General features: G+C 67.8%; 104 protein-coding genes and 1 pseudogene. 55 read left to right on the top strand and 50 right to left on the bottom strand.

Features of this window, described 5'->3' with window-relative positions:
- The 6 genes from AUL34_RS04280 to AUL34_RS04305 all read left to right on the top strand — a co-directional run.
- A partial coding sequence (locus tag AUL34_RS04280; protein WP_061931568.1) for an Mrp/NBP35 family ATP-binding protein occupies positions 1-874 on the top strand: 874 nt, incomplete at its 5' end.
- Positions 875-977: 103 nt separating this feature from the next.
- Positions 978-2576 carry an ABC transporter substrate-binding protein gene (locus tag AUL34_RS04285; protein WP_061931570.1) on the top strand — a complete coding sequence of 533 codons (1599 nt, stop codon included), beginning with the start codon at positions 978-980 and terminating at the stop codon, positions 2574-2576.
- A 136-nt stretch (positions 2577-2712) separates the two neighbouring features.
- The gene (locus AUL34_RS04290; protein WP_061931572.1) at positions 2713-3717 is read left to right on the top strand and encodes an ABC transporter permease subunit; all 1005 of its coding nucleotides are present in this window, start codon (positions 2713-2715) and stop codon (positions 3715-3717) included.
- 100 nt (positions 3718-3817) lie between these two features.
- The gene (locus AUL34_RS04295; protein ID WP_244492441.1) at positions 3818-4672 is read left to right on the top strand and encodes an ABC transporter permease subunit; all 855 of its coding nucleotides are present in this window, start codon (positions 3818-3820) and stop codon (positions 4670-4672) included.
- Between the two features lie 5 nt (positions 4673-4677).
- A complete protein-coding gene (locus AUL34_RS04300; RefSeq protein WP_082653151.1) occupies positions 4678-5517 on the top strand; it encodes an ABC transporter ATP-binding protein in 840 nt (279 codons plus the stop codon).
- Positions 5514-6332: a dipeptide ABC transporter ATP-binding protein gene (locus tag AUL34_RS04305; RefSeq protein WP_061931576.1), complete on the top strand. Its 819-nt coding sequence runs from the start codon at positions 5514-5516 to the stop codon at positions 6330-6332. The genes AUL34_RS04300 and AUL34_RS04305 overlap by 4 nt, the downstream gene beginning before the upstream one ends.
- A 3-nt stretch (positions 6333-6335) precedes the next feature.
- Here AUL34_RS04305 and AUL34_RS04310 read toward each other — a convergent pair whose 3' ends face one another.
- Positions 6336-7358 (bottom strand): ATP-binding cassette domain-containing protein, encoded by a 1023-nt coding sequence (locus AUL34_RS04310; RefSeq protein WP_061931577.1) that lies wholly within the window; start codon positions 7356-7358, stop codon positions 6336-6338.
- A 228-nt stretch (positions 7359-7586) separates the two neighbouring features.
- Between AUL34_RS04310 and AUL34_RS04315 the strand changes: the two genes are divergently transcribed.
- From AUL34_RS04315 to AUL34_RS04345, 7 genes are all read left to right on the top strand, one after another.
- Positions 7587-7853 (top strand): hypothetical protein, encoded by a 267-nt coding sequence (locus AUL34_RS04315; protein ID WP_061931579.1) that lies wholly within the window; start codon positions 7587-7589, stop codon positions 7851-7853.
- Between the two features lie 97 nt (positions 7854-7950).
- The gene (locus AUL34_RS04320) at positions 7951-8586 is read left to right on the top strand and encodes a glutathione S-transferase family protein (RefSeq protein ID WP_061931581.1); all 636 of its coding nucleotides are present in this window, start codon (positions 7951-7953) and stop codon (positions 8584-8586) included.
- 247 nt (positions 8587-8833) lie between these two features.
- Entirely contained in the window at positions 8834-11023 is a 2190-nt protein-coding gene (locus AUL34_RS04325; protein ID WP_061931583.1) for an anthranilate synthase, read from the top strand.
- On the top strand, positions 11023-11946 hold the full coding sequence (locus tag AUL34_RS04330) for a cation diffusion facilitator family transporter (RefSeq protein ID WP_061931585.1): 924 nt from the start codon (positions 11023-11025) through the stop codon (positions 11944-11946). Before AUL34_RS04325 ends, AUL34_RS04330 begins: the two co-directional genes overlap by 1 nt.
- Before the next feature lie 228 nt (positions 11947-12174).
- Positions 12175-12540, top strand: coding sequence for a hypothetical protein (locus AUL34_RS04335; protein WP_061931587.1), 366 nt, complete (start codon positions 12175-12177; stop codon positions 12538-12540).
- A 399-nt stretch (positions 12541-12939) separates the two neighbouring features.
- Positions 12940-14631, top strand: coding sequence for a 2-isopropylmalate synthase (leuA, locus tag AUL34_RS04340; protein ID WP_061931589.1), 1692 nt, complete (start codon positions 12940-12942; stop codon positions 14629-14631).
- 108 nt (positions 14632-14739) lie between these two features.
- A complete protein-coding gene (locus AUL34_RS04345; RefSeq protein WP_244492438.1) occupies positions 14740-15357 on the top strand; it encodes a hypothetical protein in 618 nt (205 codons plus the stop codon).
- On the opposite strand, the gene AUL34_RS04350 is transcribed toward AUL34_RS04345, so the two are convergent.
- Positions 15333-16511: a benzoate/H(+) symporter BenE family transporter gene (locus AUL34_RS04350; RefSeq protein ID WP_061931591.1), complete on the bottom strand. Its 1179-nt coding sequence runs from the start codon at positions 16509-16511 to the stop codon at positions 15333-15335. The two genes, AUL34_RS04345 and AUL34_RS04350, sit on opposite strands and share 25 nt — an antisense overlap.
- Positions 16512-16628: 117 nt before the next feature.
- The gene (locus AUL34_RS04355) at positions 16629-17570 is read right to left on the bottom strand and encodes a metallophosphoesterase (protein WP_061931592.1); all 942 of its coding nucleotides are present in this window, start codon (positions 17568-17570) and stop codon (positions 16629-16631) included.
- A 45-nt stretch (positions 17571-17615) separates the two neighbouring features.
- Between AUL34_RS04355 and AUL34_RS04360 the strand changes: the two genes are divergently transcribed.
- Positions 17616-18080, top strand: coding sequence for an NUDIX domain-containing protein (locus tag AUL34_RS04360; protein WP_061931594.1), 465 nt, complete (start codon positions 17616-17618; stop codon positions 18078-18080).
- On the opposite strand, the gene AUL34_RS04365 is transcribed toward AUL34_RS04360, so the two are convergent.
- Positions 18081-19067, bottom strand: coding sequence for a glutathione S-transferase family protein (locus tag AUL34_RS04365; protein ID WP_061931596.1), 987 nt, complete (start codon positions 19065-19067; stop codon positions 18081-18083).
- A gap of 238 nt (positions 19068-19305) precedes the next feature.
- Here AUL34_RS04365 and AUL34_RS04370 point away from each other — a divergent pair, with 238 nt between their 5' ends.
- The gene (locus tag AUL34_RS04370; RefSeq protein WP_061931598.1) at positions 19306-19815 is read left to right on the top strand and encodes a GNAT family N-acetyltransferase; all 510 of its coding nucleotides are present in this window, start codon (positions 19306-19308) and stop codon (positions 19813-19815) included.
- A 60-nt stretch (positions 19816-19875) separates the two neighbouring features.
- Here the strand turns inward: AUL34_RS04370 and AUL34_RS04375 are convergent, their stop codons facing one another.
- The 5 genes from AUL34_RS04375 to AUL34_RS04395 form a co-directional block, all read right to left on the bottom strand.
- Complete coding sequence (locus AUL34_RS04375) at positions 19876-20892, bottom strand: patatin-like phospholipase family protein (protein ID WP_061931600.1); 1017 nt, start codon at positions 20890-20892, stop codon at positions 19876-19878.
- A 90-nt stretch (positions 20893-20982) separates the two neighbouring features.
- Positions 20983-23058 carry a hypothetical protein gene (locus tag AUL34_RS04380; RefSeq protein ID WP_061931602.1) on the bottom strand — a complete coding sequence of 692 codons (2076 nt, stop codon included), beginning with the start codon at positions 23056-23058 and terminating at the stop codon, positions 20983-20985.
- A gap of 4 nt (positions 23059-23062) precedes the next feature.
- Complete coding sequence (locus tag AUL34_RS04385; RefSeq protein ID WP_061931604.1) at positions 23063-25918, bottom strand: DUF4159 domain-containing protein; 2856 nt, start codon at positions 25916-25918, stop codon at positions 23063-23065.
- Positions 25918-26832 (bottom strand): DUF58 domain-containing protein, encoded by a 915-nt coding sequence (locus AUL34_RS04390; RefSeq protein WP_061931606.1) that lies wholly within the window; start codon positions 26830-26832, stop codon positions 25918-25920. The genes AUL34_RS04385 and AUL34_RS04390 overlap by 1 nt, the downstream gene beginning before the upstream one ends.
- A gap of 4 nt (positions 26833-26836) precedes the next feature.
- Positions 26837-27847 carry a MoxR family ATPase gene (locus AUL34_RS04395; RefSeq protein ID WP_061931608.1) on the bottom strand — a complete coding sequence of 337 codons (1011 nt, stop codon included), beginning with the start codon at positions 27845-27847 and terminating at the stop codon, positions 26837-26839.
- 185 nt (positions 27848-28032) lie between these two features.
- Here AUL34_RS04395 and AUL34_RS04400 point away from each other — a divergent pair, with 185 nt between their 5' ends.
- Genes AUL34_RS04400 through AUL34_RS04410 form a run of 3 tightly spaced genes read left to right on the top strand, consistent with a single transcriptional unit; the run spans position 28033 to position 30453 of the window.
- Positions 28033-28605, top strand: coding sequence for a DUF1285 domain-containing protein (locus AUL34_RS04400; protein WP_061931610.1), 573 nt, complete (start codon positions 28033-28035; stop codon positions 28603-28605).
- Complete coding sequence (locus tag AUL34_RS04405; protein ID WP_061931612.1) at positions 28598-29224, top strand: CoA pyrophosphatase; 627 nt, start codon at positions 28598-28600, stop codon at positions 29222-29224. The genes AUL34_RS04400 and AUL34_RS04405 overlap by 8 nt, the downstream gene beginning before the upstream one ends.
- Entirely contained in the window at positions 29221-30453 is a 1233-nt protein-coding gene (locus tag AUL34_RS04410) for a CCA tRNA nucleotidyltransferase (RefSeq protein WP_061931614.1), read from the top strand. The genes AUL34_RS04405 and AUL34_RS04410 overlap by 4 nt, the downstream gene beginning before the upstream one ends.
- A 91-nt stretch (positions 30454-30544) precedes the next feature.
- Here the strand turns inward: AUL34_RS04410 and AUL34_RS04415 are convergent, their stop codons facing one another.
- Together AUL34_RS04415 and hemF are read right to left on the bottom strand one after the other, a co-directional pair.
- Positions 30545-30724 carry a DUF1059 domain-containing protein gene (locus AUL34_RS04415; protein WP_061931616.1) on the bottom strand — a complete coding sequence of 60 codons (180 nt, stop codon included), beginning with the start codon at positions 30722-30724 and terminating at the stop codon, positions 30545-30547.
- 283 nt (positions 30725-31007) lie between these two features.
- Positions 31008-31919: an oxygen-dependent coproporphyrinogen oxidase gene (hemF, locus tag AUL34_RS04420; protein ID WP_061931617.1), complete on the bottom strand. Its 912-nt coding sequence runs from the start codon at positions 31917-31919 to the stop codon at positions 31008-31010.
- A gap of 192 nt (positions 31920-32111) precedes the next feature.
- Here hemF and AUL34_RS04425 point away from each other — a divergent pair, with 192 nt between their 5' ends.
- Positions 32112-32360 carry a hypothetical protein gene (locus AUL34_RS04425; protein WP_061931619.1) on the top strand — a complete coding sequence of 83 codons (249 nt, stop codon included), beginning with the start codon at positions 32112-32114 and terminating at the stop codon, positions 32358-32360.
- Here AUL34_RS04425 and AUL34_RS04430 read toward each other — a convergent pair.
- Complete coding sequence (locus AUL34_RS04430; protein WP_061931621.1) at positions 32329-32763, bottom strand: NUDIX domain-containing protein; 435 nt, start codon at positions 32761-32763, stop codon at positions 32329-32331. The two genes, AUL34_RS04425 and AUL34_RS04430, sit on opposite strands and share 32 nt — an antisense overlap.
- Entirely contained in the window at positions 32760-33227 is a 468-nt protein-coding gene (locus tag AUL34_RS04435; protein ID WP_061931624.1) for a tRNA (cytidine(34)-2'-O)-methyltransferase, read from the bottom strand. The genes AUL34_RS04430 and AUL34_RS04435 overlap by 4 nt, the downstream gene beginning before the upstream one ends.
- A 142-nt stretch (positions 33228-33369) precedes the next feature.
- Here AUL34_RS04435 and AUL34_RS04440 point away from each other — a divergent pair, with 142 nt between their 5' ends.
- The 6 genes from AUL34_RS04440 (at position 33370) to AUL34_RS04465 (ending at position 42145) form a co-directional block, all read left to right on the top strand.
- Positions 33370-35262 carry an ABC transporter ATP-binding protein gene (locus AUL34_RS04440; RefSeq protein WP_061931626.1) on the top strand — a complete coding sequence of 631 codons (1893 nt, stop codon included), beginning with the start codon at positions 33370-33372 and terminating at the stop codon, positions 35260-35262.
- Positions 35259-37142 carry an ABC transporter ATP-binding protein gene (locus AUL34_RS04445; protein WP_082653153.1) on the top strand — a complete coding sequence of 628 codons (1884 nt, stop codon included), beginning with the start codon at positions 35259-35261 and terminating at the stop codon, positions 37140-37142. Before AUL34_RS04440 ends, AUL34_RS04445 begins: the two co-directional genes overlap by 4 nt.
- A 205-nt stretch (positions 37143-37347) precedes the next feature.
- Positions 37348-37908 (top strand): ubiquinol-cytochrome c reductase iron-sulfur subunit, encoded by a 561-nt coding sequence (gene petA / locus AUL34_RS04450; protein WP_061931628.1) that lies wholly within the window; start codon positions 37348-37350, stop codon positions 37906-37908.
- 19 nt (positions 37909-37927) lie between these two features.
- Positions 37928-39226 (top strand): cytochrome b N-terminal domain-containing protein, encoded by a 1299-nt coding sequence (locus tag AUL34_RS04455; RefSeq protein ID WP_061931630.1) that lies wholly within the window; start codon positions 37928-37930, stop codon positions 39224-39226.
- An 11-nt stretch (positions 39227-39237) separates the two neighbouring features.
- A complete protein-coding gene (locus AUL34_RS04460; RefSeq protein WP_370539022.1) occupies positions 39238-40209 on the top strand; it encodes a cytochrome c1 in 972 nt (323 codons plus the stop codon).
- 145 nt (positions 40210-40354) lie between these two features.
- Positions 40355-42145 carry a GGDEF domain-containing protein gene (locus tag AUL34_RS04465; RefSeq protein ID WP_061931632.1) on the top strand — a complete coding sequence of 597 codons (1791 nt, stop codon included), beginning with the start codon at positions 40355-40357 and terminating at the stop codon, positions 42143-42145.
- 22 nt (positions 42146-42167) lie between these two features.
- Here AUL34_RS04465 and ychF read toward each other — a convergent pair whose 3' ends face one another.
- The 8 genes from ychF to lgt all read right to left on the bottom strand — a co-directional run bounded on the left by ychF (position 42168) and on the right by lgt (position 50063).
- Entirely contained in the window at positions 42168-43271 is a 1104-nt protein-coding gene (gene ychF / locus AUL34_RS04470; RefSeq protein WP_061931633.1) for a redox-regulated ATPase YchF, read from the bottom strand.
- 74 nt (positions 43272-43345) lie between these two features.
- Complete coding sequence (gene pth / locus AUL34_RS04475) at positions 43346-44068, bottom strand: aminoacyl-tRNA hydrolase (protein ID WP_061931635.1); 723 nt, start codon at positions 44066-44068, stop codon at positions 43346-43348.
- A 94-nt stretch (positions 44069-44162) separates the two neighbouring features.
- On the bottom strand, positions 44163-44825 hold the full coding sequence (locus AUL34_RS04480; RefSeq protein ID WP_061931637.1) for a 50S ribosomal protein L25/general stress protein Ctc: 663 nt from the start codon (positions 44823-44825) through the stop codon (positions 44163-44165).
- A 178-nt stretch (positions 44826-45003) separates the two neighbouring features.
- Positions 45004-45936 carry a ribose-phosphate pyrophosphokinase gene (locus AUL34_RS04485; protein ID WP_061931639.1) on the bottom strand — a complete coding sequence of 311 codons (933 nt, stop codon included), beginning with the start codon at positions 45934-45936 and terminating at the stop codon, positions 45004-45006.
- Between the two features lie 145 nt (positions 45937-46081).
- Positions 46082-47233 carry a Xaa-Pro peptidase family protein gene (locus AUL34_RS04490; protein ID WP_061931642.1) on the bottom strand — a complete coding sequence of 384 codons (1152 nt, stop codon included), beginning with the start codon at positions 47231-47233 and terminating at the stop codon, positions 46082-46084.
- A gap of 23 nt (positions 47234-47256) precedes the next feature.
- Positions 47257-48063, bottom strand: coding sequence for a peptidoglycan editing factor PgeF (gene pgeF / locus AUL34_RS04495; protein ID WP_061931644.1), 807 nt, complete (start codon positions 48061-48063; stop codon positions 47257-47259).
- 33 nt (positions 48064-48096) lie between these two features.
- Positions 48097-49197 carry a class I SAM-dependent methyltransferase gene (locus AUL34_RS04500; RefSeq protein ID WP_061931646.1) on the bottom strand — a complete coding sequence of 367 codons (1101 nt, stop codon included), beginning with the start codon at positions 49195-49197 and terminating at the stop codon, positions 48097-48099.
- Positions 49194-50063: a prolipoprotein diacylglyceryl transferase gene (gene lgt / locus AUL34_RS04505; RefSeq protein ID WP_061931648.1), complete on the bottom strand. Its 870-nt coding sequence runs from the start codon at positions 50061-50063 to the stop codon at positions 49194-49196. Before lgt ends, AUL34_RS04500 begins: the two co-directional genes overlap by 4 nt.
- Before the next feature lie 136 nt (positions 50064-50199).
- Here lgt and AUL34_RS04510 point away from each other — a divergent pair, with 136 nt between their 5' ends.
- The 4 genes from AUL34_RS04510 to AUL34_RS04525 all read left to right on the top strand — a co-directional run bounded on the left by AUL34_RS04510 (position 50200) and on the right by AUL34_RS04525 (position 52478).
- Positions 50200-50472 (top strand): accessory factor UbiK family protein, encoded by a 273-nt coding sequence (locus AUL34_RS04510; RefSeq protein WP_061931650.1) that lies wholly within the window; start codon positions 50200-50202, stop codon positions 50470-50472.
- 322 nt (positions 50473-50794) lie between these two features.
- Positions 50795-51295 (top strand): YbjN domain-containing protein, encoded by a 501-nt coding sequence (locus AUL34_RS04515; RefSeq protein ID WP_061931652.1) that lies wholly within the window; start codon positions 50795-50797, stop codon positions 51293-51295.
- On the top strand, positions 51292-52113 hold the full coding sequence (gene proC / locus AUL34_RS04520; RefSeq protein ID WP_061931654.1) for a pyrroline-5-carboxylate reductase: 822 nt from the start codon (positions 51292-51294) through the stop codon (positions 52111-52113). Before AUL34_RS04515 ends, proC begins: the two co-directional genes overlap by 4 nt.
- 2 nt (positions 52114-52115) lie before the next feature.
- A complete protein-coding gene (locus AUL34_RS04525; protein WP_156420784.1) occupies positions 52116-52478 on the top strand; it encodes a tRNA-binding protein in 363 nt (120 codons plus the stop codon).
- A gap of 59 nt (positions 52479-52537) precedes the next feature.
- Here the strand turns inward: AUL34_RS04525 and AUL34_RS04530 are convergent, their stop codons facing one another.
- The 3 genes from AUL34_RS04530 to AUL34_RS04540 form a co-directional block, all read right to left on the bottom strand.
- On the bottom strand, positions 52538-53878 hold the full coding sequence (locus tag AUL34_RS04530; RefSeq protein WP_061931741.1) for an ATP-binding protein: 1341 nt from the start codon (positions 53876-53878) through the stop codon (positions 52538-52540).
- Between the two features lie 97 nt (positions 53879-53975).
- The gene (locus AUL34_RS04535; RefSeq protein WP_061931658.1) at positions 53976-54692 is read right to left on the bottom strand and encodes a response regulator; all 717 of its coding nucleotides are present in this window, start codon (positions 54690-54692) and stop codon (positions 53976-53978) included.
- Positions 54693-55226 (bottom strand): MarR family winged helix-turn-helix transcriptional regulator, encoded by a 534-nt coding sequence (locus AUL34_RS04540; RefSeq protein WP_156420791.1) that lies wholly within the window; start codon positions 55224-55226, stop codon positions 54693-54695.
- Between the two features lie 277 nt (positions 55227-55503).
- Here AUL34_RS04540 and AUL34_RS04545 point away from each other — a divergent pair, with 277 nt between their 5' ends.
- Together AUL34_RS04545 and AUL34_RS04550 are read left to right on the top strand one after the other, a co-directional pair.
- Positions 55504-56394: a branched-chain amino acid aminotransferase gene (locus AUL34_RS04545; protein ID WP_061931662.1), complete on the top strand. Its 891-nt coding sequence runs from the start codon at positions 55504-55506 to the stop codon at positions 56392-56394.
- A 114-nt stretch (positions 56395-56508) separates the two neighbouring features.
- On the top strand, positions 56509-57147 hold the full coding sequence (locus tag AUL34_RS04550; protein ID WP_061931664.1) for an MBL fold metallo-hydrolase: 639 nt from the start codon (positions 56509-56511) through the stop codon (positions 57145-57147).
- A gap of 6 nt (positions 57148-57153) precedes the next feature.
- Here the strand turns inward: AUL34_RS04550 and AUL34_RS04555 are convergent, their stop codons facing one another.
- Both AUL34_RS04555 and AUL34_RS04560 read right to left on the bottom strand, forming a co-directional pair.
- Positions 57154-58062, bottom strand: a complete 909-nt coding sequence (locus tag AUL34_RS04555; protein ID WP_061931666.1) for a hypothetical protein — start codon at positions 58060-58062, stop codon at positions 57154-57156.
- A gap of 178 nt (positions 58063-58240) precedes the next feature.
- On the bottom strand, positions 58241-58456 hold the full coding sequence (locus AUL34_RS04560; protein ID WP_055890128.1) for a cold-shock protein: 216 nt from the start codon (positions 58454-58456) through the stop codon (positions 58241-58243).
- A 475-nt stretch (positions 58457-58931) separates the two neighbouring features.
- On the opposite strand from AUL34_RS04560, the gene AUL34_RS04565 reads away from it, so the two are divergent.
- From AUL34_RS04565 to AUL34_RS21805, 7 genes are all read left to right on the top strand, one after another.
- Positions 58932-59285, top strand: a complete 354-nt coding sequence (locus tag AUL34_RS04565; RefSeq protein WP_061931668.1) for a hypothetical protein — start codon at positions 58932-58934, stop codon at positions 59283-59285.
- 119 nt (positions 59286-59404) lie between these two features.
- On the top strand, positions 59405-59746 hold the full coding sequence (locus AUL34_RS04570) for a hypothetical protein (protein WP_061931670.1): 342 nt from the start codon (positions 59405-59407) through the stop codon (positions 59744-59746).
- A gap of 171 nt (positions 59747-59917) precedes the next feature.
- On the top strand, positions 59918-60226 hold the full coding sequence (locus AUL34_RS04575; RefSeq protein WP_156420786.1) for a hypothetical protein: 309 nt from the start codon (positions 59918-59920) through the stop codon (positions 60224-60226).
- Between the two features lie 749 nt (positions 60227-60975).
- Entirely contained in the window at positions 60976-61107 is a 132-nt protein-coding gene (locus tag AUL34_RS22985; protein WP_274532646.1) for a hypothetical protein, read from the top strand.
- A gap of 225 nt (positions 61108-61332) precedes the next feature.
- Entirely contained in the window at positions 61333-61653 is a 321-nt protein-coding gene (locus AUL34_RS04580; RefSeq protein ID WP_061931674.1) for a hypothetical protein, read from the top strand.
- A gap of 217 nt (positions 61654-61870) precedes the next feature.
- On the top strand, positions 61871-62158 hold the full coding sequence (locus AUL34_RS04585; protein ID WP_061931676.1) for a hypothetical protein: 288 nt from the start codon (positions 61871-61873) through the stop codon (positions 62156-62158).
- Positions 62159-62184: 26 nt separating this feature from the next.
- Entirely contained in the window at positions 62185-64152 is a 1968-nt protein-coding gene (locus AUL34_RS21805) for an AAA family ATPase (protein ID WP_082653154.1), read from the top strand.
- Positions 64153-64160: 8 nt separating this feature from the next.
- Here AUL34_RS21805 and uvrB read toward each other — a convergent pair whose 3' ends face one another.
- A complete protein-coding gene (uvrB, locus tag AUL34_RS04590) occupies positions 64161-67142 on the bottom strand; it encodes an excinuclease ABC subunit UvrB (RefSeq protein ID WP_061931678.1) in 2982 nt (993 codons plus the stop codon).
- A 162-nt stretch (positions 67143-67304) separates the two neighbouring features.
- Here uvrB and AUL34_RS04595 point away from each other — a divergent pair, with 162 nt between their 5' ends.
- On the top strand, positions 67305-68495 hold the full coding sequence (locus tag AUL34_RS04595; protein ID WP_061931680.1) for an extensin family protein: 1191 nt from the start codon (positions 67305-67307) through the stop codon (positions 68493-68495).
- 169 nt (positions 68496-68664) lie between these two features.
- The gene (locus tag AUL34_RS04600; RefSeq protein ID WP_061931682.1) at positions 68665-69315 is read left to right on the top strand and encodes a hypothetical protein; all 651 of its coding nucleotides are present in this window, start codon (positions 68665-68667) and stop codon (positions 69313-69315) included.
- A 52-nt stretch (positions 69316-69367) separates the two neighbouring features.
- On the opposite strand, the gene AUL34_RS04605 is transcribed toward AUL34_RS04600, so the two are convergent.
- Together AUL34_RS04605 and AUL34_RS22990 are read right to left on the bottom strand one after the other, a co-directional pair.
- The gene (locus AUL34_RS04605) at positions 69368-69763 is read right to left on the bottom strand and encodes an acyl-CoA thioesterase (RefSeq protein WP_061931684.1); all 396 of its coding nucleotides are present in this window, start codon (positions 69761-69763) and stop codon (positions 69368-69370) included.
- Between the two features lie 75 nt (positions 69764-69838).
- Positions 69839-69964, bottom strand: coding sequence for a hypothetical protein (locus tag AUL34_RS22990; protein WP_274532647.1), 126 nt, complete (start codon positions 69962-69964; stop codon positions 69839-69841).
- 87 nt (positions 69965-70051) lie between these two features.
- Between AUL34_RS22990 and AUL34_RS04610 the strand changes: the two genes are divergently transcribed.
- Entirely contained in the window at positions 70052-70534 is a 483-nt protein-coding gene (locus tag AUL34_RS04610; RefSeq protein ID WP_156420787.1) for a PRC-barrel domain-containing protein, read from the top strand.
- Positions 70535-70591: 57 nt separating this feature from the next.
- Here the strand turns inward: AUL34_RS04610 and AUL34_RS04615 are convergent, their stop codons facing one another.
- Positions 70592-71209: a glutathione S-transferase family protein gene (locus tag AUL34_RS04615; RefSeq protein ID WP_061931687.1), complete on the bottom strand. Its 618-nt coding sequence runs from the start codon at positions 71207-71209 to the stop codon at positions 70592-70594.
- Positions 71210-71439: 230 nt separating this feature from the next.
- Here AUL34_RS04615 and AUL34_RS04620 point away from each other — a divergent pair, with 230 nt between their 5' ends.
- Positions 71440-72645 (top strand): pyridoxal phosphate-dependent aminotransferase, encoded by a 1206-nt coding sequence (locus AUL34_RS04620; RefSeq protein WP_061931689.1) that lies wholly within the window; start codon positions 71440-71442, stop codon positions 72643-72645.
- A gap of 52 nt (positions 72646-72697) precedes the next feature.
- On the opposite strand, the gene chrA is transcribed toward AUL34_RS04620, so the two are convergent.
- The 3 genes from chrA to trxB form a co-directional block, all read right to left on the bottom strand.
- Positions 72698-73909: a chromate efflux transporter gene (gene chrA, locus AUL34_RS04625; protein WP_061931691.1), complete on the bottom strand. Its 1212-nt coding sequence runs from the start codon at positions 73907-73909 to the stop codon at positions 72698-72700.
- Between the two features lie 319 nt (positions 73910-74228).
- Positions 74229-75125 carry a LysR family transcriptional regulator gene (locus AUL34_RS04630; protein WP_061931692.1) on the bottom strand — a complete coding sequence of 299 codons (897 nt, stop codon included), beginning with the start codon at positions 75123-75125 and terminating at the stop codon, positions 74229-74231.
- A 39-nt stretch (positions 75126-75164) separates the two neighbouring features.
- On the bottom strand, positions 75165-76136 hold the full coding sequence (gene trxB, locus AUL34_RS04635; protein WP_061931743.1) for a thioredoxin-disulfide reductase: 972 nt from the start codon (positions 76134-76136) through the stop codon (positions 75165-75167).
- Between the two features lie 383 nt (positions 76137-76519).
- Between trxB and AUL34_RS04640 the strand changes: the two genes are divergently transcribed.
- The 3 genes from AUL34_RS04640 to AUL34_RS04650 all read left to right on the top strand — a co-directional run bounded on the left by AUL34_RS04640 (position 76520) and on the right by AUL34_RS04650 (position 80658).
- Positions 76520-78310 (top strand): ABC transporter ATP-binding protein, encoded by a 1791-nt coding sequence (locus tag AUL34_RS04640; protein WP_061931694.1) that lies wholly within the window; start codon positions 76520-76522, stop codon positions 78308-78310.
- Between the two features lie 165 nt (positions 78311-78475).
- On the top strand, positions 78476-79873 hold the full coding sequence (locus tag AUL34_RS04645; protein WP_061931746.1) for a TrkH family potassium uptake protein: 1398 nt from the start codon (positions 78476-78478) through the stop codon (positions 79871-79873).
- Positions 79873-80658 carry a glycosyltransferase family 25 protein gene (locus AUL34_RS04650; RefSeq protein WP_061931696.1) on the top strand — a complete coding sequence of 262 codons (786 nt, stop codon included), beginning with the start codon at positions 79873-79875 and terminating at the stop codon, positions 80656-80658. Before AUL34_RS04645 ends, AUL34_RS04650 begins: the two co-directional genes overlap by 1 nt.
- Here the strand turns inward: AUL34_RS04650 and AUL34_RS04655 are convergent.
- From AUL34_RS04655 to AUL34_RS04675, 6 genes and pseudogenes are all read right to left on the bottom strand, one after another.
- On the bottom strand, positions 80655-81704 hold the full coding sequence (locus tag AUL34_RS04655) for a glycosyltransferase family 4 protein (protein ID WP_061931698.1): 1050 nt from the start codon (positions 81702-81704) through the stop codon (positions 80655-80657). The two genes, AUL34_RS04650 and AUL34_RS04655, sit on opposite strands and share 4 nt — an antisense overlap.
- Before the next feature lie 46 nt (positions 81705-81750).
- The gene (brnA, locus tag AUL34_RS04660; protein WP_061931700.1) at positions 81751-81966 is read right to left on the bottom strand and encodes a type II toxin-antitoxin system BrnA family antitoxin; all 216 of its coding nucleotides are present in this window, start codon (positions 81964-81966) and stop codon (positions 81751-81753) included.
- A pseudogene (locus tag AUL34_RS22790) lies at positions 81953-82126 on the bottom strand (BrnT family toxin); the annotation flags it as partial. The gene brnA and the pseudogene AUL34_RS22790, both read right to left, overlap by 14 nt.
- A 109-nt stretch (positions 82127-82235) precedes the next feature.
- Positions 82236-82709: a transcription elongation factor GreA gene (gene greA / locus AUL34_RS04665; RefSeq protein ID WP_061931702.1), complete on the bottom strand. Its 474-nt coding sequence runs from the start codon at positions 82707-82709 to the stop codon at positions 82236-82238.
- A gap of 169 nt (positions 82710-82878) precedes the next feature.
- Positions 82879-86310 carry a carbamoyl-phosphate synthase large subunit gene (gene carB / locus AUL34_RS04670; protein WP_061931704.1) on the bottom strand — a complete coding sequence of 1144 codons (3432 nt, stop codon included), beginning with the start codon at positions 86308-86310 and terminating at the stop codon, positions 82879-82881.
- A 132-nt stretch (positions 86311-86442) separates the two neighbouring features.
- A complete protein-coding gene (locus AUL34_RS04675) occupies positions 86443-86724 on the bottom strand; it encodes a helix-turn-helix transcriptional regulator (RefSeq protein WP_061931706.1) in 282 nt (93 codons plus the stop codon).
- A 229-nt stretch (positions 86725-86953) separates the two neighbouring features.
- Here AUL34_RS04675 and AUL34_RS22155 point away from each other — a divergent pair, with 229 nt between their 5' ends.
- A complete protein-coding gene (locus AUL34_RS22155) occupies positions 86954-87091 on the top strand; it encodes a hypothetical protein (protein ID WP_156420788.1) in 138 nt (45 codons plus the stop codon).
- Positions 87092-87189: 98 nt separating this feature from the next.
- On the opposite strand, the gene carA is transcribed toward AUL34_RS22155, so the two are convergent.
- The gene (carA, locus tag AUL34_RS04680) at positions 87190-88374 is read right to left on the bottom strand and encodes a glutamine-hydrolyzing carbamoyl-phosphate synthase small subunit (protein WP_061931708.1); all 1185 of its coding nucleotides are present in this window, start codon (positions 88372-88374) and stop codon (positions 87190-87192) included.
- Positions 88375-88761: 387 nt separating this feature from the next.
- Between carA and AUL34_RS04685 the strand changes: the two genes are divergently transcribed.
- Positions 88762-89211, top strand: coding sequence for a GatB/YqeY domain-containing protein (locus AUL34_RS04685; RefSeq protein ID WP_061931710.1), 450 nt, complete (start codon positions 88762-88764; stop codon positions 89209-89211).
- On the opposite strand, the gene AUL34_RS04690 is transcribed toward AUL34_RS04685, so the two are convergent.
- Positions 89204-89767 carry a GNAT family N-acetyltransferase gene (locus tag AUL34_RS04690; RefSeq protein WP_202814934.1) on the bottom strand — a complete coding sequence of 188 codons (564 nt, stop codon included), beginning with the start codon at positions 89765-89767 and terminating at the stop codon, positions 89204-89206. The genes AUL34_RS04685 and AUL34_RS04690 overlap by 8 nt on opposite strands.
- Positions 89764-90081, bottom strand: a complete 318-nt coding sequence (locus tag AUL34_RS04695) for a chorismate mutase (protein WP_061931712.1) — start codon at positions 90079-90081, stop codon at positions 89764-89766. Before AUL34_RS04695 ends, AUL34_RS04690 begins: the two co-directional genes overlap by 4 nt.
- Positions 90082-90236: 155 nt before the next feature.
- Here AUL34_RS04695 and dnaG point away from each other — a divergent pair, with 155 nt between their 5' ends.
- Positions 90237-92195, top strand: coding sequence for a DNA primase (gene dnaG, locus AUL34_RS04700; RefSeq protein ID WP_061931750.1), 1959 nt, complete (start codon positions 90237-90239; stop codon positions 92193-92195).
- A gap of 301 nt (positions 92196-92496) precedes the next feature.
- Positions 92497-94473 carry an RNA polymerase sigma factor RpoD gene (gene rpoD / locus AUL34_RS04705; protein WP_061931714.1) on the top strand — a complete coding sequence of 659 codons (1977 nt, stop codon included), beginning with the start codon at positions 92497-92499 and terminating at the stop codon, positions 94471-94473.
- 62 nt (positions 94474-94535) lie between these two features.
- Here the strand turns inward: rpoD and AUL34_RS04710 are convergent, their stop codons facing one another.
- Together AUL34_RS04710 and AUL34_RS04715 are read right to left on the bottom strand one after the other, a co-directional pair.
- The gene (locus AUL34_RS04710) at positions 94536-94976 is read right to left on the bottom strand and encodes a DoxX family protein (protein ID WP_061931716.1); all 441 of its coding nucleotides are present in this window, start codon (positions 94974-94976) and stop codon (positions 94536-94538) included.
- A 67-nt stretch (positions 94977-95043) separates the two neighbouring features.
- Complete coding sequence (locus tag AUL34_RS04715) at positions 95044-96567, bottom strand: bifunctional diguanylate cyclase/phosphodiesterase (protein ID WP_061931717.1); 1524 nt, start codon at positions 96565-96567, stop codon at positions 95044-95046.
- Positions 96568-96778: 211 nt separating this feature from the next.
- Between AUL34_RS04715 and AUL34_RS04720 the strand changes: the two genes are divergently transcribed.
- The gene (locus AUL34_RS04720; RefSeq protein WP_061931719.1) at positions 96779-97147 is read left to right on the top strand and encodes a hypothetical protein; all 369 of its coding nucleotides are present in this window, start codon (positions 96779-96781) and stop codon (positions 97145-97147) included.
- Positions 97148-97208: 61 nt separating this feature from the next.
- On the opposite strand, the gene AUL34_RS04725 is transcribed toward AUL34_RS04720, so the two are convergent.
- Both AUL34_RS04725 and AUL34_RS04730 read right to left on the bottom strand, forming a co-directional pair.
- Complete coding sequence (locus AUL34_RS04725; protein WP_061931721.1) at positions 97209-97961, bottom strand: SIMPL domain-containing protein; 753 nt, start codon at positions 97959-97961, stop codon at positions 97209-97211.
- An 83-nt stretch (positions 97962-98044) separates the two neighbouring features.
- A complete protein-coding gene (locus AUL34_RS04730) occupies positions 98045-98545 on the bottom strand; it encodes a CYTH domain-containing protein (protein WP_061931723.1) in 501 nt (166 codons plus the stop codon).
- Between the two features lie 347 nt (positions 98546-98892).
- On the opposite strand from AUL34_RS04730, the gene AUL34_RS04735 reads away from it, so the two are divergent.
- Genes AUL34_RS04735 through AUL34_RS04745 form a run of 3 tightly spaced genes read left to right on the top strand, consistent with a single transcriptional unit; the run spans position 98893 to position 101052 of the window.
- A complete protein-coding gene (locus AUL34_RS04735) occupies positions 98893-99513 on the top strand; it encodes a CDP-alcohol phosphatidyltransferase family protein (protein ID WP_244492440.1) in 621 nt (206 codons plus the stop codon).
- Positions 99510-100106, top strand: a complete 597-nt coding sequence (locus AUL34_RS04740; RefSeq protein WP_061931725.1) for a 1-acyl-sn-glycerol-3-phosphate acyltransferase — start codon at positions 99510-99512, stop codon at positions 100104-100106. The genes AUL34_RS04735 and AUL34_RS04740 overlap by 4 nt, the downstream gene beginning before the upstream one ends.
- Positions 100107-100113: 7 nt before the next feature.
- Positions 100114-101052 (top strand): phosphatidate cytidylyltransferase, encoded by a 939-nt coding sequence (locus tag AUL34_RS04745; protein WP_061931752.1) that lies wholly within the window; start codon positions 100114-100116, stop codon positions 101050-101052.
- Positions 101053-101087: 35 nt separating this feature from the next.
- Here AUL34_RS04745 and AUL34_RS04750 read toward each other — a convergent pair whose 3' ends face one another.
- From AUL34_RS04750 to AUL34_RS04765, 4 genes are all read right to left on the bottom strand, one after another.
- The gene (locus AUL34_RS04750; RefSeq protein WP_061931727.1) at positions 101088-102515 is read right to left on the bottom strand and encodes an aldehyde dehydrogenase family protein; all 1428 of its coding nucleotides are present in this window, start codon (positions 102513-102515) and stop codon (positions 101088-101090) included.
- Positions 102516-102651: 136 nt separating this feature from the next.
- The gene (locus AUL34_RS04755; protein ID WP_061931729.1) at positions 102652-103644 is read right to left on the bottom strand and encodes an ABC transporter permease; all 993 of its coding nucleotides are present in this window, start codon (positions 103642-103644) and stop codon (positions 102652-102654) included.
- Positions 103645-103688: 44 nt separating this feature from the next.
- Entirely contained in the window at positions 103689-105179 is a 1491-nt protein-coding gene (locus AUL34_RS04760; RefSeq protein ID WP_192845685.1) for a sugar ABC transporter ATP-binding protein, read from the bottom strand.
- Between the two features lie 62 nt (positions 105180-105241).
- Positions 105242-106189, bottom strand: coding sequence for a substrate-binding domain-containing protein (locus AUL34_RS04765; RefSeq protein ID WP_061931731.1), 948 nt, complete (start codon positions 106187-106189; stop codon positions 105242-105244).
- 363 nt (positions 106190-106552) lie between these two features.
- On the opposite strand from AUL34_RS04765, the gene AUL34_RS04770 reads away from it, so the two are divergent.
- Entirely contained in the window at positions 106553-107587 is a 1035-nt protein-coding gene (locus AUL34_RS04770; RefSeq protein ID WP_061931733.1) for an alcohol dehydrogenase catalytic domain-containing protein, read from the top strand.
- A gap of 2 nt (positions 107588-107589) precedes the next feature.
- On the top strand, positions 107590-108112 hold a 523-nt coding region (locus AUL34_RS04775; protein ID WP_156420789.1), incomplete at its 3' end, for an FAD-dependent oxidoreductase.

Consider the following 108112-nt stretch of genomic DNA (forward strand, 5'->3'; position numbering starts at 1 on the left):
GCCGCGCCCCGTGCCGCCACCCGCGGCGAGGTCCGCCGCGCCGCCCGCCGCACCGCGCGCGGCGCGCCAGGGCGTTCCCGGCGTCGGGCGGATCGTCGCGGTGGCCAGCGGCAAGGGCGGGGTCGGCAAGTCGACGACGGCCGTCAACCTCGCGCTCGGGTTCCACGCGCTGGGGCTCCGCACCGGGCTCCTGGATGCCGACATCTACGGTCCCTCCGTTCCCCGGCTCCTCGGCCTGAAGGGGCGGCCGGAACTCGAGGGCGGGCGCGTGATGCGGCCGATGGAGGCCTATGGGCTGAAGGCGATGTCGATGGGGTTCCTCGTCGAGGAGGACACGCCGATGATCTGGCGCGGACCGATGGTCATGTCCGCGCTCAACCAGATGCTGCGAGAGGTCGCCTGGGGTGAACTCGACGTGCTGGTCGTCGACATGCCGCCCGGCACGGGCGATGCGCAGCTGACGATGGCCCAGCAGGTTCCGCTCGCCGGCGCGGTGATCGTCTCGACCCCGCAGGATCTGGCCCTCATCGATGCGCGCAAGGGGCTCGCGATGTTCCAAAAGGTCGAGGTGCCGGTGCTCGGCATCGTCGAGAACATGAGCTACTTCATCGCCCCCGATACGGGAAAGCGCTACGACATCTTCGGCCATGGCGGCGCACGCGCGGAAGCGGAACGGCTCGGCGTGCCGTTCCTCGGGGAAGTGCCGCTGGAGATGGCGATCCGCGAGGGGTCGGATGCGGGCGCGCCGGTGATGGCAGCGCAGCCGGACGGGCCGCACGCCCGCGTCTACGCCGCCATCGCCGAGCGAACGCTTGCGTCAATCGAGGCAGCGGGATCGGCCGCCGGCAAGGCACCGACTATTGTTTTTGAGTGAGAAACCAAAAAACACGCTTGCGTCAGGACCATGTCGTGGTCGAAATGTGCCCTTCCGACGGCAGTGCAGCCGTCCTAGGCACGTTCATGGGAGAACGCGTTTCATGGGTCTGACCAAGAAGCTCCTTGCGGCGACGGCGATCGTCCTCGCGCTCGGCACGGCCGCCTCGGCCAAAACCTTCGTCTATTGCTCGGAAGGGTCGCCCGAGGGCTTCGACCCCGGCCTCTACACGGCCGGCCAGACCTTCGACGCCTCGGCTCACCCGGTCTACAACCGTTTGGCCGAGTTCAAGAAGGGCACGACCGAGACCGAGCCGGGCCTCGCCGAGACCTGGGACGTCTCCGAGGACGGGCTGCAGTACACGTTCAAGCTGCGCCCGGGCGTCAAGTTCCATTCCAATGCGAACTTCACCCCGACGCGTGACATGAACGCCGACGACGTCGTGTTCTCGTTCGACCGTCAGGGCAACAAGGACAATCCCTGGAACCAGTACGTCGCCGGCGCCTCGTGGGAGTACTACACTTCCATGTCGATGCCCGACTTCGTGAAGTCGATCGAGAAGGTGGACGACCTGACCGTCCGCTTCACGCTGAACCAGCCCTATGCGCCGTTCATCGCCAACATCGCGATGCCCTTCGCCTCCATCGTGTCGAAGGAGTACGCCGACAAGCTCGCCGAAACCGGCCAACAGGCGCAGCTCAACCAGGCGCCGATCGGCACCGGGCCGTTCGAGTTCGTCGCCTATCAGCCCGACGCCGTGATCCGCTACAAGGCCTTCGCCGACTACTGGGGTGGCAAGCAGCCGATCGACGACCTCGTCTTCGCCATCACGAAGGACGCCGCCGTCCGCCAGCAGCGCCTCCTGGCCGGCGAGTGCCACCTCATGGCTTACCCGAACCCGGCCGACGTGCCGGCGCTCCAGCAGAACGCCGACCTGACAGTGTCCGAGCAGGAAGGCCTCAACATCGGCTACCTCGCCTGGAACACCACGCAGCCGCCCTTCGACAAGCCGGAGGTTCGTCGCGCGCTGAACATGGCGATCAACAAGGACGCCATCATCCAGGCCGTCTACCAGGGCGCCGGACAGAAGGCCGTTTCGCCGATCCCGCCGACCATGTGGAGCTACGACGCTTCGCTGAAGGACGATGCCTATGATCCGGAAGCGGCCAAGAAGGCGCTGGCGGATGCCGGCGTTTCCAACCTGTCGATGAAGATCTGGGCGATGCCGGTGGCCCGTCCCTACAACCCGAACGCCGCCCGCATGGCCGAGCTGATGCAGGCGGACCTCGCCAAGGTCGGCGTGACGGCCGAGATCGTCTCCTACGAGTGGGGCGAGTATCTGAAGCGTGCCGCCGATCCCAAGCACGACGGCGCCGTCCTCCTTGGTTGGACCGGCGACAACGGCGATCCCGACAACTTCCTCGCCACGCTCCTGAGCTGCGACGGCGTCGGCACCTCCAGTAACGCTGCCGCCTTCTGCAACGAGGAGTACGAGAAGGTCGTCCAGGAGGCCAAGCGCGTCTCCAGCCAGGAAGAGCGCGCCAAGCTCTACAAGCAGGCGCAGGAGATCTTCAAGCAGCAGGCGCCCTGGGCGACGATCGCGCATTCGGTGGTCTACGTTCCGATGCGCAAGAACGTCACCGGTTTCGTGCAGAGCCCGCTCGGCGACTACACGTTCGACGGCGTCGACATTACCGAGTAATTCAGACCATCATCGCAGGGAAGGGGAGCGGCGCCCGGCGCCGTTCCCCTTTTCGTTTGGCCGAAGCTGCTGTTTGACATAAACATTTCGGCTCGCGCCGCCGCCGGCGGCTTACGGACCTTCAGGGGCCCCACCCATGTTCCGCTTCATCCTGGCTCGCCTTGGCGTGCTTGTTCCGACATTCGTCGGCGTGGCGATCGTCGCCTTTTCCTTCATTCGCCTCCTGCCCGGGGACCCCGTCCTTCTGATGGCGGGCGAGCGCGGCATCAGCGCCGAGCGCCATGCGCAGCTGACGGCCGCGCTCGGCTACGACCAGCCGCTGCCGATCCAGTTCTGGCACTATCTCACCAGCCTCTTCAGCGGTGACTTCGGCACCTCGCTCGTGACGCGACGTCCGGTGCTGACCGAGTTCCTGACCCTGTTCCCGGCAACGGTCGAGCTGTCGATCTTCGCCATCCTGATCGCGGTCGCCCTCGGCGTTCCGGCCGGCGTCTTCGCCGCCGTCAAGCGCGGCTCCTGGGCGGACCAGACGATCATGGGAACGGCGCTCGTCGGCTACTCCATGCCGATCTTCTGGTGGGGTCTGCTCCTCATCATCTTCTTCTCAGGCACGCTCGGCTGGACGCCCGTCTCCGGGCGCATCTCGCTCCTCTACTTCTTCCCGCCCGTCACCGGCTTCATGACGATCGACGCGCTCTTGTCGGGGCAGGCCGGCGCGTTCAAGTCGGCGCTGAGCCACCTGATCCTCCCCGGCATCGTGCTCGCCACGATCCCGCTCGCCGTGATCGCACGGCAGACACGCTCGGCCATGCTCGAGGTGTTGAGCGAGGACTACGTTCGCACGGCCCGCGCCAAGGGCCTCAAGTCCAGCCGCGTCGTCGGCATCCACGCCCTGCGCAACGCGCTCATCCCCGTCATCACCACGATCGGCCTGCAGATCGGCGTGATGATGGCCGGCGCGATCCTGACGGAGACGATCTTCTCCTGGCCCGGGATCGGAAAGTGGATGGTGGATTCGGTCTTCCGCCGCGACTACCCCGTGGTCCAGGGCGGGCTTCTGCTCATCGCCATCGTCGTCATGGTGGTGAACCTCGTGGTCGATCTTCTCTACGGCCTGATCAACCCCCGCGTCCGGGCCTGATAGGAGAGCCGCGATGTCCCATATCCAAGCCCAAGAGGCCGAAGCCGGGGTCGGCGCGATCGTGCCCGACCGCATTCCCGAGGGTGGCCAGCGGCGGCGCATGCTGTCGGAGTTCTGGTACTACTTCTCCGTCAATCGCGGGGCCGTCGCCGGCCTCGTGGTCTTCGCACTGGTGGTGGTCGTGGCGATCCTCGCGCCCGTCATCGCCCCCTACGATCCGGTGGCGCAGAACCGCGAGGCGCTCCTCATGCCGCCCGTCTTCCTCGAAGGCGGCCAGTGGAGCTACCTCCTCGGCACCGACGCGGTCGGCCGCGATATCCTCTCCCGCCTGATCTACGGCGCCCGGTACTCGCTCTTCATCGGCACCTTCGTCGTCGTCCTGGCGGTGTCGACCGGTATCGTCATCGGTCTCGTCGCGGGCTACCTGCGGGGCTGGGTCGACACCGTCATCATGCGCGTGATGGACGTGATCCTCGCCTTCCCGTCGCTGCTTCTCGCGCTCGTGCTGGTGGCGGTGCTCGGACCCGGTCTCGTCAACGCGATGATCGCGATCGCCCTCGTGCTGCAGCCCCATTTCGTGCGCCTCACCCGCGCCTCGGTCATGGCCGAGAAGGAGCGCGAATACGTTACCGCCGCCCGTGTCGTGGGCGCGGGTCCGATCCGGCTGATGTTCAAGACGATCCTGCCGAACTGCCTCGGTCCGCTGATCGTCCAGGCGACCCTGTCCTTCTCCAACGCCATCCTCGATGCGGCGGCGCTCGGCTTCCTCGGCCTCGGCGCGCAGCCCCCGACGCCCGAATGGGGCACGATGCTGGCGGAAGCGCGCGAGTTCGTGCTGCGCGCGTGGTGGGTGGTGACCTTCCCGGGTCTCGCCATCCTCGTCACCGTGCTGGCGATCAACCTCATCGGTGACGGTCTGCGCGACGCGCTCGACCCGAAGATGCGCCGGAGCTGAGGCCGATGTCCCTTCTCGAAATCCGCAACCTCACGGTTTCCTTCGACACCGCTTCCGGCCCCTTCAAGGCGGTGGACGGCATCGACCTGCATGTCGACCAGCGGGAAGTGCTGGCAATCGTCGGCGAGTCCGGGTCCGGCAAGTCGGTCGGCATGCTGGCGACCATGGGTCTCCTGCCGAAGACCGCGACGGTGACCGCGGACAAGCTCACCTTCGAGGGCCGCGACCTTCTCACGCTGACCTCGCGCCAGCGACGCGAGATCGTCGGGCGCGACATCGCCATGATCTTCCAGGAGCCGATGGCGAGCCTCAACCCGTGCTTCACGGTAGGCTTCCAGCTCACCGAGACGCTGCGCTTCCATCTTGGCCTCGGCCGGGCGGAGCGCAAGCGGCGCGCCGTCGAGCTCCTCCAGTCGGTCGGCATCCCCGATCCCGAGGCGCGCATGTCGAGCTTTCCGCATCAGATGTCGGGCGGCCAGTGCCAGCGCGTGATGATCGCCATGGCGATCGCCTGCAATCCGAAGCTCCTGATCGCCGACGAGCCGACGACGGCGCTGGACGTGACCATCCAGAAGCAGATCCTCGACCTTCTGGTCGGGCTGCAGCGCGAGCACGGCATGGGCCTCATCATGATCACCCACGACATGGGCGTCGTGGCCGAGACGGCCCATCGCGTCGTCGTCCAGTACAAGGGCCGCAAGATGGAGGAGGCGGGCGTGCTCGAACTCTTCGAGAACCCGAAGAACCCCTACACCCGCGCGTTGCTTTCGGCTCTGCCGGAGAATGCGACGGGCGACCGTCTGCCGACCGTTGCCGACGCCCTCGCCCTGGAGACCGCGCGATGAGCCCCGTCCTCGAAGCGCGCGGGATCAAGCGCGACTACCTCGTGCCGCAAGGGATCTTTTCCGCGCCCAAGGCCGTGCATGCGGTCAAGGGCGTGTCCTTCTCCGTGGAGAAGGGCAAGACGCTGGCGATCGTTGGCGAATCCGGCTGCGGCAAGTCCACGTTGGCGCGCATCCTGACGCTGATCGACGAGCCGACGGCGGGCGAACTCTTCATCGACGGCCAGCCGATGCGCATCGAGAAGGGCGTGACCCGCGAGATGCGCCGCAAGGTGCAGATGGTGTTCCAGAACCCCTACGGCTCGCTCAATCCGCGCCAGAAGGTCGGCGACGTCCTGACCGAGCCGCTGGTGCTCAACACCGAGATGCCCGCCGGCGAGCGGCGCAGCCAAGCCATGGCGATGCTGGTGAAGGTCGGCCTCGGGCCGGAGCACTACAACCGCTATCCCCACATGTTCTCGGGTGGCCAGCGCCAGCGCATCGCGATCGCCCGTGCGCTGATGCTGAACCCGAGCCTTCTCGTGCTCGACGAGCCGGTCTCGGCGCTCGACCTGTCGGTTCAGGCGCAGATCCTCAATCTCCTCGCCGACCTGCAGGACGAACTCGGTCTCACCTACGTCTTCATCAGCCACGACCTGTCGGTGGTGCGCTACATCGCCGACACGGTGATGGTGATGTATTACGGCGAGGTGGTGGAGTACGGCACGCGCGACGAAGTGTTCGACGCGCCGTCCCACGAGTACACGCAGAAGCTGTTCGCCTCGACGCCGCGCGCCGATGTGGAGAGCATCCGCCGACGGGTCGCCGCGCGGGCCTGACGGTCAGACGAAGAGACTCCAGAGACGGTGGGCGTCGATCTTTCCGAGAAGGCGCCCGCGCTCGGCCACCACCACGTCGCCCCGTCGCAGCACCGGCAGCACGTCCGACAGGCGCGTGCCGGTCTGGACGAGACCGGCGAAGCCGGCGGCCTCGTCGGCCGGGGTGATCGGTGCCATCACGTCTTCCGCCAGGAGGAATCCGACCGGGTTGAGTTCCGACAGCAACGCCGCGACATGGCCCGTCGCCGGCTCGAGCACGAGGTCGCGGGGCGGACCGGCCTGAACCAGTCGGCCGTTGTCGAGAACCGCGATCCGGTCGCCGACGCGCAGCGCCTCGGCGGGATCGCACGTCGTCAGGATCACCGTCTTGCCCGTGCGCTCGCGCAGGCGTCGGAGCGAGGCGACGAGCGACGGGTCGCGCCAGGCGTCCGGGGTGTCGAGTGTTCCGTCGAACAGAGCCACGGGTTCGTTGCCGAGCGAGGCGACCAGAAGTTGGAGGTGCGAGCGCAGGCCGGGGCCGAGGTCCGCAACGCTCGCGCCGGCCGCGTCGCGCAGGCCGGCATTGGCGAGCTCCAGAACGGCACGGGGTGCCCGGTCGCGTCTGGAAACGCCATGATCGGCAAGCGCGGCCTCGACCACGGCGGCGACCGTGCGCCGCGAAGACAACCGAACGGGCGCGCGCCGGTCCGCCACGGTCTCCGCCGCATGCCGCTTTAAATGTTGGCGTGTCGCGGTCGCAAGTTCGAACGCGCCGCCCGCCGTCAGAAAGGACACCGATCCCCTTTGTATCGGGACAGCACCGGCGAGCGCGGCCAGCAAGCTCGACTTGCCCGACCCCGAACCCCCGAGGATCACGAGGATCTCGCCGGCATAGACGTCGAGATCGACGTCGATCAGCGCCACCGTGCCATCGCCCGCGACGCGAATCGCATGATGGCTGTCGCCGGCGTCGGCACGACGAAGGGCCGTGCCCGGCTGGCGGCCGTGAACCACGGCGAGGCGGCGGATGCTGATCTGCGGAGTCATGCGGCGGGCTTATGCGCCACCGTCAAAGCCTGCGCAAGCGCGAGGCGGGTGGGCCGGGGCCGCCGGTCGCGAAGATGAATTCGACGTCATGAACCCGTTGTAACTCGATCAAGGACGAGCATGGGAGCAGTCTCGCTCCTGGCGCACCAAGCCACGGACTGCCGGGCTCGCACCCCGACCCTCGGGCGACTTGGGATCGATGGCGCCGATCGAACCAGGAGTTAAGCCATGAAGTCCTCCCTCACTGCCGCCCTCGTCGTCTTCGGTTCCCTCGCCGCGGCATCCGCCGCGACGGCAGCCACGCCCGTCGTGCGGCATCCCGTCCACCGCGTCGTCGTGATGAGAGCCGAGCCGACACGCACCGTGCCGGTCAGGATCATCAGCGAGACGCCCAACAAGGATCCGGGCCTTCTCGGGGTCTTCCAGGCGACGGACGGCGTCATCTATTCGCCGGTGACGCACGATCCGCGCAGCCATGGTCTGCCGAACTACTGAACCGTCCAGCCCACCCGCCGGAAAGGCCGCACGATCCGTCGTGCGGCCTTCGTGTTTCCGGCGTAGTCTTGCCGCCGACACTTGCGGAGGGAATGCGATGGCCGAGGACATCCTGCTTTACACCAACCCGATGTCGCGCGGGCGGATCGCGCGCTGGATGCTGGAGGAGGTCGGCCAGCCCTATCGGGTCGAGGTGCTCGGCTACGGCACGTCGATGAAGTCCCCGGCCTATCTCGCTGTCAATCCGATGGGGAAGGTGCCCGCGATCGTCCATTGCGGCGCCGTGGTGACGGAAGCCGCCGCGATCTGCGCCTATCTCGCCGACGCCTTTCCCGAGGCCGGTCTCGTGCCCGAACCGGGCGCGGCGCGGGCGGACTACTTCCGCTGGATGTTCTTCGCGGCCGGCCCCCTCGAGGCCGCCGTCGTAAACCGCGCGCTCGGCGTCGACGTCAAGCCGGACCAGACGGCCTTCGTCGGATACGGCTCGTTCGGGCGCGTCATGGACGCATTGGAGGAGGCCCTGTCGCGCGGCGACTACATCGCCGGAGACCGCTTCAGCGCCGCCGACCTCTATGTCGGCTCCCATGTCGGCTTCGGCCTCCAGTTCGGGTCCTACGAGAAGCGGCCGGCCTTCGAGGCCTATCACGCGCGCCTGAGCGAGCGACCAGCCTTCCGACGCGCGGCGGAAGCCGACGACCGGCTGATCGCCGAGGCCAAGGCGCGAGGAGCCTGAGCGGCGCCCCGCAAGTGCAAACCACTGGCAAATAGGGGGGCGGAGCACTTTTCCGTTGCGGCGAAAAAGGCCTTCGGCTACCCATGCCGCATGAACCACGCACGCAACCTCACGAACTGGTGGCAGGCCCGCTTCTAGCGGCTTTGCGAACCCGTGCGCGTTCGATCGACAAAGGCCGCTCCGGACCCCCGGCGGCCTTTTCCTTTTGAGGGGCCCCGGGGCCGGCGCTCAAGATGGAGTGGATGGCATGACCCTCGAAACCGCAAGCGACCACGCGCATGTCTACCTGACGGAGGGCGGCGTGGAGATCACGCGGCGTCGCCGCGACGTCGCCTATGCCGGTGCCATCGAGCCGTTCGTGGATCGCCTCGACACCCGGCGCGGCGCGGTCTTCTCGTCGAACTACGAGTATCCCGGCCGCTACACCCGATGGGATACGGCCATCGTCGATCCGCCTCTCGTGGTCACGTCGTCGGGCCGGGCAGTCGTGGTGGAGGCGCTGAACGACCGCGGACGCGTGCTGCTCGGCTTCGTCGCCGAGGCGCTGGACGGGCACGAGGACATCGCCTCCGCCACCCGCACCGACGATCGGCTCGACATCACCATCGCCCTGCCGTCGCGCGCCTTCACTGAAGAAGAGCGCTCGCGCATGCCGACCGTCTTCTCGGTGCTGCGCACGATCGTCGCGCTGTTCAAGTCCGACGAGGATTCCGATCTCGGCCTCTACGGCGCCTTCGGCTACGACCTCGCCTTCCAGTTCGATCGTGTCGAGGAAACGCTGGCGCGTGGCGCCGACCGGCGCGACATCGTGCTCTACCTGCCGGACGAGATCCTGATGGTGGATCACTACGCGGCCAAGGCTTATGTCGAGGAGTATCAGTTCGCCAGGGACGGTCGGTCCACGGAGGGGCTGGCCGGCGGCGGCGCGGATGCGCCTTTCCAGCGGTCCGAGACGGTGCCGCCGCGCGGCGACCACAAGCCCGGCGAATACGCTGCCCTCGTGCGCCGTGCCAAGGAGAAGTTCATGCGAGGCGACCTCTTCGAGGTCGTGCCGGGCCAGACCTTCTACGAGCGCGTCGAGCACAAGCCGTCCGAGGTTTCGCGCCGGCTGAAGGGCATCAACCCGTCGCCCTATTCCTTCTTCATCAATCTCGGCTCCAACGAGTTCCTGATCGGCGCTTCGCCGGAGATGTTCATCCGCGTCTCCGGCCGCCGGGTCGAGACCTGCCCGATTTCCGGTACCATCCGGCGCGGCGAGGACGCGATCTCGGATTCCGAGCAGATCCTCAAGCTTCTCAATTCCAAGAAGGACGAGTCCGAGCTGACCATGTGCTCGGACGTTGACCGCAACGACAAGAGCCGCGTCTGCGAGCCGGGCTCGGTGCGCGTCATCGGCCGTCGCCAGATCGAGATGTATTCGCGCCTGATCCACACGGTGGACCACATCGAGGGTCGGCTGCGCGAGGGCATGGACGCGATGGACGCGTTCCTGTCCCACGCCTGGGCGGTGACGGTGACCGGCGCGCCCAAGCTCTGGGCCATGCGCTTCATCGAGCAGAACGAGAAGAGCCCGCGCGCCTGGTACGGCGGGGCCGTCGGCATGATGCACTTCAACGGCGACATGAACACCGGCCTGACACTGCGCACCATTCGCTTGAAGGACGGGGTCGCCGAGGTTCGTGCCGGCGCGACGCTTCTCTACGATTCCAATCCGGAGGAGGAGGAGGCCGAGACCGAGCTCAAGGCGTCGGCGATGATCGCCGCCATCCGCGAGGCCGGCAAGCCGAATGCCGGCGGTGCGGCGGCCGAGCGCGCCAAGGTCGGGCAGGGCGTGCGCATCCTGCTCGTCGATCACGAGGACTCCTTCGTCCATACCCTCGCCAACTACTTCCGCCAGACCGGCGCGGACGTCACCACCGTGCGCACGCCCGTGCCGGAGGAGATCTTCGACCGCGTCGCGCCCGATCTCGTGGTGCTGTCGCCCGGTCCCGGCAAGCCGGACGACTTCGACTGCCGCGGCACGATCGTCGAAGCGCGCAAGCGCGGGATGCCGATCTTCGGCGTCTGCCTCGGGCTCCAGGCGCTGGCCGAAGCCTATGGCGGCACGCTGCGCACGCTGCACGTTCCCGTCCACGGAAAGCCGTCGCGTGTGCGCGTCTCCACCCCCGGCGTCATCTTCTCCGGCCTACCGAACGAGGTGACCGTCGGGCGCTACCACTCGATCTTCGCCGATCCCGTGCGCCTGCCGCGCGAGTTCGAGGTAACGGCGGAAACCGAGGACGGCATCGTGATGGCGTTCGAGCACCGTCACGAGCCCGTGGCGGCCGTTCAGTTCCACCCCGAAAGCATCATGAGCCTCGGCTCGGAGGCCGGCATGCGCATGATCGAGAACGTCGTGGCGCACCTGCCGCGCCGCGCGAAGGTGAAGGCGGCCTGATGACGGCATCGACGATGACGATTGCCGACGATTCCGGCCGCCTGGTGAAGCGCACGGCGGTGATGACCGTTGCCGTCGCCTGTCTCGTGCTCGGCATCAAGTATGCCGCCTACGTGGTCACCGGCTCGGTGGCGCTGTTCTCGGACGCGCTGGAATCGATCGTCAACGTGGTCGCCGGCCTGATCGCCCTCTGGGCGGTCAGCGTCAGCTACAAGCCAGCCGACGTCGACCACCCCTACGGGCACACCAAGGCCGAGTATTTCTCGGCCGTGGTGGAAGGCGTCCTCATCGTGGTCGCCGCGCTCCTCATCCTGCGCGAGGCCTACGGCGCCTATCTCGCCCCGCGCGACATCGAGGCACCGATGCTCGGGATCGCGATCAACGGCGTGGCGACCGTGATCAATCTCGGCTGGGCGCTGCACCTCATCCGCGAGGGGCGCAAGCACCGCTCACCTGCGCTCGACGCCGACGGCCGTCACATCATGGCCGACGTCGTGACCTCGGTCGGCGTTCTCGCGGGCCTGGCTGTCGCCAGCGTCACCGGCTGGACGATCCTCGATCCGGCACTTGCCGCCCTCGTCGCGCTCAACATCCTGCGCGAGGGCTGGAAGGTCGTGGCCAGTTCCCTTTCCGGTTTGATGGACCAGGCCCTGGAGCCGGCTGATGACACGCGCGCGCGAGAGATCATCTCGGCTTCCGCGCAAGGGGCGATCGAGGTCCACGACGTGCGCACCCGCATCGCCGGCCGCGCCGTCTTCATCGAGTTCCACATGGTGGTGCCGAGCGATATGCGGGTCGTCGATGCGCACACGATCTGCGACCGCATCGAGGACGCGCTTCAGGCGGCCTTTGCCGGCGCGCGGGTGCTGATCCACGTCGAGCCGGAGGAGGAGGCGAAGCAGGTCGGCGTGCCGGTCCTCTGAACCCGAGCGGCCGGTCGGCGCTGCGCATCACGCCGCGTCAACCTGTTGGGCGGCAAAAAGGCAGGTTCACTTACTTTAACGACGCACTGTTCAACATTGGCTGCTCGAAACGCGGGCTGTCAGTGCCTAAATGGGATGCATCGGACGACACATACAAAAACCTCTGCCTCCTCCCAATTTGCAGAGACGATGTGCTGGCGCGCCGAATATTTCATAAGGACAAGAACAATGAAGATTTCCGTCTTTGCTTCGGCCGTTGCGGTATCGCTTGCCGCTCTTACCGGCGCGGCTTCTGCTTCCGGCCTGGTTCCGGGCTCCGATACTTCCGATCGTGCGGCCGACAGCATCGCCGTCAACAGCGTGATCCGTGGCGAGACCGCCGCTGCCCCCAGCGCGACCGTCACCGAGACCCGCTCCTTCGGCTACCCGGCCGCCACGGGCGAGGCCGTGAACCTCGTCCCCGGTTCGCGCTTCGAGACGCACGCCGCCGACTCGAACGCCGTGAACTCGGTGATCCGCGGCAACTATGGCGGTGGCTACACGGCCGGCGCGCCGACGGTGGTCCGCATCGTCCCGGGCTCCGACTCGTTCTGATCGCACGGCGAGGCGGCTCCGACCGCCTCTTCCTCGAAGGCCCGATCCGCAAGGACCGGGCCTTTTTCGTTTCTGGTGCTTATGGGACTTGCCTTCCCGCGCGGCGCAGGCCATCCTTCTCTCAGATGATCGAAGCACACGCCCCTTTCGGCCCCATGGCCCCGACGCCCGCGCGCTCGCGCGGCGCCGACGCGCGTCTGCTTCTCCGCTCGCTTCTTCTCGTCCTTAGCGGCGATCGTCGGGCCCGTTGATCGAAGGGGCGCCCGGCGGTCGAGCCGGCGCGCGACACCCTCGGCAGCGTCCAGTCTCTTCGGCTTTACATCTCCTCCCAATTCCTGAAAGACGCGCGTAAGCCGGCCCGTGGCCGCACCGTCTTCGCCGAACGAGCAAGGTTTCGTCATGTCCGCATCCATGCCGGTGATGCCCAAGGCCGCCGAAAAGTATCAGCCCTATCCCGCCGTCGACCTGCCGGATCGCCAGTGGCCCTCGCGCCGCATCGAGACGGCGCCGATCTGGTGCTCGGTGGACCTGCGCGACGGCAACCAGGCGCTCGTCGACCCGATGGGCCAGGAGCGCAAGTCGCGCATGTTCGCGCTCCTCAAGCACATGCGCTTCCGGGAGGTCGAGATCGGCTTCCCCTCGGCCTCGCAGACCGACTTCGACTTCACCCGCTGGTGCATCGAGGAAGGGGGCGTGCCCGACGACATGTCCCTCCAGGTGCTCGTCCAGTGCCGGCCGGAGCTGATCACGCGCACCTTCGAGAGCCTGGAAGGCGCGAAGAATCCGATCGTCCACTTCTACAACTCGACCAGCGAGCTGCAGCGCCGCGTCGTGTTCGGCAAGGACCGCGCCGGCATCCGCCAGATCGCGGTGGACGCGGCCGAGATGATCGCCGAGATGGCCGACAAGGCCGGCGGCGGGTTCCGCTTCGAGTATTCGCCGGAGAGCTTCACCGGCACCGAGCTCGATTTCGCGCTGGAGATCTGCAACGCCGTCACCGAGGTGATGCGGCCGACCCCCGAGAACCGGCTGATCCTGAACCTGCCGGCCACCGTCGAGATGTCGACGCCCAACGTCCATGCCGACCAGATCGAGTGGATGAGCCGCAACCTCGACAAGCGCGACTGCATTATCCTGTCGCTCCATCCGCACAACGACCGCGGCACCGCGATCGCGGCGACCGAGCTCGGCCTGATGGCGGGCGCCGACCGGGTCGAGGGAACGCTCTTCGGCAACGGCGAGCGCACCGGCAACGTCGATCTCGTGACGCTGGCGCTCAACATGTACACGCAAGGGGTCGATCCCGAGCTCGACGTCTCCGACATCAACCGGATGAAGGAGGTCTACGAGCACTGCAACCAGCTCGCGATCCCCGAGCGGCACCCCTATGTCGGCGAGCTCGTCTACACGGCGTTCTCCGGCTCGCATCAGGACGCGATCAACAAGGGCATGAAGGCGGCGAAGGTCGCCAACAAGCCGCAATGGGAGGTGCCCTACCTGCCGATCGACCCGCAGGACGTCGGCCGCTCCTACGAGGCGATCATCCGCATCAACTCGCAGTCCGGCAAGGGCGGCATCGCCTACGTGCTGCAGGCCGATCACGGCATCAATCTGCCGCGCAACCTGCAGGTCGATTTCCGCGAGGACATCCAGCGGATCACCGACGAGGAAGGCAAGGAACTGCCCGTCAAGCGCATCTACGACCGCTTCATCGAGCGATACGTGGAGCAGCCGGGCGCGCGCTTCTCCTATGTCGAGCACTTCACCCGGCCGGAGCAGGGCCCCTCGCGGCGAAGCGTGACGGCGACGATTCGCGATGGCGACAAGACCGTGGAGATCGAGGGCCGGGGGACCGGCGCGATCGACGGGTTCATCGACGGCCTGTCGCGGCACCTCGGGCTCGAGCTCTCGGTCGCCGACTATTCCGAACACTCGCTCCAGCGCGGCTCCAACGCCTCGGCCATCGCCTACATGGAGATCGAGCATGCAGGCGGGCGCGCATTCGGCGCCGGCATCGACCAGAACGCCACAACCGCTTCGCTGCGCGCCATCGTTGCAGCCGTCAATCGGATCGTCGATAAAGACGGTTAACGAAACCTTCGGGGCGACGGACCGTTCCGGCTTCGCGAAAGCCAGGAGCGCTACGCGTGAAAACCGTACGGCGGGCCATGATGGCCCGCCGCGCGAGGTTGAGGTGGCATGATGATGGAGTCCAAGGGCGCCTTGTCGGTGGCGAGCGGCACCAAGCGGTTGGCCGACGCCGTGCGTGCGGCCAAGATCGCGTCCTCGCAGCGCACCGACATCGTGATCGATATCCGCGAGGCCGACCGCGCGCGTCTCGAGATCTTCGCCGAGGAACTGCAGCCGATCATCGACGCCGTTCCCGCAGGCGACGACCTCTTCGACTTCACCCTGTCGGGCGGACCGCAGCCGCGGTTCTGGATCGACGGCACGGCGCAGGTGCTGATGGCGCGAGACCGGCGCACCTATCGCTTCGTGCGCGACACGCGCCTCGGGCGCGTCACGCTCGCCGAATCGAGCGAGAGCCACGTCATCGTGGACAAGGTGACCGAATACGTCGCGGAGCGGATGGTGGAGCGCGACCGCGCCTTCGCGGCCTCCGACGGGATCGGTCTGCGCCCGACGGAGCGCCCGGCAGCGATCGCCGCCGCCGCGACGCTGGAGCCGATCCGTCTGGCGCCACGCCCGCGCTCGACGGATTTCGTGATCGCCCTGTCCTGGCTGATGATCGGCATCGTGGTCGGCGCCGGTATCCTGATGGCGATCGCCGCCTATCGCGGCGCGCCGCTGGTCTGACGCGAACGCCGCAGGCGGCTCGCCAGAAGGGCGATGCCGCCGACGACGAGACCCCAGAAAGGGGCGCTGATCCCTAGGAACGCCGTTCCGGACGCCGTGGTGACGAAGCACAGGATCGCCGCCTCGCGATCCCTGACCTCGGCGACCATCCCGCCGAGCGCGCCCGTGAAGGCGCCGATCAGCGCGATCCCCGCAACCGTCTGGACCAGCGCCGGGGACTGGCCGGCAAAGTCCGTCGCCCAGTCGGCCACCAGTCCGAAGCCGATATAGGCAAGGCCCGAGACGATCCCGGCCCACCAGCGCCGGGTATGGTCCGGTCCGGCTTCCTCGCCCGCGCAGATCGCGGCGGTGATCGCCGCCAGGTTGACGGCATGGCCGCCGAAGGGGGCGCACAGCATGCTGAAGACGCCGGTCGCCGTGAAGAGCGGCGCGGGTTCCGGCGCGTAGCCGTTCACCTTCATGATCGCGAGGCCCGGAATGTTCTGCGAAGCCATGGTGATCAGGAAGAGGGGCAGGGCGATGCCGATCATCGCCGTCGCCGACCATTCGGGCGCGACGAACATCGGACTGGGAACGACCGCCGCCGCGCCGTTCGAAGCGCTGTGGGCGGCGAAGATGAGGACGAAGGTCGCGACGGCGGCGGCCGGAACGGCGAGGATCCGGTTCCACCGCCCGACCACGAACCAGACCGCGATCACGGCGAGCGCCTGAAGCGGGATCGAGGCGACCGCCTTCACCGGCGCGAGGCAGAGCGGCAGGAGGATGCCAGCCAGCATCGCGTTGGCGAGCGAGACGGGGATGGATGCGATGGCGCGGCCGATCGGCTTGACGAGGCCCGATAGGACCACCAGCGCGCCTGCGAGGAGAAAGGCGCCCACCGCTGCCGCGAAGCCGCCGTCGGGCACGCCGGCGCCCGCCAGCAGCGCCGCTCCCGGCGTCGACCACGCGACGGAGATCGGCATGCGCGTGCGCCAGGAGACGAGGATACCGCAGACGCCCATCGCGAGCGACAGGGCGAGGATGCCGGACGCTGCCTGCTCGGGCGTCGCGCCGACGCCGACGAGCCCCTGCAGGACCACGGAGAAGGAACTCGCGAACCCGACGAAGGCCGCGAGGAAGCCCGCGGAAACGGCGGCGAGGGGAGGGAAGCGCATCGAATGGGTCTCGCAGGGCCGGCAGGCGTTGCCGCGCCCTTAGCGCTCATCTTCCCGGCGTGGCAAGTCGTGCGTCGGTGCACGGTTCGCGTAAGCCAGGCGCGGGCGATCCTCTCGCTACGGGTTGGCCTCGTCCCGAACCTCCGCCGCCGTGCCGTCCCGCAGGAGCCGCCGCTGCCGGATCCAGTCGATCGCGGTCCCGTCGGCGCGCAGACCGCGTTCGCGCTGGATCAGCGACCAGTTCCCGGGCTCGCCCTCGATCTCGAACAGGCTGTAGCGCGAGGCGGGCTTGGAGCCGCCGGCGTTCTGGCTCGCCGAGGGAATGCCGGCCACCGGCACTTTCTCGCCGTCGGGGCCGTTGAGCCAGTAGAGCGTGTCGAGATGGGTGTGACCGTGCAGCACGAGTTCGGCACCGGCGTCGTGGATCACCTTCGAAAAGAACTGTTTGCCGATCAGGCGTTTCGACCAGGCCGCCGCACCGGCGATCGGCGGGTGGTGGATCATCACGACGCGGAAGAGGCCGCGCGCCTTCGCTTCTTCAAGGAGGCGTGCTGTCGCCAGCGCCTGGCCGCGCTTGAACGTGCCGGTCGCGAAGAACGGCGCGGTGGCCTCGGCACTCGACGTGCCGATGATGGCGACGGGTCCGCGCACGCGCATGTAGGGATAGTGCCGATGATGAGGCGTCCTGCCGGCGTCACCGATGAGGTAGGGGTGCCACTCCTTGTAGACGCGCTTCAGGGCGCCCGGCACGTAGGCGTCGTGGTTGCCCGGCACGACGGAGACCCAGGCGGGATCGCCGAGGTCCTCCAGCCAGATCCGCGCGCCGGTGATCTCGCTCTTGGTGGCGAGATTCACGAGGTCGCCGGTGACCGCCACATGGTTCGGCGCCTGGGCTTTCAGGTCGGCGACGAGCTTCAGCAACGTGTCGCCGAACATCGCGCGCTTTCGATTGCGCTGCCAGTTGATGTAGCCGGTGATGCGTTTGGTGGCGAGCTCGCGGTAGGAAAGCTCGGGCAGCGGGCCGAGATGGATGTCGGACAGATGAGCGATGCGAAACATGGCGGATGAACTAGCCGGTCGTCGGCCCTTGGGAAGAGGACGCGCGTGAGGTCGTGGATTGCCGGGCCACTCGGACGGTTGCTTCGCGTTTGGGGTCTCGCCACGCGGTCGATGACGCTCGGCGCGCGCATCGTCGCGCTGGACGCGGAGGGCCGGGTGTTCCTCGTCCGTCATGGCTACCGCGAAGGCTGGTACATGCCGGGCGGCGCCGTGGACCCCGGCGAGACGGCGTTGGAGGCGGTCCAGCGCGAGGCTCGCGAAGAGGGCAACCTCGTCTGCGACGAGACGCCGAGGCTCGTCGGCGTCTACTACAATCGCAGGGAAGGCCGGGACCACGTGCTCGTCTACCGCTGCGACCGTGCGCGGCAGACGACGCCGCGCAGGCCCGACTGGGAGATCGCCGAGAGCGGCTTCTTCGCGCTCGACGCGCTGCCGCCCGCCACGACGCCCGCCACGAGGCGGCGCCTCGCGGAAGTCCTGGACGGTGCGGAGCCTACGCCCGACTGGTAGTCACGCGGCCCGGAGCCGCTCGCGCCCGTGCGGTCGGTCGAGGTCGAGTTCGGGACCGAGCGGCGCGATACGCGTCGGGTTCACCATGTCGTGGCTCTCGTAGTAGTGATGCTTGATGTGATGGAAATCCACGGTCTCGCGCACGCCCGGCCACTGGTAGAGTTCCCGAAGGTAGGCCTGCAGGTTGGGATAGTCGGCGATCCGGCGCCAGTTGCACTTGAAGTGCCCGACATAGACCGGGTCGAAGCGGACGAGGGTCGTGAACAGACGCCAGTCGGCCTCGGTGATCCGCTCGCCCACGAGATAGCGCTGGCGCGACAGGCGATCCTCCAAACGGTCCAGCGTTTCGAAGAGCGCGTGGAACGGCTTCTCGTAGGCGTCCTGCGTCGTCGCGAAACCGCACTTGTAGACACCGTTGTTGACCGCCTCGTAGACCTCCTCGTTCACCGCCTCGATCTCGCCCCGGAGGTCGGCGGGACAGAAATCCACGGTGGCATCGCCGAACGCGTCGAAGGACGAGTTGAACATGCGCAGGATTTCCGCCGACTCGTTGTTGACGATCGTGCCGTCGTGTCTGTCCCAGAGGACGGGCACGGTCACACGCCCGGTGAAGGTCGGGTCCGCCTTCAGGTACACCTCGTAGAGCCGGCTCGCACCGTTGACGGTGTCCGGCACGGTCCCCTGCCGGTCGGAGAAGGTCCAGCCTTCGGACCCCATGAACCAGTCCACGACGGAGAGCGAGACGACGTCCTCGAGCTTCTTCAGCTTGCGCAGGATCAGCGTGCGATGCGCCCAGGGGCAGGCGAGCGAGACGTAGAGATGGTAGCGCCCGGGCTCGGCCGGTACGGCGTCCTGCCCGTCCGGGCCCGGTTCGCCATTCGGCGTCACCCAGCGCCGGAACGCCGTCTTCGAGCGTTGGAAACTGCCGCCGGACGCCTTGGTGTCGTACCACTTGTCCTGCCACTTGCCGTCCACCAGAAGGCCCATCCGATCATTCCCTCATGCATTCGCGCCGCCGATCGCCTCGCTCTCGACGCAGGCTCGAAGCGATGATATGGAGCGTGCCGGCCGATAGGCAGGCCCCGAGGACCACGGGTTTTCCCATGCTGCGACGACGACGCCAGAGGGCGGCAGGAGCCGCCGGTATCCAAGCCGCCAACGCCTGACCCGGGAATGCGGGCAAGCGGGGGCGAAGCCGCAGCGCCTCATCTTCGAAAGCCCGTCCATGCTGTCCATCGCCAGGGAACTCGACCTGCGCTTCTGCGCGGAAACTCGCCAGGACGCCGCCGTCATCGACGACATCGCCGCCGAGGCCTTCGGCCCGGGCCGCTTCACGCGTGCGGCCGAGCGGGTGCGTGAGCGCGCGCCCCATGATCCCGCCCTGTCGCTGGTCGCGATCCTCGGCGCCGAGGTCGTGGGATCGGTGCGCCAGACACGTGTCTCGATCGGCGGCACGGACGTCGTGATGCTCGGCCCGCTCGCGGTGCGGCCGCGGTTCAAGAAGCGGGGCATCGGGCGCACGCTGCTCGCAATGGCGGCGGAGACGGCGCGGATCGCGGGCGAGCGGGCGATCTTCCTCGTCGGCGACCGTGCCTACTACATGCCCCTCGGCTACAGGCCATTGCCCGTCGGATCGGTGCGGATGCCCGGCCCGGTCGACGAAGCGCGCATCCTCGGGCTCGAACTCGTTGCCGGTGCCTGGGAAGGCGTTGCCGGCACGGTGGAGCCCCGCTGACGCATTTCCGTTGAGAGCCGAGCCGGTTTCACGACCGCGCAACGCGAAGGATAGGCGGCTCTAGACCAACCTCTCGACGTCGGTCGGAAGCGAGGTGCGGTGTCCAAGATCCCGGCGGTGACGCTCCAGCCAAGCGTCGGTCGCCGCCCGGCCGAGATCCCGGAGGTCGGTGAGTTCCGACCAGCGGGTGTCGAGCTTGCCGACCGCGCCACGCCGCGTCAGTTCCTCGCCGGCCGAGATCATGTGGAGGCGCAGGTCCGCGATCCGGCGCATCACCGGGTTCTCCAGGTCCTCGTCGCGCACCAGCCGCTTGGTCTCCGTCAGCATGCGCAGGTCGCGCATCAACGACGTGTTGAAGGTGATCTCGTTGACGCGTGCCATGATCTCCTCCGCCGTGTCCGGCACGCCAGGCCGCACGAAGGGCGTCACCTGCACGATCAGAAGGTCGGAAGTGCCGTGGTCGGTGGTGAAGAGGGGCGTCAGCATCGGGTTGCCGAGATAGCCGCCGTCCCAGTAGTGCCGCCCGTCGATCTCGACGGCACGAAAGACGTCCGGCAGGCAGGCGGAGGCGAGGAGCGCGTCGGCGGTCAACTCCCTGCCCGTGAACACGCGCACGCTGCCAGCTTCGACATCCGTCGCCGAAACGAAGGTCGGTATGGCCGTCTGCGTCTGGAGAAGCGGCAGGTCGATCGCTTCTTCCACGACGGCGCGCAGCGGATTGGCGGCGGAGCGGCCGGGGCCATAAGGCGAGACGAACTGGCTGAACGAGCGCGCCTGCTCGATCGCCTGATGCACCATGGTGCGCGGAAACGGAAAGAACGGGAAGCTGCTCTCCACGGCGCCGAGCGGCGAGCGGGCCGAGACCGTCTCCCAGAGGCGATGCAGCGCCTCGCGGGCGCGCTCGCGCCCGCCGCCGGCCATGCCGGCAGACAGGCCGGCTGCGTTCAGCGCGCCGGCGCTGGTGCCGCTGACGGCTGCGATGTCGATCGTGCCGTCCTCGAGGATGCGGTCGAGCACGCCCCAGGTGAAGGCGCCGTGCGCGCCGCCGCCTTGCAGCGCGAGACAGATGCGGACCATGTTTCCGAGCCTTCCATCCGGTCCCCCCGACAATCGACGCGTGACCCGGGACGATGATGCCCGCTCGTCATGCTGCATCTGCGAGATAGGTCAGCGGCCCTCGCGATACCAGGTGGCCGATAGCGCCAGAAGCAGGACGGCGAGGCCGAGGAACCCGGCGAAGAGGGGGGTGCGGTCGACGCCTCGAAGGACGCTTTCCTCCGTGGTCTTCAGGCCGATCCAGTCGCGCCCCTCCGCGCTCGCCCGGCCGGAGATGGGCACGATGCGCGGAACGGACACGTCGCCCGTCGCCTCCGCCAACCGGCGCACCGAGCCGCGCGTGGCGTCCGCGATCGGCTCGAGCTTGGCCGTGGTGGAAATCGCCTCGCGGTACTCGCGCGGGTTCACGGGGCCGACATTGGCGAGGGCCCGCAGGTCCCCGTTCGCGACCTGATAGAGGCCGAGCTCGTCGGCGTTGAGCGTGCCGCGCCATTCGCCTTCGCCGCTCTCGGCCAGCGGCAGCTGCACCGCACGCCCCGATGGCGTCACCACGGTGGCCGGGCCGGGATCGTCGCCGATCGTGTGGCGCGTGACGGTCAGCTCGTTGCCGAGGCCTTCGGCGTCCAGCGCCTCCTCCTCCAGCTGCGGCTCCTTCATCAGCCAGTGCGCCAGCCGCCGGAACAGCGGAACGTGCGGCCCGCCGCCCTCGAAGCCGCGCGACCAGAGCCAGCCCTGATCCGACAGGAGAAGCGCCACGCGGCCTTCTCCGGCCCGGTCGAGGACGAGAAGCGGCTTGCCGTCCGGCCCGGTCATCACGGTCTCGCCGCGCGTCTCTCCGACGTCGATCGAGCGGAACCACGGGCTCCAGTCCGGTGGCGTCGCCTGGGCACCCGGCAGGTCGCGGGTCACGGGATGCTTGCGGCCGAGCTCGGAAAGGACGGGCCGGAAGGCGCGCTGGTCCACCTGGCCCGTCGGCAGGGCCGGAAGGATGGCGCTGAGCGGCGAGTTGGCGACGGAGTCGGGCCCGGCATATTCCGGCCCGGAAGCGATCAGCATGGCGCCGCCGTTCTGCACGTACTGCGCGATGTAGTCGTAATAGAGCGTCGGCAGCACGCCGCGTCGTTGGTAGCGGTCGAAGATGATGAGGTCGAAGTCCTCGATCTTCTCGACGAAGAGCTCGCGGGTCGGGAAGGCGATGAGCGACAGCTCGTTGATCGGCGTGCCGTCCTGCTTCTCGGGCGGGCGCAGGATGGTGAAGTGGACGAGGTCCACCGCCGCGTCCGACTTCAGGAGGTTGCGCCAGGTGCGCTCGCCCGCATGCGGCTCGCCCGAGACGAGGAGCACGCGCAGGTTCTCGCGGATGCCGTCGATGACGGCGATGGCGCGGTTGTTGACCGGCGTGATCTCGCTTGAGGTCCGGGCGGCGGAAAGCTCCACGATGTTCTTGCCGGCACGCGGCAGGGTGATCTGGACCAGCGCCTCCTGGCCGGGCACGGCGTTCCGGCGCTCCACGAGGTCGCCGTTCAGGAAGATCTGCACCTCCACCGGATTGGTGGACGCCCCCTGGCCCTCCTCGACCACGCGGAAGGTCAACGTCTGCGGCTGGTCCACCAGAGCGAAGCGCGGCGAGGTCACGAGGTCGAGCCGCCGGTCGAACTCGTCCGGCCGGCCGGTGACGAGCGCATGCACCGGAGCGTCGAAACCGAGTGCCTGGGCCTGTTCCGGGATGTCGTGAACCTGTCCGTCCGTCACCATGATCGCGCCGCCGACGCGGGCGGGCGAGACGTCGCGCAATCCGTCGCGCAGCGCCCCGAAGAGGGCGGTGGTGGCATCGCCTTCGCCGGCCGAGCGGGCTTCGATCGTGCGAACCTCGAACTGCGGATAGGCGGCGAGGTTCTGGCGCAGGCGCTCCACCGCCGCGTCGGTCTGCGCCGTGCGTTCGCCGATCGTCTGGCTCTGGCTGCGGTCCACGACCACGGCGACGACGCTTTTCAGGGGATCGCGGTCCTCGCGCAGAACCACCGGGTTGAGAAGGGCCAGAATGAGGGCGGCAAGTGCGAGGCTGCGCACCACGGCGCCGCGCATGCGCGCGGCAAGCAGCGCGATCGCCAGCACCGCCGCCGGTATTGCGAGGATCGCGATGACCGTCCAGGAGAAGAACGGCGAGACGTCGATCGACCAGCTCATCGCGTCACTGCCCCAGGCGTTCGAGAAGGGCCGGCACGTGGACCTGATCGGCCTTGTAGTTGCCGGTCAGGACGTACATCACGATGTTGACCCCGGCCCGGTAGGCGTATTCGCGCTGCGAGGGGTCGGCGTTGTCGGTGGGGAAGACGAAGAGCCCGCTGTCGTCGACGGCCCAGGCACTGGCGAGATCGTTGGACGTGATCATGATGGACGACACGCCGTCGCCCGCGCTTGCCGGACGCGCCTCGGCATCGGCCGAGCGCACGAGCGACTCGACCCAGAGGTCCGAGCCCGTGTGGCGGCCGGGAAAGCTGTCCATGATGTAGAAGGCCTTGGTCAGAACGTGGTCGGCGGGCACCGGCTCGAGCGGGGGAATGTCGAGGTCGGCCAGGATGTCGCGCAGGCGTCGCTGTCCTTCGGAGACCACCGTGCCGGACAGATCGCCCATCGCGTCGCCCTCCACGTCGAACAGCACGGTGCCGCCCTGCTTCATGTAGGCGTCGACCCGGCTGATCGCCTCCTCGCTCGGCATCGGGGCCGAGGGATGGACCGGCCAGTAGAGGATGGGGAAGAAGGACAGCTCGTCCGTCGCGATGTCGACCGCCATCGGCGGCCCCGGCTCTAGCGCTGTCTTCGAGGCGATGAACTGCGACAGGCCGTCGAGCCCCTGGCGCGAGATCTCGTCGGTCGCCGCCTCGCCGGTCTCGACATAGGCGAGATGGGTCGTCTCGGTCGCGGCGATCGCGCGCGCGGCATCGACGCCCTCCAGCCCCTGCGTCGCAAGAGCGGCGGGGGAGGGTGATCCTTGCGCGAAGGCCCGGTCGATCGGGGCGCCCGCGCCGGCCAGCACGAAGGCCAGAACTAGCGCCGCCGGGGCCGCACGTCGCCCGACGCTGCGCCGCAGACGCGCGAAGCCGCCATGCAGCCAGAGGAGCGCGAGCGCGTCCAGCGCGAAGAGCGCCACCGCTCCTGCGAAAAGCCAGGGCGTCAGGTCGGTCGATCCCGCCGTGCCGTAGGCGCGCAGCGAAGGCGGTGCGCCTAGATCGAGCGGCGGAAGGGGACGCAGGGTGGCGTCGGAGCCTAGAAGGTTCAAGGCGCGGTATCCCTCGGCGGTCCCGTAGAGGCCGGGCGGGTTCTGGAGGCTGGGTCCGGGCGCGGCGTCGGGACCGAACACGAGCGGGCGGATTTCGGGTCCGGGCTGCACGAGCCGGGCCGTGCCGTCCATCACGCGATAGGGCGGCAGGCTGGTCTCGGCCGCACCGCCGTCCGCGCCGACGGCCCCACGCGACAGGGAGACGATGCGGCGCAGCATGTCGACGAAGGCCCCCGAGATCGGCAGGTTCGACCAGGTGGCCTCGGCGGTGGTGTGGAAGAGCACGATCGTGCCGGCCCCACGGGTGGCGGCCGTGACGATCGGCGTGCCGTCGGCAAGGCTCGCCCAGGTGCGCTCGGAAAGGTCCGCCGAGGGCTCGGCAAGGATCTGGCGCGACACCGTGACGTCGGCGGGAACGGTGATGCCGGCAAACGGGCTTCCGTCCGCGATCGGCGCCAGTTGCTGCGGCTCCGACCACGACAATGCGCCGCCAAGCTGGCGCTCGCCGCCGCGAAGGCGCACCGGCACGAGCGTGTCTTCCGCCGTGGAGGCGGCGAGGCGCGGGCCGGCGAAGCGCACCAGCGTGCCGCCGTTCTGGAGAAAGCCGTCCAACGCTTCGGTCGCCGCTTCCGGCAGCACGCCGATGTCGGCGAGGACGATGACCGACGGGCGCTGTTCGACGAGCGCGGGAATGGCGGTGCCGAGATCGGCGCTCCCGGCGCGCACGAGGTCGGCGAAGGGCTCCAGCGCGCGGGTGATGTAGTAGAGCGGCGACAGGAGCGGCTGGGCGATGTCGGCCGCCTCGCCGGAGACGAGCGCGACGCGCCGGCGCTGGAAGCTCTCGTCGACGAGGCGCACCGAGGCTGCGTCGTTGAGGCCCTCGCGCTCGATGCGCGCGACGTCGTTGCGCAATTCTACCGGAATGGCGAAGCGCGCCTCGGCCTTCGCCGAACCGGCCGCGAAGACGAGCGGGGCGCGGCCGATCTCGCGCTCCTGCGCATCGAGGGCGCGAAGCTGGTAGGTCGCCGGGCCGGCTTCGCCCTCGGGCCGCACGGCCTGGACAACCAGCGCGTCGGTGGCGTTTTCGGCACCCGTTAGCCCGGCGAGGGTTGCGATCGGCGGGGCGTAGAGGATGGTCTGGGCGGGAGCCAACCTGCGCAACGTCTCCGTGGCTGCCTCGAGGCCGCCGCCATCGAGGCCGTCGCTGAGGTAAGCAAGGCTCGCACCGCCCTGACCCGTCAGCACCGCCGACAGCCGCGTGGCAGCGGCCGCGCGATCGGGCGCGATCGCGCGCGGTTCCGCGGCGGCGAGGCGTTCGAGCGCAGTGGCTGCTTCCACGGGCGCCGCGTCGTTGGCGGCGTCCTCGGCGGTCAGCAGCAGCGAGACGGGGCGTCCCGCTTCGCCGGCCTCCCGGATCAGGTCCTCGGCCGCCTGGCGGCGTTCGTCCCAGTCGCGCGCGCTGGCCCAGCCGTTGTCGAGCATCACCACCACGGGCCCATCGCCAGAAAGCGCGCTTTCACGTGGATTGAGAATGGGCGCGGCGAGCGCCAGGATCACCAAGGCGGCAAGGAGCAGCCGAAGCAACGTCAGCCACCAGGGACTGCGGGCGGGCGTCTCCTCCCGCTTGAGGACGCGCTCCAGGATGCGCAGCGGCGGGAAGGTCTCCGTCTGCGGCCGAGGCGGGGTGAGGCGCAGCAGCCACCAGATCGCCGGCAGGACCAGGAGACCCGCGAGGATGAGCGGCGCGCCGAAGGACAGGGCGCCCATCAGGCGCGTGCCTTCATCGTCTGCGGCTGGCCGCTGAGATGGCCGTGGACGGCGACCAGTGGCTCGGAGGCGAGACGGTCGGTGGCGTGGAACGTGTGGCTCCAGCCGAGCCGCCGGCAGTGCTCGCCGAGGAACTGGCGACGCGCCTCGAAGGCGTCGCGGTAGAGATCGCGCAGCGCCTCGGCGCGTCCCGCGGTAAGCTTGGCGCCGGTCTCGGGATCCTGGAATTCGGTGCGGCCGTAATAGGGAAAGGCGACTTCGGCCGGGTCGGCCACCTGCACGACGTGTCCCCGTACGCCTTGGCGCGCGAGGAGGTCGATGCGCCCGGTCAGTTCCTCCACGGGATCGAGGAAGTCGCCGACGAGCACGATCTCGCTGAAGCGCTTGAGCCGGTCGGTCGCAGGAAACCCGCCGGCCGGCCGGTTGGTCTGAAGGGCGGCGGCGATGCGTTCGGCCGCGTTGCGCGCCGAAACGGGCGCCATCACGTCGGGATAGCCGATCCGTTCGCCCGATCGCGCCAGAAGCTCGGCCAGCGCCAGGACGAGGACCAGTGCCCGGCTTTCCTTCGACACCAGCCCATCGCGGCTCTGGTAGAGCATGGAGGGGGAGGGGTCGGCCCAGAGCCAGACGGTCTGTGCTGCCTCCCACTCGCGGTCCCTGAGATAAACGTTGTCGTCGCGGGCCGAGCGGCGCCAGTCGATGCGCGACACCTGCTCGCCGTCCACGAAGGGCCGGAATTGCCAGAAGTTCTCGCCGGTTCCCCGCCGACGCCGGCCGTGCCAGCCGGAGGCCACGGAGGCCGAGACGCGTCGCGCCTCGACCAGAAGGTCGGGCAGAAGCGCGGCCCTCTGGCGCGCGCGGTGAAGAGCCTCGCCACCGCCGACCGTTTCCGTGATGCGCCCGATGGCTGCCATGATTCTAAGCGGCCTGCCGTGCCAGTCGTGCGATCACCTCGCGCACGCCGATCCCCTCGGCGCGGGCCGCGAAGTTCAGCGCCATGCGGTGCTGCAGGATCGGCTCGGCGAGCGCGCGCACGTCGTCGATGGAGGGCGCGAGGCGTCCTTCATAAAGCGCGCGGGCGCGCACGCAGGTCATCATCGCCTGGGATGCGCGGGGGCCGGGACCCCAGGCGACATGGGTGTCGGCTTCCGTCGAGCCCTGACCCGGGCGGGCCGAGCGCACGAGCGAGAGGATCGCGTCCACGACGCTCTCGGGCACCGGCATGCGGCGAACCAGCGTCTGGATCTCGCGCAGGCGGTCGGCCGTCATCACGGCGACGGCCTTGTCCTCGGCGACGCCGGTGGTCGCCATCAGGATGCGCCGCTCGGCTTCGATCGAGGGATAGTGCACGTCCACCTGGCAGAGGAAGCGGTCGAGCTGCGCCTCTGGCAGTGGATAGGTGCCCTCCTGCTCCAGCGGATTTTGCGTCGCCAGAACGTGGAAGGGCGCGGGCAGGTCGTGCCGCTCGCCGGCGACCGTCACGTGATATTCCTGCATCGACTGGAGAAGGGCGGACTGGGTGCGCGGGCTGGCGCGGTTGATCTCGTCGGCCATCAGGAGCTGCGCGAAGACCGGGCCGCGCACGAAGCGGAAGGAGCGCCGGCCCGTGTCGTCCTGGTCCATCACCTCCGTGCCGACGATGTCGGACGGCATGAGGTCCGGCGTGAACTGGACGCGGCGTGCGTCGAGACCGAGCACCGTTCCCAGCGTTTCCACGAGCTTGGTCTTGGCAAGGCCCGGCACGCCGACGAGCAGGGCGTGGCCGCCGGCCAGGATCGCCACCAGCGTCTGCTCCACCACGCTTTCCTGGCCGAAGATCACGCGCGCGACGGATTCGCGAGCCTTGGCGATGTCGGCGAGCGCGCGCTCGGCCTCCTCGACCATGGCGCGCGAATCGAGGGCTGGCTCCGTTTGGGCGAGTATCGTCATCCTTCGGGGCCTTTCGATGAGTCGCGTCGGGAAGGCCGACGACGGGAAGAAGCCTCATAGAATCGAGGCGGCGGTCGTCTGGCAAGCGCTGCGGTGCGCGACTATTTGGTGACGAGCAAGCCCGGCCAAAATAAGACGGGGCCGCCGCCCGAAGCCGGGCATAGCCCTTCGGAGCGCACCGCACCATGCCTGATGCACAGGACACGAATTCGGCATCGGTCTCACTCGAGGCGCTCGTGTCGCGTGCGGAGCGGGCCGGCCTGTCCGCGCCGCCGGTGGATCGGTGGAACCCGCCCCATTGCGGCGCGATCGACATGGCGATCGACGAGGATGGCCGCTGGTTCTACGGGGGCACGCCCATCGAGCGCCCGGCGCTCACCCGCCTGTTCTCCAGCGTCCTGCGGCGCGAGCTTGACGGCACGTTCGTGCTGGTGACGCCGGCCGAGAAGCTGTCGATCCGGGTGGCCGACGTGCCCTTCGTTGCCGTGGAGATGAGCGCGGGAGACGGGCGGCTCCGCTTTCGCACCAACATGGGCGACGTGGTGGAGGCCGACGAAGCCCATCCGCTGCGCTTTGCGGACGCCGGCGACGACGCCTTCAGACCCTACCTCCTGGTGCGTGGTGGCCTGGAGGCCCGGCTCACCCGCTCGCTCGCCTTCGACCTCGCCCAGCGCATCGAGGAGCGCGGCGGCGAGACGGGCATCGCGTCGGGTGCCGCGTGGTTCCCCGTGCCCCTGCCGGAAGGCCTCGATGCCTGAGCGCCGCTTCGACGCCGCGGACCTTCGGGCGCGCCTCGTGACGCGGGGCGTGGGCGCGCTGGAACACGATACGGGCGACCACGTCCTCAATCCGGACTGGGAGCAACTCGCCGAGCGGGCCACCGCGCGCGAGGCGGCGGTGCTCGTGCCGGTCGTCGACCGGCCGGGGGAGGCCGGCGTGATCCTGACGACGCGCGCCGCGCACCTTCGCAAGCATTCCGGCCAGATCGCCTTTCCCGGTGGCTCGGTGGACGCATCGGATCCTTCGGTGGAAGCGGCCGCCCTGCGCGAGGCGCACGAGGAGGTCGGGCTCGACCCCGATCGCGTCGAAGTGATCGGCCGCCTGCCGCGCTACCGCACCACGACCGGGTTCCGGATCACGCCCGTGATCGGGATCATCGAGGCCGGCTTCGTGCCCCGACCCGATCCGTCGGAAGTCGCCGACGCCTTCGAAGTGCCGCTCGGCTTCCTGATGAATGCCGCCAACCATGCCAAGGGCAGCCGCGTGTGGGAGGGCAAGCCGCGCTATTTCTACACGATGCCCTTCGGCGATCGATATATCTGGGGCGTGACGGCGGGCATCCTGCGCACGCTGTACGAAAGGCTCTACGCATCATGACGCGCATCGAGGCGGACTGGATCCGCGACCCCGCCCTCCAGACCATCCTCGCCGCCCTGTCGGCGGCGGGCGAGGAAGCGCGCGTCGTGGGCGGGGCGATCCGCAACACGCTGATGGGCCGCGAGATCACCGATGTCGACGTCGCCACCACGACGACGCCGGCCGAGACGATCGCCCGCGTCGAGGCCGCCGGGCTCCGGGCCGTTCCGACCGGCGTCGAGCACGGCACGGTGACGGTGGTGGCCGATGGACGCCCCTTCGAGGTGACGACGCTGCGCCGCGACGTCGAGACCGACGGACGGCATGCTAGGGTCCTGTTCGGACGCGACTGGGGTGCGGACGCCGCCCGGCGCGACTTCACCATCAACGCGCTCTATTGCGACGCCGGGGGCGAGATCCTCGACCTCGTCGGCGGGCTCGCCGACATCGAGAGCGGCACGCTGCGCTTCATCGGCGACGCGGGGCATCGCATCGAGGAGGACTACCTGCGTATCCTGCGCTTCTTCCGCTTCTTCGCCTGGTACGGGCGCGGTCGGCCGGACGGCGAGGGCCTGCGCGCGTCCTCGCGGCTGAAGGAAGGGCTGGACCGCCTGTCGGCCGAGCGGATCTGGAACGAGCTGCGCAAGCTTCTCGGCGCCCCAGATCCGGCGCGCGCGCTTCTCTGGATGCGCCAGGCCGGTGTTCTCAGCCGCGTGCTGCCGGAAAGCGAGAAGTGGGGCATCGACGCGATCCACGGCTTCGTGGAGACCGAGCGCCTCTACGGCTGGGCCCCCGATCCGATCCGCCGGCTGGAAGCGATCGTGCCGCCGGATGCCGCACGCCTGCGCGACATGGCAAGTCGACTGCGCCTGTCGAACCTCGATCGCGACCGGCTGGTCGCATGGGCGATGACGGACGCGCCTGCGAGCGAGAGCGACGCTGCCTTTCGCGCCCGTCTCTATCTCGGCGACCGCGAGGCGTTGGTGGACCGCCTGTCGCTGGCGCTCAACTCGGAGCGCACGGCAGCGGCGCAGAGTCCGGATAGGCTGCCGCAGGTGGCGCTCCTCGCCGGTCGCCGCGACGCGGCGGCGGCCTTCGCGCCGCCGGCGTTCCCCGTGTCGGGGCATGACCTCGCCGATGCGGGCGTCGCGCCGGGCCCGGATATCGGACGCACGCTGGACCGGCTGAAGCGCAGCTTCGCCGAAAGCGGCTTCGTGCTCGACCGGGACGCGCTTCTGAAACTGGTCTGACCGCCGTCGCAACGAAAAGCGCGGCCCCATCTGCCGGTGGAGCCGCGCTTCGATTCATCTGCCGTTCGGCCCATCAGCCGCTGGGGATGGCTCAGTGCTTGACGGTCTCGTGCATTCCGTCGCGGATGGCATCCATCAGTCGCTGGGAAATCGTCTCCACTCCGAGCTGCTTGGCCTGCATCACGGCGCGGCGCATGACCTCCGCCTGCGACTCGGCGCGGATCACGCGCTCGCAGCCTGGAATCACGCCGTGGCAATCGAGTTCATACATTACAGTCCTCCCTGGTCGATCCTTCGACCGCGCTCTTGCGCTGGCCGTCTGCCCTTCGAAACCATGCGGTCGGAATGCACGTCTGTTCGCGGACTGCGGGTCTCGCGAAACCCGGATGCCGCACTTCGACAGTTCCGGTTACACGAACCTTATCAGGACTTTTCGCTCTGTGAACAGGATGTTCTTGGTCGTTTAACCAATTCCTGTCCGCACGGATCATGTGGGGCGCACGGCGTGCGGAAACAGGGCCGGAAGCGCCATTCCGCAGCCTCGAAACATTAAATCAGGGCCACTTCACCAAGGGCGGGAGCGACGACAGGATCGAGGCGACGTTGCCGCCGGTCTTCAGCCCGAACAGGGTGCCGCGATCGTAGAGGAGGTTGTACTCCACGTAACGTCCACGCCGCACCAGTTGCTCGTCGCGCTGCTCCTCCGTCCATGGTGTTTCGGCGTTCTGGCGCACGAGATGCGGATAGACCACCAGAAAGGCCTTGCCGACGTCGCGCGTGAACGCGAAGTCCGCTTCCCAGCCGCCGGCCTCGTCCGGCGAATGCAGCCAGTCGTAGAAGATGCCGCCGACGCCGCGCGGCTCCTTGCGATGAGGCAGGTAGAAATACTCGTCGCACCAGGTCTTGTAGCGCTCGAAGCTGGCAACGCCCGAATGCCGGTCGCAGACGAACTGCAGCGCCCTGTGGAAGGCGCGCGTGTCCGGGTCCTCGGCCGTGCGGCGGGCATCGAGCATCGGGGTGAGGTCCGCGCCGCCGCCGAACCATTGCCCGGTCGTCACCACCATGCGCGTGTTCATGTGCACGGCGGGCACGTTCGGATTGCGGGTGTGGGCGATCAGCGAAATGCCCGAGGCCCAGAAGCTCCGATCGGCGCCGGCGCCGGGAATCTGCCCGGCGAAGTCCTCCGACAGCTGTCCGTAGACGGTGGACGTATGAATGCCGGCCTTCTCGAAGACACGGCCGTTCTCCAGCATGGACATGGTGCCGCCGCCGCCATCCTCGCCGCGCGTCCAGGGTGTCCGCGCGAAGCGGCCGGCGGGCAGGCCCCCGTCCGATCCGAACTCGTCCTCCAGATCCTCGAAGGCCTTACACAGGCGATCGCGCAGCGCCTCGAACCAGGCCTTGGCCTCCGCCTTCTTGGCATCCAGATTCTCGGGGAGGCCCTGGGGCAGTTCGGGACGTTCCATGGCGCGCGACGATCCTCCAGGCCGGGCCAGCCTCGGGAGCCCGGAAACACATACGTCTTGGCTAGCAGTTGCGGGAGCGTTTCGGAAGCGATCCGTTGCTTGCCCGGCGGCGGATCGGACTCGAATTCACCGAGGGGACGGCCTATATTGTGCTGCGACAGGAGCCCGCCGAAACAGGAGCGTCACGGTTCGATGGCCCCGCTTCCCCCGCCTCCGCTGGATGGTCTGCGCCGCCAGTTGCGCGCTCGGCGCGAGCAGCCCCTTCGCGACAGCTTCGTGCGCGAGACCTTCACGCTGCCGCGCCCGGAAGCGCGCACCGTGGCGCGCGAGTGGTTCGCCCGTTATCCCAAGGCCGCCTATTGGACGCAGGTCGAGAGCTGGCGTGTGCTGCCTGGCGACGAAGTCGAATTCACGATGCGGCGTCTGCCGAGCGCCGACTGAGGCGTTCGCGGAGGTGGGGCAGGGCGCCCAACGTCGGCGCGGTGAGCGGCGCGGGCAGGGCGTCCAGCGCGAACCATTCGAGGCCGTCGTGCTTCTCCGGCTCCACGATGCGCGGCTCGCCGCAAGATCCCTCCACCACGTAGACCGGCGCGAACCAGTGGTGTCCAGCTTTCCGGTCGATCTGGTCGACGACGCACAGAAGCTCGCTCGCCTCGATCCGCAGCCCCGTCTCCTCCAGCACTTCGCGGCTCGCCGCATCGGCCGCGGTCTCGAACAGGTCCACCTTGCCGCCCGGCAGGCCCCAGGCGCCGGCCTCCGGCTCGCGGCGCCGGCGGATCAGCAGAAGCCGGCCGTCCCGCAGGATCGCGACACCGGCGCCGAGGCGCGGTTCGTCGAGACTCATGCCGCTCCTCCCCACCGCAGCTGCCGCAACGCCTCGCCCGCGACCATGGCCGCGCTGACAGCGAGGTTCAGCGAGCGCGCGCCGGCCTCCATCGGGATCGTCGCCCGGACGTCGGCCAGCGCATGGACGGCGTCCGGCACGCCCGCGCTTTCGCGACCGAACAGGAGAACGTCGTCCGGCCGGAAGGCCACGTCGCAGTAGCCGCCGTCCGCCTTGGTGGTCATGAGCACCATCCGTCGGCCGGCTGCCCGTCGGGCCGCATCGAAGGCCGCGAAATCGACGTGCCGAACGAGGCGCGCCATCGCCACGTAGTCCATCCCGGCTCGCCGCAGCGCCTTGTCGGTGAGGTCGAACCCGGCGGGCTCGATGATCTCGACATCGATCCCGAGGCAGGCGCCGAGCCGCAGGATCGTGCCGGCATTGCCCGCGATGTCGGGTTGGTAGAGGGCGATGGACAGGGTCATCCCCTCCCGATACCCAAGCGGGGCGCGGCTGGAAACGGTGCGTTTCGTGAAATCGTCGCCGCGCGGCCTATATGCTGGCGACACTCCTGGCGAGCCGGGCGCTTCACGTGCCGCTTGCCCGATCCGCCGGACGGAATTGCCTATGTTCGCCTTCTTCGAGAAGCTCGTCGATCCGTTCCCGTCGGGGCCGGCGAAGAGCCCGCCCAACACGTTCTGGCCCTTCGTCTGGCACTATGCGCGGCCTGTGCGCTGGTTGCTTGTCGGCATGGCCGCGCTGTCGGGCATCATCGCGGTGATCGAGGTCTCGCTCTTCGGCTTCCTCGGATCGATCGTGGACTGGCTGTCGGCGGCCAATCCCGACACCTTCCTTCAGGACGAGGGATGGCGTCTCGCCGGCATGGCGGTGGTGATCCTCGTTCTTCTGCCGGCCCTCGCGCTCTTCGAATCGCTGATCTCGTTCCAGGCGCTGTTCGGAAACCTGCCGATGCGCTTTCGCTGGAGCGCGCACAACTGGCTCCTCGACCAGTCGCTCGGCTTCTTCCAGGACGAGTTCGCCGGCCGCGTGTCCACCAAGCTCATGCAGACCGCGCTCGCCGTTCGCGAGACGATCATGAAGTCGATCGACGTCTTCCTCTACGTCGCGGTCTACTTCACCGGCATCATCTTCCTCCTGGCGGCAGCCGATTGGCGCCTGATGCTGCCCTTCGCCGGCTGGCTGGTGCTCTACGTCGTGATGCTGCGCTACTTCATTCCGCGGCTGGGCTCGATCGCGGAGGCCCAGGCGGACGCCCGGGCTGAGATGACCGGCCGCGTCGTCGACGCCTATGCCAATATCGGAACGGTGAAGCTCTTCGCCCACACGCCGCGCGAGGTGACCTACGCGCAGGATGCCATGCGTCTGTTCCTGAAGCCGGTCTATGGCCAGGGGCGGCTCATCACGATGTTCTTCGTGTGCCTCCTGTCCCTCAACTCGCTGCTGCTCTTCGGCGTCGGCGCCATGGGCATCGGCCTGTGGGTGAACGGGCTCGTGTCGGTCGGCGCGGTCGCGGTCGGCATCGGTCTCGTGCTGCGCCTCCACGGCATGGCGCAGTGGATCATGTGGGAAGTCTCCGCGCTCTTCGAGAACGTCGGCACCATCCGCGACGGCATCGCCACCTTCACCCAGCCCGTGGAGCTCACCGACACCGCAGGTGCCAAGCCGCTGGTCGTCGCCGAGGGCGAGGTGCGCTTCGACGCCGTGTGCTTCGCCTATGCGTCCGCGCGGCCGCATCGCGCCGCCGGCCCGGTCGTCGAAGACTTCGACCTCGTCATCCAGCCCGGTGAGAAGATCGGCCTCGTGGGTCGCTCGGGCGCCGGCAAGTCGACGCTCCTCAACCTCCTCCTGCGCTTCTACGACGTCCAGTCCGGCCGCATCCTGATCGACGGGCAGGACATCTCCGGCGTCACGCAGAACTCGCTGCGCGCCCATATCGGCATGGTGACGCAGGACACCTCGCTGCTCCACCGCACGATTCGCGAGAACATCCTCTACGGTCGTCCGGACGCGAGCGACGACGAGGTTCGCCATGCCTTGCACCGCGCGGAGGCGGAAGACTTCGTGGAAGCCCTGGTCGATCGCGAAGGGCGGCGCGGGCTGGATGCGGAAGTCGGCGAACGCGGCGTCAAGCTGTCGGGCGGCCAGCGCCAGCGCATCGCCATTGCCCGCGTGATGCTGAAGGACGCGCCGATCCTGCTTCTGGACGAAGCCACCTCGGCACTCGATTCGGAAGTGGAGGCGGCCATCGCCGAGAACCTCTATCGCCTGATGGAGGGCAAGACGGTGATCGCGGTGGCCCATCGCCTTTCGACCATCGCCGCGCTCGACCGCCTCGTGGTGCTCGACAAGGGGCGCATCCTCGAGGAGGGGCGCCATTCCGATCTCCTCGCCAAGGGCGGTCTCTACGCCGATCTCTGGCGCCGCCAGGTCGGCGGCTTCCTCGATGCGGGAGACGACGAGGCGAGTTCGCCGGCAGCCGAGGCGCACGCGGCCGAATGATCGAGAGGCTGCTGCGCCGCTTCGAGCGGATCATCGATCCCTACGGCGACGTCGAGCCCGACGGCGCCGACCCGCGCCGTGTTGGCGCGCTGCCGCCCCTGCCGCGCGAGACCAACCGTTTCATCTGGCATTTCGCGCGCGAGGCGAAGGGACCGTTCCTGGCGCTCCTCGTCACCGGCGGTCTTACCGGTGCGGTGGACGCGTTCCTCTACGCCGCGGTCGGCTGGGTGGTGGATGCGCTCGGACGCTCCTCGCCGGCGACGCTTCTCGCCGATCATTTCGCGCTGCTGGTCGTGCTGGCGGTCACGACGCTGCTGCTTCGCACGATCGTCCTCTTCGGGGCGTCCGTTCTCGAGCAGCAGGTCATCGTCCCCTCGCTCTACAACCGCATCCGCTGGCAGTCCTATCGCCGGCTGATGGACCAGTCCTACACGTTCTTCCAGAACGATTTCGCCGGTCGCATCGCCCAGAAGGTGCAGCAGGTCGGCGAGGCGACGGGCGACTTCATCGTCACCACGCTGCAGACCTTCTGGAGCTTCGTCACCTTCGCGCTCCTGGCCGTCGCGATCCTCGCCGCGATGGATTGGCGGATGGGCCTCGTGCTCCTCGCTTGGGCGGCCGGCTACGGCTGGATCGTCCGCGACCTCCTGCCTCGGATCCGCCGTTCGGGCCGTGAGAGCGCCGAGGCGCGTTCGGTCATGTCGGGACGCGTCGTCGACAGCTTCACCAACATCCTCGCCGTCAAGCTCTTCGACCCCGGCCGCCGGCAGGACGCCTTCGTGCTCGGCGGCTTCCGCCGCTATGTCGAGGCCATTCGCGCCATGACGCGCGCCATCACCACCGTGCGCACGGCGGTCGCCGTCCTCAACGGCTTCATGATGACCGCGATCGGCGCACTCGCGCTCCATTCCTGGTCGAACGGCACCGCCACCACGGGCGATGTCGCCGCCGCGCTCGGCCTCGTGCTGCGCCTCAACCAGATGAGCGGCTGGATGATGTTCAACATCAACGGCCTCGTGCGCAACTACGGCACGGTTCAGGACGCGGTCGCCACCGTCGCCGCCGTGCCGGCGCTCATAGACCGTGCGGATGCGCCGACCATCCGCACCGCCGGCGGCTTGGTCGAATTCCGCGACATCACGTTCCACTACGGCAAGGGCCGCGGCATCATCGAGAATTTCTCGCTCCGCATCCGGGCAGGGGAGAAGGTCGGGTTAGTCGGGCGCTCGGGGGCGGGCAAGACCACGCTCGTGAACCTTCTTCTGCGGCTCTACGACGTCGAGAAGGGCGCGATCCTTCTCGACGGGCAGGATGTCGCCGCCGTCACGCAGACGTCCCTGCGCAACCAGATCGGCGTCGTCACGCAGGATACCTCGCTCTTCCATCGCTCCATCCGCGACAACATCGCCTATGGCCGCCCGGACGCCAGCGAGGAGGAGATCGTCGCCGCCGCCCGGCGAGCCGATGCGCTCGGTTTCATCCAGACCGTCCGCGATCCGAATGGACGCGAGGGGCTCGATGCCTATGTCGGCGAGCGCGGTGTCAAGCTTTCGGGCGGCCAGCGCCAGCGCATCGCCATGGCGCGCGTCTTCCTGAAGAACGCACCGATTCTCGTCCTCGACGAGGCGACCTCGGCGCTCGATTCGGAGGTGGAGGCGGCGATCCAGGAAAATCTCTCGAGCATGATGGAGGGCAAGACGGTGATCGCCATCGCGCACCGCCTGTCCACGATCGCGCAGCTCGACCGCCTCGTGGTGATCGACGCCGGGCGCATCGTGGAGGAGGGGACTCACGCCGAACTCGTGCGGCGCGGCGGTCTCTATGCCTCGCTCTGGCAGCGACAGTCGGGCGGCTTCCTGCCGGCAGCGGCTGCGGAATAGGGCGCCGTGTTCCGGAAGCGACATAACCGCCTGAACCGCCGCCACAGTCTGGACAAGTTCCAAGCGGGCGCTTAGAAATCGCGGCCGAAACGGCTCTAGGGGAGGGCGCGGTCGCTCCGGCGCTCGGTGTGCTCCGCGAGGTCGTGATGGGACTGAGGTAGGCGCGCCGCATCGGCGCGCTGGCCCTGAAGGAGCGCATTTCTCCGTGAGCGTCGATCACAGCAGCGAACCCACACGCCGGGACTTTCTTTATATCGCGACGGGGGCGGCCGGCGTCGTCGGTGCCGCCGCGGCAGTCTGGCCCTTCATCGATCAGATGAACCCGGACGCCGCGACGCTCGCGCTCGCGCAGGTGGATGTCGACATCAGCCAGATCGCGGCCGGGCAGTCGATCACCGCCAAGTGGCGCGGCAAGCCGATCTTCATCCGTCAGCGCACGCCGACGGAGATCGAAGAGGGCAAGGGCGTCGATCTGTCCGACCTGAAGGACCCGATCGCGCGCAACGCGAACCTGCCCGCCGACGCGCCCGCCACCGACGTCAACCGCGCCGCGCCGGGGCTGGAGCAGTGGCTCGTGATGGTCGGCGTGTGCACGCATCTCGGCTGCGTGCCGCTCGGCCAGTCCGGCGACTACGACGGCTGGTACTGCCCGTGCCACGGTTCGCACTACGACACGGCCGGGCGCATCCGGAAGGGTCCGGCGCCGGAGAACATGGCCGTTCCCGTCTTCACCTTCCCAACGCCCACCACGATCCGCATCGGCTGAGGCAAGAGGCACAAAGAACATGAGTGGTCCTTCGTCCTACGTGCCGAACAACGGCGTCATGCGCTGGCTCGACGCCCGCCTGCCGTTGCCCCGGCTCCTCTACGATTCGTTCGTCGCCTTCCCGGTGCCGCGAAACCTGAGCTACGCCTATACGTTCGGCGGCATCCTGGCGCTGTTCCTCGCCATCCAGATCCTGACCGGCGTCGTCCTGGCCATGCACTACGCGGCCAATTCGGGCATCGCCTTCCAGTCCGTCGAGAGCATCGTGCGCGACGTGAACTGGGGCTGGCTGCTGCGCTACATGCACGCCAACGGCGCGTCGTTCTTCTTCATCGCCGTCTATCTCCACATCTTCCGCGGCCTCTACTACGGCTCCTACAAGGCGCCGCGCGAGATCATGTGGATCCTCGGCGTCGTGATCTTCCTTCTGATGATGGCGACCGCCTTCATGGGCTACGTCTTGCCCTGGGGCCAGATGTCCTTCTGGGGCGCCACGGTCATCACCGGCTTCTTCACCGCGTTCCCCGGCATCGGCGGTCCGATCCAGACGCTGCTTCTCGGCGGCTTCGCGGTGGACAACGCCACGCTCAACCGCTTTTTCTCGCTGCACTACCTCCTGCCGTTCATGATCGCGGGCGTCGTGATCTTGCACATCTGGGCGCTGCATGTGGTGGGCCAGACCAACCCGACCGGCGTCGAGATCAAGTCGTCGAAGGACACGGTGCCCTTCACGCCCCATGCGACCATCAAGGACGGGTTCGCGATGGTCGTGTTCCTGGTCTTCTTCGCCTATTTCGTCTTCTACATGCCGAACTACATGGGCCACCCGGACAACTACATTCCGGCGAACCCGCTGCAGACGCCCGCCCATATCGTGCCCGAATGGTACTTCCTGCCGTTCTACGCGATGCTGCGCGCCATCACCTTCAACATCGGCCCGATCGATTCCAAGCTGGGCGGCGTTCTCGTGATGTTCGGCTCGATCATCATCCTGTTCTTCCTGCCCTGGCTGGACACGAGCCGCGTCCGCTCCACCGCCTACCGTCCAATCTACAAGATCTTCTTCTGGGTCTTCGCGGCGAACGCGGTCGTGCTCGGCTGGCTCGGCTCCCGTCCGGCAGAGGGCATCTACCCCCTCCTGTCGCTCGTCGGCACGATCTACTACTTCGCGCACTTCCTCATCGTCCTGCCGGTCCTGGGCCTCGTCGAAACGCCGAAGAAGCTGCCGAACTCGATCACGGAAGCGGTTCTGGCCAAGCGCGGTGCCACGCGTGGGCTGCCCGCAGGGGCCGCGGCCTCTCCCGAAACCAAAGGCTGACGAAGCGACCTATGGACCTTGCAATGAGAAAGCTTCTTCCAGCCTTCCTGGTCGCCGGTGCCGTGCTGACGCCGGTTCTCGGCCTCGCCCAGGAGCCGGCGGCGCCGGCCGCGCAGATCGAAGGCGATGCGCCGGGTGCGGCGCCCGATTCCGGAAGCGGCGCGGAGGCCTCGACCAACGCGACCCACGGCGGCGAGGAAGCGGCGACCCACACCCCGCACTACCCGCTGAAGAAGCCGGCCGAGCTGTCCTGGACGTTCGCCGGCCCCTTCGGACATTGGGACCTCGCGCAGCTTCAGCGTGGCCTGAAGGTCTACAAGGAGGTCTGCTCGAACTGCCACTCGATGAACCTCGTGTCCTTCCGGAACTTCGAGGCTCTCGGCTACAGCGACGAGCAGGTGCGGGCCCTCGCGGCCGAGTACCAGATCACCGACCCCGCGCCGAACGCGCAGGGCGAGATGTTCCAGCGCCCGGGTATCCCGTCCGATCGCCTGCCGTCGCCCTATCCGAACCCGGAGGCAGCGGCAGCGGCACTCGGCGGTGCGCATCCGCCGGATCTGTCGCTGATCGCGAAGGCTCGCTCGGTGGAGCGCGGCTTCCCGCGGTTCCTCCTCGATATCCTTCCCTGGAGCCAGTACGCGGAAGGCGGGCCGGACTACATCCACTCGCTGCTGACCGGATACGAGGAAGCGCCTGCCGGCGTCACCATCCAGCCGGGCACCTACTACAACCCGCATTTCATCTCCGGTCCGGCCCTCGCGATGGCCCCGCCGCTCAGCGACGGTCAGGTGACCTACGACGACGGCGCCCCGCAGACGGCGGAGCAGTACTCGCGTGACGTGTCTTCCTTCCTGATGTGGGCGGCCGAGCCGCACCTCGTCGAGCGCAAGGCGACTGGGTTCGTGGTGATGATCTTCCTGATCGGCTTCTCGATCATGCTCTACCTCGTCAAACGCCGGGTCTGGGCCGACACGCCGCACTGAGGCGGAGGACGAGAATGCGACGATTGGAAAAAGGGGCCCATGGGCCCCTTTCTTTCGTTGTGCCTTCCCCTACGAAACTCACCCTTGGGTTGAGGGAACCTTCACGATTACCGGACTAGCCTTCTCCAGTCTCTGGGGGATTGCGATGTTCCGACTTCCGTCACTCGATCTGATCCGCATCAGTTCGATCATCGCTTTGTCTTCGAGCATGATCATCGGATCGATCGCGCTGCGCGGCGTTCTCGACCAACACCAGCGCGCCGGCGCCGCGCTCGTCGAGCTGCAGCTCTTTGAACTCGCGACGGCCGCGGCGACGGCGATCACGAAGGAGCGCCGGCCGCTCGAGCTCGCCCTGAGCGCCGAGCCAGCCGATGCGGCCGGCCTGACGGCGGAGCTGAAGGCGTCACGGGCAGACGCCGACCGGTCCATCGCGCGCTTTCGCCAGCTCGTCGAGAGCAGCGCGCTTGCAAGCAGCATGAACTTCAACTTCCTGACAGCGCTGCTGCGGGACGAGCGACGTGCGGCGGACGCGCTCCTGGCGCTGCCGCTGGCCGAACGTCAGGTCAGCCTCCAGCTTCGCGTCGCGCGCGGCATGTCGTCGATCTCGCAGACCTTCGTCCCGTTCGTCGACAAGACGGCGCAGCGCGTGATCGAAGCCGACGAGAGCCTTGCTGGGCGCGTGAACGTCGCGCGATTGCTCGGGGCGCTCTACGAGGCGGCGACGCGCCTGCCTTCCGAAGTGATGCCGGCGCTCAAGCGGTCCGAAGTCATTCCGCCCGAAGCGGTGATGACCAGCATGCGCGTCCAGCAGCGTATCCTGGCCCTGTGGGACGTCGGCGTCTCGCAGCTCGAGTTCGGCCTGGACTCGCCCCGCCTCAGCCAGGCGCACGAGGAGATCCGCTCCGTCTATTTCGGCAAGGGCTTCCCGTTCCTCAGCCGCGCCATCGAGACCCATTCGCGTCGCCCCCTCAACTCGGTCGAGCAGGCCAAGCGGATTTCCGAGGTCTACGCGCCGACGACGCTGCCCATCCTGCGCATGCGCAATCTGTATGTGGATGCGATGATGAAGGAGGCGGTGACGATCCAGGAATCGACCCTTCTCCAGATGAAGCTCGTGGTGTGCCTGACGGTACTGATCCTCGTGATGACGGCGATCGCGGCCTGGGTCCTGTATCGGCAGATGCTGCGACCGCTTCTCGGGGTCCGCGACCAGATCCTCGCCCTTTGCGAACGGCGGCCGTTGGAGCGACGACCCTACTTGGGCTCCGTCCGGGCTGTCGCCAGTCTCTACAAGGCGTTGGAGACGCTGGAAGACCGCGATCGTCAGCGCATGGTCCTCGAACTGGAGCGCGCCGATCTGTCGGAGAGGCTTCGGACCCTGTCGGAGACGGACGAGCTCACCGCTCTGCCCAACCGCCGCGGCCTCTTCGCGCGGCTCGACGGTTTCGGCGAGCAGGGCCGGGACTACGTCACGATCCTCGGCGACATCGATCACTTCAAGGCCGTCAACGACACCTATGGCCATGGCCCCGGCGACGAGGTCCTCGCCGCCTTCTCGGAGTGCCTGCGCGCCCGCGCCAGCCCCGACGTCGTCGTCGCGCGCTATGGCGGCGAGGAATTCGCGATCGTGATGCGCTCGGACCAGCTCGAAGCGGTGCTGGCCTTTGCGGAAGATCTGCGCGCCGAGGTGGAGGCGCTCGTCGTGGAGACCAGCGCCGGCACGATCCGCATCACGGCGAGCTTCGGGCTCGCCCACGAGGTCGGTCCCGTCGCGGCCTGGCCCACGCTCTTCGACATTGCCGACCGAGCGCTCTACGAGGCCAAGGCCGCCGGGCGAAACCGCGTGCGTCTCTGCAACGCGACGATCATGCAGCTCGGAGCGTCCGCGCTGTCGTCGTCGGGCGCGCTGAGCCGTCCAGGGGAGGCGGCGGCCTGAGCGGCCAGGGCCGCTCGGCCGCTCAGACGTTGAACTTGAAGAGCATGATGTCGCCGTCCTGGACGACGTATTCCTTGCCTTCGTCGCGCGCCTTGCCGGCTTCCTTGGCCGCGACTTCCCCGCCCAGCGACACGAAGTCGTCGTAGGCGATCGTCTGGGCTCGGATGAAGCCCTTCTCGAAGTCGGTATGGATGACGCCGGCCGCCTGCGGCGCCTTGGCGCCGCGCTTCACGGTCCAGGCGCGGGTCTCCTTCGGCCCCACCGTGAAGTAGGTGATGAGGTCGAGAAGCGCGTAGCCTTCGCGGATCAGGCGGTCGAGGCCGGGCTCGTCGAGGCCCATCACCCCCATGTATTCGCCGACCTCGTCCTCGCCGAGCTGGGCGATTTCCGCTTCGATGGCAGCGGAGATCACGACGCTGCGCGCACCCTGGCGCTGGGCCATCGCGGCGACCGCTTTCGAATACGCGTTGCCGGTCGCCGCATCGCCTTCCGCCACGTTGCAGACGTAGAGCACGGGCTTCGAGGTCAGGAGGTTGAGGTTGCGAAGTTGCTGGCGGTCGTCGGCGTCGAGGCTCGCCAGAAGCGTGCGCGCCGGCTCGCCGTTCTGCAGCTTGGCGAGTGCGGCTTCCATCACCGGCACCTGGGCCAGCGCTTCCTTGTCCTTGCCCTGCGCCTTCTTGCGCGCGGCGACGATCCGGCGCTCCAGGCTCTCGAGGTCGGAGAGCATCAGCTCTGTCTCGACGGTCTCGGCATCCGCCACCGGATCGATGCGGCCCTCGACATGGGTGATGTCGTCGTCCTCGAAGCAGCGCAGAACGTGGACGATCGCGTCCACCTCGCGGATGTTGGCGAGGAACTGGTTGCCGAGCCCTTCACCCTTCGAAGCGCCGCGCACGAGGCCGGCGATATCGACGAAGGTGATGCGCGTCGGGATGAGCTGCGCCGACTTGCCGATCTTGGCGATCGGCGCCATGCGCGGGTCGGGCACGCCGACGTCGCCCGTGTTCGGCTCGATCGTGCAGAACGGATAGTTCGCGGCCTGCGCGGCGGCGGTCTTGGTCAGCGCGTTGAAGAGGGTGGACTTGCCGACATTGGGAAGTCCGACGATGCCGCAGCGAAAGCCCATGGGTGTCTTGCCTTACGTCTCGGGATGGGAGGCGGGCCCGGTCGAGGGCCCCAGAAAAAGGGAAGGGGATCGGTTCAGCTCGGGTCGCCGCCGCCGAGGAGCCGGCGCAGCATGCCCGCCATCGGGCCGGCGGACGGCGCAGGACGCACCTCTGCCGGGCGCGCCTGGCGCACGTGGCTCTGCGCCTTGGCCTTCGCGGCGCCGCCCTTGGCGCCGCTCGGCTCCTCCGAGCCGCCGGTCGCGAGCGTCACCTTGTTCATGAAGACGGCGTCCTCGCCGGCCACGAGCGCTTCGGCGTTGCGCGCGACGGCCTCCAGCAGCGGCTCCAGCCATTCGCGATCGACCTTGGCGAAGTCGCCGAGGACATGCGGATTGACCCGCTCCTTCGAGCCGGGATGACCGATGCCGAGGCGCACGCGGCGGTAGTCCTTGCCGAGATGGGCGTCGATGGAGCGCAGCCCGTTGTGGCCGCCATGGCCCCCGCCGATCTTGACGCGCACCTTGGCGGGAGGAAGGTCGAGTTCGTCGTGGAAGACCACGATCTGCGCCGGCGCGATCTTGTAGAAGGCGGCTGCGGCCTGCACCGAGCGGCCGCTCTCGTTCATGAAGGTCTGCGGCTTCAGGAGGAGGACCTTCTCGCTTCCGACCTGTCCTTCCGCGATCTCGCCCTGGAACTTCTTCGACCACGGGGAGAAGCCGGGGCGGCGCGCGATCTCGTCGACGGCCATGAAGCCGATATTGTGCCGGTTACCGGCATATTGCGCACCGGGATTGCCGAGGCCCACCATGAGGAGCATGTGCCCGTCCTCCAGCGATCCGGAGCCGGGCGACCACGGATCCGGCATAAGCGGATGCGGCGGACGAGCCGGAGCCCGTCCGCCGCACAGTCCATCAGTTGCCGGACTTCGGCTCGTCCTCGGCGGTCGCGTCGGTCTGCTGGGTGACCTCGGTGGTCGGCGTCTCGGCGTCGAGCTCGTCGGTCTCCTCGGCCATCGGCGGGACGATCGTGGCGATCACGAAATCCTCGTCGGAGGTGAGGCGGACGCCCTTCGGCAGCGCCAGGTTCGAGGCATGCAGCGCATCGCCGATGTCGAGGCCCGTCAGGTCGAGGGTGAAGCCCTCCGGGATCGACTGCGCAGCGCAGACGACCTCGATGTCGTGGTGCACGACGTTGAGCGAGCCGTCCTTGGCCTTCAGGCCAGGCGCCGCGTCCTCGTTCTCGAAGTGAACGGGAATGCGCACCGTGACTTCCGTGCGCTCGGAAACGCGGAGGTAGTCGACGTGGGTCAGCGTATCCTTGACGACGTCGAGCTGGTAGTCCTTCGGGAGGACCTGGATCTGCTTGCCGCCGACGTCGATCGTGATGACCGTGGTCAGGAAGCCGCCCGCGTGCAGCTTCAGGAAGGTCTCCTTGTAGGGGACCGCGATCGGCAGGGGCTCCTGCTTGTCGCCGTAGATGACGGCGGGCACCATTCCGTTGCGGCGGAGATGTCTGGCGGCCCCCTTGCCGACCTTCTCGCGCGCTTCGGCCTTGACCGTGTAGCTCTCGCTCATGGTTTCAATCCTTGTTTCGTTCAGAGGATGCCGGACCGGCCATGCTTGCGCCGGAACGACGAAAAGCGGCGCAAAGGCCGCTTCACGCCCGCGCTGCCTCCAAGGGTGTCCGCGCGGGCGGGTTGGCTATAGCGGCGATCGGCTGGAGAGGCAAGCGAAGCGCCCCCCGTGGACCACCTCAGTCGAAGAGCGAGGAGACCGACTGTTCCGTCGTGGTGCGCGAGATCGCTTCGGCGAGCAGCGTCGCCGTGCTGACGACGCGGATGTTGCGCGCCTCGCGGATCGCCTTCGTCGGCTCGATCGAATCGGTGATGACGAGTTCCTCGAGGCTCGAGGCCGCGATGCGCGAGACCGCGCCGCCCGAGAGCACGCCGTGGGTGATGTAGGCGCGAACGCCCTTGGCGCCCGCCGCCATCAGGGCATCGGCCGCGTTGCACAGGGTGCCGCCGGAATCGATGATGTCGTCGATCAGGATGCAGTGGCGACCCTCGACGTCGCCGATGATGTTCATCACCTCGGACTCGCCCGGCTTCTCGCGGCGCTTGTCGACGATGGCGAGCGGGGCGTCGAGACGCTTGGCGAGCGCCCGGGCGCGGACCACGCCGCCGACGTCGGGCGAGACCACCATGACGCGGTCGGTCTCGAGATGCTCCTTGATGTCGCGCGCGAGCAGCGGCACGGCGAAGAGGTTGTCGGTCGGGATGTCGAAGAAGCCCTGGATCTGCCCGGCATGAAGATCCATCGTCATCACGCGGTCGGCGCCGGCGCGGGTGATGAGGTTGGCGACGAGCTTGGCCGAGATCGGCGTGCGCCCGCCCGCCTTGCGGTCCTGTCGGGCATAGCCGAAGTAGGGCAGCACGGCCGTGATGCGGCGGGCCGAGGCCCGGCGCAGCGCGTCCATGATGATCAGGAGCTCCATCAGGTGGTCGTTCGCCGGATAGGACGTCGACTGGATGACGAAGCAGTCCTCGCCGCGCACGTTCTCCTGGATCTCGACGAATATTTCCTGGTCGGCGAAGCGGCGCACGGAGGCCGCGCCAAGTGGCAGCTCCAGGTAGCGCCCGATCGCTTCGGCGAGAGTGCGGTTGGAGTTGCCGACAAAGAGTTTCATCGCTGACCGCTTCATCCGTCTACGGGGCTCGCCGGCCCTCGGAACGGAGGGGCCGGTCGCATGGGCGGGCTCTAAGCAAGATGGTGGAAAGATTCAAGGTTGCGCTGCGGGAAACACCGCGGCGCAGTTAAGGCCTGCCCTCGCTTCAGCCGGTCGCCATCAGTTCGATCGGCAGCCGCGAGAGACACTCCGGGCCGTCTTCCGTGGTGAGATAGGTCTGGCCGAGGCACATGGCGGCGCCGCTGTCCGAATCCATGATGATCATGTGGGCGAACAGCGTCATGTTCGGACGAATCGGCTCGGCATTGCCCGCGACGAACATCTGCGGATCCATCCAGGAGGGCGCGAAGCGCGCGCCCACCGAGTAGCCGCAGGCGGCGAGGCGGTGGCGGACGAGGTCGTGGCTTTCCATCACGCGCGCATGGGCGTCGAAGACGTCGCCGAAGGTCTGGCCGGGGCGCATCGCCGCCTCCACCGCCGTCAGCGCCTCCGCACCGGCCGCGAACAGTTCCTCGTGGCGCATGAGAGGACGCCCGACGATGAGCGTGCGCATCAGCGGCGCATGGTACTGCGCCTTGACGCCGGACCACTCGATCGTCAGCTGATCCTGTGCGCCAAGCCGCCTGCGGCCGGACTTGTAGCGGCAGAGGAGGGCGTCCTCGCCAGAGCCGAGGATGAACGGATTGGCCGGATAGTCGCCGCCCTTCAAGAGGATGTCGCCCTGCAGCGCATGAAGGAGCACGCCCTCGTCGGCCCCCTCGCGCACCAGCGGCCACATCGCTTCGAGCGCTTCGTCGCCGAGACGCGCAGCCTCCCTGACATAGGCGATCTCGGCCTCGCTCTTGACGACGCGCAGGGCGGGCACGAGGTCGGAGGCGTCCACGAGCGCGGCGAAGGAGCCGAGTTTCTCCTCCACGAGCTTGCCGTTGGCCGCCGTCAGTCCGTGCGTCGACCATTCGACGCCGACCCGCGCGCCGAGAAGGCCCATGTCGTCCATGATGTCGCGTAGCTCGATCGCGGGATTGGCGCCGCCCCGGTCGCGCCAGACCACGACGGTCTCGATGTTGGACGTCGCCCGCGCCTGGCGCAGGTCCGCCGAACGGGTGAGGAGGCGCATCTCGCCGTCCGCCTTCACCACGAGGCACTGGAAGAAGCAGAAGCCGAACGTGTCGTAGCCCGTCAGCCAGTACATCGAGTCCTGTGCGAACAGGAGCACGGCGTCGAGCTTGCGTTCCGCCATCTCGGCGGACAGGCGCGCGCGGCGGCGTTCGAATTCGTCGGCGGTGAAATGAAGCATTGCGTCGTCCGGTTTGGGGCGCGTCAGGCGAGAGCGATGGCCGAGAGCTGGCGACCGTAGTCGGGCTCGCCGCGATGGGTGGTGCGCCGGAAGGAGTAGAAGGCGTCCTCCTCGGCATAGGTGCAGCGGCCGACGAAGCGGGCGGACAGCCCGAGCCGTTCGAGGCGTGCGAGGATGAAGGCGGGAAGGTCGAACAGACGCTTGGCCTCGGAGGCGCCCGGCGCGAAGAAGCGCGCGTTCTCGGCACTCTGGCGAAGGAACGTCTCCGCCATGTCGGAGCCGACCTCGTAGTTCGGCTGCGTGATGCAGGGGCCGAGCACGGCCTCGATCCGCTCGCGCCGCGCGCCGAGCCCCTCCATTGCCTCCACCGTGCGCTCCAGGACACCGCCGACGGCACCGCGCCATCCGGCATGGGCCGCGGCGACGACGCCCGCGTCAGCGTCCGCGAAGAGGATGGGTCCGCAATCCGCGGTCACCACCCCGACGGCAAGGCCCCGCACGGCGGTCACCACGGCATCGGCCTTCGGCCGTTCGCCGCCGGAGGGGTCGGTCGCGACGACCGCATCGGCCGAATGGGTCTGCCAGGGCGTCGCCAGCCGCGCGCCGTCGAGCCCGAGGAAGTGCACGGCGCGCCGGCGGTTCTCATGCACGTCTTTCGGCGCGTCGTGCGAGCCGATGCCGGCGTTGAGCCCGCGATAGAGGCCGCTCGAGACGCCGCCGCTTCGCGTGAAGAAGGCGTGGGCGAGACGCTTGTCCGCCTTCAGAGCGGGGTCCTGAACGGTGTCGCCGTCGCGGATGTGCGAGGCCGAGGTGAGGCGATGATCGAGCATGGGCCGGGATGGTGGGGGAGGGGGGAATCGAAGTCAATCGACCGCGGGGCGGGCAAAGGGTGGCAGCGCGAGCGGCGCCGACGCCACCGCGAACACCTGGAACAGCGCTCCCATCTCGCCCGGCCCCTTTCCGGCCAGCCGGTGGACGGCGGCGGTGATCGCCTCGCGCGCCGCGGCGTCCGCATGCGCGCCGAGCCGTCCGGCGCGTTCGGGCAGACCGAGCGACAGGAGGAAATCGCCTTGCCTGGCGAGACCGAACCTGAGCGGCGCGACCGCGGTCATCGCGCGGGCGACCTGCTCCCAGTCGACATGGCTGGTGATGTCGGCGGTCCCCGGCGCGTCGAGGCTCGACGCCGCGCGGTGGCGCCGCAGCGCCTGCAGCGTGTCGCCATAGGCCGAGCGGGCGTGACCGTAGTCGATCAGGAGCGCCGCCCCGCCGAACCGGTACAGGCGGTCGGCAAGACCTGCAGCCAAGGCGTCGCGCTCGGGCGAGGCCTCGAAGACGGCCCCTTCGTCGGGCGGCGGAAGGCGGGCGAGCGCGGCCGGTACTTCGGAGGCTTGCGGACCGTCCACGAAGGCGAGGCCTTCGCCGGACGTTGCGACATGCCGCTCGCGCCAGGCACCGTCGCGGAACACGAACTGGCGGATCGCCACCGCGTCCAGGAGCTCGTTGGCGACGAGGACGAGCGGGCTTTCGTCGAGGTCCTCGATCCGACGCACGCGGCGAATGGGCAAGTCGAAGCGCGCCAGGCGCTCCGTCTGAACGGCCGCCAGACGATCGCTCACCTCGACGAGGCACACACGAGCGGCCTGGAGGAAGGCGGGGTCGAACTGGCGCAGCGTGCGCAGCATGTCGGCCATCAGCGTGCCGCGCCCCGGCCCGGCTTCGGCGAAAGTGAAGGGCGAGGGACGGCCGAGCCCGTCCCAGGCCGCGAAGGCCCAGGCCGCGAGAAGCTCGCCGAACATCTGGCTGATCTCCGGCGCCGTCGTGAAGTCGCCGTCCGCGCCGATCGGGTCGCGGCTCGTGTAGTAGCCGGCGGCCGGATCGAACAGCACCAGGTTCCAGAACCGGTCGAGGCGCATCGGGCCCGATGCCTCGATCTCGGCGCGGATGCGCTGGGCGAGGTCGCTCACGCCGAGGCCGCGGGCTCGACCGGCCGGGGTTCGTAGGCGCGGGGCTTCGCGGTCGCGATCGCCCAGAGGCCGACGAGCAGCATGGGGATGGAGAGCACCATGCCCATGGTCAGCCACCCGGTGCCGAGGAGATAGCCGAGCTGCGCATCCGGCATGCGGAAGAACTCCACGAAGATGCGCGCCGAGCCGTAGAGGAAGATGAAGGCCCCGCCGACGAGGCGCGGGCGCCCGAGCGCCTTGAACCGATGCGTCAGCAGCCGCAGGATCAGGAACAGCACGATTCCCTCCAGCGCCGCCTCGTAGAGCTGGCTCGGATGGCGCGGCTCGGGGCCGGCATGGGGGAACACCATGGCCCAGGGCACCGCCGTCGGTGCCCCCCAAAGCTCGCCGTTGATGAAGTTGGCGATGCGCCCGAAGAACAGGCCGAACGGCACGGAAGCGGCGACCACGTCGATCAGGCTGAGCAACGGCACCTTGTGCGACCGGCAGAACAGGATCATCGCGATCGTCACGCCGAGAAGACCGCCGTGGAAGGACATGCCGCCCTCCCAGATACGCAGGGCCGAGAGCGGGTCGGCGACGATGCGGTCGAAGTCGTAGAACAGGATCGAGCCGATCCGCCCGCCGGCCACGATGCCGATCGTGATCCACACGATGAAGTCGTCGATGTCCGTCTTGGTGATCGGCGAGACGCCGTTCGGCCAGAGCTTCGCCGTGCCGACGAGATGGCGGCCGTAGAGCCAGCCGCACAGGATGCCGGCCACATAGGCCAGGCCGTACCAGCGCAGCGCGATCGGGCCGATCTGCAGGAAGACCGGGTCGATCGCGGGGTAGGTGAGGACACCGAGAAAGGCTGAGGCTGTCATGGCTTCGTGGCTTCCCCTCGGGCTTCGCTCGTCGCGGCGGGGTGTGCGCCGGGGGAGGAGCGGGGTCAAGTCGCTCCATTGCCAATGGGGGGGCGAGAGCCTACCTCGAAGGGGCCGAACCTGAAGGAGCGAGATCATGACCGACCGAGGCCCGAACCGCATGCTGGACGAGTTCGCACGCATGATGACCGATGCGGCCGGCGCGGCGCAGGGCGTGCGTCGCGAGATGGAAACCGTGTTCCGCAGCCAGGGGGAGCGTTTCATCAACTCGATGGATCTCGTCCAGCGCGAGGAATTCGAGGCCGTCCGCGAAATGGCGACCCGTGCACGCGTCGAGAACGAAGCTCTGAAAAAGCGCGTCGCCGACCTCGAAGCCCGTTTGTCCGGCACCTCCGCGCCTTCGGTCTGAGGCTTTTCCACAGGCCGTGCACAGGTTTGTCACGTGCCCGTCGCCCGGCAGTGGAATCCGAAAAGCGTGAGGGCTGAATCCCTTAACGCGGCGGGTCCCGGCTCCCGATCATGGCCCGCCCCCGGCGAACGTTAAAATCCGGTTTCCGCCTCTGGAATCGCGAGTCCGCGTCGATACACTGATTCTCAACGGTGATTCGCCACGGCGGCGGTTTTCCGGAGGCGCGGAGCCAAGGGTCTTACGAGGAATTCGACCCTTGACGACGGGGTGCGTGCGGCACCCCGGCGGTCCCGCGTCGGATGCGGCACGGGGACAACAAACCATGCAACTCGGCGAATTGGATATCAGGCGACAATCCCATCCGGTGGATGTGATCGAGACCGTCGCCTCCCATCACGACTGGTCCTTCGAGCGGCCCTGCGACGACGAGATCGCCGTCTCGGTACAGGGCGCATGGACCGATTATTCCGTCTCCTTCTCTTGGATGGAGGCTTCCGAGGCACTGCATCTGGGCTGCGCCTTCACGCTCAAGGTGCCGGCCCGGCGGCAGGTCGAGGTGCTGCGGCTTCTGTCGCGTATCAACGAGCAGATGCTCGTCGGTCATTTCGACCTCTGGTCGTCCGAGGGCGCGGTGATGTTCCGGCACGCCATCCTTCTGTCGGGCGGCGTCCAGCCGACGAGCCAGCAGGCGGAGCGGTTGCTGTCGGCGGCGCTGGAGGCCTGCGAGCGGTATTACCAGGCCTTCCAGTTCGTGGTCTGGGCCGAGAAGAGTGCCGAGGAGGCGATGGCCTGCGCGGTGTTCGATACGGTCGGCAACGCATGAGCGAGGGCATCGCGCCGGTCGGCCGGCTTCTGCTGCTCGGCGGCGGCAACATGGGCGGCGCGATGCTGCGCGGCTGGATGGAGCGCGGTCTCGACCCCGCCTCCGTCACCATCCTCGATCCCAATCCGTCCCCGGCGCTCGGGCCGCTTTTCGATCGCGGCGTGCGGCACGCCGCCGCGGCGCCGGCCGAGCCGCAGGACGTCGTGATCCTCGCGGTGAAGCCGCAGGTGCTGGCGGATGCCGTCGCGCCGTTGCGCGCCGCACTGAAGCACGAAACGCTGCTGATCTCGGTCGCGGCCGGTCGCACCGTCGCCTTCATCGAGGAGCGCCTCGGCGAGCGGCCGGTGGTGCGCGCCATGCCCAACACGCCGGCGCTGATCGGCCGCGGCATCACGGGCGCCTATGCCAACGCGCGCGTCACGCCGGGCCTGAAGGCGACGGCGACCGATCTCCTGTCCGCCAGCGGTCCGGTGGAATGGGTGCCCTCCGAGGACGACATCGACCGTGTGACCGCGGTCTCCGGCAGCGGCCCGGCCTATGTGTTCCTGCTCGCCGAGGCGCTGGCCGAAGCCGGGGTCGCCGCAGGGCTCGAGCCCGATCTCGCCATGCGCCTCGCGCGCCATACGGTTGCGGGCGCAGGCGAGCTGATGATCCGCTCCGACGACGAACCGGCGCAGCTTCGCCGCAACGTCACTTCGCCGAAGGGCACGACCGAGGCGGCGCTCGGCGTCCTGATGGGCGACTACGGTCTCCAGCCCCTGATGACGAAGGCGGTGGCCGCCGCGCGCGACCGGGCGATCGAACTCTCCAAGGGTTGAGCATGAGCAACGAGACCACCGCGGTCGCGCCGGAGATCACCTTCGACGACTTCATGACGGTCGACATCCGTGTCGGCACGATCGTCCAGGCCGAGCCCTTTCCCGAAGCCAGAAAGCCCGCCTTTCGCCTCGTGATCGATTTCGGGCCGGAGATCGGACGGAAGAAGTCCTCCGCGCAGATCACCGTGCGCCACTCGCTGGACGAGCTCGTCGGCCGGCAGGTCATGGCGGTGGTGAACTTCCCGCCGCGCCAGATCGGGCCGATGCGCTCGGAGGTCCTGACCCTCGGATTCCCGGACGAGGCGGGCAACGTGGTTCTGGCGGCGCTCGCGCATCCCGTGCCGAACGGCGGGCGCCTGTTCTAGGTCCGGCAGTCGGCGCGATCGTCCGGCGGCGAGGCGGCATCGCCTCGCCGGGGCAATCGTCAGGCCGGTATTCGCACCAGCGCCTTCAATCCGCCGAGTGCCGATTCCGACAGGAGGATGTCGCCGCCATGGCTGCGCGCGACGTCGCGGGCGATGGCGAGGCCGAGGCCGGTGCCGCCGGCATCGATGTTGCGCGCTTCGTCGAGGCGCACGAAGGGCTTGAACACGTCCTCGCGCTGCGCCGCCTCGATGCCCGGTCCGTCGTCCTCCACCGAAACCGACAGCCACCGGTCGTCGTGGCGCGCGACGAGCCGGACCGCCGTCCCGTGGCGCAGCGCATTGGCGACGAGGTTGCCGAGGCACCGCACGAAGGCGTCCGGGCGCACGGACACGCGCGGGTCGCCGACGAGATCCGTCTCGATGGACCGGCCCTTCAGCGCGGCCTCGTTCTCGAAGCGCGCGAAGACGCGTTCGAGGTCGAGCTCGCCCACCTCCTCGCCACCCTCGCCCTTGGCGAAGGCGAGGTACCCTTCCAGCATCCGTCCCATCTCATCGACGTCCTGCTCCAGTTCGCGCCGGTCCTCGTCCTCTTCCAGGAGGGCGAGCTGGAGGCGGAAGCGCGTGAGCACGGTGCGCAGGTCGTGGCTGACGCCGTTGAGCATCTGCGTGCGCTGCTCGATCTGGCGCTCGATGCGGTCGCGCATCTGGATGAAGGCGAGCGAGGCGCGTCGCACCTCCGAGGCGCCGCGCACGCGAAAGTCCGGCGGCATCGGCTGGCCGCGTCCGAACCCCTCGGCGGCCTGGGCGAGCTTCTGGATGGGGCGGATCTGATTGCGCAGGAACAGGATGGCGATCAGGATCAGCACCAGCGACGTGCCGACCATCCAGACCAGGAAGATGTGGCTGTTGGAGGCATAGGCCGAATTGCGCGGCGCGAAGATGCGCAGCATCCGGTCGGGCAGCTGGATGCGGATCTCGACGATCCGCGACTCGCCGAGCGTGTCGATCCAGAACGGCCGGTTGATCTGCCGCGTGATCTCCTCGGACAGGATTCCGTCGAGGATGTTGAAGAAGGGCTTGGGGGCAGGCGCCGGCAGCGGCTCCGGCGGCAGGACGAGGACGTTGAGGGCCAGCCGTTCGCGCGCGATCCGGGTCACCTGCGCGTAGTCGGGCGTATCGGGGAATGTCTCGATCATGTCGATGACCGCCGCGATGTCCTGCACCACCGAGGCCGAGAGGCGCTGAGTCACGGTCTGCCAGTGCCGCTCCATGAAGACGAAGGCGACCACCGACTGAAGCAGCACCATGGGCGCGATGATGATGATCAGCGAGCGGGCGTAGAGCCCCTTCGGCGTTCGGCGCGAGACGAAGCGCTGGACCTGGCGCGAGAGGCTGCGCAGGACCGACCAGACGCTTCGCCGGGGTGCCGGCGGGCGCGTCTGGGCGGTGGGCACGCCGGGATCGGACGCTGCGATCGCGCCCGGCTCGATCGGGCGGTCAATCGACATTCAGGCGATAGCCGATGCCGCGCACCGTCTGGAGCCAGAGCGGATTGGCGGGATCGCTCTCGATCTTGCGGCGCAGGCGGTTGATCTGGACGTCCACCGTGCGCTCGCCGACCTCGGCCTCGTTGGTCAGGAGGTCCTGACGGGGGATCGTGTCGCCGGCCTTCTGGGCGAACTGCGTCATGATCTCCTGCTCGCGTTCGGTCAGGCGGATGATCTCGGTGCCGCGCCGCAGCTCCTTGCGCGAGAGCGAGAAGGAGAACGGCCCGAAGCGCACATGTTCGACCTTCTGGAGCGGCGCCGAACTGCCGCGCTTCAGGATGTTGTTGATGCGTAGGAGAAGCTCGCGCGGGTCGAAGGGCTTGGCGAGGTAATCGTCGGCACCCGCCTCCAGCCCGAGGATCCGATCGTCCGTTTCGGAGCGCGCCGTGAGCATGAGGATGGGGATCTCGCGATGCGGCGAGACGGCGCGCACGAGATCGAGGCCGCTCTCGCCTGGCATCATCACGTCGACGATCATCAGGTCGAACTCGAGCCCCTGCAGGATGCGTCGCGCCTCGGCGGCGTCGGAGGCGACCGAGACGCGGAACCGGCGCTCGGACAGGAAGCGCGACAACAGACTGCGGATGCGCCGGTCGTCGTCGATCACCAGGAGATGGGGCGCATCGTCCATGGATTCGGCAGTGACATGGTCCTCGACGATCGTCATCTAGCGATTCTCCCTACCGATGCCCTTGCGCGCGAACCAGTCCCGCGTCGCCTTGCGATCCGCGCCCATTTCCAGAAGAAAGTCGTTCACGAGGCCCGGATCGTCCAGCGCGGCGGCGCGAAAGGCGGCGTCGATCCTGCGCCCCTGGGCGCGCGAGAGTTCCAACGTGAGATCGCGGCCTTTCTGCGTCGGATATAGGCGGCGTTGGCGCCGGTCGTCGGTTCCCTGCACTTGCGCGATGAAGCCGTCGTCGATCAACTGCCGAAGGACGCGCGAAAGGGATTGCTTGGTGATCTCGAGAAGGTCCAGAATCTCGGCGATGGTCATGCCGGGATCGCGATTGACGAAATGCAGGATACGATGATGCGCGCGGCCGAAGCCATAGCGCTCCAGAATCGAGTCCGCATCGCCCGTGAACTCGCGATAGGCGAAGAAGAACAGCTCGATCAGGCGAAAATCGAGTTCGCCTCGCGTCGGCAGCGCGTCCTCGACGATCTCGTCGCCATCCGGGGCAGGGGCATCGGCCAAGGGCATGTCCATCTGAATAGGTCAGTAGTGTTGACGTATCTATCTCCCATTGTTACACCGGAGCAAGCGGTCGGGAACAGCGGACGGACCTGGCAGGCCGTGCAACCGTCCGTTATCGCGGTGCTTCCAGGGGCCCTGCCGTAATTTCATCCCATGATCGCCCCATCCTGAGGAAGGACTGGCGATCATGCCACCGCGCCCGGGCGGTTGGGAGGGTTCGGCGGATCGCCGGGTCGATGCGCGAAGAAGACAGGAAAGGGCGCCTTCGGCGCGATCCCCCAAGATGAGCAGCGTTCCCTTCGACCAACTCGACGGCCAGATCTGGTACAACGGCGCCTTCGTGCCCTGGAAGGACGCCAAGGTCCACGTGCTGACGCACGGGCTGCATTATGCCAGCGCCGTCTTCGAAGGCGAGCGGGCCTATGGCGGCGAAATCTTCAAGCTGCGCGAGCACACCGATCGCCTGATCGAGTCGGGCCGCATCCTCGGCTTCGACATTCCCTACAGCGCCGACACGATCGACGACGCCTGCAACGAGCTTCTGCGGCGCCAGGGCTTCCGCGACGCCTATGTGCGCCCGATCGCCTGGCGCGGCTCCGAATCGATGGGTGTCTCCGCGCAGCGAAACACGATCAACCTCGCGATCGCGATCTGGCAGTGGCCGAGCTACTTCGATCCCGAGCAGCGGATGAAGGGCATCCGGCTCGATCTCGCCGAATACCGCCGTCCCGACCCGATGACCGCGCCGTCGCGAGCCAAGGCGGCCGGCCTCTACATGATCTGCACCATCTCCAAGCACGCGGCCGAGGCGAAGGGCTATGCCGATGCGCTGATGCTCGACTGGCGGGGCCGCGTGGCGGAAGCGACCGGCGCCAACGTGTTCTTCGTCAAGGACGGTGTCGTCCACACGCCCGACCCGGATTGCTTCCTCGACGGCATCACCCGCCGCACGGTGATCGACCTCGCCAAGCGGCGTGGCTACGAGGTGCAGGTCCGCGCCATCATGCCAGAGGAACTGGAAGGGTTCACCGAGTGCTTCCTGTGCGGCACCGCCGCCGAGGTGACGCCGGTGGCCGAGATCGGGCCCTACCGCTTCACGCCGGGCGACATCACCCGCCGTCTGGTGGAGGACTACGCGGCCGAGGTGCAGCCGAAGCGCCTCGCCGCCGAATAGCGCGGCGCACATTTCCGGTTCATCGAGGGCTCGCCGCAGCGGCGGGCCCTTTTCTTTTCGTGCTCCTCAGCAAACATGCTGCCTCGAACGTCGCTTCCAGGACCCGCCCGCATCATGACCCTTGCCGCCGAGATCGTTCCCGTCACCCCGTTCCAGCAGAACTGTTGCATCTTCTACGACACGGAGGACAAGTCGGCCGTGGTCGTGGACCCCGGCGGCGACGTGGAGCGCATCGAGGAGGCGGTGAAGCGGCTGGGCGTGGCCGTCGAGGCGATCTGGATCACCCATGGGCACATCGACCACGCGGGCGGTGCGATGGACCTGAAGGAGGCGCTCGGGGTCCCGATCGTCGGGCCGCATCGGGCGGACGCCATGCTTCTGGACCGCCTGGAGGATCAGGCCCGCATGTTCGGGCTCACCGGGGCGGTCCGCAACTGCGTGCCGGACCGCTGGCTGGAGGAGGGCGAGATCCTGTCCTTCGGAACCCATCGTTTCGAGGTGATCCACGCGCCGGGCCATGCGCCGGGGCATGTCGTCTTCTTCAATCGCGACGCCCAGTTCCTGCATGCGGGCGACGTCCTGTTTTCCGGATCCATCGGGCGCACCGACCTGCCGGGCGGCGATCACGCACAGCTTCTCGACACGATCCGCCGCAAGATCCTGCCGCTCGGTGACGAGATCGGCTTCATCTGTGGCCACGGGCCCGGCAGCCGGCTCGGCGTGGAACGCCGGACCAATCCGTTCCTGCGCTGAACCCGCTCAGGGTTCGCCCGTGCAGAAGCGCCGCTTGCCGTCCGCCGCGGTGTAGGTGCCGAGGGAGGCGTCGAAGTCGGCATGGCGCGCCACGCAGTCGCGCAGCCAGTCCGGCGTCCAGGGCTCGAGGAAGCCTGCCGGCGCCTCGACAATCGGCGGCGCGGGCGCGGGGACGACCGCAGGCGGGGCGGACTGCGCGACGCGCGGTGCCGGCGGATCGACCGGGCGTTCCGCCATGTCGGTATCGGGATAGACGCTGACCGCCCGCTCCTCGGGGCGCAGGTCCGCAAAGGGCGTCTCCACGGCACCGGAGGCTTCGCGCTCCGCCGCTTCGCGCCCCATGCCAGGTCGGAAATCCGGGGAGATGCGGATGATCTTGGCCGTTCCGACATGGGCGACGGCAAGGCCGTCCCGCCCATAGGGGCGACGATCCAGGCGATCGGCCTCCACATCGAGGATCTTCGGGCCGCCCGCCATTCCGCCATAGGAGACGGAGGAGGGCGCACCGTTCATGTCCGGCGTGCCAATGACAATGAAGGAGCTGTTGGCGGTGCCGGCCGTGCCGTAGAAGCTGCCGCGATCCACCGCCCCGCCATAGTTGCGCACGTCGATCACGGAACCCGACGAGCGATAGCGCCGGGACTCCCGCCATTCCGGCGCGGCTCCCCATTCGCGGCCGCGGCGGTCGTCGCGGTAGGTGCGGCGGCTGTCCGGGAAGGGGTTATCCCGATAGGCGTGTCCGGCACCCGTCCGCGTGTCGCCGATGCGGCCCTCGCGGTAGACTTGTACGTTCGCGGCCGCTCGCCCGCCGACGGAGGGGAACAGGTCGAGCGCCATGTCTGCGTCGAAGGCGAAGGAGGCATGGGGCATGGCCGCTATGCCGGCGACGCCGATCGCCTGGAGAATCCGCTTCATCTCGCGTCCTGCCACGTTAATCCTCGGTTAAGGATTGTGTGCAGGCGGGGCTAAGTCAAACGCTCGGGGGACGAGAGTTAAAACGGGGTTAACATGCAAAACGGCCCGCCGAGGGATCGGCAGGCCGTTTGGAAGTCTTGAGAGGCCGGGACTTTTCCCCGGCCGGAAGGGCGCGAGGTCAGTCGGCCGCTTCGAGGTTGACCGCCTTCGGGCCCTTGCCGCGCTTGTCCGGCTCGGTCTCGTAGGAGACCTTCTGGTTCTCGACCAGGCCGGGCAGGCCCGAAGCCTGTACCGCGGAGATGTGGACGAAGATGTCGGCGCCACCGTTGTCGGGCTTGATGAAACCAAAACCCTTCTCGGTGTTGAAGAACTTGACCGTGCCGGTCTGTGACATGTGATGCACCCTTTTCCTTGGGCTATGTATGATCCCCTTGCGGGGTTTGCAGGCAAGTCTTGATGCGAGGAAAAGGAACCGATACATCGCGGTCCGCTTGCACGGCCCACCCGAGGGATGCGCCCTCGATACGCAATTCGTCCATCACCCGAGTTCGCGAAATTGCCCGAACAAGAAAAGTGTGCAAGCACTCGCTTGACTTTGCAAGCGAAAGTTTCAGGGGCTCCCTTCCTTCGTTCCCGACCGGTCCATTTGGTCTGCTCTGTCGCGGGCAAGTGGAGATAGATCGTTAGACTGACGATCCGTCCGGTGCCCCATTTCCGCCGTATGTGAGCCCGCGCGGAGAGGGGTGTCGGGAGGCGCTGCGGGCGGGCGACGTTTGGCCGTGTGCGGAAAAAACGAGGGAACGATCCTCCGGCCGAGGGCTTCCCCTTCACGAACCCCACACGGGGACCAACCGATACGGAGATCCACCATGAAGCGGATTCTGACCGCCACGGCCGCACTGGCCTTCCTCGCCGCCCCGGCCCTCGCGCAGTCCACGGACGGGGGCTCGACCTCCGGCGGGACGACGATGATGCCGCAGACCGGCGCGTCCGGCACCGCCACGGGCGGCACCGACGCCATGGGCGATGCGGCGCGCACGGGCAACACGGCGGCCCCGGCGGGCGGCGCGATGGGCACGGACTCGACGTCCACCAGCTCGACGACGCCCGAGGCCCCGACGGCCAACGGCACGCCGACGCAGGGCATGGACCCGGCATCCGGCGCGGCGGCCGACACCTCGACCCCGTCGGGCGGCCTGGTCCCGGGGCAGACCCCGGAATAATCGTCGCACACTAAGACGTGAACCGTCGCCGTCCCGCACTAGCGGGGCGGCGTTTTTCGTGGGAACGCTGGGAGTGCCCGCCGCATTGTGCTGGCAGATAGATTCCCAAGGACAGTGCCATGCTCCGGCCCATCGCCTCCGCCCTCCTTCTTGCCGCCGCGCTTGCCGTGCCCGCCGGCGCGCAGACTATGGCTCCGGACGATTTCGGGCAGGGACGCAGCGTCTCGGAGCCGGCGAGCGGACTGCCGGGCGTCGGCATGGGCACCGGCTCGCTCGGCGGCGATCGGGGTACGCGCGGTCCGGGCGGGCTGCAGAACGGCGTCGGCGCCTACGGCAACATGACGCCGGACGCGTCGGGCTCGGCAGGCAACACGCTGACCCGCGTGCCGGGTTCGATCCCGGAAGGCGGCAGCAGCGGCTTCGGCATTCCGCTCGGCGGGCCGGCGAACAACGGCCGCTGAGGCGACGCGCCGCCCCTCCCGAACACGTGAACTAGGCTCGCTGCGGCGGGCCTTTTTCTTGGGTGAAGGGGCGGGAACCCGAGGGTTTGCCCGGCCGTTGCCACCTCAACGACACAATCGGCGCCCGCGGCCGTTGCCGGCCCGGCGCCCCTGTTTTCGAGGTGAATGGTCATGAAGGAATGTCTCTACGCCAGCGCCGGGCTCGCGCTGCTCCTCGCCGCGTTTCCGGCGCTCGCCAACGACCCGCGCGAGACGGGCACGATCCTGTCGCCGCGCGAGCGCGAACAGGTGGTGCGCGAGGTGCGGCTGCCGGACGGACGCGTGGTGCTGCAGACGGAGAACTACGGCTTCCCGGCCGCGTTCGGCTTCGGGGATGCGACGGGCAAGGCCTCGTCGGTGCCGCTGGTGAATGGGCGGACGCCCTCGGTGGAAGGCTCGACGCCGTCGGGCGGCCTGGTGCCGGGGCAGGAGCCGGAATAAGCGCGCAATCCTGACGCTGAACGCGCGAAAGCGGCCCGCGCCCCGAAAGGGGCCGGGCTGTTGCGTTTGGTCTCGTCGTGTCGCCCGGATGGAACGGGCGACGGGCCGCCGGAGGCGAACCTCCGAGTGGTGTAAACAAAATGGTCCGCCTCCGGCGACCCGCGCGGTGTTGTCCAGCTCGACCCGGGTTCCACGCCGGGCCATGGGCTTCTCCGTTTGCCGGTGCCTCGGCCCGATGCGTCCCCCCGGCTATCACACCGACGGTCCCTTGGGCTTTCTCAGGCACGGGCTTTCCAAGCGCCCCTCGTAGTGGGAGCGAAACCGGACTTGCCAGAACCGTCCGGGCCAGCGCCTCCTCCGGCAGGAGACGTGTCGCGGACACCGCCCGCCGACCCTTCCGAACGATCCCGGTGATCATTCGCGCCCATTCAGATCGGGCCGGCGATGACTGAAGGGTAGGGGCACGCGGCGCACCGGGGGAGAAGAACCACGATGTTCCGCGCCGCCGGAAGAAGTCCGGCGGGCAGACCGAAGGCCGGCGGCGGGCGACGCGGACCCGCCTCGGCCGGGACCGGCTCGCGGTGCCTCGCCATCGCGCGGGGAGAGGGGTATGACCGCATGGTCCGAACCGGGATGCCGATCCGCCGAACACGCGTTCGCGGGGGCGGCGCCCGGCCGGTCGTGTTTTTTCGCGCGCCGGCGCGAAGCCGTTCCGCTTCGCCGCCGCGCCCAGCCCAGGCGAACCGCTCTTGCCCCGTATCCTTCTTCTCGTCACCGCCCTCGCACTGCTCGCCGGCTGCGCGGAGATCAACAAGCCGATCACGCCGAACGACACGTGGCGGGAGAAGGCGACGCGCTCCACCAACGGGCTGCCGTACTGAGGCAGCGCGCGCTAAGGCTGCCTGCGGCTTCGGCGGGCGGGGCAAAATGCCGAAGCCCCTTGTCGTCGCCGAGCGACGCGGCGGCCGTCGCTCACGTTCGAGTGGAAGGGGCCCCGCCATCCCGGTTTGATCACAGACCGTAAGGAAGGGTGAACATAGGGTTCAGGAACCATTCAGGTGCCCGGCGCTTAACTCGGTCCATCGATCCATGGACGGAGTGTCCCCATGAAGAAGACCGTGATCCTCGCCCTGTCGGGCATCCTGCTGGCGACCTCGATGCCGGCAATGGCGCAGACCTACCGGTCGGACGCGCGCCAGTATCGCCAGCACGAGCGCATCGAGCGCGGCATCCACCGCGGCCGCATCTCGCCGCGCGAGGCGGATCGCCTGGCTCGCCAGCAGCACCGCATCCGCCAGGTCGAGCGCCGCGCGCGCTACTACAACAACGGGCATATCGACCCGCGTTCGGCGCGCAAGATCGAGCGCATGCAGGAGCGCGCCAACCACAACATCCGCCGCGCCAACCGCAACGGCTACTACCGCTAGGGATATCGCGCCGCCCCGGCGGCCAGCGATGCGACGAGGGGCGCGGGATGGCGGGGAGCCGTCGCCGCGCCCCTTTCCGTTGGGAAGGTCGTTCGCCCGCACGATCCCGGCCTGCACCCTTTGCCTTCCGCCCCGACGCGCCCGGTGCCTTCAGGAACCGTTCAGGCGGCGGGGCGTCTCCTCGTCAACCCAGCCAATCTTTTGGGGAAGCCGATCCATGAAGACGACCCTTCTTCTCTCCGCCCTCGTCCTCGCCGTCACCAGCCTGCCGGCCCCCGCGCAGGACTTCGTGCTGCCCTCCGGTCCGCCGCGCAACGCGATGGAGCAGCGGCTGCAGGACCGCGTGGACACGCAGATCCAGATCAACCGCGAGCGCGGGTTCTACAGCCCCGGCCAGATCCGGCGCCAGGAGCGGTATGAGCGCCGGCAGAGGGCGGATCAGCGTTGGGAGCGGGAGGACAGGCGGCGGTGGGAGAGGGAAGAGCGGCGGCGGGGGCGCTGGTGACAACGTTTACCCTACGACCCCCGAGCATGGCCCTTGCAGGTACGTTTAAGATCAAACAAGATACCACTATCGCTGCTACTCATGGATTTTTGATGGACATCGAGTATTTCCGAGTAAAAAATTTCAAAGGTATTTCTGATCTTACGATTGACCTAATCAATAAGAACGGAAATGTTTTTCCTGTCATAATGCTTCTTGGACTTAACGAGTCCGGTAAAACGACAATATTAGAAGCAGTATCCCATTTCGTATCAAGGGACGATACGCTAGATAGTGTTTTCTCCAAGGGAGAAAAAAGTAATAATATCTCGGATATAGTGCCCCTCAAGCATCTCGCAAACTTCACGGGGTCAACATCTATTGAGGGAGGAGTTAGACTTTCGCCAAAAGATATTGAAAGCATCAAATCGTTTTGCGCAAACAAAGCTATTGATATAGATATCAATACAATATCGAAATCTTTTTACATTAAAAAGGGCTTTAGGTTTGAGGATAGTAACCAAGTTTCCACGGAAAATATCTGGACAATTTCATTTTCTGTTTTCATTGGGAAGGGGACGAAGAGGAGAGCGATACCGGCCAACCCTTTGCCGAATGGGGCGACCGGAAGAGACGTGTGGCGCGAGGTCGTCAATCATGTGCGGGGTATGATACCCAAGGTCGCATACTTCCCGACATTCATCGTGGACATTCCTGACCGAATTTATCTTCGGAAGGTGGCGGGGGAGCCAGAATCGTCGTCGTACTATAGATCGATAATGCAAGACGTCTTGGACGTTGAAGGTGGAGGTATTACCGTTGAGAAACATATTATCGACCGAATTGATGACTTCAAAAAAAACAACGGCAATCGGTTTGACGGTCAAAAATTTTCATCTAGTCCGCATAGGCGACAGGTAAACGCTGTATTTCAAAGAATTTCTAACCTGATTTCTAAAGAAATAATCGAAAATTGGAAAAATATATTTAATAGACCACTCAACGCGAGTAGCCTGGTCGTGAGTTGGGAGGTCGATACGCAAAATAACGATGTGCCGTATCTTAGCATTGAGATTTCCGACGGTCCCGACCCTTATAAAATTCATGAGCGCTCGCTCGGGTTCCGCTGGTTCTTTGCGTTTCTGTTGTTTGTGAAGTTCAAACAAAAGACCGACGGAAAGACTATTTTTCTTTTTGATGAGCCAGCATCTAATCTTCATGCGAAAGCTCAACAGGAGTTATTGAAAGCATTTTCGCAAGTGTCTCAACATAATCAGCTCATATTCTCTACTCATAGCCATCACATGATCGACCCGGCATGGTTGGCTGGCGCTTACGTCATTGAAAATAAAGCAATTGATTACGACTCTTCAGAAGATGATGTCAGTCAGTTTGGTAGGCATACCGATATACGCGCTGTGAGCTACAGAAACTTCGCAGCCCAAACGCCATCGAGATCGTCTTATTTTCAGCCGATAATTGAAAAGCTTCAGTATGTCGCACCTGTTCTCATAGGTCATGGGCCATATGTTTTGGTGGAGGGCATTACAGACTATTTTGTCTTCAGTTCTGTTGCGAAAAATTTCGGAAGAGAATTGTTCGTTATGCCAGGATCCGGGGCGGGCGCAAGTGGCCCGCTTATAAGCCTTCTTCTATCTCAAGGATCAGATTTTCTCATAATATTAGACTCGGATGCAGCAGGGATTAGTGCAAAGAAAAAGTATATTGATAGATATCTACTTGACGGTGAGAGTGTCATCTGTGTTCATGAGGTAGTCGATGGAATGGAGGGAAAGGGATTGGAAACAATTCTCGACGGCGCGACAAAAGAGAAAATCGAAGCCGAATTTGGAGAAGGCTCCTCCGCAAAAAAATCGCTAAGGACGTCCCTCGCTGAAGCGTATGCTAGAGGCATTCTTGTCGATATACTGTCGGATAATACGAAGACGATAGTGTCACGCATATTAGATGCTGGAATGTCGCGTTCACAAAAGTTAGTCGCGCCGACGACTTAGGCCCTGACTTACCGCCCCGGCCGCCCCGTCTTCGCCTTTCGCCGCCCGCGCTTCTTCTCGTCCCTCGGGTCCTCGTAGCTCCCCAGCCCGATCTTCTCGCGGCGGATGGGCTTGAGGTCGTCGCCGGGCTTGGGCGGTAGCTTGCCGGTGACCGGCTTTTCCGTGCGGCCGACGGTCATCTCGTCCAGCGTGTTCTTGCGGAACAGGGTGCGGTTGGGCGTCGCCGTGTCGGTGCCGGGGCCCATGTCGTCGAGCGAGGGCTTGGCGAAGTAGGAGGCGCCGTCGCCCCGGTCGGAGCGCAGGCCCTGGACCTCGCCGATGGCGGCGTGGCCGCTCTTCGACACCGGCTTGATGCGCGCGGCGAGCGGCTCGCCGTTGGGGCCGAAGCGCGGGTTCTCGCGGTTGGCGCCGGGCTTCCGGCGGCCGCCCTTGGATTTCCCCGACGACCCGCTGCCGTCGGAGAACATGTTGATGTCGAGGTCGCGCGCCATCGGGTCGTCGGCGACCGCAAGCTCCGTCGCCTGGAGGCGCTTGATCTCGTCGCGCAGGCGAGCGGCGGTCTCGAAGTCGAGATCGGCGGCGGCGTGCCGCATCTCCTTCTCGAGATGCTCCAGATGGCTCTTGAGGTTGTTGCCGACCATCGCGCCGGACGCGGCGTGCGCGCCGGTGGGCACGCGGACGTGGTCCTTCTCGTAGTAGCTGTCGAGAATGTCGGCGATCTTGGCCTTGACCGATTCCGGCGTGATGCCGTGTTCGCGGTTGTAGGCCTCCTGCTTGTCGCGGCGCCGGTTGGTCTCGGCGATGGCGCGCTCCATCGAGCCCGTCACTTGGTCGGCGTAGAGGATGACGCGGCCGTCGACGTTGCGCGCGGCGCGGCCGATCGTCTGGATCAGCGAGGTCTCGGAGCGGAGGAACCCTTCCTTGTCGGCGTCGAGGATGGCCACGAGCCCGCACTCTGGGATGTCGAGGCCCTCGCGCAGGAGGTTGATGCCGACGAGGACGTCGAAGGCGCCGAGGCGCAGATCCCGGATGATCTCGATGCGCTCCAGCGTGTCGATGTCCGAGTGCATGTAGCGCACACGGATGCCCTGCTCGTGGAGATACTCGGTGAGGTCCTCGGCCATGCGCTTGGTGAGCACGGTGACGAGCGCACGGTAGCCGTTGGCGGCGACCTCGCGGATCTCGCCGAGGAGGTCGTCGACCTGGGACTTCGCCGGGCGGATGTCGATCGGGGGATCGGTGAGGCCGGTCGGGCGGATGACCTGCTCGGCGAAGACGCCGCCGGCCTCCTCCAGCTCCCACTTGCCGGGCGTCGCCGAGACCGCGACGGTGGGCGGGCGCATCGCGTTCCACTCCTCGAAGCGGAGCGGGCGGTTGTCCATGCAGGAGGGCAGGCGGAAGCCGTATTCGGCCAGCGTCGCCTTGCGGCGGAAGTCGCCCCGGTACATCGCGCCGATCTGCGGGATGGTGACGTGGCTCTCGTCGATGAAGACGAGGGCGTTGTCGGGCAGGTATTCGAACAGCGTCGGCGGCGGGTGGCCAGGCTGGCGGCCGGTGAGGTAGCGCGAGTAGTTCTCGATGCCGTTGCACGAGCCCGTCGCCTCGATCATCTCGATGTCGAAGGTGACGCGTTGCTCCAGCCGCTGCGCCTCGAGGAGGCGGCCGGCCTTGTTCAGCTCGACGAGGCGGTTCTTCAGCTCCTCCTTGATCGACTTCACCGCCTGCTGCAGCGTCGGGCGCGGCGTGACGTAGTGCGAGTTGGCGTAGATCTTCACCGACTTGAGGTCGTCGGACTTGGCGCCGGTGAGCGGGTCGAACTCGTGGATCGCCTCGATCTCGTCGCCGAAGAGCGAGATGCGCCAGGCGCGGTCCTCGAGGTGGGCGGGGAAGATCTCGATCGTGTCGCCGCGCACGCGAAACGAGCCGCGCACGAAATCCATGTCGCGGCGCTTGTATTGCTGGGCGACGAGGTCGGCGAGGAGCTGGCGCTGGTCGAGCCGGTCGCCGACGCTCATTTGAAAGGTCATCGCCGTGTAGGTCTCGACCGAGCCGATACCGTAGATGCAGGAGACCGAGGCGACGATGATGACGTCGTCGCGCTCGAGCAGCGCGCGGGTCGCGGCGTGGCGCATGCGGTCGATCTGCTCGTTGATCGAGGATTCCTTCTCGATGAACGTGTCGGAGCGCGGGACGTAGGCCTCCGGCTGGTAGTAGTCGTAGTAGGAGACGAAGTACTCGACGGCGTTGTCGGGGAAGAAGTTCTTGAACTCGCCGTAGAGCTGGGCCGCGAGCGTCTTGTTGGGCGCGAGGATCAGCGCCGGGCGCTGGGTGCGCTCGATGACGTTGGCGACCGTGAACGTCTTGCCGGAGCCGGTGACGCCGAGGAGCACCTGCGTCTGATCGTTCTGGTCCTTGATGCCGGAGACGAGGTCGGCGATGGCGGTCGGCTGGTCGCCCTTCGGCTCGTAGTCGGAGGCGATGCGGAAGGCGTGGCCGCCCTCGGACTTCGAAGGGCGCTCGGGCCGGTGCGGGATCCAGAGCTCGCCGTTCTTGAACAGCGGGTTGCCGGAGGTAATGAGGTCCTGCAGCGCCTGCACCGTGGCGGTGACGCCGCTTTCGGGGAGCGCTGCGGCGTCTTCCAGCGAAACGTTCATGCCCGACACGGGGTTGAGGCCGGCGCGGGCGCGCTCGGCCGGCGAGTTTGCGACGCCCATCGACGTGCCGCGCGCGGTCTTGCCGGGCTTGGACTGCGGCGCATCGGCCGGGGCGGCGGGCTTCTTCGCCTTCTTGGCGGGCGCGCCGGCCTTGCGCTCGGCCTGCTCCTCCAGGTCCTGCGCGATCTGGTCGGCCCAGCCGGAGAGCGGTCCGGTCAGCGGCGTGCCGTCGAGGTCCGGCTGCGGCGCCTCACTGAGTCCCGGATGCAGGCGCTCGGAGGCGTCGGAGTAGTCGAGGATCGGGGAGCGCTTGGGGGACTTCTTGGGATCGGCCATGCGGCGGAATATGGGCTGCGAGCGGGGCGGAATAAAGGGGGAACGGAGGGAGCGCGCGGGGTGCTTTTCGAATTGTCTTCGGGCCGTTCATCTTTCGCTTACCAAGCCGACCCTACTCTCTGCCTATCCGCTCGAGTTTCGCGGACCTGAGAGGCCAGCCGGATGGTATCGAGTCGAACCGGATGGCGTATCGTCACGCTCGCCGTCGCCGTGTATGCGGCGGCGAGCGCCGATCGCCCGCTCCAGGCGAGGGACTTCAAGCCAGTTCCGCCCGCCGACATTCCAGGTGCCTTGCCCGTTGCCCGCGACGCGCGCACGGGCGCGCGGCTCGTCTGGGGCGGACCGGTGCCCCCCGCCGACGTGCCGGCCTATGCGCCGAGCCCTTCCGCCGTCGATCCCGTTCCCGAACCCGTCTACGCCGCGCCCGAGCCCGTTTATTCCGCCCCCGAACCGACCTATGCCGCGCCCGCACCGCCCCCCGAGCGGGGACCGGGCGACTATGGGCGGACCTACGAGGTGCAGGAGGCGGCGCCCGCGATGCAGGAAGCGGCGCTGGCGCCGCTGGCCGTGCCGGATGTCGTCGACGACGGCGGCGCGCTGCCCGACGCCGAAATGCCGGACAGCGGCTTCGATCCATGGGAAGGCCTGACCGATCCCGAGGTGGCGGCGCCGCCGGAGCCGGCGCGTCCAGCCCTGCGCGGGAAGACGGTGCCGAGCTGGGCTTCGCTCGGCGGCGACCGGCCGCTGTCGCCGATCGCCCGCCCGCCGCGCGGGGCGCTGGAACGGGAGACGCCGGACGGCTACCGGCCGATGGCCAAGTCGGAGGCGATGTGCCGGCGCGAGCTGAAGTCGCTCGGCGTGCGCTTCACCGATGTCGCGTCGGTTTCGTCCGGCCGATCCTGCGGTATCGACGATCCCGTGCGTGTCACGCAGGCGCTGAAGGGCATCGCCATGTCGCCGCCGGCGACGCTCAACTGCCAGACGGCGCTCAACGTCGCCCGGTGGCTGCGCGACGACGTGAAGCCCGCGGCGCGCTGGAAATTGTGGAAGCAGCCGACGGCGCTGATCAACCTGTCCTCGTATCGCTGCTCGCGCATCGCCGGCTCGCGCAGCATCTCGGAGCACGCGGGCGGCAACGCCCTCGACGTCGGCGGCTTCCGCTTCGCCGACGGATCGGTGGTGAAGGTTGAACCGAAGGGTGCGTTCCGCTGGCGCGAGAAGCCGTTCCAGAACCAGATCCGCCGTGCGAGTTGCCGTCACTTCGGCACGGTGCTGGGTCCGGGCTACAACCGCGCCCATGCCGACCACCTCCACCTCGACTCCAAGGTGCGGCTGCGACCGGTCTGCAAATAGCCGCGGGCCGCCGGCGAGGGGACTTTCGCGGCCCGCGAGGCCCAACACGCAGAGGCCGATCCCGACCCACGGCGGGCGAACACGGCCGGTTCCCAGGCAACGAAATGTCGCGCACCACGTTTCCGACGGCGTGCGGTATGCCGCCGCACGCCTTGGCAAGGATACATCGATGCTGAAGCCCCTGACCCTTGTGGCCATCATGATGGCCACCACGGCGCCGATGGCGCATGCGCAAGACTCCGACGACAACGGTGACCGCTACGAAAGCGTCGACCGGGGCGACGAACGTGGCGATCCGCCGATGCGCGACATGCGTCGCGGCGACCGTTGGGCGATGGACCGCGAGGAACGTGCGGACGACCGCGGTCCGGCCGATCGCGACGACGATCGCGATCGCGGCAAGGACGAGGACCGCAAGATGGATCGCGACCGTGCCGAGATGCGCGACCGCGATCGGGATCGTGGTCCCCGTTGGGACCGCGACGACCGCGGCCCGCGCCTGCATGGCCGTGGTGGCCCGGACTGGCGTCGTGGACCGCCGCCCCCGCCGCCGCGCGCCGGCTTCGAGATCAATCTCGGCGAAGGCAAGACCGTCCGCGTCGAGTGCGGCGACGAAGCCTTCGCACGCTGCATCGACGCGGCCAAACCCGTCCTCGATTCGGCACGCGACATGGTTCGCGAGGGACCGGTTGCCGCCAACGGTGCGGACCGTCCGGTGACGCGCGTTCCGCCGCCGCCCGCCGACCTCGTGACGCCGCCGGACGGCGGTCCCGATGCGCCGCCGCCGGCCGGCGATACGCCTCCGGCACCGGCCAACTGATCGTGGCAGCGCCCTCCCGTTCGGGAGGGCGTTTTCGTCTGGGGCGTTCCCCTCAGGTGGGGTCGGCAGGCACCGGTGTCGGCTGGCCCATGGCGTCGAGCGCCACCATCACGAAGCTGCCCTCGGTCACCAGCTCGCGATGCTGGGACAGGTAGCGCCGCGCCCACGCCTCGACGTGGAGCGTGACGGAGGTGCGCCCCACCTTGTCGATCCGGGCATAGACGCACAACGTGTCGCCGATCTTCACCGGCTTGCGGAAGGCGAGGGACTGCACCGCGGCCGTCACGACGCGGCCACCGGCACGCTCGGCGCCGCGAACGCCCGCCGCCAGATCCATCTGCGACATGACCCAGCCGCCGAAGATGTCGCCGGCCGCATTGCTGTCGGCGGGCATGGCCTGCACCCGGATGATGAGGTCTCCGGTGGGAATTTCCGTGGAATCAGACATTCGGGCGGCTCCGTTTCGTGGTCCGCACCCTACTCGGCCGTGACGGGATTGTCAGAGGCGCGCGGGTGCAACCGGCTACCGTGCGGGATCGACGGTGCCGATCGTTGCGGCGGCGGCCGCCGGAAACAGCACGACCCCGTCGATGAGCCGCCGGGCTCGCGAGTGGCGCGAACGGAGCGAGACGCGACGGATATGTTCCATGGAACCGATCGCCGGGCTCACGCTTTAGCTGACATCGTGACGCACCCCGACGGGTGCGCCCGGATACATCACACAAGAGGTTTGTTCATGAAGTCCTTCGTTCTCGCCGCCGGTCTTGCCACAATGATGAGCGGCGCCGCGCTTGCGCAGACCTCCACAACCACCACGACCGGCGACGCGATGGCGCCCGCCGCGACCACGACGACCACGCCTGCCACCGCCGCCGCAGGCGGCCCGTTCTACACGGTGCAGCCGCCCGCGAGCGGCCAGATGGCGATGAGCCACCTCGCCAGCGATCTCGACGACAAGGATGTCTACGGCGCCAACAACGAGAAGATCGGCGAGATCGAGGATTTCGTCATCAACTCGGACGGCACGATCGCCGCGGCCGTGATCGAAGTCGGCGGTTTCCTCGGCATCGGCGAGAAGGACGTGCTCGTCAACTTCAGCGAGCTCCAGATGGCGATGGATGGCGACAAGATGCGCATCAACGCCCCGACGCTGACGCGCGAACTCCTGACCTCGGCGCCGGACACCGACCTCGACACCGTGTTCCCCGACCACGACTGATCGGTTCCATAGGATCGATGGAGGCCCGCGCCGGGAACGACGCGGGCCTCTTCGTTTTCAGCCTTCCGGCAGCCAATCGCGCGACCGGAAGCCGGGAAGCGCCTCGATCCGCGCGAGCCAGCTCTGGACGGCCGGGAACGGCGCGAGGTCGAACCCCCCTTCCGGCGCGCTCGCCGTATAGGGATAAAGGGCGATGTCGGCGACGCTCGCACGCGGGCCGCCGAAGAAGGGCGCCGTGGTGAGATGCGTCTCCATCACCCCGAGCGCACGGGTGCCGTTTTCCAGCGTCAGCGCCATCCGCTCGCCGGTCGCCGCGGCGGCCCGTTCGGGATAGACACGGAGCGAGCGGCGCACCGCGATCGAGACCTCGTGCGCGTTTTGTTCGAAGAACATCCAACGCAGCGTCTGCGCGCGTTCGAACGGGTCGTCGGCAAGAAACGGCGTGCCTTCCGCCAGATAGACGAGGATGGCGTTGGATTCGGGCAGAAGGCGCCCATCGCCGAGGTCGAGGAGCGGGCACTGGCCGGACGGATTGCGCCGCAGGAACTCCGGCGTGCGCGTGGAGCCGTCGCGAGCGGACACTTCCTGGTGACGAAAGGGACGATCGAGAAGCGCCATCAGGAGGCGCGGCTTGTAGCAGTTGCCGCTGTCCTGCATGCCGTGGATGGTGATCATGGCGGGGCTCCCCTGGCTGGATGCCGATTGCTTCTGACCGGTCCCGGCGTCAAACGCCAATTCCAAAGGCGAAACCCTGCCATCAAATGGTTTGATGGTGTTCCGGCCCTTTCGTCTTGCACTGCAAACGGGGCGCGACTAGGGTCCGCCCGCCTTCGTCGGCAGCGGGTCCGGCGAGCGGCTCCCGATCCTTTCGACCCGCTTCGTCCTGTTCAGACCGGAGCCATCCCATGGCCTTTCTCGCCGCTTCCCTCGACCGCGTGAAGCCCTCCGCCACGATCGCCGTGTCGCAGAAGGCGCGGGAGCTGAAGGCGCAGGGCATGGACGTGATCGGCCTGGGTGCCGGCGAACCGGACTTCGATACGCCCGACAATATCAAGCAGGCGGCGGTCGAGGCGATCGCACGCGGCGAGACCAAGTACACCCCGGTCTCCGGCATTCCGCAGCTGCGCGAGGCGATCTCCGCCAAGTTCAAGCGCGAGAACGGGCTGGACTACAAGCCCGAGCAGACCATCGTCTCGACCGGCGGCAAGCACGTCCTCTTCAACGCCTTCATGGCGACGCTGAACCCCGGCGACGAGGTGATCATTCCCGCGCCCTTCTGGGTGAGCTATCCCGAGATGGTCGCGCTCTGCGGCGGCACGCCCGTGGTCGTCGAGACGCGCCAGGAAGACGGCTTCAAGCTGACGGCGGAAGCGCTGGAGCGCGCGATCACGCCGCGCACCAAGTGGTTCCTGTTCAATTCCCCGTCGAACCCGTCGGGCGCGGCCTATACGCATACCGAGTTGAAGGCGCTGACCGACGTGCTCATGCGCCACGAGCATGTGTGGGTCATGACCGACGACATGTACGAGCACCTCGTCTACGGCGACTTCACCTTCGCCACGCCGGCGCAGGTCGAGCCGGCGCTCTACGATCGGACGATCACGATCAACGGCGTGTCGAAGGCCTATGCGATGACCGGCTGGCGCATCGGTTATGCCGGCGGCCCGCTCAAGCTGATCAAGGCGATGGACATGATCCAGGGCCAGCAGACGTCGGGCGCCTGCTCGATCGCCCAATGGGCCGCGGTCGAGGCGCTGAACGGCACCCAGGCCTTCATTCCGACCAACCGCGCCATGTTCGAGCGCCGCCGCGATCTCGTGGTCTCGATGCTGAACCAGGCCAGCGGGATCGAGTGCCCGTCGCCGGAGGGGGCGTTCTACGTCTACCCCTCGGTGAAGGGCACGATCGGCTCGAAGACGCAGAAGGGACAGGTGATCTCAACGGACGAGGATTTCGTCACCGCGCTTCTCGAACAGGAAGGCGTCGCCGTGGTGCACGGTTCGGCGTTCGGCCTCGGCCCGAACTTCCGGCTGTCCTATGCGACCTCGGACACGCTGCTGGAGGAGGCCTGCTCGCGCATCCAGCGCTTCTGCGGCAGCCTGCAGCGGTAAGCTCCCGCGACGCGAATTCCGGAAAAGGCGGCGGAGCGATCCGCCGCCTTTTTCATATGGCGAAATGGGCGGCAAGGCTCGCGAGAGCGGAGCCCGCGACGACGAGAAGAGGCGGCATCCTGCCGAGGCGCAGGGCCGCAAAGGCGGCCGCGACGATCAGCACGTCGGACGCCGAGCCGATCGTGCCGGACAGGCCGAGCGAGGCGAGCGCCGCCGCGAGAAGACCGACCACCGCGGCGTTGGCGCCGGTAAGGGCGGCGCGCGCGGCGGGCGAGGCGCCGAGGCGCGCCCAGGCGGGCAGCGCTGCGACCAGCAGCAGGAAACCGGGGAGAAAGATCGCCGCCAACGCGATCGCCGCGCCCGCTAGCGGGAAGGGGGCGGGCGTTGCCAGCGCGCCGAGAAAAGCCGCCACGGTGAAGAGAGGCCCCGGCATCGCCTGCGCCGCCCCGTAGCCGGCGAGGAACGAGGACATGTCGAGCCAGCCCGGCGCGACGAGTTCGGCTTCCAGAAGCGGCAGCACGACATGGCCGCCCCCGAAGACCAGCGCACCGCTGCGGAAGAAGGCGTCGAAGAGATCGAGGCTCGGCCATGGCCGTCCCGCCGCCAGGAGGGGCGGAACGATCGCCAGCAGCGCGAAGACGCCGAGCGCGATCCAGCCGGTGCGCGGCGAGATGGCGGACCCGGCATCCGGCGGCGCGCTCGGGAGCGCAGCGTTGCGGCCCGCGAGGCGGAAGACGAGGGCGCCCGCCGCGATGGCAAGGACCTGCGCGAAGGCGCTCGGCACCAGGAGCACGACGGCGGCGGCGAGAAGGGCGATGCCGATACGAGGCCAGTCGGGCGTCAGCGTGCGGGCCATGCCGAGGACGGCGTCCGCCACGACCGCGACGGCGGCGAGCTTCAGACCATGCAGCAGCGCGGTGCTCACCGGATCGTTCAAGCCGGCGGTGCCGATCGCGATCGCGAACATCAGGACGGCGGAGGGGAGGGTGAAGCCCGCGAAGGCCGCAAAGGCGCCGATCGGGCCCGCCTGCCGTAGGCCGATGGCGAAGCCGACCTGGCTCGAGGTCGGCCCCGGCAGGAACTGGCAGAGCGCGACGAGGTCGGCATAGGCGGCATCGTCCATCCAGCGCCGCCGCTCCACGAACGCGCGCCGGAAGTAGCCGAGATGCGCGATCGGCCCGCCGAAGGAGGTGAGGCCCAGCGTCAGGAAGGCGAGGAAGACGGAACCCGCCGAAGTCGGGCGATCGAGAGGAAGCGCGGTCATCGGGCTCTCATATGACGGAAGGATGAGAGGCGGATGACAGCCGGCCCGGCGGATGATCGGGCAAGAAAAAAGCCGGGCTCACGAAGAACCCGGCCGAAAAATAAGGGGCTTTCGAAAAAGCAAACCCTTGGGAGGAAACAGCCGGGAGCGAACAAGCTTGGGAGGAGGTAAGCTCTCCGCGACCCGACTAATGATCAATATAGAGATCGAATGACAAGCGACCATCGTTCATTCGGCATGTCAGCCATGCAGTGAGCGCATGCAACATAGGCGTGTGTGCAAGGTTCGCGCACGCGAGCCGCTGTCGCGCGATCGATCGTCAGTAAGACCAGGTCCGCGCCTTGCCGATGAGGAAATCGCGGAAGACCTTGAGCTTGGCCGCGTCGCGCAGCTGCTCGGGGTAGCAGAGGTAGGTGTCGAAGGACGCGAGGTCGAGGTCGGGCAGGACCTGTACCAGCTTGGTGTCCTTGTCGATCATGTAGTCCGGCAGAAGCGCGAGCCCGATGCCGCGTTCGATCGCCGAGCGCATCGCCATCAGGTTGTTGATCTGCAGGATCGGGGCACGGCTCTGGCCCTCCGGCAGTCCCGCCGTCTCCAGCGCGTTGAGGTTCCGGAGGTAGTTGGGGGCCGGCTCGCCGAAGGTGATGACGCGGTGGCGGTCGAGATCCTCCACCGTCTCGGGCGTGCCGTGCCGCGCGAGATAGGAGGGCGCGGCGTAGACATGGAGATGCACGGTGAAGAGGCGGCGCTGGATCAGGTCCGGCTGCTGCGGCTGGCGCAGGCGGATCGCCGCGTCCGCCTTGCGCATGGTGAGGTCGATTTCCTCGTTGTCGAAGACGAGCTGGAGTTCGAGCTCGGGATAGAGCTCCAGGAACTCCTGTGCGCGCTGGGTCAGCCAGCCGGAGCCGAGGCCGACCGTGGTGGTGACGCGCAGCTTGCCGGTCGGCTTCTCGCGCGTCTCTGTGAGCTGCATGCGCACCGTTTCCAGCCGCTTCAGGACGTCGGTGGCGGTCTGATAGAGGAGCTCGCCCGGCTCGCTGAGGACGAGACCGCGCGCGTGGCGATGGAAGAGCGGCGCTCCGATCTCCTGCTCGAGCGCCGCCACCTGCCGCGAGATCGCCGACTGCGACAGGTTCAGGACGTTCGCGGCATGGGTGAACGACCCGGCTTCGGCGGCTGCGTGAAAGATCCGCAGCTTGTCCCAGTCGAGCGCCATCGTATTCCCAGCCTCCCCCGAAGCGTCAAACGCGGTTGGTTATTCGGCAGCCTGCCGCGTGTCGGAGACGGCCTGCATCATCAGCCAGCGCTCGGCCTCGAGCGCGGCCATGCAGCCGAGACCGGCCGCCGTCACCGCCTGCCGGTAGACGTCGTCGGCGACGTCGCCGGCGGCGAAGACGCCTTCGATCGAGGTGCGCGTCGTGCCCGGCTCGACCCAGAGATAGTCGCCGTCCTTCTTGCGCAACTGGTCGCCGAAGACTTCCGTCGCCGGCGCGTGGCCGATCGCGACGAAGACGCCATCGGTCGCGATGTCGCGGGCCTCGCCGTCGATGCGACTGCGAAGGCGCACGCCCGTCACCGACTTCATCGGCTTCGTGGATCCGAGGATCTCGGCGACTTCCGAATTCCACACGACCGAGACGTTGTCCTTGGCGAACAGACGGTTCTGCAGGATGCGTTCCGCGCGGAACCCGTCGCGACGGTGCACCACGGTGACCGAGCGCGCGATGTTGGAGAGGTACAAAGCCTCCTCGACGGCCGTGTTGCCGCCGCCCACCACCACGACATCCTTGCCGCGATAGAAGAAACCGTCGCAGGTGGCGCAAGCCGAAACGCCGAAGCCCTGGAAGGCGGCTTCCGAATCGAGGCCGAGCCAGCGCGCCTGCGCGCCCGTCGCGATGATGACGGCGTCGGCGGTGTAGACCGTGCCGGTATCGCCCCGGAAGGTGAACGGCCGGCGCGACAGGTCCGCCTCGACGATGAGGTCGGCCGCCATTTCGGCGCCGACATTCAAGGCTTGCTGCTTCATCTCTTCCATCAGGAACGGGCCGGCGATCGGGTCGCGATAGCCGGGATAGTTCTCGACATCCGAGGTGATGGTGAGCTGTCCGCCCTCCTGCAGCCCCGCGACGAGCAGCGGCTTCATCATGGCGCGCGCCGCATAGATAGCGGCCGTGTATCCGGCCGGGCCGGAGCCGATGACGAGAATTTCCGCGTGGCGCTGGGTCATGACGAGACTCGGGTTGCAACGTGCCGCCGACATGGGCGCGGCCCTCGTCATCTTCAATAGAGGACGACGGGCAAGGCGACAACACGATGAGTTGCAGGCGCGCAACACAGGGCTTCCGAACATCCCCCGGGCTGGACGCGATTCGGGGCCGTCGATATGGTCCGCGTTCTTTCAGCGACGAACCCGGGGGAGGGCGCATGAAAATCCAGTCGTCGACCGCCCTTCCGGCCGGACTGCGAGCCTTCGCACCCTCCGCCTGAGCTGAGCCTCCAAAGCCAGCCGCCCTTCGTCGCCGGCCCCTCCGGCCATTCCATCATTCGTCGCCCGTCCGCGCCCACCATGCGCCGGCGGGCAGGGACGGCGTTCGGCGCCGTGATCGATCCATGTCCGTGACCACCCCCGCAAATCGCACTGGTGCGATCCGTCGAACCCTGGCGTTCACCTTCGCCAACTGGCGGGACGAGCGCCCGCTCGCCTTTGCCGTCGCCGGCTGCATCACGCTGGCGACGCTCGCCGACATCCTAATCCCCTTCTATGCCGGCCGCCTCGTCGATGCGCTGGCGGCGTCGGGCGGCGAGCGCGACCTGACGCCGGCTCTCCAGGCGCTCGGCGCCATGGCTGGGCTCGGGGTGGTCTTCGTGATCGCGCGGCACTGCGCATGGGCGAGCGTCGTGCCGATGACGCTGCGGATCATGACCCATGTCGGCCAGGGCACGTTCGGCCGCGTGCAGCACTTTTCCGCCAGCTGGCACGCCAACAGCTTTTCCGGCTCCGTGGTGCGCCAGATCACGCGCGGCATGTGGGCGCTCGACCTCCTGCACGACATCCTGCTTCTCGCGCTGCTTCCCTCGGCCGTGGTGCTGGTGGGCACGGTCGCGCTTCTCGGCGTCCAGTGGCCGGTGATGGGAGCCGCCATGGGGTTCGGCGCGCTGGTCTATGTCGCGACCACCGTGCTCCTCTCCACCCGATGGGTCGCGCCGATTTCGCGCGTTTCCAACCGGCTCGACACGCGCGTCGGCGGCGTGATCGCCGACGCGCTCGCCTGCAACGGCGTGGTGAAGGCGTTCGGCGCGGAGGAGCGGGAGGAAGCGCGTCTGGGCGATGCCTTGGCCGACTGGTCCGCCGGCACGCGCCGCACCTGGATGCGCGGCACCTGGCTCGGCACCCTGCAGACCGTCGTCCTCTGGGCGATCCGCATCGGGATCGCGGGCGTTGCGGTGGTCCTGTGGTGGCGCGGCCAGGCATCGCCCGGCGACGTCACCTACATCCTGACGACCTATTTCGTGTTGCACGGATACCTGCGCGACATCGGCATGCATGTCAGCAATCTCCAGCGCTCGGTGAACGAGCTGGAGGAACTGGTGGACCTTCACGACGAGCGGCCGGAGATCCGGGATGTACCGAATGCCCCTGCGATCCTCCCCGGCCCCGGCGAGATCCGCTTCGAGGACGTGCGCTTCCATTACGGGGCGCACGCCCAGCCGCTCTACGACGGTCTCTCGGTCACCATCCCCGCCGGCCAGCGGGTCGGGCTCGTCGGTCCTTCCGGTTCGGGCAAGACGACTTTCGTCAAGCTGATCCAGCGGCTCCACGACGTGGCCGGGGGCCGCGTGAGCGTCGACGGCCAGGACGTGGCAGCCGTGGCGCAGGTGTCGCTGCGCCGGCAGATCGCGGTGGTGCCGCAGGAATCCATCCTGTTCCATCGCACGCTGGCGGAAAACATCGCGTATGGCCGGCCGGAGGCGAGCCGCGCCGAGATCGAGGCGGCCGCGCGGCTCGCCCATGCCGACGCCTTCATCGAGCGCATGCAGGACGGATACGGCACGCTGGTCGGCGAGCGGGGTGTGAAGCTCTCGGGCGGCGAGCGGCAGCGCATCGCGCTCGCCCGCGCCTTTCTGGCGGATACGCCGATCCTCGTTCTGGACGAGGCGACCTCGGCGCTGGACTCGCAATCCGAACGCCTCATCCAGGCCGCAACCGAGCGACTGATGGCGGGACGCACCGCGCTCGTCATCGCCCACCGGCTTTCCACGATGCGTTCCCTCGACCGCATCCTCGTGTTCGACCGCGGGCGGATCGTCGAGGACGGTGCGCCGGGCGAACTGATGCTGCGGACCGGGGGGCTCTACCGCGCCTTGGTGGAACAACAGTCGGCGGGAATGATCGGCGGCTGATCTCCGGCGAGCGACCGTGCGTCGTCGGGCTTGTGTCCCGCGCGCCGGCGCATCTAGAAGCTTATCGCAAGGGTTCGGCCGGCGGGGGGCGGCGCGACCGCCATCGGGGGACGCAGGGCCATTTTCAGGACCATCAGCCATGTGGCCGCGATCTTCGGGTTGATCCTGTCGGGGGCGATGCTTCTGCCCGCTCTCGTCGACCTGTCGGACGGCAACAGGGACTGGGTCGTGTTCGTCGGCACGGGCGGGGTCGTCGCGGCCGTGTGCACCCTGCTTGCCGTGGCGACGCGTGGCGCCGGCGTGCGCCCGACGCCGCGATTCGGCTTCCTGCTCGTGACGACGATCTGGCTGGTCTCGACCTTCGTCGCGGCCCTGCCGCTCTATTTCGCCGAGACCGAGCTGTCTTTCGCGGCCGCCGTGTTCGAGGCGATGTCGGGTCTCACGACCACGGGCGCGACGACGATCTCGGGTCTCGACGCCCTGCCACGCGGCCTTCTCCTCTGGCGCTCGCTCCTCAATTTCCTCGGCGGCATCGGGATCGTCGTCATGGCCCTCCTGATCCTGCCGTCGCTGCGGGTCGGCGGCATGGCGCTGTTCCAGATGGAAAGCTCGGACCGCTCGGGAAAGCTCCTGCCACGCGTCAGCCAGCTCGCCTCGGGCATCGTCGCGGTCTACGGCGTGATGACGCTGGTGTGCGCGCTTCTCTACTACGCGCTCGGCATGAGCCTATTCGACGCGTTCAATCACGCGATGTCGACGCTGGCGACCGGCGGCTTCTCCACCCACGACGAAAGCCTCGGCTTCTTCGGCAGCGACGCGATCCTGATGGTCGCGACGGTGTTCATGATCGCCGGCTCGCTTCCCTTCGTCCTCTACATCCGCTTCTTCCTGCCGCGGCGTTTCCAGCGCTGGAGCGACCCGCAGGTGACGCTCTTCCTCGTTCTGTGCGTGATACTCTCTCTCGCGCTGGCGGTGACGCGCGTCGTCATCAACGACATGCCGCCCGGCGAGGCGCTCCTTTCGTCCGTCTTCAACCTCGTCTCGGTCATCACCACGACCGGCTTCGTGTCGGAGGATTTCACGCTCTGGTCGAACGCGGCGATCGGCATCTTCTTTCTCGCCATGTTCATCGGCGGCTGCGCGGGTTCGACGGCGGGCGGCATCAAGGTCAACCGGATCATCATCCTCTACGCGCTGGTTCGGGCGAACTTCGCGCGGGTCATCCGGCCCCATTCGGTGCAGCGGCTGAAATACGGTCATGACGATATCTCGATCGAGACGCTGCAGAGCGTGACGATCTTCATCTTCCTGTTCTTCCTGTCGCTGCTGCTCGGCACCACGGCGCTGTCGATCTGCGGGCTGGAGCTTCTCACCGCCTTCTCTGCCTCGCTGACGGCCGTCGGCAACGTGGGCCCGGGCTTCGGGCAGGTGGTCGGGCCGGCGGGCAACTTTTCCTCGCTGTCCGCGCCGGCGCTCTGGATCCTGTCGTTCCTGATGCTCATCGGACGCCTCGAGATCGTCACCGTGCTCGTGATCCTCTCGCCGGGCTTCTGGAGGGACTGATGCGGGCGGTCTTCATCAATCTCGACCGGGCGAGCGAGCGGCGCGCCTTCATGGAAGGGCAGGGTACCCGGCTGGGACTGGCGCTGGACCGGGTGCGCGCGGTCGAGGCGGGAGACATCTCCCCCGAGGTTGAGGCGCAGCTGAACGGGCGCTGGGAGCGACGCCTGAGCGCGCCGGAGCTCGGCTGCTTTCTGTCGCATCACGGGCTCTGGCGCGAGATCGCGGCGGGGGCCGAGCCCGTGCTGGTGCTGGAGGACGACGCGGTGCTGTCGCGGCGGATCGGGGCGGCGCTGCCCGTCCTCACGGGGTTCGAGGGGGCGGACTTTCTCAACCTCGAAAGCTTCGACCGTAAACGCTTCGCGGCGCGGCGGGCGCAGGATCTTGGCGACGGGATCGCGGTGCGGCGGATGTATCGCGACAAGTCGGGATCGGCCGCCTATCTCCTGTGGCCGTCCGGCGCGCGCAAGCTGGTGGAGCGGACGCAGCGGCGCGGCGCGGCACCGGTCGACGCCTTCCTGCACGGGTTTGCCGGGCTTGCCTCCTGGCAGGCGGAGCCGGCTCTGGCGGTGCAGGCGCATATCCTCGAGGCACGAGGGCGCAAGGCGGGCATCGATCCGGCGACCTCGATCCAGGCCGTGCGCACGCGCTCGAGCCTGACCCCCGACAACCTGCCGTTTCTGCTGCGCCGCGTCGGCACGCAGTTCAAGCTGGCGCGGTATCATCTGATGCGGCTGGGGCCGGCGCGCTACGAACGCACCCCCATCGCGGACGAGGACTTCGCTTAACCCTTCGCCCAGAGGCGCTCGTAGACGGCGATGATCTCGTCCGCCTCGCGCGCCAGCGGGAACTCGGCGTTGGCCTTCGCGAGCGCGGCCGCGGCAGCTGCCACGCGGCGCGGCTCGTCGGCGAGGAAGGGCTCGATCGCGCCCGTGAGCTGAGGCAGATCGTTCGGTGGGACAACCGTGCCGCAGCCTGTCGTCACCACATCGGAGAAGACGCCGACATCGGCGGCGACCACCGGCACGCCGCAGGACATCGCCTCCAGCGGCGTCAGGCCGAAGCCTTCCCAACGCTGGGGCGCGACGAAGAGGTCGAGGGCGCGATACCAGCGCTCGATGTCGCGGTGCTCGCCGACGAAGAGGATGCGGTTCGCAAGACCGGCTGCCGCGACCCGGACCTTGAGGTCCGCCGCGAAGGCGACGTGCTCGGCCGTCGCGCGGCCGGCGACGACCGCCTGCCAGCCGGGATGGCGGGGCAGGAGGGCGATCATCGCGTCGACGAAGAGGTCGGTGCCCTTCTGGTGACGCACGCGGCCGAAGCAACCGGCCGTGCGGCTGGCGGGATCGAGGCCGAGTTCGGCGCGTGCCGCCGCGGCGCTCTCCGCGTGCGGGCGGAAGCGGGCGAGGTCGATGCCGTGGTGGATCACCGTATGCGGCACCGTGAGATAGGCGCCGGACCGGGCGGAGGTCGCGATCACGGCATCCATCCGGCCGATCAGCCAGCGCGTGTAGCCGGTGTGGCGGCGCTGCGAGGCGGACGTGAAGACGAGGCGCAGCGGCATGCGAAGGACGTCGCGCAGAAGGAGGCCGGGTAGCATCTCGACGTTGCGCCGCGCGTGCCAGATGCGGAACGGCTTGGCGTCCGGCCGGCGCCAGAACCGGAGGAGGTCGCGCGAGCGGAGCTTCGGCAGATGGGCGGGCAGACCGGGGCCGAGCGCGGCGATGGGCAGGCGCTTGGCCTGTTCGGGGACGAGCTGGACGATGGTGGAGGTCACGCCCGACAGGCGGCGCTTGAAGTTGGGCGCTACGACGAGGATGGCGGACGCTTTCATCTGGACGTCCCGGAAAGGCGTGGCATCCGCCGCGACCCAAGCGGGATCACGACAGTTTCTCGGCGATCCAAAGCCTGATGAGATCCTGAGACTTCACCCCCAACGTTTGCGCCTGACGGTCGAGGCCCTCGATCATCCAGCGCGGAACGTCGATTTCAATCCGCTGCCGGTCGAGATTAGGGCGATGGGCGTTGGACCAGTCGGTGTGGGCGTCGATGTCTTCGCCCTCATCAAAGGCGCGGTCGAAATCACTGGCCTTCATGGCGTTCCACCTCCAACTTGCGCGCTCGCCGAACCGATATGAGCCGTATCCTGCCGTGACGTGGAGTGAAGATCGCCGACCAGTGGAGGTCGCCGATCCTGCTGATGCCGATGTAGCGGACCTCGACCTCGCTCTTGGCGAGAAACACGACGAACCGTGGGTCGTCCCAGAGACGCTAAGCGCCCTCGAACCCGATGCCGTGCTTGGCCAGGTTCGAGTCGCTCTTTTCCGGATCGTATTCGAACCGCACCGGGCTCAGTCGGGACCGATCAGACCCAGCGCAGTTCCAGGATCTCGTAGGAGCGCGCGCCGCCCGGCGCGGCGACTTCCACCGTGTCGCCCTCGCCCTTGCCGATCAGGGCGCGCGCGATGGGCGAGGAGATGGAGATGCGGCCCTTCTTCACGTCGGCCTCCTGGTCGCCGACGATCTGGTAGACCTTCTCCTCTTCGGTGTCCTCGTCCATCAGCTTGACCGTGGCGCCGAATTTCACCTTGTCGCCGGAGAGCTTGGAGACGTCGATCACCTCGGCACGGGCCGTGAAGTCCTCCAGTTCGGAGATACGGCCTTCGTTCAGGCTCTGCGCTTCCTTGGCGGAATGGTACTCGGCGTTTTCCGAGAGGTCGCCATGGGCGCGGGCCTCCGAGATCGCCTCGACGATCCGGGGACGCTCTTCCTGCTGACGGCGGCGGAGTTCCTCCTTCAGGGACTCGAAGCCAGCACTCGTCATCGGGACCTTTTCCATGCCCTCAACCCTTACCTGTCACGGCATCCGGCTTGGGGGCCGGACGCTCTCTCGTGGAGTCCCGCCCGTCTCGATGGGCCAGGGGGACATAAGAACGGCCGGCCCCCTGGGGGACCAGCCGGAACACCGCATGAGGCCCGAGCCGAAAGACCGGAGCCTTTCCTGAAAATCAGGCTGCCGAGAAGTAGGATTGCAGGGACCGAACTTCAAGGCTGCCGGCCTTCAGGGCCGCGATCGCCTCGGCCGCGGCCTCCATGCCGGCCAGCGTCGTGTAGTACGGCACCTTGTGCATGAGGGCGGCGCGGCGCAGCGACCGGGAGTCGGACAGGGCCTTGGCACCCTCGGTCGTGTTGAGCACCACCTGCACCTGCCGGTTGCGGATAGCATCCTCGATATGCGGGCGGCCTTCAAGCACCTTGTTGACCTTCTCCGCCTCCACGCCGTTCTCGGCGAGGAAGCGCTGGGTGCCCTCCGTCGCGGAGATGCGGAAGCCGAGTTCGGCCATGCGGCGCACGGTCGGCAGCATCTTCTCCTTGTCGCCGTTGCGCACGGAGACGAAGAGCGTGCCCTCGCGGGGGAGGTCGACGGACGCGCCGAGCTGCGACTTGGCGAAGGCGAGGGCGAAGTCGGTGTCGAGGCCCATGACCTCGCCGGTGGAGCGCATCTCGGGGCCGAGCAGCGTGTCGACGCCGGGGAAACGGGCGAAGGGGAAGACCGCTTCCTTGACCGCGATGTGCTTGAGGCTCTTCACGTCCGGCTTGCCGCCATAGGCCTTGAACGCGGCCTCCAGCGTCTCGCCCGCCATGATGCGCGCGGCGATCTTGGCGACCGGGGAGCCGATCGTCTTGGCGACGAACGGCACCGTGCGCGAGGCGCGCGGGTTCACCTCGAGCACGTAGATGTCGCCGTCCTTGATGGCGAACTGGACGTTCATCAGGCCGCCGACCTTCAGCGCCAGCGCCATCTCGCGCGTCTGGCGCTCCAGCTCGTCGGTGATCTCGCGGCTCAGCGAATGGACGGGGAGGGAGCAGGCCGAGTCGCCCGAATGGATGCCGGCCTCCTCGATATGCTCCATGATGCCGGCGACGAAGGTGTCGGTGCCGTCGCAGAGGCAGTCGACGTCGACCTCGATCGCGTCGGACAGGTAGCTGTCGATCAGCACCGGCGACTTTCCGGAGACGACGACGGCCTCCTTCATGTAGCGCTCGAACTGCGTGTCGCCGCGCACGATCTCCATCGCCCGGCCGCCGAGCACGTAGGACGGGCGGATGACGACGGGGTAGCCGATGCGCTCGACGATGACGCGCGCTTCCTCAACCGAGCGCGCGATGCCGTTGTTGGGCTGGCGCAGGTTCAGGTCGTGCAGCAGCTTCTGGAAGCGGTCGCGGTCCTCGGCGAGGTCGATCGCGTCCGGCGAAGTGCCGAGGATCGGGATGCCGGCCTCTTCGAGGGCTTCGGCCAGCTTCAGCGGCGTCTGGCCGCCGAACTGGACGATGACGCCGTGGAGCGTGCCCTTGGACTTCTCGACGCGCAGGATCTCCAGGACGTCCTCGCCCGTCAGCGGCTCGAAGTAGAGGCGGTCCGAGGTGTCGTAGTCGGTCGAGACGGTCTCGGGGTTGCAGTTGACCATGATGGCTTCGAGCCCGGCGTCCCGCAGGGCGAACGCCGCGTGGCAGCAGCAGTAGTCGAACTCGATGCCCTGGCCGATGCGGTTGGGACCGCCGCCGAGGATGACGACCTTCCGCGCGTCGGAAACCCCGGCCTCGGAGCGGACTTCGCCCGCGAACGGCCGCTCGTAGGTCGAGTACATGTAGGGCGTCGGCGAGGCGAACTCGGCGGCGCAGGTGTCGATGCGCTTGAAGACGGGATGGACGTCGAGCCGGTCGCGCTGCGCCTTGACCTCGGCCTCGGAGGTCCCCGAGAGCTTGGCGAGGCGCGCGTCGGAGAAGCCGACCGACTTCAGGAAGCGCAGGTTGTCGGCGTCCTTCGGCAGACCGTGCTCCTTGATGCGGGCTTCGAGGTCGATGATCGCCTGGAAGCGGTCGATGAACCACGGGTCGATCTTGGAGGAGCGGTGGACCTGCTCCTTCGTGGCGCCCTCGCGCAGGGCCTGCGCGACCATGCGCAGGCGGTCCGGCGTCGGCACGCCGAGCGCGGCGCGGATGGCGTTCTTGTCGTCGCCTTCCCCCAGGCCCGGGATCTCGATCTCGTCGAGCCCGTCGAGGCCGGTCTCCAGGCCCCGCAGCGCCTTCTGCAGCGATTCCTCGAAGGTGCGGCCGATCGCCATGACCTCGCCCACCGACTTCATGGCGGTGGTGAGAACCGGCGAGGCGCCGGGGAACTTCTCGAAGGCGAAGCGCGGAATCTTGGTGACGACGTAGTCGATCGACGGCTCGAACGAGGCGGGCGTCGCACCGCCGGTGATGTCGTTCTTCAGCTCGTCCAGCGTGTAGCCGACCGCGAGCTTGGCGGCGATCTTGGCGATCGGGAAGCCGGTGGCCTTCGAGGCCAGCGCCGAGGAGCGCGAGACGCGCGGGTTCATCTCGATGACGACGAGACGGCCGTTCTCCGGGTTCACCGCGAACTGGACGTTGGAGCCGCCGGTCTCGACGCCGATCTCGCGCAGGACCGCGATCGAGGCGTTGCGCATGACCTGATACTCTTTGTCGGTGAGCGTCAGGGCCGGGGCGACGGTGATCGAGTCACCGGTGTGGACGCCCATCGGATCGACGTTCTCGATCGAGCAGACGATGATGCAGTTGTCCGCGCGGTCGCGGACGACTTCCATCTCGTACTCTTTCCAGCCGAGCACCGATTCCTCGATCAGCACCTCGGTGGTCGGCGAGGCGTCGAGGCCGCCCTCGATGATCTCGAAGAACTCTGAGCGGTTGTAGGCGATGCCGCCGCCCGTGCCGCCCATGGTGAAGGACGGGCGGATGATGGCGGGAAGGCCGACATGCTCTAGGGCCTCGGCCGCCGCGCCCATGGCGCGCGCCATGTAGCGCTGCTTGCGATCGGTCTCGCCGAGGTTCCACTCGGTCTCGAGTTGGGCGAGCGCCTCGTCACGGGCGGGGCCGGCTTCCGTCGCGCGGATCGTCTCGGCGCGCTTCTCCTCGTGGGCGAGCCGGTCGGCCTGCTTCGCTTCGGTGGCGTTGGCCAGATAGCTCTTGGGGGTCTCGAGGCCGATCTTGGCCATCGCCTCGCGGAAGAGGGCGCGGTCCTCCGCCTTGTCGATCGCCGTGGCGTCCGCCCCGATCATCTCGACATCGTACTTGTCGAGGACGCCCATGCGCTTGAGGGAGAGCGCGGTGTTGAGGGCCGTCTGGCCGCCCATGGTGGGCAGGATCGCGTCCGGCCGCTCCTTGGCGATGATCTTGGCGACGACCTCGGGCGTAATCGGCTCGATATAGGTGGCGTCGGCGAGATCGGGATCGGTCATGATCGTCGCCGGGTTCGAGTTGACGAGGACGATCCGGTAGCCCTCGTCGCGCAGCGCCTTGCAGGCCTGCGTGCCGGAATAGTCGAACTCGCACGCCTGCCCGATGATGATCGGACCCGCGCCGATGATGAGGATCGTCTGGAGGTCGTCGCGTTTGGGCATGGCGGTCCGTCTTCGTTTCGTGCGCGCGGATAAACCCCGGCCGCAAGGAGCGGTCGAAGGTCTCGGGCAGAGCATTCTTCAGGCTAAGGCCGGCTTATAGGGAAACCCGAGCCGCGGCGAAAGGGTGAACCGTCAGTCGAGCGATGCGATTGTGGATGGATCGACGGCGAGGCGTCCACGGCCGAGAAGATCCGATGCATCACGCGGCAGGGCGCGGCCGTCGTAGCGCTCGATGCCCATGGACAGGGCGAGGCAGGCGAGTTCCACCGAGCGCGGGATCTCGACGCGCTTCCCGTCGCGGTCGCCCTTCTCGTAATACTGGATCACGCGCTTCTTCAGCCCGAGCCGATCGGCGGCGTCCTTCTGCTTCCAGCCGAGAGCGCGGCGCCACTGGCGGAAGCTGTCGGAATCCATTCTCGGCACCATTCGATTGGCCTCGTTCAGCCCCGCTTAAACTCCGGGGCGCAAGCTCCCGTCGTCCCGGGCATTCTCGATAGCAGATCGTTGAGAGGGGACAAGAAAAATGCACGCTGTGCGCTTCAAGCGCATTGCAAAAGCGCACGAAGTGCACATCTTATAGTGGTGAAGGCCCGTTCGACCTTCTTTCAGCGAGGACTAAAAACCCCGAAAGGAACCCGCCGCCATGCTTGCCGATCTCATCGTCAGCCGCTCCGCCCTTGGCGCCGACCGCGGCCGTGACGATCTCCACCGCCATGCCACGTTCTCCTGCGGCTTCCGCGCGATGCTGCGCCGAGTGCTCCACTTGTTCAAGACCGCATGACAGGCACCCGAACGACGACGTTTGGGGGAGACACGACAGAATAAGGGCGCCGGATCGTCTCCGGCGCCCTTGTTCGTTTCAGCGGTGGGATCGAGGCGTCAGGCGGCCGTCTTGGCGCGGTGCCCGTCGATCATCTCGAAGAAGCGGGCGAAGAGGTAGTGCGAGTCCTGCGGCCCGGGCGAGGCTTCCGGATGGTGCTGCACCGAGAAGACCGGCGCGTCCTTCACCCGCAAGCCGCAATTGGTGCCGTCGAAGAGCGAGACATGGGTCTCCTCGACGCCCGCCGGCAGCGAGTCGGCGGCCACCGCGAAGCCGTGGTTCATGGACACGATCTCGACCTTGCCGGTGGTGAAGTCCTTCACCGGGTGGTTCGCGCCGTGATGGCCCTGGTGCATCTTCTCCGTGCGCCCGCCGAGCGCCAGCGCCAGAAGCTGATGGCCGAGGCAGATGCCGAACATCGGGATGCCGGACTGCGCAAGCTCGCGGATCACGGGAACGGCATAGTCGCCGGTGGCGGCAGGATCGCCCGGGCCGTTGGACAGGAAGATGCCGTCGGGCTTGTGCTCGAGGACTTCGGCGGCAGTCGCGGTCGGGGGGACGATGACGACACGCGCGCCGTGGCCCGACATCAGGCGCAGGATGTTGCGCTTGGCGCCGTAGTCGATCGCGACGATCGTGTAGGCCGGTTCGCGCCCGGACCCATACCCGGCGTTCCAGACCCAGGGCCCTTCCGTCCAGACCTCGGCGCGGTCGGAGGCCGCGTCCTTGGCGAGATCGAGCCCGACAAGGCCGGTCCAGTCGGCGGCCTTGGCCCGCAGGGCCTCGATGTCGAAGACGCCGTCGGGATGATGCGCGATCACGGCGTTGGGCATGCCGTTTTCGCGGATGAGGGCGGTGAGAGCCCGCGTGTCGACGCCGGACAGGGCCACGACGCCGCGCTTCTTCAGCCAGGCGTCGAGGCCGCCGGCCGAGCGGTAGTTGGAGGGCGCCGACACCTCGGCGCGGAAGATCGCGCCGACCGCTCCGATCGTGTTGTCGGGCACGAGGTCTTCGATGTCCTCGTCGTTGGCACCGACATTGCCGATATGGGGAAAGGTGAAGGTGACGATCTGCCGGGCGTAGGACGGGTCGGTCAGGATCTCCTGGTAGCCGGTGAGGGAGGTGTTGAAGCACACTTCCCCCAGCGCCTCGCCGACCGCGCCGATGCCGTCGCCCTCGATCACCGTGCCGTCGGCCAACACGAGCAGGGCCGTGGGCTTCCTCTGCGTCCAGGCGTCGCTCATCGTGTCTACTCCTTGAGATCCATCGGGGGCCAACTGCGCAGGTGGCGGGCGCACCCTTCCGGAGCGTCCATATCGCGCCAACCGGCTTTGCGCGCAACCCTTCGTCGATGCATGCCTGTGGAGCATGGCACGCATGCACTTGCCAAAGCCGGGGAGCGTCATTAATCGTTCATCAACCTTTTCGATGGGGGCCGGCAGACAGACCGGCGGACGCACGAGTTATCCACGGGATTCGTCAAGCGCAGAGCTCCGGGCCGCTTCCGGTCATCTGAAACCTCACCATCTTCCCACAAGCTGACACGGTTTAATCTCGTCCTTCCTGGACGGGAGCCGGACCGCGGCGGGGCGCCTTTCGAGCGACCCGGCGGACGAACAGGACGAATTGGAATGCGCGGTCAGATCGCAGATGCATTGCAGACGGCCATGGAAAGCGGCGACAAGCGCCGCATCGCGACGCTTCGCCTCGTCGCGGCCGGCCTCAAGGACAAGGAAGCCGCCTTCCGCGAGGCGGGGCGGGGACAGCCGCAGGATTCCGACATCGTGTCGTTTCTCCAGTGCATGCTGCGCCACCGCCAGGCCGCGGAAGATGGTTTCCGGGCTCTCGGCCGTGTCGAGGAAGCCGCCGCCGAGCGGGCCGACATGGATGTGATCCGCAGCCTGCTGCCGGCGCCGGTGCCGACGGGCGAGATCGAGGCGGCGTGTCGCCAGATCGTCTCGGATACCGGCTCCAAGGGGCTTCGAGACGTCGGTCGCTGCATGAACGCGCTGAAGGAGCGCTACCAGGACAAGCTGAACCTCATCGAGGCCGGCAGCGTGATGCGCGGGCTGCTCAGCTAGCGCCGCGCCCCTCCAGCACGCGCTCCCAGTCCGCCTTTCGGAGGCGGAAGCATTGCCAGTCCGTCGGCTGGCCGGAGAGGTCGAGACGGGCGTCGTAGACGTGGACCGCGCCGAGCTTTCCCGTCGCCTTCTGCGAGCGGACATTGCTCGGGGCGATGTGGAACCAGACGTCGTCGACGTGATCGAAGGCATGGCCGAGCATCAGCGACTTCATCTCGAAGTTCGCCGGTCCGCCCCAGTGCGAACGATCGAGGAAGGTGAAGCCGATCGCCAGGGATCGCGGTTGGTCGGGCGGGACATAGAAGCGCGAGCTGCCGACGATTCGGCCTTCCCGTCGATCCTCCACCGCGACCGCCCCGCCGAGCGCGATCAACGTTCGGAAGAAGGGCTCGAACACCTCGCGCTTCCAGCGGTCCGTGGCCGGATGGCCGGCCCAGGTCTCGGGGTCCGACGCCGCGGCGTGAAGGCCGTCGAGGTCGCCGGCGACGAGCTTGCGCACGGTCAGATGCGGACCGACCAGCGTCGCGCCGGGATCGAAACCGCCCATCGTCGTCATCCCGCCGTCTTCTCGGCCAACTCGCGCGCGGCGGCCTCGTGGTAGCGGATCACCTCACGAACCACGAAGGCGAGATACTTCTCGGCGAAGTCGGGATCGAGTTGCGCGGAGGCCGCGAGATCGCGCAGGCGCGCCACCTGGCGCTTTTCCCGTGCCGGGTCGGCGGGCGGCAAGTCGTGCTCGGCCTTGAGCACGCCGACGCGCTGGGTGCAGCGGAAACGCTCGGCCAGCATATGCACGATCGCCGCGTCGATGTTGTCGATCGAGTTCCGCAGGGACTGCAGCTCGGGCAGGATGGCGGGGGTCTGGTCCATGGGTTCTGGTGTCCGGCGTTTTGGCTCCGGTCCGAGGACTTAAGCGCCTCGGCCCGATCCGTCAAAGCCGCCGCGCCCTGTGGAACGAGGTGGACAAGCCCGCCCGACCAGCGAAACCTGTGGCATTCCACCGTCCGGATGACGATATGTCCGCCATGCGCTTTCCGCCCCAGTTCCTCGACGAGATCCGTGCCCGCGTTCCCATTTCGGACGTGATCGGCCGCCGCGTGGTCTGGGACCGGCGCAAGACGCAGAGCTCCAAGGGCGACTGGTGGGCCTGCTGCCCGTTCCACGGCGAGAAGTCGCCCTCGTTCCACTGCGAGGACGCCAAGGGCCGCTACCACTGCTTCGGCTGCGGCGTGTCGGGCGATCACTTCCGCTTCCTCACCGAACTGGAAGGCATGAGCTTTCCCGAAGCCGTCGAGCGGCTGGCCGGGGAGGCGGGACTCCCGATGCCCGCGCGCGACCGCGAGGAGGAAAAGCGGCAGGAGAACCAGGCGACCCTTCTCGACGCGCTGCGCCTCTCGGCCGAGTTCTTCCGCCAGACACTGCAGGAGGCGGACGGCGCCAAGGCGCGGGCGTATCTGCGCGATCGCGGCATCAACCCGATCGTGCAGAAGGCGTTCGGCCTCGGCTTCGCGCCCGACAGCCGCAACCGGCTGAAGGAGTTCCTGGCGGGACGGGGCGTCGGCAATGCGGAGATCGAAGGCGCGGGCCTCGTGGTTCACGGCGAGGGGATCGCGGTCTCCTACGACCGGTTCCGCGACCGCGTGATGTTCCCGATCCTCGATATCCGCGAGCGGGCGATCGCCTTCGGCGGGCGGGCCTTGGCGCCGGGCGTGCCGGCGAAGTACCTGAACTCGCCGGAGACCGAGGTCTTCCACAAGGGGCAGGTGCTCTACAACCTCGCGGCGGCCCGGCGCGCCGCCAAGGGTTCGAACACGCTCATCGTGGCCGAGGGCTACATGGACGTGATCGCCCTTCATCAGGGCGGCTTCGAGAATGCCGTCGCGCCGCTCGGCACGGCGCTCACCGAGCGCCAGCTCGACCTCCTGTGGCGCACCGTGCCCGAGCCGATCCTGTGCTTCGACGGCGACGCGGCGGGCCTGAAGGCCGCCAACCGCGCGGCGGAACTGGCGCTGCCGCTGCTGCGCCCCGGCCGCTCTCTGCGCTTCGCCCTTCTGCCGGAAGGCAAGGACCCCGACGACCTCCTGCGCGATGCGGGCGCGGAGGCGATGCGCGACGTTCTCGACCGTGCGCGCCCGCTCGCCGATCTCATCTGGATGCGCGAGACGGGCGGCGGCAGCTTCGACACGCCGGAGCGGCGGGCCGAGCTGGAAGGCCGGCTGAAGGCCATGATGCGCCAGATCGGCGACGAGAGCGTGCGCCGGCATTACCTCCAGGATGTCGAGGAGCGCCTGTCCGGTTTCTTCGGCCCGGCACCGGCGCGCGGCGGGGGGCGAGGGGACTGGAACAATCGGCGTCGCGACGACGGCCGGGGCGGTGCCGGCAACGCCCGGCGAAACGCGGCGCCCGGCGCCGGGCGGCGTTCGCCCGTGTCGGACCGGATGGCGAGAAGCTCGATTGTTGGCGGCGGCGCGCGCGTCAGTGCCGCGCCGATGCGCGAGATGTCGATCCTCGTCGGCTTCGTGAACCACCCGCTGCTGCTGCGCGAGGCCTTCGACTACTTCGCCGATCTCGAACTCACGAGCCCGGAACTCGAGCGCCTGCGCTCGGCGGTGATCGACGTCTACGCCGACGGCCAGCCTCACTCACGCGAGGAGATCCTGGCCGAGCTCGACCGACGGTTGCTGCTGGAGCCGTTCCAGGCGTGCGAGGCCAAGCTCCAGGCCGTGCGGCTGTGGAGCTTTCTCGACGGTGCGGCATTGGAGGATGCACGCGAAGCGGTGCGCCAGGCGCTGCACTTGCAGCACCGATACCTGTCACTACATAGGGAGCTTCGGGCGGCCGAGGCTGCGCTGGCGACCGATGGCGACGAACTCGCCCATGCGCAACTCGTCGAGATCCACCGGGAAATCAACAATTTGGCTGGAACCGAGGCGCTGATAGACGGGTTTGGACTGCTGTCTGGCCGGCCGGCCAAAGGTATTTGAGTCCCATCGGTGGTCCGTCTCGCGGCGCGTCCACCGGTCCCGCGAAATGCGCCGCTACGCGTCAAGCCCTTGACTTCGTGGCGGATTAGAAGAAACACGCATCGGCCGGACGCCGGTGTCGGCTCGCACCGGGCCGGCCGCTTCCGCCGGTTGGAGATGGAATGGACCGAGCGATCGACCGAGGCCACGAGAGTGGTCATGGTTAATCGATCATTCACGGCCGGCGGTTAAGGCTGGCGGAATGGGCGCGGGAGGCGTCGCTATCCGCAAGCCGCACCGCGCCAGATGGAGACGAATGCACATGGCGACGAAAGTCAAGGAAGGCGAGGCGGCGGTCGAAGAGCGTCAGGAGACGCCTGACAGTCCTCTGCTGGACCTGTCGGACGACGCCGTCAAGAAGATGATCAAGGCCGCCAAGAAGCGCGGCTTCGTGTCGATGGACAAGCTGAACTCGGTGCTGTCGGCCGAGGACGTCACCTCGGAGCAGATCGAAGACCTGATGTCGATGCTCTCCGACATGGGGATCAACGTCGTCGAGGACGAGGAAGGCGATAACGAGGAGGAGAAGGAGTCCGAGGAGGCCGGCTCGACCGAGGTCGCCGAGACCACCACGGGCGCCGTCGCCACCACGACGAAGAAGGAAGCCTCGGACCGCACCGACGATCCGGTGCGCATGTACCTGCGCGAGATGGGCTCGGTCGAGCTCCTGTCGCGCGAGGGCGAGATCGCCATCGCCAAGCGCATCGAGGCCGGCCGCGAGACGATGATCGCGGGCCTCTGCGAGAGCCCGCTGACCTTCCAGGCGATCATCATCTGGCGCGAGGAACTCAACGAGGGCAACATCATGCTCCGCGAGGTCGTCGACCTCGAGGCGACCTATGCGGGACCGGAGGCCAAGATGCCGACGGCCCCCGCCGAAGGCGTGGAGCCCGGCGCCGCACCGGCGCCGAACGGCGAGCTTCGCCCCGGCGAGGAGGAAGAGGACGACGAGGACGACCTCGAGAACTCGCTCTCGCTCGCCGCGATGGAGGCCGAGATCCGTCCGCAGGTCATGGAGACCTTCGACGCGATCGCCGAGAACTACAAGCGGCTGCGCAAGCTGCAGGACCAGCAGGTCGAGAACCGCCTCGCGGCGCAGGGCACCCTGTCCTCGTCGCAGGAGCGCTCCTACCGCAAGCTGAAGGAAGACCTCGTCGCGGCGGTGAAGGGCCTCTCCCTCAACCAGAACCGCATCGACGCGCTGGTCGCCCAGCTCTACGACATCAACAAGCGCCTCGTCGGCAACGAGGGCCGGCTCCTGCGCCTTGCCGAATCGCACGGCGTGAAGCGCGACGAGTTCCTGCAGACCTACCAGGGTTCGGAGCTCGACCCGAACTGGACGCAGTCGATCGCCAACCTCGCCGGCAAGGGCTGGCTGAAGTTCGTCCAGAACGAGAAGGACGGCATCCGGAACCTCCGCCAGGAGATCCAGAACCTCGCCACCGAGACGGGCCTCGAGATCACCGAGTTCCGCCGCATCGTCCACATGGTGCAGAAGGGCGAGCGCGAGGCCCGGCAGGCCAAGAAGGAGATGGTCGAGGCGAACCTGCGCCTCGTGATCTCGATCGCCAAGAAGTACACGAACCGCGGCCTGCAGTTCCTGGATCTCATCCAGGAGGGCAACATCGGCCTGATGAAGGCCGTCGACAAGTTCGAGTACCGCCGCGGATACAAGTTCTCGACCTATGCGACGTGGTGGATCCGGCAGGCGATCACACGTTCGATCGCCGATCAGGCGCGCACGATCCGCATTCCGGTGCACATGATCGAGACGATCAACAAGATCGTGCGCACCTCGCGCCAGATGCTGCACGAGATTGGCCGCGAGCCGACCCCGGAAGAGCTGGCCGAGAAGCTGGCGATGCCGCTGGAGAAGGTCCGCAAGGTCCTGAAGATCGCCAAGGAGCCGATCTCGCTCGAAACGCCGGTGGGCGACGAGGAGGATTCGCACCTCGGCGACTTCATCGAGGACAAGAACGCGATCCTGCCGATCGACGCGGCGATCCAGGCCAACCTGCGCGAAACGACGACGCGCGTGCTGGCCTCGCTCACGCCGCGCGAGGAACGCGTCCTGCGCATGCGCTTCGGCATCGGCATGAACACCGACCACACGCTGGAAGAGGTCGGCCAGCAGTTCTCGGTGACGCGCGAGCGCATCCGCCAGATCGAGGCGAAGGCGCTGCGCAAGCTGAAGCACCCGAGCCGCTCGCGCAAGCTGCGCTCGTTCCTCGACAGCTGAGGCCGCGCGCACGGACCACGGATCAAAGGGCGCCCGATGGGGCGCCCTTTTTCGTTTCTAGCTCAGGCGGTTGCGCTGCGGATGCGGTCGGTCGCGGGGGCGGTGCGGCTGCGGCGCGACAGGAGCGCGGCCACCATCATCGCGCCGATCACCGTCACATGCTCGGTGGCCGTGTGGAAATGGCCGACCGCCTCCGGGCCGGTCATGTTCCAGAAGTCGTGGACGAGGAGGATCGTCAGTCCCGTGAAGACCGCCAACATGCCAGCACCGAGCCAGGCGGCGCGGTCGAGGATCACGAGCAGGGAGCCGACGATCTGCACCACGGCGACAAGGATCGCGATGAGGGTGGGAGGCGAGAAGCCGAAATAGGCCATCTCGGCCGTCGCCGCGTCGAGGTCGGCAAGCTTGGCGAGGCCGCTGCCCCAGAAGCAGAAGGTGAGGATCACCCGCGCGAAGGGCGCAAACCAGCGGGTGTCGAGAAGCTGGGCGATGGCAGACGGCATGAGGGCGTTCCCCGTTCGGGCCGGCGCGTCTTGGCCGGGTCGAAGGGAGGCATATCGAGCGCACGTTTCATGCGCATTTCCTCATCCCCTGGTTGTGTTGCCGGGCGAGGTCCTGCTTCGACATGGGGCGGGCGAGGTGGTAGCCCTGGAACAGGGTGCAACCGGCGGTCTTGGCGAGGAGCATCTGCTTTTCCGTCTCGATGCCTTCCGCGACCACCGACAGCCGCATGGCGCTGGCAAGGCTCGCGAGGGCGGACACGAACACGTTGTCGGTCTCGCTGTCGCCGAGCCGCGCGATGTAGCTGCGGTCGATCTTGATCGAGTCCACCGGCAGATGGCGAAGGTAATCGAAGCCGCAGAAGCCGGTGCCGAAATCGTCGAGCGCGATGCGGATGCCCATATCGCGAAGGGCCTGGAGGCGGCGGCAGATGTCGGGCGTGGCGTTGATCGCGGCCGACTCCGTGAGCTCCAAGACGAGCCGCGTCGGCGGAAAATCGCTTTCCGCCAGAACCCGAGTCACCATGTCGACCACGTCGTCCCGCTTCAGCTGGTTGGCCGACACGTTCACCGAAATGACGACCTCGGGAAGCTCGCGCGCATCGGCGAGGGCCCGGCGCAGCACCCATTCGCCGAGCTGGTCGATCAACGCCGTGCTCTCGGCAATGGGGATGAAGCGGGCCGGCGAGATGGCGCCCCGCGAGGGGCTCTGCCAGCGCAGCAGCGCCTCGACGCCGACGAGCTTGTGGTCCGGCCCGTGGATCGGCTGGTAGTGCAGGTCCAGCTCGTTCAAGAGGATCGCCGCCCTGAGCTCGCGCTCGATCAGCCGCCGGTGCTTGAGCTCGGCCAGCATCTCGGCATCGAAGACGCAGGTCTTGTTGCGCCCGGCGGTCTTGGCGGCATAGAGCGCCACGTCGGCGAACTGCATGGCTTCCGAGAGGTACACCGTGCGATCGGGGACCATCACGACGCCGAGGCTCGCCGATAGCGACAGGCGGCGCCCGCCGGCCATGACGGGCTTGTTCAGGGCATGGGCGAACAGAGTGCCGAAGGCGACGGCGTCCGCCTCGCCGGCGCAGGGCATGATGAAGGCGAACTCGTCTCCGCCCAGCCGTCCCGCAACCGCTCGCGGCGCCAGCCGCGTCAGCGTGTTGGCAATGTGGGAAAGGGCGAAGTCGCCCGCGCGATGCCCGAAGCTGTCGTTGAGGACCTTCAGGTTGTCCATGTCGAGGGCGAAGAAGGCGAGGGAGGCCCCCGCCTCGCGCGTTTTGAGCGCTCCGTCCGCCGCTTCCAGAAAGGCGCGCCGGGTGAGAAGGCCGGTGATCTCGTCGATGACGTGCCGCTCGACCAGTTCCTCCTGGTGCGCGCGCAGGCGCCCAAGTTCCGTCTCCGCGCGGCAGAGCTTCCGGTGTAGCCGTCCGAGATAGGCGAACGTCAGGATGAAGGCGATGAGCGAGATCGGGCCGAACCAGGGCGAGACCAGGAGGCTCAGGGCCGTCAACACGGTCCAGGCCAGCGCGAAGCCGCCGTGACGCATGCCCAATTCGCGCAGAACCCCTGTCTGCTCCTTCCAGAACGACGTGACCTTGAGCATGCTGCCTGCTGCACCTGTGACCCGGACGCACGCTACGTGAAGTGTGTGAAGCCTTCGCGTCGGACAATGCCGCACTGCACTCCGCACCCTGGGGTTCTGCCTGCATGCTGAACGGCCGATGAACGCCGCGGCCGGCTGCAATTCAGGAAGGCTGCCCTAAGACGTATCCCACGCCGCGCCGCCGGTGCGGGCCATTCGTCAGGAGACTTCCATGCTGTCCTGCCTCATCCGTTCCACGCTCGTCGCCGCCACGCTCCTCGGCTCGCTCGGGATGGCGAGCGCCGCGCCGCGCGAGCCCGCCGGTGCGACCCAGATCGATTACCGCGGCGAGCGTCACCACCGAGACGGCCGCTGGGACGATCGGGGTCCGCGCCATGGCGACCGTTGGGATCGCGGATCGCGCCGCGGCGACTGCTCGCCGCGACTGGCGCTGCGCAAGGCACGGGACATGGGTGTCCGCGGCGCCGACATCGTCCGTGCAAACGGCCGGTCCGTGGTCGTCGCGGGCTACAAGCGCGGTCACCCGACCGCCGTGCGCTTCGCGCAGGATCGCGGCTGCCCGGTGCTCGGCTATCGCTGAACCACGAGCTCTCGTTCATGAAAAAGGGGCGGTCCTCGCGGACCGCCCCTTTTTTCGGTTTTCAGGGCTGCAGCTCGTAGACGATCCGCACCTGGCTGGTGATGGTGTTCTCGCCGACTTCGACCGGCACCTTCGCCGCGCTGCCGGCCGCCATCATCCGCATCTCGCCGTAGGGCATGGGCGGGGGCGGAGGCGCATAGGCGTTGGCCGCGTCCTCGATCGTGATCACGCGTCCGAGCTTGAGACCGGCCGCGCCCGCGAGCGCCTCGGCGCTGGAGCGAGCTTGTGCCACCGCATCGCGCCGCGCCGAATCGCGCAAGGCCGCGTCGTCCTCGATCTGGAAGGAGATCGAGCCGCCCTCGTTGACGCCGAGCTGCACGGCCCGGTCGAGAAGCTCGCCGAGCTTGGGCAGGTCCCGCACCTTCACCGACAAGGTGTTGCGGGCCTCGTAGCCGGTCACGACGGGCGGGGCCTGCGTTCCGTCGGGTCGGTTGTCGTATCGGTATTGCGGTGTGATCTGGAAGCCCGAGGTCTGAAGGTCGCGCGCCTCGACACCGAAGGACGCCATCGCGGAGCGAACGGCCTCCATCGCCGTGTTGGCCTGCTCGAGCGCGTCGGCCGCCGTGGCCGCGGCACGCATCACGGTCAACTGCGTGACCGCCAGGTCCGGCGCTCCGTTCGCATGGCCCTCGCCGGTGACGCTGACGCGAGCGGGAAGCGGGGAGGGCGACGGGGCACCCTGGGCAAATGCCGGGGCCGCGAGGGCGAGGCCGGTCACGAGGGCGAGAGGGGCGAAAAGGCGGACTGCGGACACGGGCCGATTCTCCTGAGGGGTTGACGACGTTCGGGGTTCTGGCGCGCGATTGCGGCAAAACGCCAGTCCGGCGAGCGTCGCGCTCAGCGCTCCGCCATCAGTCCGCGCAGTTCGCTCGTTCCGTCGTTGGCGGCGCAGGCGTTGAGAAGGTTGGCGTGACGGAAGCGCGGGTTGCCCGTCACCTCGCGGCCGACCCATTCGGGGATCGCGAAGACCTGGTCGGGATGATCGAGCTCGACCTCCGCCCAGACGAGGCCGGCGAGCGGTCCCTTGAAGACGTCGATCTCCCAGGTCCGGCCCTCATGGGGAACGATGTGCCGGTCCTTCTCGATGATGGGACCGCAGATGTCCGCAAGGAGCCGCTCGGCGTCGTCGAGGGGGATTTCGTACTCGAACTCCGCCCGCGAGATGCCGGAGCGCGCTCCCTTCACGGTGAGCCACGCCTTCTGCCCGTCGATGCGGACGCGGACCTTGCCGTTCGCCCCCTGGCTGACAAGCCCGTCGCGGAAGGTCCTGACGTCAACCGTACCGGCGCGCCAGGCGTTGCCGACCACAAGAAACTTGCGCTCGATTTCGATGTGCATGCGGCCTCGTCATGCGCTTCGGATCGCGGATGCGACCGTCTGCCAAGGTTTCAGGCGGGCTCCTTTGTCACCAAACCGGTGCGAAGGCAAACCCCTCATAGCAACGCCGGGATACTCCGGCACGAGGGTTCCGGTGCCCTCCGTGCTACACCCGTCGTGTGGGGGCAGAAGGCATCACGGCCGTTCGGTGTTCCCGACATTCGCAGGGGGCGCCCTGACGTTTCCCCACGATCCACAGGCGCGAGGCCATTCGACTGGCTCTGGACAGGAGCCTGGGTCGGAGGGCATCACAAGCGGTGAGCTTCGGCCCGGTGAGGCGGAATGGGGCGGGACGTAGGGAGGGACGGTTGGGGGATCGGAGACCGCTCGCATCGCGCGACACGGGCTGGGCACGGCGGATCGCACAGAGCCTGTCGAGAGCCGGGGCGACACCGAACGCGATCTCGGCCGCCGGCATTCCCTTCGCCGCCCTGGCGGGACTCGCCTTCGCCTTCGCGCCGGAGCGACCCTGGCTCTTCCTTCTCGGCGCGCTTCTCGTGCAGCTTCGCCTCCTGTGCAACCTCTTCGACGGCATGGTCGCGGTGGAGGGTGGTCGGGGCGGTCCGACCGGCGTCCTCTTCAACGAAATTCCCGACCGCTTCGAGGACAGTTTCATCCTGATCGGCTTCGGCTATGGGGCAGGGCTTCCCGTACTCGGCTTCGCGGCCGCGCTTCTGGCGGTGCTGACCGCCTATCTCAGGGCGATGGGAGCGTCGCTCGGCCAGGGCCAGGACTTCTCCGGGCCGATGGCCAAACCCCAGCGCATGGCGGCCGTCACCGTCGGTGCCGTGCTGGCCTTTGTGGAAGTCCTCGCCGTCGGAACGCTGTGGGTGCCGGGGGCGGTGCTGTGTGTCGTCGTCCTCGGGGCCGCCTGGACGGCGTGGGCGCGGATCGCTCGCATGGCCGCGCGGCTTCGGGAAGCACCATGATCGACCATCTCCTCGTCGGGCTGACGCGTTTTCTGGTCGGAGGGCGGCCGGAATGGATCGGTTCGCAGCCGACGACGCGCCAGCGCATCTACTTTGCCAACCACGGCAGCCATCTCGACACGATCCTGATCTGGGCCGCGCTCCCCAAACCCTTGCGCGCCACCACCCATCCCGTGGCCGCCGCCGACTATTGGGGACGGGGCAAGCTGAGGCGTCGGATCGCGGTCGGCCTTCTCAACTCCGTGCTCGTCGATCGTTCGGGGCGCGCGGCGAAGGACGAACTCCTGGAGCCGCTGGAGGCCGAACTGCGGCGCGGCCATTCGCTGGTGATCTTTCCGGAAGGCACACGTGGGCAGGACGTCCTGCCGGGTCCTTTCAAGTCCGGCCTCTACTGGCTCGCGCGCGCGCATCCGCAGGCCGAGCTCGTTCCGGTGTATCTGGGAAACCTCGCCCGCGCGTTCCCGCGCGGCGCGTATCTGCCGGTGCCGATCTCCTGCCACGTCCGCTTCGGCGCGGGGATGCGGCTGGAGGAGGGGGAGGCGAAGGAGGCCTTCCTGACCCGCGCCCGCGATGCCGTCGCCGCGCTCGCATGAGGCCCTGATGGACCCGCAGCTTCTGATCCTGTTTTCCGGCCTCGTCGCCGTTCTCGCCGTGGCGTCGGCCGTCGGCCACGTCCTCAGGCGTCGCGTGCACTCGCCCGAGGGCCAGGCGACCGTCGAGAACCTCAACGCGCGCATCCGCGCCTGGTGGCTGATGGTCGCGATCTTCGCCGCCGCCTTCACCTTCGGGCCGGCGGTGACGCTGGTGCTCTTCGCGTTGACCTCGTTCTACTGCCTGCGCGAGTTCATCTCGCTCACCCCCACGCGCCCCGCCGACCACCGGGCGCTCGCCTTCGCCTTCTACGTCTTCCTGCCGCTGCAATACGTCCTGATCTGGGTGGACTGGCTTTCGCTCTTCTCGATCGCCATACCGGTCTACGCCTTCCTCCTTCTGCCGGTCCTCGCGGTTCTGCGGCACGAGACGGAGGAGTTCCTGACGCGCACCGCCAAGGTGCAATGGGCGCTGATGCTGACCGTCTACTGCGTCAGCCACGCACCGGCGCTTCTGATCCTCGACATTCCCGGCTTCGAGGGGCGCAACTTCCTGCTTCTGTTCTTCCTGGTCACCGTGGTCCAGGCGAGCGATGTCCTGCAATACGTCTTCGGCAAGCTCTTCGGCCGACGCAAGATCGCGCCGGTCGTCAGCCCCAACAAGACCTGGGAAGGGTTTCTCGGCGGCGGCGCCACGGCCGTGCTTCTGGGTGCTGGCCTGTCCTTCGCCACGCCCTTCACCGCCTTGCAGGCGGCCGGCATGGCGGCGGCGATCGTGCTGGCGGGCTTCTGCGGCGGTCTCGTGCTGTCGGCGGTGAAACGCTCGATGGGCGCCAAGGACTGGGGCACGATGATTTCCGGGCACGGCGGAGCGCTGGACCGAATGGATTCGGTCACCTACGCCGCGCCGCTCTTCTTCCACCTCGTGAACTACTATTTCGCCGCCTGAGGGGCGGAGGCCGGAGCCTCCGCCCTGTCCACGCGTCAGGCGCCGTAGCCGACGATGCCCTTGATCTCCAGGAACTCGTCGAGCCCGAAGTCGGCATACTCGCGCCCGTTGCCGGACTGCTTGTAGCCGCCGAACGGCGCCCCCGCGTCCCAGGCGGGATAGTTGATGTAGACGTTGCCAGTGCGCATCCTCGCGGCAAGCGCCCGGGCGCGGCCGAGATCCGCCGACTGAATGTAGGAGGCGAGCCCGTACACCGTGTCGTTGGCGAGGTCTGCCACCTCGTCCTCGCTCTCGTAGGAGAGAATGGACAGGACGGGGCCGAAGATCTCCTCGCGCGCGATGGTCATGTCGGGCGTCACGTCGGCGAACACGGTGGGACGTACGAAGTAGCCGCGGTTCAGCCCGTCGGGCCGTCCGGGACCTCCGGCGACGAGCCGCGCGCCTTCGCGGATTCCGGTCTCGATCAGCCCCTGGATCTTGTCGTACTGCGCCTGGCTGACGACGGGGCCGAGCTCAGTCGTTTCCGCGTCGGCCGGACCGACCTTGAAGGCGTCGGCGGCACGCGCCGCGATGCCGGCGGCCTCGTTGTGGCGGTCGGCGGGTACGAACATGCGCGTCGGCGCATTGCAGCTCTGGCCGGAGTTGCCGAAGCAGCCCTGGACCCCCTTGGTGACCGCCGTCTCGAGATCGACGTCCGGCAGAAGAATGTTGGCCGACTTGCCGCCGAGTTCCTGGTGGACCCGCTTGATCGTGTCGGCGGAGGACTTGGCGACCAGGATACCCGCGCGCGTCGAGCCGGTAAACGACATCATGTCGATGCCGGGATGGCGCGACATGGCTTCGCCCACCGTCGGTCCGTCGCCGTTGACGAGGTTGAAGACGCCTTTCGGCAGACCGGCCTCGTGGCAGATCTCGGCAAACAGCAGCCCGCTCATCGGGGCGATCTCGGAGGGCTTCAGCACCATGGTGCAGCCTGCCGCAAGCGCCGGCGCGACTTTGCACATGATCTGGTTCATCGGCCAGTTCCACGGCGTGATCATGCCGACGACGCCGATGGGCTCCTTGGCGATCAGCATCGTGCCGCGCCGTTCCCCGAACGAGTAGGTTTCCAGCGTCTCGATCATCTTGGTGAGATGTGCGGTGCCAATGCCGGCCTGGGAGGCGAGGGCGAACGGCCGGGGCGCACCCATCTCGCGGCTGATCGCGTCGGCCATGTCGGGCAGGCGCGCCTCGTAGACGGCGAGGAGGCGACGCATGAGGGCGAGCCGCTCCTCGCGGGTCGTGCGCGAGAACGCCGGAAAGGCGCGGCGGGCAGCCGCGACCGCCCGGTCGACGTCGGCCCCGCTGCCGAGCGCGATCTCCGCATAGGCTTCTTCGGTGGAGGGATCGATCACGGCCAGCGTTGCGGGCCGGGCCGGGTCCACCCATTCGCCGTCGATGTAGAACTGCAGGGCGTGGCTCATGTCGGTCCCTCCTGATCGAGCATGCCCAAGGGTGTAGGACCAAGCGGCCCATCGGGTCCAGACGGCCGAGGGGCGTCGATCGAATTCCCCGTCCGAACTTTCGTCCGGGCGGGGATTGAACGGCTAGGAGGATCGATCAGCGGCGGTGGCGGCGCGCGAGGTCGACGAGGATGGCGACGAGCACCACGAGGCCGACGATCACCCGTTGCCAGAAGCCCGACACGTTGAGGAGCACGGTGCCGTTGGCCAGCATCGCCAGAAGGAGGGCGCCGAGCGCCGTGCCGACGATCGTGCCCTGGCCGCCGCGAAGGCTCGTGCCGCCGATGATGGCCGCCGTGATCGCCTGCAGCATCCAGCCTTCGCCAACGGAGGGCTGTCCGGCATCCATGCGGCTGGCGTAGAGCATGCCGGCCATCGCCGCGAACATGCCGGCGAGGCCGTAGACCAGAAGCTCCACGCGGCGGATGCGAATGCCGACGAGCACGGCCGCGTCGCGGTTGCCGCCGATCGCGAAGATGTTGCGGCCGAACTTGGTGTTGCGCAGGACCCAGATCAGGATCGCCGCCGAGACGAGGAAGAACCAGACCGGCACGGGCAGGCCGAGGATCTCGCCCTGGCCGAATACCCGGAAGCCGGCGCCGAGCGGCCGGATCGGGTAGCCCTCGGTGATCACCAGGGTCATGCCGGCGAAGATCTCGCCGGACGCGAGCGTGACGATGAAGGGATTGAGCTTGAGGTAGGCGATGAAGAAGCCGTTGACGAGGCCGAGGCACAAACCGAACAGGCAGGCGAGCGGGATCACCAGCCAGGGATGGACGCCCGCGGACGTCAGAAGCAACGAGCCGACGATGGCCGACAGCCCCGACGCCGCGCCCACCGAAAGGTCGATGCCGCCGAGAAGCAGCACGAGCGTCTGGCCGAGCGCCACGAGGCCGACGAAGGCCGCCGCGCGCGCCACCACGGTGAGGTTGTAGGCAGACAGGAAGTTCGGCGCGGCGATCGACAGGATCACCGCGAAGAGGCCGAGCGCGATCAGGATGCCGCTCGCCTCCCAGCCCTTGAAGCGGGACCACAGCGACGGGGGAGCGGAGCGGGCCCGCGCGGGAGACCCAAGAGCGGCGTTGGTCATGGCTCGGGTGCCTTTCGGTCGGGAAACGGGGCGCTGATCGCGCGTCAGCTCATGGCGAGGCGCAGGAGGGACTCCTGCGTCATCTCCTCGGTGCGCGGGGTGCCCTTCACGCGGCCCTCGTGCATCACGAGGATGCGGTCGGAGACGTTCAGCACCTCCTCGAGTTCGGAGGAGATGTAGACGATGGAAAGCCCGGCGGCCGTCAGGCTGTCGAGGACGCCCTGGATCTCGGACTTGGCCGCGACGTCGATGCCACGCGTCGGTTCGTCGAGGATCAGGATGCGGGCATTCTTGGCGAGCCAGCGGCCGAGGATGACCTTCTGCTGGTTGCCGCCGGAGAGCGAGGTGATCGGGTCGGACGCCGCGCCGATCTTGATGCGCAGGCGGTCGACATAGTCGTCCACCGTCGCGGCCATGCCCCGGAAGTCCATCCAGGCCGGGCCGCGGAAGCGGTCGAGCGTGGCGATGGTCAGGTTCTCGGCGATCGAGAGGAGCGGGAAGATGCCCTCCTGCTTGCGCTCCTCCGGCAGGTAGACGAGGCCGCGCGCGATGGCGTCGGCGGGATCCGAGACCGGGCGCGCGTCGCCGAAGATTTCGACCGTGCCTGCTTTCGCTCGGGCAAGGCCGAAGATGCATTTGGCGACCTCCGTGCGGCCGGCGCCGACGAGGCCGGAGACGCCGAGCACCTCGCCTTCGTGCAGGTCGAAGGACACGTCCTCGAACTCGCCGGGGCGCGTGAGGCCGCTGACGCGCAGCACGACCGGTCGATCTTCCAGCCGGCGCGGCGTGTGGGTGGACAGCGCCACCTCGCGGCCGGCCATCAGGGCGACCATCTCATGCTTGGAGGTTCGGCCGGGCTCCAGTTCGCCGACATGGGCGCCGTCGCGCAGCACCGAGATGCGGTCCGACAGCGCCAGGATCTCGTCCAGGCGGTGGGAGATGTAGAAGGCCGAGCCGCCTCCCTCGCGAAAGCGACGGATGAAGGCGTAGAGCTTTTCGGTCTCGCGCGTCGTTAGGGCGGCCGTCGGCTCGTCGAAGATGAGGATTCTCGCCTTGGTCGCCACCGCGCGGGCGATCTGGACGAGCTGCTGCTGTGCCTTCGACAGGTCGCCGGCGACGGCGTCGCCCTCGATCATGTTGTCGACCGCGTGTAGATGGGTGAGCGCCTCCTCGCGCGTCGCCTTCCAGTCGATCGCGGGGCCGCGTGTGATCTCGGCGCCGAGCATGATGTTCTCGGTGACGGAGAGTGCGGGCACGAGGTTGATCTCCTGCGGCGCGATGGCGATGCCTGCGCCCTGCGCCTCGCCCGGCGAGTGGAAGTGCACCTCGGCGCCGCCGACGAGAAGCTGGCCGGCGGTGGGGCGCAGGCGTCCGCAGATGATGTTCATCAGCGTCGACTTGCCCGCGCCGTTCTCGCCGATGATCGCGTGCACCTCGCCGGGGCCGATCGAGACGGAGACGTCCTTCAGCGCATGCACGACGCCGAAGCTCTTCGACACGTTGCGCGCCTCGAAGGCGGTGGCGATCGCGTCCATGGCGGGCTCTCCCTGCAACCTTTGTGGGAAGGGGGCCGGCAAGCCGGCCCCGCATGTCGCTGTCAGAGCTGGTCCTTGGTGATGAGGCGCGAGCCGGTGTTGTGGTCCATCGGGATCGTGTGGTTCTGGTTCATCGCCACCATGTACTTCACGGCCCAGTAGCCGATGTCCCACTGGCGCTGCGCCTTGAGGGCCGTGATGACGCCCTCCTTCACGAAATCCACCGCCTCGGGGAGGTCGTCCATGCCGACCACGGCGACGGTGCCGGCCTTGCCGGCGTTCTGGACGGCCCGTGCGATGCCGATCGGATTGGACGCGTTGCAGCCGAAGAAGCCCTTGATGTTCGGGTGGGCCTGGAGCGCGTTCTCGGTGAGCGAGACGGCTTCCTCCAGCACGTCGTTGTCGGGCTGCTCGAACACGATCTTGACGTTCGGGAAGTCCTCCAGCGCCTTCTTGAAGCCCTTGATGCGCTCGACGTGGTCGGTCGCGGTCAACGATCCCGACAGGATGCCGACCTCACCCTCGCCGCCGATGTGTTCGGCTAGGAACTTGCCGAGATCGAAGCCGTCGCCGTAGCTGTCCTTCTGGCCGACGAAGGCGAAGTCGGGCGAGCAGAACGAGTTGAAGGTGATCGTGTTGACGCCGGCTTCCCTGGCCTCGCCGAGAAGCTGCACGTTGGTGGCCTGATCGAGGCAGGCGACGGCGAGACCGTCGGGAGCGCGGCCGATATTGGCCTCGATGCGCTGGTTCTGATCGGCGACGTCGGCCTGGGGCGGCTGGTCCCAGATCATGTTGATCTTGATGCCGTCCTTGGCGAACTCGTCCACCGCGAACTGCCCGCCCTGGCGCACCACGTCGTACCAGGGGTGGATGACCTTCGGGATGAAGACGAAGGTCAGTTCCTTGTCGATCGGCTTGATGAGGTCTTCCTGCCCCTCGGCCAGCGCCGGCAGGGCGGAGCCCGCGAGCACCGAGCCGAGAACGAGGGCGGACCAGAATCCCTTGCGCATGTCGTCTTCCTCCCGATAGGGGCGCCTCCCGCCCCGGAACGGGCAGCCCTCCAGCCACCCGACGCGGCCCGTTCCTCCCGGACCGTATGTCCTCATCGATCTCGCGCACTTTGCGCGGAACGTCAACACATTTGATCTTCGACTGTGCAATTGTTCGCTTGTATCGCAGCACGGGTCTAGCGACACACTCAACATTAGGCCGTAAAGCCACCTCAACCGCGCTTAACGCTGATAAGAGCGAGCCATTCGGTATTGCAGCAATCGATTGCTGTGAATTTTTGCGCTTTACAAAACACAAATATGCGGCCTACATCCGCCGCACTGCCCAGTAGAGGCTTCGTCAATCGTTCCGGATGGACTGTCATGAAAGCTGCCCTTCTGCGCGCTCCCAACGACGTCCTGTTCGGCGACGTCGCCGACCCCACCCCGGAGCGCGGCGACCTCGTGCTGAAGGTGCGCGCCGCCACGATCTGCGGCACCGACATTCGCATCGTCTCCGGCCGCAAGACGATGGGCGTGCGCTACCCCTCCGTGCTCGGCCACGAGTTTTCCGGTGAGATCGTCGATGCCGGCGGCTCCAGCCGCTTCAAGGCGGGCGACGCGGTCTGCGTCGATCCGGCGATCGCCTGCGGCCATTGCGCCTACTGCAAGCGCGGGCTCGAGAACGTCTGCGAGAACCTCACCGCCATCGGCTACGAGGTGGACGGGGCCTTCGCCGAATACATCCGCATTCCCGGTCGGGCACTCGAGACCGGCAACGTCTTCGCTATGCCGGAGGGCCTGTCCTTCGAGGAGGCCGCACTCGCCGAGCCGCTGGCCTGCGTCATCAACGGTCAGGAGAAGGTCGGTGTCGAACGCGGCGACGTGGTCGCCATCCTCGGCTCCGGGCCGATCGGCCTTCTCCATGTGAAGGTGGCCCGCCTGTCGGGCGCGCGCCGCATCATCGTGTCCGAGCCGAACGCCGGCCGCCGCGCGGCCGCGATGGCCGCCGGAGCGGACGTGGTGGTGGACCCCGTGAGCGAGGATCTCCATGCGGTTGTGCAGGCCGAATCGGGAGGCATCGGGGCGGACGTCGTGATCGTCGCCATCGGCGTGCCCTCGCTCGCCAACGACGCGCTGGGCCTTGCCCGCCTTCGCGGCCGCGTCTCGCTGTTCGCCGGCTTCAACAAGGGCGAGATGGCCCCGCTCGACGTCAACGCCATCCACTACAACGAGCTGATCGTCACCGGCTCCTTCGGCCTGACGCGGCTGCAGTTCGAGAAGTCGCTGAACCTCATCGCGTCGGGGCAACTCGACACGAAGCCGTTCCTGACGCATCGTTTCGCTCTTCCAGCGATCGGCGAGGCGCTGGAAACCGCCGCGCGCGGCGATGCCATCAAGGTCGCCATCGTATCCTGATCATGAACGCTGCTCCCGCCATCATCCGCCATTTCCCGGTCGTCATCATCGGCGCCGGGATCAACGGCATCGGCACCTTCCGCGACCTCTCCCTGCAGGGCGTGGACTGCCTGCTGATCGACCGGGGCGACTTCTGCTCGGGGGCGAGCGAGTCCTCCTCGCGCCTGATGCACGGCGGGCTGAAGTACCTCGAGACGGGCGAGTTCCGGCTGGTGCGGCAGTCGGCGGAGGAGCGCAACATCCTCCTGCGCAACGCGCCGCATTTCGTGACGCCCCTCGAGACGGCGCTGCCCGTGCGCTCCTGGTTCGGCGGCATCGTGCCCTCGATCAAGCGCTTCCTAGGCCTGAAGGCCAAGCTCAACGATCGGGGCGCGATCATCACCAAGCTCGGCCTGACGATGTACGACGCGTTCGGCCGACGCTTCCGCACCATGCCGGTCCACCGCTTCATCGGCGGCGCAAGGGCCCGGGCCGAGCTGAAGGGCCTCGACCCCGCGATCACCGCGGTCGGCCTCTACTACGAGG

Origin of the sequence: Aureimonas sp. AU22, assembly GCF_001463745.1 — a bacterium.
In the GTDB taxonomy this organism is placed as follows: Bacteria; Pseudomonadota; Alphaproteobacteria; order Rhizobiales; family Rhizobiaceae; genus Aureimonas.

What these genes read in the sequence shown, in the direction of transcription:
- AUL34_RS04685 (WP_061931710.1), top strand. Translation starts at nt 88,762, where the DNA reads ATGCGCGGTCAGATCGCAGATGCATTGCAGACGGCCATGGAAAGCGGC.
- AUL34_RS04290 (WP_061931572.1), top strand. Translation starts at nt 2,713, where the DNA reads ATGTTCCGCTTCATCCTGGCTCGCCTTGGCGTGCTTGTTCCGACATTC.
- AUL34_RS04410 (WP_061931614.1), top strand. Translation starts at nt 29,221, where the DNA reads ATGACGCGCATCGAGGCGGACTGGATCCGCGACCCCGCCCTCCAGACC.
- AUL34_RS04425 (WP_061931619.1), top strand. Translation starts at nt 32,112, where the DNA reads ATGGCCCCGCTTCCCCCGCCTCCGCTGGATGGTCTGCGCCGCCAGTTG.
- AUL34_RS04430 (WP_061931621.1), bottom strand. Translation starts at nt 32,763, where the DNA reads ATGAGTCTCGACGAACCGCGCCTCGGCGCCGGTGTCGCGATCCTGCGG.
- AUL34_RS04750 (WP_061931727.1), bottom strand. Translation starts at nt 102,515, where the DNA reads ATGAGCCACGCCCTGCAGTTCTACATCGACGGCGAATGGGTGGACCCG.
- AUL34_RS04455 (WP_061931630.1), top strand. Translation starts at nt 37,928, where the DNA reads ATGAGTGGTCCTTCGTCCTACGTGCCGAACAACGGCGTCATGCGCTGG.
- AUL34_RS04305 (WP_061931576.1), top strand. Translation starts at nt 5,514, where the DNA reads ATGAGCCCCGTCCTCGAAGCGCGCGGGATCAAGCGCGACTACCTCGTG.
- AUL34_RS04460 (WP_370539022.1), top strand. Translation starts at nt 39,238, where the DNA reads ATGGACCTTGCAATGAGAAAGCTTCTTCCAGCCTTCCTGGTCGCCGGT.
- AUL34_RS04310 (WP_061931577.1), bottom strand. Translation starts at nt 7,358, where the DNA reads ATGACTCCGCAGATCAGCATCCGCCGCCTCGCCGTGGTTCACGGCCGC.
- lgt (WP_061931648.1), bottom strand. Translation starts at nt 50,063, where the DNA reads ATGACAGCCTCAGCCTTTCTCGGTGTCCTCACCTACCCCGCGATCGAC.
- AUL34_RS04335 (WP_061931587.1), top strand. Translation starts at nt 12,175, where the DNA reads ATGAAGATTTCCGTCTTTGCTTCGGCCGTTGCGGTATCGCTTGCCGCT.
- AUL34_RS04525 (WP_156420784.1), top strand. Translation starts at nt 52,116, where the DNA reads ATGAGCAACGAGACCACCGCGGTCGCGCCGGAGATCACCTTCGACGAC.
- proC (WP_061931654.1), top strand. Translation starts at nt 51,292, where the DNA reads ATGAGCGAGGGCATCGCGCCGGTCGGCCGGCTTCTGCTGCTCGGCGGC.
- rpoD (WP_061931714.1), top strand. Translation starts at nt 92,497, where the DNA reads ATGGCGACGAAAGTCAAGGAAGGCGAGGCGGCGGTCGAAGAGCGTCAG.
- AUL34_RS04385 (WP_061931604.1), bottom strand. Translation starts at nt 25,918, where the DNA reads ATGGGCGCCCTGTCCTTCGGCGCGCCGCTCATCCTCGCGGGTCTCCTG.
- uvrB (WP_061931678.1), bottom strand. Translation starts at nt 67,142, where the DNA reads ATGGCCGATCCCAAGAAGTCCCCCAAGCGCTCCCCGATCCTCGACTAC.
- AUL34_RS04545 (WP_061931662.1), top strand. Translation starts at nt 55,504, where the DNA reads ATGAGCAGCGTTCCCTTCGACCAACTCGACGGCCAGATCTGGTACAAC.
- AUL34_RS04575 (WP_156420786.1), top strand. Translation starts at nt 59,918, where the DNA reads ATGAAGGAATGTCTCTACGCCAGCGCCGGGCTCGCGCTGCTCCTCGCC.
- AUL34_RS04770 (WP_061931733.1), top strand. Translation starts at nt 106,553, where the DNA reads ATGAAAGCTGCCCTTCTGCGCGCTCCCAACGACGTCCTGTTCGGCGAC.
- AUL34_RS04405 (WP_061931612.1), top strand. Translation starts at nt 28,598, where the DNA reads ATGCCTGAGCGCCGCTTCGACGCCGCGGACCTTCGGGCGCGCCTCGTG.
- AUL34_RS04315 (WP_061931579.1), top strand. Translation starts at nt 7,587, where the DNA reads ATGAAGTCCTCCCTCACTGCCGCCCTCGTCGTCTTCGGTTCCCTCGCC.
- AUL34_RS04715 (WP_061931717.1), bottom strand. Translation starts at nt 96,567, where the DNA reads ATGCTCAAGGTCACGTCGTTCTGGAAGGAGCAGACAGGGGTTCTGCGC.
- AUL34_RS04395 (WP_061931608.1), bottom strand. Translation starts at nt 27,847, where the DNA reads ATGACGATACTCGCCCAAACGGAGCCAGCCCTCGATTCGCGCGCCATG.
- AUL34_RS04765 (WP_061931731.1), bottom strand. Translation starts at nt 106,189, where the DNA reads ATGCGCAAGGGATTCTGGTCCGCCCTCGTTCTCGGCTCGGTGCTCGCG.
- AUL34_RS04675 (WP_061931706.1), bottom strand. Translation starts at nt 86,724, where the DNA reads ATGGATTCCGACAGCTTCCGCCAGTGGCGCCGCGCTCTCGGCTGGAAG.
- AUL34_RS04415 (WP_061931616.1), bottom strand. Translation starts at nt 30,724, where the DNA reads ATGTATGAACTCGATTGCCACGGCGTGATTCCAGGCTGCGAGCGCGTG.
- AUL34_RS04620 (WP_061931689.1), top strand. Translation starts at nt 71,440, where the DNA reads ATGGCCTTTCTCGCCGCTTCCCTCGACCGCGTGAAGCCCTCCGCCACG.
- AUL34_RS04585 (WP_061931676.1), top strand. Translation starts at nt 61,871, where the DNA reads ATGAAGACGACCCTTCTTCTCTCCGCCCTCGTCCTCGCCGTCACCAGC.
- AUL34_RS04580 (WP_061931674.1), top strand. Translation starts at nt 61,333, where the DNA reads ATGAAGAAGACCGTGATCCTCGCCCTGTCGGGCATCCTGCTGGCGACC.
- AUL34_RS04350 (WP_061931591.1), bottom strand. Translation starts at nt 16,511, where the DNA reads ATGCGCTTCCCTCCCCTCGCCGCCGTTTCCGCGGGCTTCCTCGCGGCC.
- AUL34_RS04345 (WP_244492438.1), top strand. Translation starts at nt 14,740, where the DNA reads ATGATGATGGAGTCCAAGGGCGCCTTGTCGGTGGCGAGCGGCACCAAG.
- AUL34_RS04650 (WP_061931696.1), top strand. Translation starts at nt 79,873, where the DNA reads ATGCGGGCGGTCTTCATCAATCTCGACCGGGCGAGCGAGCGGCGCGCC.
- chrA (WP_061931691.1), bottom strand. Translation starts at nt 73,909, where the DNA reads ATGACCGCGCTTCCTCTCGATCGCCCGACTTCGGCGGGTTCCGTCTTC.
- AUL34_RS04515 (WP_061931652.1), top strand. Translation starts at nt 50,795, where the DNA reads ATGCAACTCGGCGAATTGGATATCAGGCGACAATCCCATCCGGTGGAT.
- AUL34_RS04630 (WP_061931692.1), bottom strand. Translation starts at nt 75,125, where the DNA reads ATGGCGCTCGACTGGGACAAGCTGCGGATCTTTCACGCAGCCGCCGAA.
- AUL34_RS04540 (WP_156420791.1), bottom strand. Translation starts at nt 55,226, where the DNA reads ATGCCCTTGGCCGATGCCCCTGCCCCGGATGGCGACGAGATCGTCGAG.
- AUL34_RS04560 (WP_055890128.1), bottom strand. Translation starts at nt 58,456, where the DNA reads ATGTCACAGACCGGCACGGTCAAGTTCTTCAACACCGAGAAGGGTTTT.
- AUL34_RS04610 (WP_156420787.1), top strand. Translation starts at nt 70,052, where the DNA reads ATGAAGTCCTTCGTTCTCGCCGCCGGTCTTGCCACAATGATGAGCGGC.
- brnA (WP_061931700.1), bottom strand. Translation starts at nt 81,966, where the DNA reads ATGAAGGCCAGTGATTTCGACCGCGCCTTTGATGAGGGCGAAGACATC.
- AUL34_RS04355 (WP_061931592.1), bottom strand. Translation starts at nt 17,570, where the DNA reads ATGTTTCGCATCGCTCATCTGTCCGACATCCATCTCGGCCCGCTGCCC.
- pgeF (WP_061931644.1), bottom strand. Translation starts at nt 48,063, where the DNA reads ATGCTCGATCATCGCCTCACCTCGGCCTCGCACATCCGCGACGGCGAC.
- AUL34_RS04565 (WP_061931668.1), top strand. Translation starts at nt 58,932, where the DNA reads ATGAAGCGGATTCTGACCGCCACGGCCGCACTGGCCTTCCTCGCCGCC.
- AUL34_RS04390 (WP_061931606.1), bottom strand. Translation starts at nt 26,832, where the DNA reads ATGGCAGCCATCGGGCGCATCACGGAAACGGTCGGCGGTGGCGAGGCT.
- pth (WP_061931635.1), bottom strand. Translation starts at nt 44,068, where the DNA reads ATGCTCCTCATGGTGGGCCTCGGCAATCCCGGTGCGCAATATGCCGGT.
- AUL34_RS04730 (WP_061931723.1), bottom strand. Translation starts at nt 98,545, where the DNA reads ATGCACATCGAAATCGAGCGCAAGTTTCTTGTGGTCGGCAACGCCTGG.
- AUL34_RS04485 (WP_061931639.1), bottom strand. Translation starts at nt 45,936, where the DNA reads ATGAAACTCTTTGTCGGCAACTCCAACCGCACTCTCGCCGAAGCGATC.
- AUL34_RS04365 (WP_061931596.1), bottom strand. Translation starts at nt 19,067, where the DNA reads ATGGGCCTTCTGGTGGACGGCAAGTGGCAGGACAAGTGGTACGACACC.
- leuA (WP_061931589.1), top strand. Translation starts at nt 12,940, where the DNA reads ATGTCCGCATCCATGCCGGTGATGCCCAAGGCCGCCGAAAAGTATCAG.
- carA (WP_061931708.1), bottom strand. Translation starts at nt 88,374, where the DNA reads ATGAGCGACGCCTGGACGCAGAGGAAGCCCACGGCCCTGCTCGTGTTG.
- AUL34_RS04295 (WP_244492441.1), top strand. Translation starts at nt 3,818, where the DNA reads ATGCTGTCGGAGTTCTGGTACTACTTCTCCGTCAATCGCGGGGCCGTC.
- AUL34_RS04605 (WP_061931684.1), bottom strand. Translation starts at nt 69,763, where the DNA reads ATGTCTGATTCCACGGAAATTCCCACCGGAGACCTCATCATCCGGGTG.
- AUL34_RS04375 (WP_061931600.1), bottom strand. Translation starts at nt 20,892, where the DNA reads ATGGTCCGCATCTGTCTCGCGCTGCAAGGCGGCGGCGCGCACGGCGCC.
- carB (WP_061931704.1), bottom strand. Translation starts at nt 86,310, where the DNA reads ATGCCCAAACGCGACGACCTCCAGACGATCCTCATCATCGGCGCGGGT.
- hemF (WP_061931617.1), bottom strand. Translation starts at nt 31,919, where the DNA reads ATGGAACGTCCCGAACTGCCCCAGGGCCTCCCCGAGAATCTGGATGCC.
- AUL34_RS04330 (WP_061931585.1), top strand. Translation starts at nt 11,023, where the DNA reads ATGACGGCATCGACGATGACGATTGCCGACGATTCCGGCCGCCTGGTG.
- AUL34_RS04595 (WP_061931680.1), top strand. Translation starts at nt 67,305, where the DNA reads ATGGTATCGAGTCGAACCGGATGGCGTATCGTCACGCTCGCCGTCGCC.
- AUL34_RS04720 (WP_061931719.1), top strand. Translation starts at nt 96,779, where the DNA reads ATGCTGTCCTGCCTCATCCGTTCCACGCTCGTCGCCGCCACGCTCCTC.
- AUL34_RS04445 (WP_082653153.1), top strand. Translation starts at nt 35,259, where the DNA reads ATGATCGAGAGGCTGCTGCGCCGCTTCGAGCGGATCATCGATCCCTAC.
- AUL34_RS04325 (WP_061931583.1), top strand. Translation starts at nt 8,834, where the DNA reads ATGACCCTCGAAACCGCAAGCGACCACGCGCATGTCTACCTGACGGAG.
- AUL34_RS04745 (WP_061931752.1), top strand. Translation starts at nt 100,114, where the DNA reads ATGGACCCGCAGCTTCTGATCCTGTTTTCCGGCCTCGTCGCCGTTCTC.
- AUL34_RS04555 (WP_061931666.1), bottom strand. Translation starts at nt 58,062, where the DNA reads ATGAAGCGGATTCTCCAGGCGATCGGCGTCGCCGGCATAGCGGCCATG.
- AUL34_RS04710 (WP_061931716.1), bottom strand. Translation starts at nt 94,976, where the DNA reads ATGCCGTCTGCCATCGCCCAGCTTCTCGACACCCGCTGGTTTGCGCCC.
- AUL34_RS04490 (WP_061931642.1), bottom strand. Translation starts at nt 47,233, where the DNA reads ATGCTTCATTTCACCGCCGACGAATTCGAACGCCGCCGCGCGCGCCTG.
- greA (WP_061931702.1), bottom strand. Translation starts at nt 82,709, where the DNA reads ATGGAAAAGGTCCCGATGACGAGTGCTGGCTTCGAGTCCCTGAAGGAG.
- AUL34_RS04600 (WP_061931682.1), top strand. Translation starts at nt 68,665, where the DNA reads ATGCTGAAGCCCCTGACCCTTGTGGCCATCATGATGGCCACCACGGCG.
- AUL34_RS22155 (WP_156420788.1), top strand. Translation starts at nt 86,954, where the DNA reads ATGCTTGCCGATCTCATCGTCAGCCGCTCCGCCCTTGGCGCCGACCGC.
- AUL34_RS04285 (WP_061931570.1), top strand. Translation starts at nt 978, where the DNA reads ATGGGTCTGACCAAGAAGCTCCTTGCGGCGACGGCGATCGTCCTCGCG.
- AUL34_RS04570 (WP_061931670.1), top strand. Translation starts at nt 59,405, where the DNA reads ATGCTCCGGCCCATCGCCTCCGCCCTCCTTCTTGCCGCCGCGCTTGCC.
- AUL34_RS04740 (WP_061931725.1), top strand. Translation starts at nt 99,510, where the DNA reads ATGATCGACCATCTCCTCGTCGGGCTGACGCGTTTTCTGGTCGGAGGG.
- AUL34_RS04465 (WP_061931632.1), top strand. Translation starts at nt 40,355, where the DNA reads ATGTTCCGACTTCCGTCACTCGATCTGATCCGCATCAGTTCGATCATC.
- AUL34_RS21805 (WP_082653154.1), top strand. Translation starts at nt 62,185, where the DNA reads ATGGCCCTTGCAGGTACGTTTAAGATCAAACAAGATACCACTATCGCT.
- AUL34_RS04480 (WP_061931637.1), bottom strand. Translation starts at nt 44,825, where the DNA reads ATGAGCGAGAGCTACACGGTCAAGGCCGAAGCGCGCGAGAAGGTCGGC.
- AUL34_RS04655 (WP_061931698.1), bottom strand. Translation starts at nt 81,704, where the DNA reads ATGAAAGCGTCCGCCATCCTCGTCGTAGCGCCCAACTTCAAGCGCCGC.
- AUL34_RS04690 (WP_202814934.1), bottom strand. Translation starts at nt 89,767, where the DNA reads ATGACGACGATGGGCGGTTTCGATCCCGGCGCGACGCTGGTCGGTCCG.
- AUL34_RS04615 (WP_061931687.1), bottom strand. Translation starts at nt 71,209, where the DNA reads ATGATCACCATCCACGGCATGCAGGACAGCGGCAACTGCTACAAGCCG.
- ychF (WP_061931633.1), bottom strand. Translation starts at nt 43,271, where the DNA reads ATGGGCTTTCGCTGCGGCATCGTCGGACTTCCCAATGTCGGCAAGTCC.
- AUL34_RS04380 (WP_061931602.1), bottom strand. Translation starts at nt 23,058, where the DNA reads ATGAGCTGGTCGATCGACGTCTCGCCGTTCTTCTCCTGGACGGTCATC.
- AUL34_RS04535 (WP_061931658.1), bottom strand. Translation starts at nt 54,692, where the DNA reads ATGACGATCGTCGAGGACCATGTCACTGCCGAATCCATGGACGATGCG.
- AUL34_RS04640 (WP_061931694.1), top strand. Translation starts at nt 76,520, where the DNA reads ATGTCCGTGACCACCCCCGCAAATCGCACTGGTGCGATCCGTCGAACC.
- AUL34_RS04755 (WP_061931729.1), bottom strand. Translation starts at nt 103,644, where the DNA reads ATGACCAACGCCGCTCTTGGGTCTCCCGCGCGGGCCCGCTCCGCTCCC.
- AUL34_RS04510 (WP_061931650.1), top strand. Translation starts at nt 50,200, where the DNA reads ATGACCGACCGAGGCCCGAACCGCATGCTGGACGAGTTCGCACGCATG.
- AUL34_RS04695 (WP_061931712.1), bottom strand. Translation starts at nt 90,081, where the DNA reads ATGGACCAGACCCCCGCCATCCTGCCCGAGCTGCAGTCCCTGCGGAAC.
- AUL34_RS04440 (WP_061931626.1), top strand. Translation starts at nt 33,370, where the DNA reads ATGTTCGCCTTCTTCGAGAAGCTCGTCGATCCGTTCCCGTCGGGGCCG.
- AUL34_RS04550 (WP_061931664.1), top strand. Translation starts at nt 56,509, where the DNA reads ATGACCCTTGCCGCCGAGATCGTTCCCGTCACCCCGTTCCAGCAGAAC.
- AUL34_RS04435 (WP_061931624.1), bottom strand. Translation starts at nt 33,227, where the DNA reads ATGACCCTGTCCATCGCCCTCTACCAACCCGACATCGCGGGCAATGCC.
- AUL34_RS04320 (WP_061931581.1), top strand. Translation starts at nt 7,951, where the DNA reads ATGGCCGAGGACATCCTGCTTTACACCAACCCGATGTCGCGCGGGCGG.
- dnaG (WP_061931750.1), top strand. Translation starts at nt 90,237, where the DNA reads ATGCGCTTTCCGCCCCAGTTCCTCGACGAGATCCGTGCCCGCGTTCCC.
- AUL34_RS04400 (WP_061931610.1), top strand. Translation starts at nt 28,033, where the DNA reads ATGCCTGATGCACAGGACACGAATTCGGCATCGGTCTCACTCGAGGCG.
- trxB (WP_061931743.1), bottom strand. Translation starts at nt 76,136, where the DNA reads ATGACCCAGCGCCACGCGGAAATTCTCGTCATCGGCTCCGGCCCGGCC.
- AUL34_RS22990 (WP_274532647.1), bottom strand. Translation starts at nt 69,964, where the DNA reads ATGGAACATATCCGTCGCGTCTCGCTCCGTTCGCGCCACTCGCGAGCC.
- AUL34_RS04760 (WP_192845685.1), bottom strand. Translation starts at nt 105,179, where the DNA reads ATGGACGCGATCGCCACCGCCTTCGAGGCGCGCAACGTGTCGAAGAGC.
- AUL34_RS04370 (WP_061931598.1), top strand. Translation starts at nt 19,306, where the DNA reads ATGCTGTCCATCGCCAGGGAACTCGACCTGCGCTTCTGCGCGGAAACT.
- AUL34_RS04300 (WP_082653151.1), top strand. Translation starts at nt 4,678, where the DNA reads ATGTCCCTTCTCGAAATCCGCAACCTCACGGTTTCCTTCGACACCGCT.